Origin of the sequence: Pseudoalteromonas sp. APC 3893 (genome assembly GCF_030408095.1) — a bacterium.
In the GTDB taxonomy this organism is placed as follows: Bacteria; Pseudomonadota; Gammaproteobacteria; order Enterobacterales; family Alteromonadaceae; genus Pseudoalteromonas.
In genome coordinates this window covers 1-87,569 of sequence record NZ_JASDCD010000018.1, presented here as the reverse complement: position 1 = coordinate 87,569, position 87,569 = coordinate 1, and the positions used below count along the sequence as shown (strand labels likewise).

General features: G+C 40.3%; 75 protein-coding genes, 1 rRNA gene and 1 other RNA gene. 32 read left to right on the top strand and 45 right to left on the bottom strand.

Annotation, left to right across the window (positions count from 1 at the left end):
• From QMA12_RS17295 to rph, 4 genes are all read right to left on the bottom strand, one after another.
• A 16S ribosomal RNA gene (locus QMA12_RS17295) occupies nucleotides 1–204 on the bottom strand; the annotation flags it as partial.
• A gap of 1,107 nt (nucleotides 205–1,311) precedes the next feature.
• Nucleotides 1,312–2,355: an IS110 family transposase gene (locus tag QMA12_RS17290; RefSeq protein ID WP_290209526.1), complete on the bottom strand. Its 1,044-nt coding sequence runs from the start codon at nucleotides 2,353–2,355 to the stop codon at nucleotides 1,312–1,314.
• Nucleotides 2,356–2,443: 88 nt separating this feature from the next.
• On the bottom strand, nucleotides 2,444–3,088 hold the full coding sequence (pyrE, locus tag QMA12_RS17285) for an orotate phosphoribosyltransferase (protein WP_087533049.1): 645 nt from the start codon (nucleotides 3,086–3,088) through the stop codon (nucleotides 2,444–2,446).
• A gap of 22 nt (nucleotides 3,089–3,110) precedes the next feature.
• Nucleotides 3,111–3,824, bottom strand: a complete 714-nt coding sequence (gene rph / locus QMA12_RS17280) for a ribonuclease PH (RefSeq protein ID WP_058560283.1) — start codon at nucleotides 3,822–3,824, stop codon at nucleotides 3,111–3,113.
• Between the two features lie 177 nt (nucleotides 3,825–4,001).
• On the opposite strand from rph, the gene QMA12_RS17275 reads away from it, so the two are divergent.
• Nucleotides 4,002–4,862: a YicC/YloC family endoribonuclease gene (locus QMA12_RS17275; RefSeq protein ID WP_290209522.1), complete on the top strand. Its 861-nt coding sequence runs from the start codon at nucleotides 4,002–4,004 to the stop codon at nucleotides 4,860–4,862.
• Nucleotides 4,863–5,415: 553 nt separating this feature from the next.
• Here the strand turns inward: QMA12_RS17275 and QMA12_RS22230 are convergent.
• Nucleotides 5,416–5,583: a transposase DNA-binding-containing protein gene (locus tag QMA12_RS22230; protein WP_140394325.1), complete on the bottom strand. Its 168-nt coding sequence runs from the start codon at nucleotides 5,581–5,583 to the stop codon at nucleotides 5,416–5,418.
• 72 nt (nucleotides 5,584–5,655) lie between these two features.
• Complete coding sequence (locus QMA12_RS17270) at nucleotides 5,656–5,982, bottom strand: hypothetical protein (RefSeq protein WP_087533051.1); 327 nt, start codon at nucleotides 5,980–5,982, stop codon at nucleotides 5,656–5,658.
• 50 nt (nucleotides 5,983–6,032) lie between these two features.
• Between QMA12_RS17270 and QMA12_RS17265 the strand changes: the two genes are divergently transcribed.
• The 3 genes from QMA12_RS17265 (at nucleotide 6,033) to QMA12_RS17255 (ending at nucleotide 10,585) form a co-directional block, all read left to right on the top strand.
• Nucleotides 6,033–6,389 (top strand): DUF5522 domain-containing protein, encoded by a 357-nt coding sequence (locus QMA12_RS17265; RefSeq protein ID WP_290209521.1) that lies wholly within the window; start codon nucleotides 6,033–6,035, stop codon nucleotides 6,387–6,389.
• A 171-nt stretch (nucleotides 6,390–6,560) separates the two neighbouring features.
• Nucleotides 6,561–8,993 (top strand): TonB-dependent receptor, encoded by a 2,433-nt coding sequence (locus QMA12_RS17260; protein ID WP_290209520.1) that lies wholly within the window; start codon nucleotides 6,561–6,563, stop codon nucleotides 8,991–8,993.
• A 56-nt stretch (nucleotides 8,994–9,049) separates the two neighbouring features.
• Nucleotides 9,050–10,585 carry a tetratricopeptide repeat-containing sulfotransferase family protein gene (locus QMA12_RS17255; protein ID WP_254911206.1) on the top strand — a complete coding sequence of 512 codons (1,536 nt, stop codon included), beginning with the start codon at nucleotides 9,050–9,052 and terminating at the stop codon, nucleotides 10,583–10,585.
• On the opposite strand, the gene QMA12_RS17250 is transcribed toward QMA12_RS17255, so the two are convergent.
• Together QMA12_RS17250 and QMA12_RS17245 are read right to left on the bottom strand one after the other, a co-directional pair.
• The gene (locus QMA12_RS17250) at nucleotides 10,586–11,431 is read right to left on the bottom strand and encodes a sulfurtransferase (RefSeq protein WP_290209519.1); all 846 of its coding nucleotides are present in this window, start codon (nucleotides 11,429–11,431) and stop codon (nucleotides 10,586–10,588) included.
• Complete coding sequence (locus tag QMA12_RS17245; RefSeq protein ID WP_290209518.1) at nucleotides 11,364–11,939, bottom strand: hypothetical protein; 576 nt, start codon at nucleotides 11,937–11,939, stop codon at nucleotides 11,364–11,366. Before QMA12_RS17245 ends, QMA12_RS17250 begins: the two co-directional genes overlap by 68 nt.
• A 571-nt stretch (nucleotides 11,940–12,510) precedes the next feature.
• On the opposite strand from QMA12_RS17245, the gene QMA12_RS17240 reads away from it, so the two are divergent.
• Complete coding sequence (locus QMA12_RS17240; protein WP_290209516.1) at nucleotides 12,511–13,515, top strand: glycosyltransferase family 9 protein; 1,005 nt, start codon at nucleotides 12,511–12,513, stop codon at nucleotides 13,513–13,515.
• Here the strand turns inward: QMA12_RS17240 and QMA12_RS17235 are convergent, their stop codons facing one another.
• The 5 genes from QMA12_RS17235 to QMA12_RS17215 all read right to left on the bottom strand — a co-directional run bounded on the left by QMA12_RS17235 (nucleotide 13,516) and on the right by QMA12_RS17215 (nucleotide 18,986).
• Nucleotides 13,516–13,932 carry a group 1 truncated hemoglobin gene (locus tag QMA12_RS17235; RefSeq protein ID WP_290209515.1) on the bottom strand — a complete coding sequence of 139 codons (417 nt, stop codon included), beginning with the start codon at nucleotides 13,930–13,932 and terminating at the stop codon, nucleotides 13,516–13,518.
• A complete protein-coding gene (locus tag QMA12_RS17230) occupies nucleotides 13,932–14,765 on the bottom strand; it encodes a DUF3034 family protein (protein ID WP_290209514.1) in 834 nt (277 codons plus the stop codon). Before QMA12_RS17230 ends, QMA12_RS17235 begins: the two co-directional genes overlap by 1 nt.
• On the bottom strand, nucleotides 14,752–17,067 hold the full coding sequence (locus QMA12_RS17225) for an EAL domain-containing protein (protein WP_290209513.1): 2,316 nt from the start codon (nucleotides 17,065–17,067) through the stop codon (nucleotides 14,752–14,754). Before QMA12_RS17225 ends, QMA12_RS17230 begins: the two co-directional genes overlap by 14 nt.
• Nucleotides 17,057–17,719 carry a methylamine utilization protein gene (locus tag QMA12_RS17220; RefSeq protein ID WP_290209511.1) on the bottom strand — a complete coding sequence of 221 codons (663 nt, stop codon included), beginning with the start codon at nucleotides 17,717–17,719 and terminating at the stop codon, nucleotides 17,057–17,059. Before QMA12_RS17220 ends, QMA12_RS17225 begins: the two co-directional genes overlap by 11 nt.
• A gap of 160 nt (nucleotides 17,720–17,879) precedes the next feature.
• Nucleotides 17,880–18,986, bottom strand: a complete 1,107-nt coding sequence (locus QMA12_RS17215) for a phosphoribosylaminoimidazolesuccinocarboxamide synthase (RefSeq protein WP_290209509.1) — start codon at nucleotides 18,984–18,986, stop codon at nucleotides 17,880–17,882.
• A 212-nt stretch (nucleotides 18,987–19,198) separates the two neighbouring features.
• Between QMA12_RS17215 and QMA12_RS17210 the strand changes: the two genes are divergently transcribed.
• Genes QMA12_RS17210 through QMA12_RS17195 form a run of 4 tightly spaced genes read left to right on the top strand, consistent with a single transcriptional unit; the run spans nucleotide 19,199 to nucleotide 22,746 of the window.
• Nucleotides 19,199–20,272 (top strand): CDP-glycerol glycerophosphotransferase family protein, encoded by a 1,074-nt coding sequence (locus QMA12_RS17210; RefSeq protein ID WP_290209533.1) that lies wholly within the window; start codon nucleotides 19,199–19,201, stop codon nucleotides 20,270–20,272.
• 17 nt (nucleotides 20,273–20,289) lie between these two features.
• Nucleotides 20,290–20,979 carry an ABC transporter ATP-binding protein gene (locus tag QMA12_RS17205; RefSeq protein ID WP_290209507.1) on the top strand — a complete coding sequence of 230 codons (690 nt, stop codon included), beginning with the start codon at nucleotides 20,290–20,292 and terminating at the stop codon, nucleotides 20,977–20,979.
• Nucleotides 20,976–22,235 carry an ABC transporter permease gene (locus tag QMA12_RS17200; RefSeq protein WP_290209505.1) on the top strand — a complete coding sequence of 420 codons (1,260 nt, stop codon included), beginning with the start codon at nucleotides 20,976–20,978 and terminating at the stop codon, nucleotides 22,233–22,235. Before QMA12_RS17205 ends, QMA12_RS17200 begins: the two co-directional genes overlap by 4 nt.
• Before the next feature lie 10 nt (nucleotides 22,236–22,245).
• Entirely contained in the window at nucleotides 22,246–22,746 is a 501-nt protein-coding gene (locus QMA12_RS17195; RefSeq protein WP_290209504.1) for a DUF3299 domain-containing protein, read from the top strand.
• A gap of 54 nt (nucleotides 22,747–22,800) precedes the next feature.
• Here QMA12_RS17195 and rnpB read toward each other — a convergent pair.
• Both rnpB and rsmI read right to left on the bottom strand, forming a co-directional pair.
• An RNA gene (rnpB, locus tag QMA12_RS17190) (RNase P RNA component class A) lies at nucleotides 22,801–23,164 on the bottom strand.
• A 42-nt stretch (nucleotides 23,165–23,206) separates the two neighbouring features.
• The gene (gene rsmI, locus QMA12_RS17185) at nucleotides 23,207–24,064 is read right to left on the bottom strand and encodes a 16S rRNA (cytidine(1402)-2'-O)-methyltransferase (RefSeq protein WP_087533066.1); all 858 of its coding nucleotides are present in this window, start codon (nucleotides 24,062–24,064) and stop codon (nucleotides 23,207–23,209) included.
• Nucleotides 24,065–24,125: 61 nt separating this feature from the next.
• Between rsmI and QMA12_RS17180 the strand changes: the two genes are divergently transcribed.
• From QMA12_RS17180 to dolP, 4 genes are read left to right on the top strand one after another with little or no spacing between them, the layout of a single operon-like run.
• The gene (locus tag QMA12_RS17180) at nucleotides 24,126–25,991 is read left to right on the top strand and encodes a penicillin-binding protein activator (protein ID WP_290209503.1); all 1,866 of its coding nucleotides are present in this window, start codon (nucleotides 24,126–24,128) and stop codon (nucleotides 25,989–25,991) included.
• Between the two features lie 23 nt (nucleotides 25,992–26,014).
• Entirely contained in the window at nucleotides 26,015–26,386 is a 372-nt protein-coding gene (locus tag QMA12_RS17175) for a YraN family protein (protein WP_290209502.1), read from the top strand.
• Nucleotide 26,387: 1 nt separating this feature from the next.
• Nucleotides 26,388–26,975 carry an SIS domain-containing protein gene (locus tag QMA12_RS17170; RefSeq protein WP_087533069.1) on the top strand — a complete coding sequence of 196 codons (588 nt, stop codon included), beginning with the start codon at nucleotides 26,388–26,390 and terminating at the stop codon, nucleotides 26,973–26,975.
• The gene (dolP, locus tag QMA12_RS17165; RefSeq protein WP_290209501.1) at nucleotides 26,975–27,541 is read left to right on the top strand and encodes a division/outer membrane stress-associated lipid-binding lipoprotein; all 567 of its coding nucleotides are present in this window, start codon (nucleotides 26,975–26,977) and stop codon (nucleotides 27,539–27,541) included. The genes QMA12_RS17170 and dolP overlap by 1 nt, the downstream gene beginning before the upstream one ends.
• 73 nt (nucleotides 27,542–27,614) lie before the next feature.
• Here the strand turns inward: dolP and QMA12_RS17160 are convergent, their stop codons facing one another.
• From QMA12_RS17160 to QMA12_RS17130, 7 genes are all read right to left on the bottom strand, one after another.
• Entirely contained in the window at nucleotides 27,615–30,668 is a 3,054-nt protein-coding gene (locus QMA12_RS17160; protein WP_290209500.1) for a TonB-dependent receptor, read from the bottom strand.
• A gap of 71 nt (nucleotides 30,669–30,739) precedes the next feature.
• Nucleotides 30,740–33,496, bottom strand: a complete 2,757-nt coding sequence (locus QMA12_RS17155) for a poly(beta-D-mannuronate) lyase (RefSeq protein WP_087533156.1) — start codon at nucleotides 33,494–33,496, stop codon at nucleotides 30,740–30,742.
• A 550-nt stretch (nucleotides 33,497–34,046) separates the two neighbouring features.
• Nucleotides 34,047–34,979, bottom strand: a complete 933-nt coding sequence (locus QMA12_RS17150) for a sugar kinase (protein ID WP_290209499.1) — start codon at nucleotides 34,977–34,979, stop codon at nucleotides 34,047–34,049.
• A gap of 75 nt (nucleotides 34,980–35,054) precedes the next feature.
• Nucleotides 35,055–36,362 (bottom strand): MFS transporter, encoded by a 1,308-nt coding sequence (locus QMA12_RS17145; RefSeq protein ID WP_087533073.1) that lies wholly within the window; start codon nucleotides 36,360–36,362, stop codon nucleotides 35,055–35,057.
• A 282-nt stretch (nucleotides 36,363–36,644) separates the two neighbouring features.
• The gene (locus tag QMA12_RS17140) at nucleotides 36,645–37,523 is read right to left on the bottom strand and encodes an NAD(P)-dependent oxidoreductase (RefSeq protein ID WP_087533074.1); all 879 of its coding nucleotides are present in this window, start codon (nucleotides 37,521–37,523) and stop codon (nucleotides 36,645–36,647) included.
• A 652-nt stretch (nucleotides 37,524–38,175) separates the two neighbouring features.
• Nucleotides 38,176–38,988, bottom strand: a complete 813-nt coding sequence (gene mutM, locus QMA12_RS17135) for a bifunctional DNA-formamidopyrimidine glycosylase/DNA-(apurinic or apyrimidinic site) lyase (protein ID WP_087533075.1) — start codon at nucleotides 38,986–38,988, stop codon at nucleotides 38,176–38,178.
• A gap of 1 nt (nucleotide 38,989) precedes the next feature.
• On the bottom strand, nucleotides 38,990–39,505 hold the full coding sequence (locus QMA12_RS17130) for a hypothetical protein (protein WP_290209497.1): 516 nt from the start codon (nucleotides 39,503–39,505) through the stop codon (nucleotides 38,990–38,992).
• Nucleotides 39,506–39,670: 165 nt separating this feature from the next.
• On the opposite strand from QMA12_RS17130, the gene QMA12_RS17125 reads away from it, so the two are divergent.
• On the top strand, nucleotides 39,671–40,597 hold the full coding sequence (locus QMA12_RS17125) for a manganese-dependent inorganic pyrophosphatase (RefSeq protein ID WP_087533077.1): 927 nt from the start codon (nucleotides 39,671–39,673) through the stop codon (nucleotides 40,595–40,597).
• Between the two features lie 181 nt (nucleotides 40,598–40,778).
• Here QMA12_RS17125 and QMA12_RS17120 read toward each other — a convergent pair whose 3' ends face one another.
• The 5 genes from QMA12_RS17120 to ftsY all read right to left on the bottom strand — a co-directional run bounded on the left by QMA12_RS17120 (nucleotide 40,779) and on the right by ftsY (nucleotide 47,839).
• On the bottom strand, nucleotides 40,779–42,650 hold the full coding sequence (locus QMA12_RS17120) for a methyl-accepting chemotaxis protein (RefSeq protein ID WP_290209495.1): 1,872 nt from the start codon (nucleotides 42,648–42,650) through the stop codon (nucleotides 40,779–40,781).
• 407 nt (nucleotides 42,651–43,057) lie between these two features.
• Nucleotides 43,058–43,921 carry an RNA polymerase sigma factor RpoH gene (gene rpoH / locus QMA12_RS17115; RefSeq protein ID WP_290209493.1) on the bottom strand — a complete coding sequence of 288 codons (864 nt, stop codon included), beginning with the start codon at nucleotides 43,919–43,921 and terminating at the stop codon, nucleotides 43,058–43,060.
• Between the two features lie 225 nt (nucleotides 43,922–44,146).
• Nucleotides 44,147–45,133 carry a permease-like cell division protein FtsX gene (gene ftsX, locus QMA12_RS17110; protein ID WP_087533079.1) on the bottom strand — a complete coding sequence of 329 codons (987 nt, stop codon included), beginning with the start codon at nucleotides 45,131–45,133 and terminating at the stop codon, nucleotides 44,147–44,149.
• Nucleotides 45,130–45,807: a cell division ATP-binding protein FtsE gene (gene ftsE, locus QMA12_RS17105; RefSeq protein ID WP_087533080.1), complete on the bottom strand. Its 678-nt coding sequence runs from the start codon at nucleotides 45,805–45,807 to the stop codon at nucleotides 45,130–45,132. The genes ftsX and ftsE overlap by 4 nt, the downstream gene beginning before the upstream one ends.
• A gap of 58 nt (nucleotides 45,808–45,865) precedes the next feature.
• On the bottom strand, nucleotides 45,866–47,839 hold the full coding sequence (ftsY, locus tag QMA12_RS17100) for a signal recognition particle-docking protein FtsY (protein WP_290209532.1): 1,974 nt from the start codon (nucleotides 47,837–47,839) through the stop codon (nucleotides 45,866–45,868).
• A gap of 460 nt (nucleotides 47,840–48,299) precedes the next feature.
• Between ftsY and rsmD the strand changes: the two genes are divergently transcribed.
• The 13 genes from rsmD to QMA12_RS17035 all read left to right on the top strand — a co-directional run bounded on the left by rsmD (nucleotide 48,300) and on the right by QMA12_RS17035 (nucleotide 63,768).
• Complete coding sequence (gene rsmD, locus QMA12_RS17095; RefSeq protein WP_290209490.1) at nucleotides 48,300–48,905, top strand: 16S rRNA (guanine(966)-N(2))-methyltransferase RsmD; 606 nt, start codon at nucleotides 48,300–48,302, stop codon at nucleotides 48,903–48,905.
• Nucleotides 48,906–49,062: 157 nt separating this feature from the next.
• Entirely contained in the window at nucleotides 49,063–49,278 is a 216-nt protein-coding gene (rpsU, locus tag QMA12_RS17090) for a 30S ribosomal protein S21 (RefSeq protein ID WP_002957797.1), read from the top strand.
• 20 nt (nucleotides 49,279–49,298) lie between these two features.
• Entirely contained in the window at nucleotides 49,299–49,745 is a 447-nt protein-coding gene (locus QMA12_RS17085; RefSeq protein ID WP_087533082.1) for a GatB/YqeY domain-containing protein, read from the top strand.
• Nucleotides 49,746–49,908: 163 nt separating this feature from the next.
• Nucleotides 49,909–51,663, top strand: a complete 1,755-nt coding sequence (gene dnaG, locus QMA12_RS17080; protein WP_290209487.1) for a DNA primase — start codon at nucleotides 49,909–49,911, stop codon at nucleotides 51,661–51,663.
• Between the two features lie 126 nt (nucleotides 51,664–51,789).
• Nucleotides 51,790–53,637 (top strand): RNA polymerase sigma factor RpoD, encoded by a 1,848-nt coding sequence (rpoD, locus tag QMA12_RS17075; RefSeq protein ID WP_290209486.1) that lies wholly within the window; start codon nucleotides 51,790–51,792, stop codon nucleotides 53,635–53,637.
• 67 nt (nucleotides 53,638–53,704) lie between these two features.
• Nucleotides 53,705–54,589: a 50S ribosomal protein L11 methyltransferase gene (prmA, locus tag QMA12_RS17070; protein WP_087533085.1), complete on the top strand. Its 885-nt coding sequence runs from the start codon at nucleotides 53,705–53,707 to the stop codon at nucleotides 54,587–54,589.
• A 278-nt stretch (nucleotides 54,590–54,867) separates the two neighbouring features.
• Nucleotides 54,868–55,839, top strand: a complete 972-nt coding sequence (gene dusB, locus QMA12_RS17065) for a tRNA dihydrouridine synthase DusB (protein WP_176372549.1) — start codon at nucleotides 54,868–54,870, stop codon at nucleotides 55,837–55,839.
• A 20-nt stretch (nucleotides 55,840–55,859) separates the two neighbouring features.
• The gene (gene fis / locus QMA12_RS17060) at nucleotides 55,860–56,150 is read left to right on the top strand and encodes a DNA-binding transcriptional regulator Fis (RefSeq protein ID WP_002957804.1); all 291 of its coding nucleotides are present in this window, start codon (nucleotides 55,860–55,862) and stop codon (nucleotides 56,148–56,150) included.
• A 305-nt stretch (nucleotides 56,151–56,455) separates the two neighbouring features.
• Nucleotides 56,456–58,042 (top strand): bifunctional phosphoribosylaminoimidazolecarboxamide formyltransferase/IMP cyclohydrolase, encoded by a 1,587-nt coding sequence (gene purH / locus QMA12_RS17055; RefSeq protein WP_290209483.1) that lies wholly within the window; start codon nucleotides 56,456–56,458, stop codon nucleotides 58,040–58,042.
• Between the two features lie 108 nt (nucleotides 58,043–58,150).
• Nucleotides 58,151–58,969, top strand: a complete 819-nt coding sequence (locus QMA12_RS17050; protein ID WP_087533088.1) for a class I SAM-dependent methyltransferase — start codon at nucleotides 58,151–58,153, stop codon at nucleotides 58,967–58,969.
• A 14-nt stretch (nucleotides 58,970–58,983) separates the two neighbouring features.
• A complete protein-coding gene (gene purD / locus QMA12_RS17045; RefSeq protein WP_087533089.1) occupies nucleotides 58,984–60,267 on the top strand; it encodes a phosphoribosylamine--glycine ligase in 1,284 nt (427 codons plus the stop codon).
• 99 nt (nucleotides 60,268–60,366) lie between these two features.
• On the top strand, nucleotides 60,367–62,880 hold the full coding sequence (locus QMA12_RS17040) for an EAL domain-containing protein (protein ID WP_290209479.1): 2,514 nt from the start codon (nucleotides 60,367–60,369) through the stop codon (nucleotides 62,878–62,880).
• Between the two features lie 78 nt (nucleotides 62,881–62,958).
• Entirely contained in the window at nucleotides 62,959–63,768 is an 810-nt protein-coding gene (locus tag QMA12_RS17035; protein ID WP_290209477.1) for a DUF2797 domain-containing protein, read from the top strand.
• Here the strand turns inward: QMA12_RS17035 and QMA12_RS17030 are convergent.
• Nucleotides 63,740–66,259, bottom strand: a complete 2,520-nt coding sequence (locus QMA12_RS17030) for an EAL domain-containing protein (RefSeq protein WP_290209475.1) — start codon at nucleotides 66,257–66,259, stop codon at nucleotides 63,740–63,742. The genes QMA12_RS17035 and QMA12_RS17030 overlap by 29 nt on opposite strands.
• Nucleotides 66,260–66,334: 75 nt before the next feature.
• Between QMA12_RS17030 and QMA12_RS17025 the strand changes: the two genes are divergently transcribed.
• Nucleotides 66,335–66,631 carry a hypothetical protein gene (locus QMA12_RS17025; RefSeq protein WP_290209473.1) on the top strand — a complete coding sequence of 99 codons (297 nt, stop codon included), beginning with the start codon at nucleotides 66,335–66,337 and terminating at the stop codon, nucleotides 66,629–66,631.
• Here the strand turns inward: QMA12_RS17025 and QMA12_RS17020 are convergent.
• From QMA12_RS17020 to QMA12_RS16995, 6 genes are all read right to left on the bottom strand, one after another.
• Nucleotides 66,617–67,534 carry a histone deacetylase family protein gene (locus tag QMA12_RS17020; protein WP_087533158.1) on the bottom strand — a complete coding sequence of 306 codons (918 nt, stop codon included), beginning with the start codon at nucleotides 67,532–67,534 and terminating at the stop codon, nucleotides 66,617–66,619. The genes QMA12_RS17025 and QMA12_RS17020 overlap by 15 nt on opposite strands.
• A 69-nt stretch (nucleotides 67,535–67,603) precedes the next feature.
• On the bottom strand, nucleotides 67,604–69,148 hold the full coding sequence (locus tag QMA12_RS17015; protein ID WP_290209470.1) for a serine hydrolase: 1,545 nt from the start codon (nucleotides 69,146–69,148) through the stop codon (nucleotides 67,604–67,606).
• 20 nt (nucleotides 69,149–69,168) lie between these two features.
• The gene (locus QMA12_RS17010) at nucleotides 69,169–69,663 is read right to left on the bottom strand and encodes a gamma-glutamylcyclotransferase family protein (RefSeq protein ID WP_087533095.1); all 495 of its coding nucleotides are present in this window, start codon (nucleotides 69,661–69,663) and stop codon (nucleotides 69,169–69,171) included.
• A gap of 12 nt (nucleotides 69,664–69,675) precedes the next feature.
• Entirely contained in the window at nucleotides 69,676–70,299 is a 624-nt protein-coding gene (locus tag QMA12_RS17005; RefSeq protein WP_087533159.1) for a LysE family translocator, read from the bottom strand.
• Between the two features lie 4 nt (nucleotides 70,300–70,303).
• Nucleotides 70,304–71,086, bottom strand: coding sequence for a hypothetical protein (locus QMA12_RS17000; RefSeq protein ID WP_290209467.1), 783 nt, complete (start codon nucleotides 71,084–71,086; stop codon nucleotides 70,304–70,306).
• 9 nt (nucleotides 71,087–71,095) lie between these two features.
• Complete coding sequence (locus QMA12_RS16995) at nucleotides 71,096–71,566, bottom strand: CreA family protein (RefSeq protein WP_087533097.1); 471 nt, start codon at nucleotides 71,564–71,566, stop codon at nucleotides 71,096–71,098.
• A 122-nt stretch (nucleotides 71,567–71,688) separates the two neighbouring features.
• Between QMA12_RS16995 and QMA12_RS16990 the strand changes: the two genes are divergently transcribed.
• A complete protein-coding gene (locus tag QMA12_RS16990) occupies nucleotides 71,689–72,276 on the top strand; it encodes a hypothetical protein (RefSeq protein WP_087533098.1) in 588 nt (195 codons plus the stop codon).
• Nucleotides 72,277–72,285: 9 nt separating this feature from the next.
• Nucleotides 72,286–72,615 (top strand): 5-carboxymethyl-2-hydroxymuconate Delta-isomerase, encoded by a 330-nt coding sequence (locus tag QMA12_RS16985; protein WP_087533099.1) that lies wholly within the window; start codon nucleotides 72,286–72,288, stop codon nucleotides 72,613–72,615.
• A 53-nt stretch (nucleotides 72,616–72,668) separates the two neighbouring features.
• On the opposite strand, the gene zapE is transcribed toward QMA12_RS16985, so the two are convergent.
• On the bottom strand, nucleotides 72,669–73,769 hold the full coding sequence (zapE, locus tag QMA12_RS16980; protein ID WP_254911208.1) for a cell division protein ZapE: 1,101 nt from the start codon (nucleotides 73,767–73,769) through the stop codon (nucleotides 72,669–72,671).
• A gap of 63 nt (nucleotides 73,770–73,832) precedes the next feature.
• Between zapE and rsuA the strand changes: the two genes are divergently transcribed.
• Both rsuA and QMA12_RS16970 read left to right on the top strand, forming a co-directional pair.
• A complete protein-coding gene (gene rsuA / locus QMA12_RS16975; protein WP_087533161.1) occupies nucleotides 73,833–74,531 on the top strand; it encodes a 16S rRNA pseudouridine(516) synthase RsuA in 699 nt (232 codons plus the stop codon).
• Nucleotides 74,532–74,645: 114 nt separating this feature from the next.
• Complete coding sequence (locus QMA12_RS16970; RefSeq protein ID WP_290209465.1) at nucleotides 74,646–76,274, top strand: methyl-accepting chemotaxis protein; 1,629 nt, start codon at nucleotides 74,646–74,648, stop codon at nucleotides 76,272–76,274.
• Nucleotides 76,275–76,338: 64 nt separating this feature from the next.
• Here QMA12_RS16970 and QMA12_RS16965 read toward each other — a convergent pair whose 3' ends face one another.
• The 10 genes from QMA12_RS16965 to petA form a co-directional block, all read right to left on the bottom strand.
• Nucleotides 76,339–77,112: a YggN family protein gene (locus tag QMA12_RS16965; RefSeq protein ID WP_087533101.1), complete on the bottom strand. Its 774-nt coding sequence runs from the start codon at nucleotides 77,110–77,112 to the stop codon at nucleotides 76,339–76,341.
• 110 nt (nucleotides 77,113–77,222) lie between these two features.
• Entirely contained in the window at nucleotides 77,223–78,596 is a 1,374-nt protein-coding gene (locus QMA12_RS16960) for a Gfo/Idh/MocA family oxidoreductase (RefSeq protein WP_290209464.1), read from the bottom strand.
• Nucleotides 78,597–78,732: 136 nt separating this feature from the next.
• Entirely contained in the window at nucleotides 78,733–79,806 is a 1,074-nt protein-coding gene (locus QMA12_RS16955) for an aminoglycoside phosphotransferase family protein (RefSeq protein ID WP_087533103.1), read from the bottom strand.
• 49 nt (nucleotides 79,807–79,855) lie between these two features.
• Nucleotides 79,856–80,737, bottom strand: coding sequence for an NTP transferase domain-containing protein (locus QMA12_RS16950; protein WP_290209463.1), 882 nt, complete (start codon nucleotides 80,735–80,737; stop codon nucleotides 79,856–79,858).
• A 191-nt stretch (nucleotides 80,738–80,928) separates the two neighbouring features.
• Nucleotides 80,929–83,001 carry a M13-type metalloendopeptidase gene (locus QMA12_RS16945; protein WP_290209462.1) on the bottom strand — a complete coding sequence of 691 codons (2,073 nt, stop codon included), beginning with the start codon at nucleotides 82,999–83,001 and terminating at the stop codon, nucleotides 80,929–80,931.
• A gap of 227 nt (nucleotides 83,002–83,228) precedes the next feature.
• Nucleotides 83,229–83,672: a ClpXP protease specificity-enhancing factor gene (locus tag QMA12_RS16940; RefSeq protein WP_087533106.1), complete on the bottom strand. Its 444-nt coding sequence runs from the start codon at nucleotides 83,670–83,672 to the stop codon at nucleotides 83,229–83,231.
• Complete coding sequence (sspA, locus tag QMA12_RS16935) at nucleotides 83,672–84,298, bottom strand: stringent starvation protein SspA (protein ID WP_087533162.1); 627 nt, start codon at nucleotides 84,296–84,298, stop codon at nucleotides 83,672–83,674. Before sspA ends, QMA12_RS16940 begins: the two co-directional genes overlap by 1 nt.
• A gap of 79 nt (nucleotides 84,299–84,377) precedes the next feature.
• A complete protein-coding gene (locus QMA12_RS16930) occupies nucleotides 84,378–85,121 on the bottom strand; it encodes a cytochrome c1 (protein WP_087533107.1) in 744 nt (247 codons plus the stop codon).
• A complete protein-coding gene (locus QMA12_RS16925; RefSeq protein ID WP_087533108.1) occupies nucleotides 85,118–86,383 on the bottom strand; it encodes a cytochrome b N-terminal domain-containing protein in 1,266 nt (421 codons plus the stop codon). The genes QMA12_RS16930 and QMA12_RS16925 overlap by 4 nt, the downstream gene beginning before the upstream one ends.
• Nucleotides 86,383–86,973, bottom strand: a complete 591-nt coding sequence (gene petA / locus QMA12_RS16920) for a ubiquinol-cytochrome c reductase iron-sulfur subunit (protein WP_087533109.1) — start codon at nucleotides 86,971–86,973, stop codon at nucleotides 86,383–86,385. The genes QMA12_RS16925 and petA overlap by 1 nt, the downstream gene beginning before the upstream one ends.
• Between the last annotated feature and the right edge of the window lie 596 nt (nucleotides 86,974–87,569).

The window sequence follows — 87,569 nt, the reverse complement described above, 5'->3', positions numbered from 1 at the left end:
AGCCCCCTTTGGTCCGTAGACATCATGCGGTATTAGCAGTCGTTTCCAACTGTTGTCCCCCACCTAAAGGCATGTTCCCAAGCATTACTCACCCGTCCGCCGCTCGTCAGCAAAGTAGCAAGCTACTTTCTGTTACCGCTCGACTTGCATGTGTTAGGCCTGCCGCCAGCGTTCAATCTGAGCCATGATCAAACTCTTCAATTAAAAGTTTTTATGTTCCCACCCAATAAAGAGTGAAGAACAGCTCAATGAATTCTGAATTTATTTAATATCTTTCGATATTGAATTGACTGTGCTGCAATAAATTAATTTATTGCTGTTGGTCACTCAGTTTCAATTGAGACTCTAAATTTTGTGTCTTACTACCGAAGTAGTTCGACTGTTAGAACTCAATCTGTACGAGTGCCCACACAGATGATTGCTTTATATTGTTAAAGAACGTTGCGATTAAAGCGCTTTGCTTTATGTCGCTAGGGCTGCGCATATTACGCTTTCCTATTTTTTTGTCAACACTTAATTTTAAACTTTCTAAAAAATCTAAACTCAAGTTTTACTCGACTTACTGATTAGCTGCTTGCCTCGCTAAGCGTTGCCTGCTCTGCCGTCTCAGTGGGGTCGCATTATAGGGAGATACGATTTTTACGCAAGCGTTTATTAAAGAAAACTTAAAATAAAGTACTGTTCGCTCATTATTCATGCCAAACACTACAAAACCTATACTTAATTTACGTTTTAATAACCTTGTTAAGTAATTTAGTGTAAAAAGCCCAGTGAAAATAACTGGGCTTTTACTATATAACGATTAGATAACACCTAAACACATATGAGCCTTAACTCTGTCAATAGGCAATAGTACTCTTTTTGACCGTTTTTATAAATTGACGGTCAATTCTAAATCAATAAACAAATTCGTTTACTTCGTCTGTCGATGCGGCTGTTAAGCAAGTAGCTTACGGCAAACACATATAGGCGCGTTACGCAGTAATCGATTATTGCGATCTCATCGCAGCCAGGTTTTTCCCATATCCTTTTGGGCTTACTGGGGCACTAGACATTCATCGGTTAACCTGATCATGGCACTATTCAAGGCGGCTGGTTTCATCAATGTGATCCAGTTAGTTTCAGGCTCAAGTCAGGTGTAAGCGACTTTGTTTATTGTATTAATGCACGCGTACTGAGCGTCTAATCAAGGCAAGTGGCTTAGGTCTGTAGGCATATAATCAGGTTAAACCTTGTTGGTTATCAACTCACCCAATTGATTGATGCTCAGCCTTATATCCAGTTAGATGTACAGCTCACTCAGTACCGTGACTAACTCTTTAAGAATTTTTCTTCATCGAATACCGTCTCTTTTTTAAGCATATAATAAACACAACGACCCAGCTTATGTGCAAGCGCTGACAATGCTTTGGCTTTGCTCATTCGCTTTTGTAGTTTTTCAAGGTATTTGTTGGCGTTGTGACTGTGACGCAGCAGTAATACAGCGGCTTCCGAGAAAGCCCATTTGAGATGTGCATTGCCAATTTTATTACCTTGGGTGCCATAGGTTTTGCCGGCAGACTCTGCTTTACACTTGACTAACCGACTGTATGAAGCGAACTTTTGTACGCTAGAAAAGCGATTGATGTCACCAATTTCGTAAATGATAGTGAGTGCGAGAATGCGGCCTATACCATTAATTGTTTGCAAGATATTAAGGTGCACAGGATTATGCTGCTTAGCCATTTGTTCAATATAGTGCTCTAAAGGCTTAAGCTCCTTGTGATAACAATCGAGTATGGCCATATTTAAATTAATAGAGCGTTGCACAACGGGATCAGGAAAGTAGTAGCGCATCTTTTCTCTGTCGCAAACGTTCTTTAAATTAACGTTGTGGGCAGGTAAATTGTACTGGCTGGCAGTATTGGCGACATGGGCTTTTAAATCAGCACCATGACGAACAATTTTGGTTCTACGGCGTAATAAGTCGCGTGTAGCACGCATATCTTTGTCATACACATAGGCAAGTGGGAAGTTACCACCACGGATGAGTTTGGCTATTTTATACGAATCAATTTTATCGTTTTTAGCTTTACCGCCATGAATTGCCTTCATATACAAAGCATGACCAAGAATAAAGTCGATAGTGTGTTCTTTACAAAAGTCAGCGACCCAATACCAACAGTGCATACACTCTACGCCAACCACAATGTCACCGATATACGGTTTAAGTAGTTTTAGCAGTGCGTCAGGATCATCTTTAATTTTCTTGTGAACAAGGATAAGTCCTGTATTATCAATGATACAAACATAAAGTAATCGCGCGTGTAAATCGATTCCACAATAATATGGATGCATGTTATTGTAAAAGTTCATTGAGCTTTCTCCTGTAAGGTTGGTTGCCTTTTCAGCGTAGCGAATAATCGCGATGCTGGGGAGGGGCTCAATGAGTATCAAAGCGTAATTAAGCGATACCGTATTGCTCGCGGTATGCTTTAACGGCTTCTAAATGTTCATCCATTGTCCCTTTGCTCTCAAGGTAGCTAATAAGGTCAGCTAATTTCACAATTGAAATTACTTTAGTACCAAAGTCACGCTCTACCTCTTGTATTGCAGATAACTCTGCTTTACCTTTCTCTTGGCGATCAAGTGCGATTAATACACCACTTAAGTCTGCACCATTTTGCGCGATGATTTCCATTGACTCTCGAATAGCAGTACCTGCTGTTATCACATCATCAACTAACATGATTTTGCCTTTGAGCTCAGAGCCTACTAATGTGCCACCTTCACCATGCGCTTTTTTCTCTTTACGGTTAAAGCAATAAGGCACATCTTTATTATGATGATCAGCCAACGCAACAGCTGTGGTGGTCGCAATTGGAATACCTTTATACGCTGGGCCAAATAAAACATCATAATCAATTGCGGCATCTTCAAGGGCAGCGGCATAAAAACGACCAAGACGAGCCAGGTCACGGCCAGTGTTAAATAAACCAGCGTTAAAAAAGTAAGGGCTAGTACGGCCTGATTTTAAAGTAAACTCGCCAAATTTAAGCACCTGCTTTTCAAGTGCAAATTCAATAAACTCTATTTGATAATCTTTCATTACTATTAAACCTATTACTTTATTAAGCGAGTGCTTGCTTTTGCACGTCAATAATTTCGCGAATTGAATGTTTAGCTAAAGTTAGTAGTTCATCAAGCTCATCAAACGAGAAAGGTTCACCTTCAGCAGTACCTTGCACTTCAATGATTTTACCTGTTTCAGTTAGAATCACATTCATGTCTGTTTCAGCATCAGAGTCTTCTAGGTATTCTAAATCACTAATCGCTTGGCCTTTATAAACACCCACTGAAATTGCTGCGATCATAAACTTAAGAGGATTAGAGTTAATCATACCTTTACTACGCATATGAGTCAGCGCATCAACTAAGGCAACACAGGCTCCGCTGATAGATGCAGTACGCGTACCACCATCGGCTTGAATTACATCGCAGTCGATTGTAATAGTATTTTCACCTAATGCTTTTAAATCAACCGCAGCACGAAGAGAGCGTGCGATTAAACGTTGAATTTCCATAGTGCGACCGCTTTGCTTGCCTCGCGCCGCTTCACGACCATTTCGAGTATGGGTTGAGCGAGGTAACATTCCGTACTCAGCTGTGATCCACCCTTTACCTTGGCCTTTCATAAAACGCGGTACACCTGATTCAACAGTTGCTGTACACAGTACTTTAGTGTTGCCAAACTCAACCAACACTGAGCCTTCTGCATGCAATGTATAATTACGCGTAAATGTAACCGGTCTAATTTGGTTAGGTGTTCTTTCGCTTGGACGCATTAACGATCCCCTTAATTCTGAATTTGACATATTATAAGTATATATAGCGGCAGATGCCATGGTGAATTGTAGAAATGCTATAAGCAAAAACAACATCAACAAAAATTTCCGCTAGAGCTTATGCAGTGATACGGTATAATCAGTTCAATATTGTTTAAATAAACTAGGAAACCATCCATGATCCACAGTATGACAGCTTACGCGCGTCGCGAAATAAAAGGCGATTGGGGCACTGGCACGTGGGAAGTTCGTTCAGTTAACCAACGTTACCTTGAAACTTTTATTCGTGCGCCTGAGCAATTTCGTGGCATGGAGCCCGTTATTCGTGAGCGCTTACGTAAACACTTACAGCGCGGTAAAGTTGAAGTATTCTTAAAGTTTGTTGCCAACCCTGCCCATGTTGGTGAGCTTTCAATAAATGAATCGCTTGCTGCGCAACTTATAAATAGTGCTAAATGGGTGCAACAACAAAGTAATGGTGACATCAACCCTGTTGATATTCTGCGTTGGCCTGGTGTCATGGAAGCCGAAGAGCTTGATATGGACAGCGTTAACACCGCCCTTATTTCAGGTTTTGATCAAGTTATCGAAGACTTTAAATCTGCTAGAGCTGATGAAGGTGCAAACCTTGAAGAAATGATAGCCACACGTCTTGATGCTATTTTAGAGCAAGTTGCTGTTGTAGAAACTCACATGCCTGAAATTGCAAAATGGCAACGTGAAAAGCTAAATCAAAAACTTGAAGATTTAAAAACTGACATTGACGAATCACGCCTAGAGCAAGAGCTAATTTACCTTGCCCAAAAGCAAGATGTAGCTGAAGAACTAGACCGCTTGAAGTCGCATGTGAAAGAAACTAAAAAGATCCTTAAAAAAGGCGGTGCATGTGGCCGTCGTTTAGATTTCATGATGCAAGAGTTCAACCGTGAAGCAAACACCCTGGCCTCTAAATCAATTAATAGCGACATCACCAATGCAGCAGTAGAGCTAAAAGTATTGATTGAGCAGATGAGAGAGCAAATTCAAAACATCGAATAGGTTCCTAGGTAGAAGGTTACCCGTCCAAGAATGTCTTAGAAGCCCTGCATTACCTTGTGAAGAGTATTGAAAATAAAGGGCTTTTTATCCCCCAGTCCAAATCGGTTTGCAGATTTCCGTTACCTACTACCTGTTTAGTGGTGGGCAGAATGATAGGCAGCCCCCTCATTTTTCTCAATAAGCGTTTTGCGGTGAGCAAATCGGTGGTGAGCAACCACTATTGCACTCTCCATTATTTCAGAAACTATGGAGTGAACAGGGAAAGCTCACAGCAAAACAGGTTACTGTATACAGCAAAGCCGCCCAAAAAAATATTCAGGCGGTGAAAGCCTATACTTCTGTGTTAGCAAACAGGGCTCACCTAACTGCATGATCGGCTCTGTTGTATACCGTAAACACTTTAATTTAATCGGCGTAAAGCTGACATCTATACTGGCTGTTCGTGCTTTTCTTCCGCCTCTTTGCTGAATTGACTTCACCTAATTCATCACATACGGAATGTTTATAGCTCAGCCCTGTTGCATCTTAAAGAGCGAGCACGAGTGGCCGCTCTCTAACTATGTTGTCTGTGTAGGCAAGATGACATTAATGACTTACTGGCATTACTTTCTAAAGAAGCACTTATACTTACCAAGCGTTTAGTGGGACGAGGATCATTAAGCTTAGCTTTACTGAAAATAAGTTGCGCCAATTCGAGAGATTCATTGCTTAGCGTATTCATGACCTAACTTTTTGTTTATTAGATCATAAATTTAAGAAAATAAAATCTTCTGTATAAGAGACAGACTGATGGCTAGATTTTCAATAATCCAACCAACCTCTCAATTTTACTAGTATCCAACTCGCCCATTTGTTCGCTGTTGCTTAGGGCATAAATTGCACCTTCCACGGCGCTGTGATCGATGTCGGTTCTTGATTCAATAACATTGGCCCACAGCTCAAGGTCATCTAAAGCTATCTCGCCTGCCAAGCAGCGAGTGAGTACATCGAGTACGGTTGCGAGCGTTAATGTGTAAGCAGGGCTTTGCTCATCACTTGTTGTTGAAACAATAATACTGATGGCCTCGTCTTTTTGTTTACCAAAACGGGCAAATTCTGCTAACGCTTGTGCTCTGTTCATCGCTGCTTATCTGTTATTCTATGGATTATTGAAAATTAAACGTATCTCAAATGACTATTTTAGCCTGTTCACAATGCCAAACAACGCTTACGTGCAATGTTGATAATATCAACGCCTGTTGGTGCAATGAACTCCCCGCTATTTTACCGCTTGATAACACAACCACCAGCTGTTTATGTCGAGAGTGTACCTTAGCGAAAATAAATCAATTTCTAACTACCCTCTATCTACGGCCCCTCAAAGAGCAACTTGCTTTTGCAAAATCCTTTCACACTAACGCCAATTTAATCGAAAACCTCGATTATGAAATGCAAAATAGCTATATGGTATTCAGTCGTTGGTTTTTCTTAAAACGTGGAAAATGCTGCCAAAACAACTGCCAAAATTGCCCCTATAAAAAACCATAGAGTATTTATTCAAAATAATTACATAATCTTGCAAATAACGCATGACTATAAGAATAAAAATACACTATAATTAGATATAAATTCACTTTATATCTAATTAATTTTGTTTAAAAAATCACTCAACTTTGATTTTAAAGCATAAATTAACTGTAACTTATTCGGAATAAAAACATGAACACCTTTAGGCCAGCACTTCTTGCATCAGCTGTTTCTGCTATTTTATTTAATAGCCAACACCTTGCAGCTGAAGAATCAACAACCCAAGCAGACAAAGCTATTGAGACTATACAAATCACAGCTACTCGTCGCGCCGGTTCAGTGCAGGAAGCACCTCTTAATATTACAGCTCTTGATGGTGATGTGATTAAAGATCAAAACATTGGTGATCTTGAAGATGTGGCCCGCTGGGTTCCAGGTTTAACTATTTCTGATCAAGGTGGTCGTGAAGGCTCCCCTATAATCGTGCGTGGTTTGAATACCAATACTTCTGATCGTATTTCTGACGGCGGCACTGTTGCAACATACGTAGGCGAAATTCCACTGAATATTGATTTACGCTTAACTGATGTTGACCGTGTTGAAGTATTAATAGGCCCACAAGGCACACTATATGGTGCTGGCACATTAGGGGGAGCGATTCGTTACTTATTAAAGCAGCCTGAGCTTGATATTACCGAAGGGCAAGTAACTGGCGATGTTTTTAGCATAGATGAAAGTGATGGCACCGGTGGTGAATTTGGTTTAGTTTTTAATACACCACTGATTGACGATGTATTAGCAGTGCGTGCCAGTGTAAATTATTACACAAACCCAGGTTATATAGATTATAACTACGTGGTACAAAACCCTGGTTTATCAAACCCAAATCCTGACTTTACTAATGAGCAAGACGTTAGCTCTAACTTACGTAGTGTGAATGATGTGAACGATGAGCAAATTACCACAGGGCGTTTATCACTGCGTTGGCAAGCAAACGAAGATATTGATGCCACTCTTAACTACTTTTATCAAAAACAAGAGAACGGCGGCAACTCAACATCGCAATATAATTCATTAAGCGATAGCAGTGCGTTACAAGGCATGGTTGGGCAATATGAAAATGCAGCCCGAGTGCTTGAGCCAGGTGAAGAAGAAAACGATTTACTAAGTTTAGAAATTAAAGCTGATTTAGGCTTTGCTGAACTTGTATCTGCATCTGGCTGGTCAAGCTACGAGCAATCTGGGCAACGGGATCAAACTGACTTGCTTTACGACATTTGGAGCGGTTACGCGGACTTCCCAGCCTTTGTTGGACAAACACTAGATACATCTACACGTGATAGCTTTACCCAAGAGTTGCGCTTAGTCTCTAATTCCGACAGTGCTTTTAACTGGATTATAGGTGGTTACTACAACAAACTAGAAACTCATTCTGATGATAGAGAATATACGCCAGGCTTAACTGAGTTTTGGGGTGGTGGTATTCCAAATGTACAAGATGACCTTGAGTATATTTTAATTAGCGATTCAGAAACCACTGAAAAAGCACTCTTCGGTGAAATCGGTTATGCTTTTACTGAGCAATTTAACGTAACCCTAGGTGCACGTTTTTATGAGTACGATGTATCAACCACATCAGGCTCTGCGACCCCACTGTATTCAGGTGACTTTGCATCTCTTGATGATTTAGCAATGGAAAATGTTAGCGCTAGCGACAATGGTAACCTATTCAAGTTTAACGCCAGCTACACGTTTGATTCTGGTGTGCTAGCCTACTTTACAGTGAGTGAAGGCTTTAGAATAGGTGGTGGTAACGGTATCGCACCTTGCCCTGAGGTACTACCCGAACAACAAATTGTTTGTGCCTATCCAGATGAAGAAGATTACGAGCCAGATACTACGGTAAACTATGAGCTTGGTTTTAAATCAAGTTGGTTTAAAAATCGCCTTCATTTTAACGCAGCATTATTTAATGTTGATTGGAATGATGCCCAAGTTGGCTCTGCTACTGTCAATGGTCAAGAGCTTATTACGTCTAATGCCGGAGCAGCAAACTCAAAAGGTGTGGAAATTTCATCTCGCGCAATGATTGCTGATAACTGGACTGCCTACGTCACTTATGCCTATGCAAAGGCTGAGCTAACTGAAGATGCACCTGGTTTGTTAGGTGTACTGGACGATGAATACGCACAGTATCAAGCATACTATGATGGTGCTGATGGCGATCGCTTACCAGGTGCTCCAGAGCATCAGTTTTCATTCGGTTTACGTTATGAGCAAGATGTATTGAATGATAAACTGCTCAGTATCAATTACGGTATGACGGCACAAAGTGATACCATCACTAAAGTTGGCTTAAAAGCGGATGGCGAAACATTAGCCGGTTATGCACTAAGTAACTTATCGGCCAAGCTAACAGGTGATATGTGGTCTGCGACTCTCTACGTTGATAATTTATTCGACAAATACGCGTATACCTCAGTACGTCGCGATAAATCTTGGGCAGGTATGGCTAAGTACGAAGAGTTAAATAAAGAGTTACCAGACTTACAACGTGTATACGGCCACTACACAACGGCGCCTCGAACTATTGGGATGAAGTTTACTTATAATTTTGAACTGTAAGTAAATTAACTTTATAAACAAAAGCCTTGGTGTTTTACATCAAGGCTTTTATGCTTATGACTATGCAACTAACATCAGCTCAAACTCAGCTTCAACGCCATATTGACCAAGCAATTGCGCAAGGTAAACTTAATGACGCCCACCATTTATTAGTAAGTAATATAAAAAAGACCCCAAACGATCATTTTAGTTATTTTTTATTGGCACAAGTAAATTTAGCCGCAGGCGATACCAGTAAAGCACAAAAGCTACTCGAAAAAGCACTGAGTATTACCAAGCATCCTTTATATATTGCTCACTTAGCAAAGCTTGCTACATTATCAGGCCAATTAATGAGTGCTCAGCATTATATTGATCAAACATTAAAGAGTGAACTTGAAGATGCTACGTATTATGACCTTGTGGCCAACGTACTGACTCGGCTAGGGCAATACGAAACGGCACTCGTTTGGCAGAAAAAAGCTTTTACATGTCAGCCATCAAATCCACAAGTAACTTATAATTTGGCTGTCGGTTACAAAGTGATGGGGGAGTTTGATAAATCTCGTGATTTACTACAGCAATTAATTACTCAGCAACCTGCGTATTTTCAAGCTCATTATTCTCTAGCAGAGTTAAATAACTCACACTCAGCAAAAGTACATTTAGCGCAGCTTAAAGCCTTAGTTAAAAGTAAACTATCAGCGCAAGACAGTCACTATGCACAACATGCTATGGCACTTAATTATGAGCACTTAGGTGAATTTAAAAACGCTTACAATGCGTTTATCGCCAGCAAAAAGAACATTAACCAGCTCGTAAAATATAACGCAGATCAACATAGTCAATTTTGCCAGCAGATTACAAAGCTTAGTCAGCAATTCCCCAACACTCAAACTGACACCGACTTTGCGCCAATATTTGTTGTCGGCATGCCACGTTCAGGCACCACATTAATGGAAAAAATTATAAATCAGTCTGATCAAGTTCAAGGTGTTGGCGAGCTTAATGACATTGTTCAACTTTGCCAAGGGGATAATAAGCAGGTTTTAAATAGCAATGTTTTAGCAAACGCCTATAAAAATAAACACACTATTGAGCAACTTAATAGTTATCAACAGCGGGTTAGACAATTAGTCGCACCATCACTACGTAGCTGTGATAAGCAGCCCTTCAATTTTTATTATATTGATTTAATTTTAGCTGCATTTCCACAAGCTAAAATAATTTGTATGCAGCGGGGGCAACAAGATACCTGTATTGCAAATTTCCGTCAGCTTTATAACCCTGCGAGTGCTTTTCATCATTACAGTTATGATTTAAAAAATATAAATCGGTATTACTATGACTACTGTGACCTAATAAATCACTTCGCGAGCACATATAAAGACAATGTCTTGATCATCCAATATGAAGAGTTGGTAACTGAACCTACCAGTAATACGCAAAAGGTATACGCTTTTTGTAATTTAGAGTGGCAAACCGACTGCTTAGACTTTTATAAACAACAAAGCCCCTCGGCTACAGCGAGTAAAGTGCAAGTGCGCCAACCACTTAATCGTAAAGCAATTAACTATTGGCGCCACTATGACTTTGCAGTAAATACTTTGTAACTATACCCGCCTAGGGCAAGACCCTGTTTCGATAGGGAGTTCGTCTCGTGCTCCCCACTCACTCCAAGAACCATCGTATACATGCAGGTTTTGATAGCCGCACTCGCTAGCAAATAACGCTAAGATGCACGCAGTAACTCCAGAACCACAACTAAATTGTAATATTGGCTCGTTATCAATGACTTTCTCAAAAGCAGCTTTAATCTGTTCAAGGGGTTTAGCTTCTCCGTCATTCAGTAGTTCACTGTATGGCATAGCACAGCTATTTGGTATATGACCACTGCGCATGCCTTTTCGCGGCTCAGCCATTTCGCCTGTGTAACGCTTGTAACTGCGTGCATCCAATAGCAAAACGTCGTCATTATCAATGTTATTAAACACCGCTGCGGCGTCAATGAAGTAGTCGGCTCTGGGTTTGGCAATAAAGTTACCTGTATGATGATTATGGCTGTATTCAACTTGAGTCAGGTATCCTAAAGACTGCCATTTGGCTAAACCACCACTAAGTACTTTAACGTTATCAAAGCCCATTGCCTTAAACATCCACCAGCCACGAGCAGAGCTAAACAGGCCTTCATCTTCATAGATAACCACCAACGAATCTTGGTCGACGCCCATAAGCTGCATTTGCTGCGTAAATTGCGCAGGGCTACACATAGTATGAGATAAGCCGCTGGATAAATCCGCGAGTTGTTTTTTAAAATCAAAACGCTGTGCATTGGGTAACATAGCATCAGGTTGGTACTTTCCGGATAAACCCGGGCGCACCATACCCGCATCAAAGATAACGAGTTTTGAATCGTTTATGTGCTCGTTCAACCATTGGCAAGTTACTACATTCTTCATTGTTATCCTTTACGTTATTCAGTTGCTGCGAAAAAACATCTAAACCTATCAGGCGTTCTTCCACAGCCTTAGCATGTTGTGTTGAGCAATCTTGCCACCTTCCTTCAACAGTGTAAACATGCTTTAGATAACCAAAAAACTGATCTCGTAACGCCAAGTTTAGTTGCCAGCCTTGATCCAGTTGTAATAAGCGCTCAAATAGCTCTTGCCTACTATTTGCATGTAAAACTAAATCATCAATGTTGTAACAAGCCTGACCAAGTGTAATTACATGCTTTGCTAATAACAGCGCCTCTAACCCTACAGTTGAATTGATAGTGATTACAGCCTGTGCATTTTCGATTAGATCAGCAGTTGCATTGCCGTTTGCAAATATAGCTTGAGGGTGCTTTTTGTATAAGTGTGTATAATGCTTATGCCAAGATGGATGCTCTTTAAAAACCACTTTTAAATCAGGGTCATTTAACTTTTCTACAGCGTTCATTACCTCACTGTAAAGCATTTCCATTGAATTCAACCAAGGCGAGTAACACACAACTAACTTGAAAAACTCCGAACTTGCGTATCATGAGGAACCTGAAACGGCACAAAAATATAACGCTTTGGCAATTTACTTTTAATAAATTCTTTGCGTTTTTTATGACTTACTCTGGGGATTAAATTTGCATCTTCAACGTTAAAGTGACTTGAAGCCTTAAAAGGTACCGAAATACCCCATACCTAAGGGCGCTCATTATATGTATTTCTCTCTCCCAATATGTGAAATAAGATGCTTACAGTACCAAATATATAAGTTTTTCATGAAGTGAATAAATGTTCCATCGAAAAGACTGTAAAACAAAAAGTACTTAAAAATTAAGTTACAATATAATTTTGCAAAAAACTGCACACTAAAATTATTTGCAGCAACATATAATCGCCTATAATCCTTTACAGGGCTTATACTCCGGTATATTTTTATAGGTTAATTCTTTAACACTATTGATGAGTTATTAATTATAATAAAATACTGGCGCCAAATAGACTTCATAAACTGACGTTGGTACAATAAATTTTTATAAGGACCTCAAGCCCAAGTAATGAGAAATAACTCCCTAGAAATAAAGATTTCAGTTACTGGCACGATCCTCGTAGTACTTCCCAAGTTTATTGGTGATGCAGTTAATTGCACCCCCGCACTTCAGTTGATAAAAGAACAATACCCGAATCATAAAATATCACTGCTAGTTCGTCCCTACTTAGCCGAACTTTTCAAAAGAGATTCGCGCTACTCAGTAATTATTGACGAGCGTTTTAATAGCTCCAAGTCCATTTCAATGCTAGCTCAAGCCAAAATATTAAAGTCAGAAAGAATTGAATTAGCCTTTATCATGCGTAATTCTTTATCTGAAGCTATGTTATGTTTTTTAGCGCGTATTAAATACCGTGTAGGTTATGCTAAAAACGGTCGCTCGCCTCTGTTAACACACCGCTTGATCCTCAACCCTAACCATCACTATATTTATCGCTATTGCAGACTTATTAATGAACCCCTTGGTAACCCATTTTCAACGATACCAAGTACTTCTTTAATGACAAATGAGAGTGAGTTGATAGGTTGTACCAATAATAAAAATATTGGGATTTATTTTGGAGGTAAAAATAAAGAGTTGCGTCATTACCCTTTAAAACTTGCTCTAAAAAGCCTTGAGATAATTGCTAAACAAAATGATTGCTGCTTATATTTATTTGGTGATCCAACTGAAGTCGAAGATGTAAAACAACTACATGAGCAACTCATTAAGCAAAGTATAGACTCTAAAATGCTAGCTGGAAAAACATCAATAGCATCAATGGCCGATGCTATTGGTACTTTAGATTTAATGATAAGTATTGACTCAGGGCCCATGCATATTGCAGCGGCGCTTAATGTACCAATAATACCAATTGTAGGTCTAGGCACATCACCATGGAGCCTGGTCGCACCTAAAACCTTAAACCAAATAGCATTAGTTGCAAATGGCTCTCAATTACTTGAAGGCGATATCATTAAAGAAATAAATCCTAAAGATATCGCCGATGCCACTAAAAAATTATTAGATTAATCAAATATTAATAATCTCAGATCTTAGTAGCGCCATTTTCGCTAAAATTTGATTTTGTACCGAATGGCTGATGTGTTGCTCATCCATCGCATTAATTAATAAATCCACCACCCGATTAAAGTCTCGTTCGCTAATATGCATTCCAGTATGAATATCAACCATATTATCGCCTTTATATTCACAGGGGCCATTTGTGATAGAACATAAGTGAGTAATAAAGCCCGCTCTAAAGTGTGCAACATTGGCGTGCGTAAAATAAGGTAATATAGTATCGTCATTACCTATTTGATTAATAAAGCTATCAACCAAACGTTCAATGCCTTTTTGACCATCCAACTGCTGATATAAACTCAGCTTTGATGCTGATGTACATGCTGTAAGTGTGGATAATAAAAGTACAAAGAAAACGTTTTTCATTACCAATAACCTGTGACAGATAGATACCAACCTGTTTGATCTGCTGCACCTGCAATGCGGCCTAAATCAAGCCATGCAGCCGTCACACTTACATTCTTATTAGGCATCCACGCTATAAAAAAGTCCTGCCAATCCTGCTCACCTAAACCAAGATTATTAGACTTTTGCCGATACTCAATGCCCACAGCTACCTCACGGCTGAAAAATACCGCAGTGCTGCCTTCAAATAAGATTTCTTTATTTTTATCTACTCCACCAAAACCTAACAAACCAAGTTGGTTGGCATCACTGTAGCGCGTGGTGATATTCCAGAACCAGTTATAACCAGCTATGACGCCTAAATGTAGCTTACTTGCCGCCAAATAAATATCAGTCCCGCTGGTGTCTTGTGCATCAAGCAAGGTCGCAACAGTGCCATCCTCTAGTGACTTATGCTGTACGCCAACACTTAATTGTGGCCATTGACTATAAACAATATCACCATACACTCTCACCTTAGCTGATGTAATTGACTGCTCGATTTGTGTATCAAGTGCTGGTACATCAAATTGTTGCTGTGCATAACTAAATTCAACACGGTTAAACAAGTTAACTTGAGCACCACATACATCTAAACTGTAATCAGTGACATCTGCTCGGCTGCAAAAGCCGTTTACAGCAAATTCGTCATCACTGGCATAACCAGCTAACTGCGCCCAAGGTACAATACCGCCGCCCGCACTGCCCTCCACTTGTGATACTCCCGGCGTAGCTAACAATTTACCTTGTGCAGCAAGAGTGTGAAATGAATAAACACATGTTATTAAAACTATGATGACTTTAAGCAGGTTCATTATATTGCTCCAACCAATGCTCAAATACATCAGCTTTTAAGGGCCTACTTAAGTAATAACCTTGTACATGGTCACACTGCATCGCTTTGAGTAACTCTAAGGAGCCCTCGGTTTCAACTCCTTCAGCCACTACCGAAAAGCCTAATTGATGACCAAGTGTAATAGTTGACTCGACAATAAATTGATCTTTTTTCGATTCGTCTAGCTTTAGAATAAAACACTTATCCAGCTTAAGCTCATCGATTGGTAACATTTTTAATCGCCCTAATGACGTTTGCCCTACCCCGTAATCGTCCAGCGAAATTTTAACGCCAATGGCTTTCAAGCTCTCTAATGCTTGAATGCCTTTTTCTTCATTTTCAATCATATCGCGTTCAGTCAATTCGATCGTGATCAACGCAGGTGCTACCGAGTGATTCTTTAATGTTTTTACTAAATTTGCGTGAAAGCCTGGGTAAGCAATATCTTGAGCCGATACATTAATAGCCGCCTGCATATTAATGCCATTTTGCTTCCATAAGCCGACTTGCTTCACAACTGTGCTAATAACCCACTCAGTTAACTCAACGATGAGTCCTGACTGTTCAGCAAGATCAATAAATAACTCAGGTGATACCCAACTGCCGTCTTTTCGTTGCCAACGGATCAAAGACTCAACTTTATCTATTTGTTCCGTGGCAATATTTAATTTGGGCTGATAGGTCATAAATAACTGCCCATCATCATCACTGATCGCTTGTTTAAGTTCATCGATCATGCGTAGGCTTTCAAGATGTTCTTCATCTTCACCATCTTGATAGTAATGAATATTCTCATGTTCAGTTGACGCACTATCAACAGCAATTAACACTCGACGGATCAAATCATCGGCTTGCTGCCCTTGCTCTGGATAATTCACAACCCCAGCACTAAAGCGTAAACTAATATTTAATTTTTGAATTGTGTAACAAGCCTGTAGCTGGTCCATTAGACCTGGTATGCCACACTTTATATTTTGGCTGGTTAATGTAGGAAACACTGTTAAAAACTCATCCCCCCCAATACGTGCATGAAAGCCTCCTAATTCGTCAGAAAACTCGGCAATACGACACGCAACCGCTTTTAAACAGTCATCTCCTACTCTTGGGCCAAGTTTATCGTTTATATGGCGTAGGCCGCGAATATCAATTGCGACTAAGGTGTACTGTTGAGCTTCTTCCAGAGACTCATTTAACACTTCAAGCATTGCAGAGCGATTATAAAAACCTGTTAATGAATCATGTTTTGCCGCAAAACTAATTTGCTGTTCGCGTTCGTTGATATCGTTACCCATGTTTTTGAACGCATCAATAAGCGTTTTTATTTCATTACTTTGCTTATTACTCATAGCATCAACACTGTAATTACCAAGGGCAAACTGACGGGCTAAGCTAGCCAGTTGCGATAAAGGCATGGTTAAATTTTTTGCTAATAAGCTACTGGTGATAATACCGATTACAATAGTTAAGACAGCTAAAAATATTAACGTAAAAAACAACCGTTCAAACTCGCTATAGCTTTGTGATAAATCAGCGCTTAGCAATACATTAACAGGATGTTTTTTTAGTGAAGCTAAGTGTAAATCTCGATTACGATAGATGGGTTGCTCACCAAAAAAACGTGAGGTCGTTGCTTGATGAAAATAACTATTTGGTACAAAAGGAGTGGGTCTAGACACTAGCGAGCTGCGAATAACCCCGTCGCTTTGCGCAATAAAACTCACATCCATGCCCGTTAGATTTTTTAACTCTATTGCTACGTTGTCACTAATTTGAAAGCCAACCAAACTATAAGCAACCGTTCTAGGCGCTCTCACTGGCAGTAATATAACTTGGTATAATTCACCGTCAAAGACCACAAAACTTGATTGCTCAGAGTTATTAAGTAGCTCAGTCATTAGCTGCTTAAAGTCATTGCTAAAAATCTGGTTTGGCTGATTTGATGAAATTAGCTCACCCGATAAATCTAATAGCAACATTACATCGGCATTTATGCGTTGGCTATGATTATACAAGGCACTGCTGATAGTATCTGCATCACGTGTCGCTACAGCTTGTTTGAAGCCAAAGTCTGATGTTAAAACCTTTGCCGCCGTTAATAGTAGGCTTTCTTTTGCCGTTAAATATTGCTTGTACACATTCTCAGCAACGTTTATATCCTGAGTCACTTTATTTTCATTAAATTGACTCGTTGACCACCAAAAGCTAGCCAAGCTAACTACTGTGGTTAATAACACCAAGCCGACACACAGTATAATAATGCGATTTTTTAAACTATTGGTCATTCTCAGCCTTAAATTTATTACCAAATGTATTACGTGGCGCAGGGGTATCCGTTTTAATCACAATAGCTAAACTGCTAACAGCATTTTCAGTAATGCTTAATAGCGCCTTTTCTTCAAGGGGCAGCGATTGCAGAGGATGCCAAAGGCTAATTTTCACAGGTAATCGGCTCTGCTCTATACGCACTATACCATTTGCATCACTTTGGTAAGTATAAGGACTACTTGCTATATAAATATAGCCCACCATAGAATCATGAATATTACAGCCAAGCACCACAATGCCATCATTTTCAAACTCAACAGGCTGTTCTGGTTGCCCTGAGTACAATTTTAATTGAAATGGTTTAGCCTTCGAAAATGAATAAACGTGGTGGCGAATGTTATCACTATTGGGAAAGTTAACTTGCTGTCCCTGCTGGGCAACAAGTAAAGTCGGTGAAAAATGTTTATCTATTTGATCCATAATCAACACAGGTAAATCACCTGCAACAGCTTGATTATTCTGCCCGAGTAGCTCTACAACAGAGTTAACCAAGGGCTGGCCATGTTGATCCGTTACCTTAAGAGTAATATCTGCAGCAGAGATAAAGCAAGAGAATAGCAAAAGACCCAATGCCGCCATGTATTTAGTCACAATCCCCAGCCAAGCCATTTTATACCCTTGGATACACGAAGTACCACGTTTAAAGTTTTTATCAGGTTTTACTTAAGCTAATTGAACTGTGCTCTGTAATGCAACTATAAAAGCCCAATTACACTAAATAATAGTAAAATATTGGGCTTTTTAAAGTCACTTAACTACCAACTCATTATTAAGACTTAGTAATTAATCCATATTGATCGTCTAATATGGTAATCACTTCTCTACGTGGATCCGCAGGAATAGCGATATCTTTACCGACAATTTTACTTGCAATACCAACATAAGTATCAGAAACAGCAAGCATAACAGACTCCGGTAAGACATACTCTTGCGCTAGAGTTTCACGTTCATCCATACGGTCTTTATTTAGTAATACATCACTATCTGGCACATTGTTGATCAATAACTGGCGGAAACCTTCTTTTGAGTTTTCAACAATTTTACCATCTCGGTAAGCAGCTCCATCCCAAATGCGAGATGAATCAGGCGTACCCACTTCATCTATGTAAATAAGTTTATCTGTGCCATCGACATCTTCTACATAACCAAACTCAAACTTGGTATCAACAAAAATTTGGTCAAGCTTCGCAAGCTCTGCACTTATTAGACCAAAGCCTTCTGTTAATAACTTTTCGTATTTAGCTATATCATCTTCAGACTTAAAATTAAAGACGCCCAAGTTATTAGTGATATTCTCACGCGTGATATTTACATCATCCACTTCAGGGATGTCTGCTACGCCCGTAATGATCCCTTTTGTAGAAGGAGTGATTAACACGTTATCTAACTTTTGGTTAGCCGTTAAGCCTTCTGGTAACTCTAAGCCACAAAAATTACGTATGCCTTTACTATAGTCACGCCACATGCTGCCTGTAATGTATTGACGCGCTATCGCTTCAACTTTAACTGTGCTCGCTTTACGTACAATCCATACATAAGGATGAGGAATATCAACAATGTGGTTACCCGCAAGGCCAGCTTGGTCAAATAACTTAAACCAATGTGACGCTACAGTATTTAATGCAATGCCTTTACCTGGTACACCATTTAACCCGTTCTCACCTTGCCAAATACAATCAAACGCAGAAATACGATCAGAAATAACCATAATGGCAAGCTCTGTTCCTTTTGGAACTTTATAGCCTTTTTCACTAATTAAACGAGCGCTATCTTCATCTGTTAACCAATAAACTGAACGCACTTTACCACTGTGAACAGGGCCTTTTGTACGAATAGGTAAGTCATCGTTTACGTCTAAAACTTTATAGCTAGTCATGCTATCTCCGGATGTATGGCATGCCCATAATGAGCATAAGTATGGTATTGGGGTTATGAGGTGCTAATAATAATCGAGACGAGCCAAAAGCTCAATCTCTGCTCTATTTATACATAGCGTATAAATAAGAGCTAAAGGGTCATTCCAGTGTAACTTTGCTGTCATAAACAATATAGAGTTATAATATGGGTCTATTTATTGGGGGACTATACTTGGACTATTTAACAGCAACTAAAAATAAAAAATACTTAATGTATATTTCTCAAAATTATTCTTATGCTATTTTACGGCCATTACAGCAAGAAATACTAGCTCAAGGAGGTGAGGTAAAGTGGTTTTTGGAAGGAAATGAAGTTACATCTAGTTTCTTGAAAAATAATGAATCTCAGCTATTAACGATCGAAGAAGTTATTAGGTGGTCTCCAGATGTTTCATTCGTCCCAGGAAATGTTATACCTCCTTTCATCCCAGGTATAAAAGTAGGTCTTTTCCATGGGTTCAATTCAGGCAAACGAAATCGTAAAGGCTTCGAAGATCACTTTAATATCAGAGGATGTTTTGATTTATATTGTACTCAAGGCCCTAATACAACATCAAGATTTGAACAACTGTCAAAACAATATAAGCACTTTGCTGTAAAAGAAACTGGTTGGCCTACATTAGATCCTCTATTCAATCCAGACACCAAAAGTATCTATACACAGCCTGATGATAAAAGAAAAACACTATTAATTTGCTCAACATTTTCAAGAAACTTATCTCTGGCACCGAAGCTTTACCAAACAATAAAAACTTTTAGTGAGCAAGGTAAGTGGCGAATTCTAATGCAGTTCCACCCTAAAATGCCAAATGAGTTAGTCACTAAATATCAAGCTCTTGAGAACGAAAACCTAACTTTTATTGAAACAGATAATGTATTACCCCTTTTAAAAGCTGCTGATGTCATGCTCTGTGATACTTCATCAATTTTATTGATGTTTATTTTACAACGAAAACCAGTCGTAACTTTTTGCAACCAAGATCCAGGAAAACACCTTCTTGATGTCACTGAACCTGAAAAAGTAGAAGCTGCAATTGAGCTTGCTTTATCTCATCCAGCTCAGCTAATGGACGATATTGAGTCTTTTTGTCAACAGCTTCATCCATACCAAGACGGCCTATCGAGTCAACGTGTACTTGCAGCATGCAATGAATTAGTATTAACAAATCCAAAACTTAAGCCCAAACCGCTTAATTTAATTCGAAATTTAAAGATGCGTAAAAAGTTAAATTATTGGCGTTGGTAATAATTATATAGGTTTTTATGATCACACTTAACAATGTACTTTTCAAATGGCACAAGCAACAAGCAAAGCCCACGCTTAGCATACCGGCATTAAACATTACAGATGGCGAACATGTTTTTTTACATGGGCCGAGCGGCTCTGGTAAATCAACCTTATTATCATTGCTTGCTGGGATCAATACTGCCAACTCAGGTACCGTAAAACTATTAAATACTGATTTAGCAGCCCTGAGTAACCGCAAACGTGATGTTTTTCGCTCTGATCATATAGGTTATATTTTTCAGAACTTTAATTTACTGCCTTACCTCTCCCCGCTTGAAAACGTAATGCTAGGTTGCCAGTTTTCAAAGCCACGCCAACAAAAAGCACTGCAACAAAGCGCCTCCTTAGAGCAAGAAGCCGCACGGTTATTAACTGCGCTTGGCCTCACAGTGGAACACCACCAGCAAAACGTAGCAAATTTAAGTATTGGCCAACAGCAGCGGGTTGCTGCCGCACGCGCTTTTATTGGCAGTCCAGAGCTCATTATTGCCGATGAGCCGACCTCTGCACTGGATGCTAATAACCGCACTGCATTTATTGAGCTGTTATTTGCTCAGGCCAGTATAGCCGGTAGCACCTTAGTATTTGTTAGCCATGATGAAAGCCTGCAAACACTGTTTAATCGCTCAATCAGCCTAAGTGATATTACGGAGCAAGCACAATGATATTGATAAAGCTTGCTTATAAAAGCCTGCTAAACCGCCGTGGCAGTGCTTTTTTAACCCTGTTTACCATTGCCATTAGCGTAATGCTGCTACTGAGTATTGAGCGTGTACGCGTTGATGCCAAAAGTAGTTTTAGCAATACAATATCAGGCACAGATTTGATTGTTGGCGCCCGCACTGGCGATATTCAATTATTGCTGTCGTCTGTATTTCGCATTGGCCACACAAACAATGGCGTAAGCTGGCAAAGCTACCAATATATCAAGCAACAACGGGGCGTTGCATGGACAATTCCATTATCCCTTGGTGACAGCCATAAAGGCCAAGCCGTGCTTGGTACCAGCTTAGATTACTTTACACATTACAAATACGGGAAAAAACAACCGCTAACGTTTACCCAAGGCGCTGCATTTAGCCATTTAAACGAAGTGGTAATAGGCAGTGAAATCGCCAACAAACTAAATTATCAGCTTGGCGATAAAGTAGTTATTTCACATGGCATGGGCAATACCAGCTTTCACCATCACGATGAAGACCCATTTACCGTGGTCGGTATTTTAAAAGCCACAGGCACACCTGTTGATAAAACCTTGCACATTCCCCTTGCTGCCATCGAGCTAATTCACGGCGGGGGTCACTCTGAGCATGAGCATGAGCATGAGCATGAGCATGAGCAGCATAACGAAAACCTAACCGGAGAGCCAAAACAAATTACGGCCTTTTTAATGGGCTTTGACTCACCTTTATACACCTTGCAAGTGCGTCGTAATATTAACCAATATAAACCTGAAGCACTTTTGGCTATTATGCCTGGCGTAACATTGCGTGAGCTGTGGGAAATGCTCTCAATAGTCGAAAAAATCCTACTGTTATTTTCCTCCATTGTGGTGTTAGTAAGCCTGCTTGGCATGTTAACAACACTTTTAGCCAGCTTAAACCAACGCCGTCGTGAACTGGCGATTTTACGCTCTGTAGGTGCCAGACCTTGGCACTTGTTCTCGCTTATCAGTATAGAGTCACTCCTTATTACATTATTTGGCTGCTTATTAGGCTGTGGTTTATTTTATGGTTTAATGAGCGTTGCCGCAGGTTTTTTACAAAGCCACGGGGGCATCTCTGTCACAATCAGTATGCTCTCCCACTATGAACTGATGTTGATTGGCGCTATTATGGCGGCAGGTTTTATCGTTGGCCTTATTCCCGCAACGCGTGCTTATTTCTACTCACTGACCGATGGCATGAGCATTAAAATTTAAGAGGAACACCATGCAGTACATTCAAAAACTTAGCTTTGTAAGCTTGGTTATTATTAGCTTAGCAGTGAGCTTTTTAGCTCATGCTAACGCGCCAAAAGAAATATTTTGGGAAGACCTGATCCCCCAAGGGCATGTGCAAATTGATACCCAAGACCAAGCTAGCCATGAAGGCAGTGAGCAAAACTGGGTGCAGCCCGATCTTGATGCGCCAGTCGTTAAAGAACTTGATGGCCAGTCGGTGAGTTTACCAGGTTTTGTGGTACCACTTGAAGGTGATAGCGAAGTCATCACCGAGTTTTTACTGGTCCCGTATTTTGGTGCTTGTATTCACGTACCACCACCGCCACCCAATCAAATTGTCCACGTAACAATTAAAGGCGGCGTACCAATCGAAAGCTTATATGATGCGATTGTAGTCACCGGCATCATCAGCACCGAAACATGGAGTGGCGACATCGCTCAAGTTGGCTATAAAATAAAAGCCGTAGGCATCGCCCCGTTTGAGCTTTAAAAAGCTACAAACACAAAAAAGCCCGCAGCGTTAACTGCGGGCTTTTTTGTTAAATGAGTGAGTCAGCCTATAAGCCGGGTTCTGTTCTTTCCTAAGAAAGCGATAATCATTCGTCTAGGCCATAAATCGCTCTATGGCTCAAGCAACCTACCCGGTTCCAACGTGGGCCACGCCATAAGGAACCCTATTTGGTCTTGCTCCGAGTGGAGTTTACCTTGCAACCGACTATTACTAGCGGCCCGGTGCGCTCTTACCGCACCCTTTCACCCTTACCAACCGAAGTTGGCGGTCTCCTCTCTGCTGCACTTGTCGTGGGCTCACGCCCCCCAGCCGTTAGCTGGCACTCTGCCCTGTGGAGCCCGGACTTTCCTCCCCCTGCGCATTTTCGTTGCAGGCAGCGATTATCTTGGCTGACTCGGCGCGCAGTATACCTGAGCTTGATGCTCTGTGCAGTAAAGAATTAGCCTTTTTCGTCAATAATTGTTTTATACAGGGCGTTTTTTTTCATACCAAAGTAATCGGCCACGATACCGCAGGCTTTTTTCATCGGCATTTCACTCTCAAGTAAGGCTAACATTTTACGAGCTTCTGGCGGAATATCATCTACCACCTTAGGTTTGCCCGGTAGCATTAAAACAATTTCACCACGTTGTTTAGTTGGATCATCCGTTAAAAACTGTTTTAACTCAGTTACCGTGCCATTAAAAAAGGTTTCAAACGTTTTGGTTAGTTCTTTAGCAAAAACCACCTGTTGTTCGCTACCAAGGGCGCTTTCTAAATCATCAAGACTAGCCATAATACGGTGCGTACTTTCGTACATTATACTGGTTATGCCTGAATTAACGGCTTCAATGAAGAAGTCTTGGCGAGCTTTACTTTTCGCTGGAGTAAAACCAATAAATTGAAAGCGATCGGTCGGTAAGCCTGAACAGCATACCGCAGTAATTGCTGCACACGCACCCGGTACCGGTGTTACATGAGCCCCTTGCTCACGACATAAATTAACAACGGCATAACCAGGGTCGCTAATTAAGGGCGTACCAGCGTCTGAAACAAGTGCTATATTTAATCCTTGGTTCAACTGGTCAATTATTTGCTGCGCTTTTTGCTTTTCATTATGATCATGTAAAGCAAAGGTTTTTGCTTTAATACCAAAGTGACTGAGCAACTTACCTGTATGGCGAGTGTCTTCAGCAGCGATTAAGTCAACCTGCGATAATGTCGCGATTGCACGCTGACTTAAGTCGTCAAAATTGCCAATTGGGGTGGCAACGATGTAAAGAGTGCCGATTTTATCTGAATTCTCCTCATTTAACATTGAGGTCTCCTGCGTCAGTCAGTAATATAAGCAAATCGCGTTAACGTATTGGGAAATCATTGTGCGACTTAAACTTGTTAGTCTATTAATCATATTGTCAGGGTTATCGGCCTGTAGTACAACCGAAAAACCGACTAAAACTTCTGAAAACCTTAGTTCAGCTAATAGTACGTCACAAATTCAAGCGACTGATGCACAATCAATGTACCAACTTGCGTTAAACCGCCAAGGTGCAGATAAAATTCAGCTGCTTTATAGTGCGCGTGATGCGGCTATCGAAGAACAACGCTGGCCACTGCTAGAACAAATATGCACTGAGCTTGAGCAAACCACAACGGTTGATCAGGTGCAAAATAAACTCTACACCGCATTTGCACAAAAGCAGCAGGGTAAAAACACCTTAGCGCTGGAAATGCTAGCCACTTTAAATAACCAGTTAACGCAACCTGAGCATTTTGCTTGGCACCAATATTTAACGGCCAGCATCTACTCATCACAAAACTTACCTAAACAAGCTGCACCGTATTTTTTTAGAGCATCAGAAGCTGCCAGTAAAAATGGTTTAACAATTCCTGAGCTTAATAAAGCGCTTTGGCAAAATCTACAACAGCTTTCATCTTACGCATTAGAGCGTTTTAATCGTGGCTCTGTGGTACAGCAAGGTTGGGTAAACCTGGCTTTGTATCACCAAGTTTATTTAGGTGCACCGGTTGAGTTAGATCAGGCAATCAATAATTGGCAGCGCCGCTACCCGACTCACCCCGCAATGGCAGTACTCCCTAAAAGAGCGGCTGAATTAATCGCGATAGAGCCTGTTAATATTGAGCGGCTAGTGGTGCTACTACCTCAATCTGGGGCTAATGAACGCTTAGGCGATGCATTAAAAGCAGGAGTGCTTGGGGCACTCGATAACAGTAATATCACCGAAACAGTTTTTCTTGATGAAATGCTGACGACCACAGAGCTAGAAACTAAGCTCGCAGAATTAAAACCTAACTTTGTTATTGGCCCACTACTCAAAGCAAACATTGATAAACTAGCGAATAATCGAACCTTAGTGAACTACCCTGTTTTGCATTTAAATTCTTTTGAAGGACAGCGCGTCTCAAGCCAACACTTCTTTTTTGCTTTAAATCCTGAGCACGAAGTACAACAAGCTCTTGAGCACTTTTTAACTCAAGGTTACCAAAAGCCTATGATTCTTGCGCCAAATAGCAGTGCCGGACAACGCTTAGTTGATTTTTTTAATATGCAGTGGCAACGCTATAGTGAAACAAAGCCACAAGTAGGGCTATATAGCAGTAAAAAGGATATGCCAAAAACAATCGCAGGGTTACTCGAAGTTGATAAATCAAAAGAACGCATTACAACGGTTAAATCGTTATTTAAGCAAGAAGTTGAGAGTGAAACCCGCTCACGCAGAGATATCGACGTTATTTATATTTTGGGCGACGCCATAGAAACCCGTTTAATTAAGCCTTACTTAGATGTTAACGTAAGTACCTTTGTAGAGCGCATACCTCTTTACGCGAGCTCTAAGAGTCATAGTAAACAAATCGATAGAACCGACAAAGGTGATTTAGACGGCTTATATTTTACTGAGCTACCTTGGATGCTTAGCGGTCAAGTATCTAACCAAGCCTTGCGCCAACAATATAATTCTCTATGGCCAGAGCAAGCCGATATCAGCCAACGCTTATTTGCCATGGCCTATGACTCTGTGGCTATGCTAAGTGATATTACGCAACTGAGCATGATCCCAGGTAAGCAATATACCGGATTAACGGGTCAATTAAGCATCGCTAGTGATGGCCAAATTAATCGTCAGCTTAAATGGGCACAATATAAAAATAAACAAATTAAGCCTGTGCAATTAAAAACCCAAGCGCCAGTACCTTTATTTATGCAAACAGCTACAAGTGAATAATTACCAACAGACAAGGACGTGTCATGTCGTGGTTCAAACAATTATGGCAAAATAGTCGAGAAAAAGGTCAATACTATGAGCTTCAAGCGCAAAAGTATTTACAGCAGCAAGGGTTAACACCCATAGAGCGTAACTATAACTGCCCCTATGGAGAGCTTGATGTAATAATGCGTGACGGTGATACACTTGTATTTATAGAAGTAAAGTTTCGTGCAAGTAGTATCAAAGGCGGTGCAATGCATGCGCTAGGAAAACAGAAGCAACAACGTTTAAAGCGCACTATCTATCATTATTTAGCAGCTAAACAGCTAAAAAATCAAGCGCTAAGAATCGACTTTGTCGCTATTACTGGCGACAAAGCACAACAACTTAATTGGATAAAAAACGTATTTTAATATGCAAGATACTATAAAAGAGATTTTTACAGAAAGCATTCAAGTGCAAATCGCCGCTGGTGAGGTACTACCAAGCGCGTTAGAAGCCGCCGCTTTTACCATTGCACAAAGCCTTATTAATGGTAATAAGTTGATTTGTTGTGGTACCGCAAGCTGCCACATGCTAGCTCAACATATGGCTGGTGTACTAATCAACTTTTATGAAACCGAGCGCCCTTGCCTACCTGCAATAGCCCTATCGCAAGAAAATATTAATTTAGGGCAAAGTAACCACACAGATGATCACGAAACATTTGCACGTCAAATTCGTGCGTTTGCTCAACAAGGTGATTTATTACTGGTGATGGCAAGCAACGGCAACGAAAAAAATATAATTTCAGCAGTGGAAGCAGCACTTACAAAAGACATGAAGGTCATAGTAATGGTTGGCGATGATGGTGGAGAATTAGTTGGCCTACTTGGCGCTAATGATGTAGAAATCCGCGTACCTTCTAAACGACCTAGCCGTATCATCGAGTCTCACTTGGTCAACCTCCATTGTTTAAGTGGGCTAATCGATTTAACCCTATTTCCACAGGAAGAAAGTTAATGTTCAAGCAATCACTTATTGTTATGGGAACCGTTTTATTATTACAAGGCTGCGCAGCTGCTGTTGTCGCTGGTACTGCAGGCGCAGTCACAGCCGCAAACGATCGCCGCACGCTTGGCTCACAAATTGACGATAACAACATTGAAATTAAAAGCGGTATTGCTATTAACGACGTAGAGCGCTTAAAAGATCACGCCAATCTAAACGCAATTAGCGTTAATGGAATTGTGCTGTTAATTGGTCAAGTTACCAATCAAGAAATGAAAAATGAAGCACAGATTGCTATAGAGAAAATAGATGGCATTCGTAAAATTCATAATCAAATTCGTATTGGCTCAAATATCAGCATGAGTACAAAAACCCATGACTCATGGCTCACCTCTAAAGTGAAAACTCAATTACTCACCACAGATAACATCAGTAGTAACAATATTAAGGTGATTACTGAAAACGGCGAAGTATTCTTAATGGGCTTAGTAACAGATGCAGAAGCCAATACTGCAGTAGATGTTGCGCGTAACGTATCTGGTGTTGAACGAGTTATAAAAGTGTTCGAGTATTTATAACGCGAGTAATCTATTAAAGTTTTAAAATTAAAAAAGGCGAGAGTAAATCCCGCCTTTTATTTTGACATGTACCTTAGAACTTAAACGATACACCGGCAAATAAGCGTGGGCCGTAGCTATTCACTTCCCCTAAGTTACCCTCAGTATAGTAATCTTGTGATTTAGGCTCACTAAATAAGTTAATTGCTTCAACTTTAACCTTAACGTGGCTATTAACTTTGTATGACGCTCTCATTTCCCATACACCAACCGCATCTACATAACGTAAACGGGTACCATTGCTTGTATATGGTTGGAAATACTCACTACGGTATTTATAAATAACCGCCGTATCAAAGTCGCCAATTTGATAATAAAGTTGACCACTGAATACATGCTCAGAGAAGCCTGGAACAGAGCCTGGCTCAACAATTCCCTCTGTTAACTGGGTAGTGTTGCCATGAACATCAGTGATGAAAGTATCGCCATAGTTACTATCTTCAAACTCGTAATCTGTATCAGCATAGTTATAGCCAAATTTCACACCAATTCCTGTGTCCCAACGATAAGCAATTGAAGTCTCTAGACCAAATATATCGCTTTTTTCATCCGTTGTTACGGAGTTAGTGATTGGTAATAGGTAGCTATCTCCATCAATTACAAACTCTTCTAATACCGTTTGTTGCTGGAAACCACCTTGGAATTGCTTGTAGTAAAAACCAAGCGATACAATAGCATCTTCATTAGGATACCATTCAGCTGCGATATCGTAGTTCCACGACATTAATGGTTTAGTATCAGGGTTGCCTGAACCGTTAACACCAACAAATAAGTCTTCAACCGTAGTTGGTGCTGCATTATCATCGGTTTGGAATGTACGGCTATAGCTCATATCACTTGGATCAGCACGCGACATACCACGGAAAATACCACCACGAAATAAGATGTCTTCGCTGTAATCTACTACTAAGTTAAAGCTTGGTAACACTTCAGTGTAACCACCGCCACCTTCGATTTTCTCTAGTGATTCACCGGGCACAACACTCAATATACCTAACTCATCAGCAACTACTTCAAAAGTGTTTCTAAAGCCTATTGACGTTACATCAGTATCAACGACACGCACACCAAAATTACCGCGAATAAACTTACCGAACATTTCTGTATCGTAATTCGCCATTAAGTAAACTGAGGTTGTTTCTTCGGTAACATCTTTCGTGCCTGCATTCGCGTACTCCAGTTCAGGGTAGGCAAATTCACCACCATTAGAAGCTGCAAGCGCTTGTGAGAAGCATACATTGTCGTATGTTGCCCAAGATGAACCGGTGCCACTATCCACTACATTTCCGCTACTGTCCACTTGGGTAATAATGTCGCCATCTGATACGCTCGATAAGAACCCTGACTCAGGGAAGTCTATTTGACACCCTTGTAACACATCAAGCGCTGCAGTCGTCGTTTCATCAAGTGTGTACTCAGTACGAGAACCATTACCTTGCAAACCACCATACTGAATAAATGATAACTCAGACATTCTCACGCCACCTTGAATACTGGTAAATACATCACCTTCAAGTGCATAGTCAAAGTCTACACGCGCACCTATCACTTCATTATCACGTACGTTTTCACGGTCAATACGTGTACGCAAGCTGTCGGTATAATTTGTAATATCTGTCACATCAAAATCTGTTAACGTGAAATGAGGAATGCTTTCCCCCATATCCCAACTAAAGAAAGGACGATCGGCGGTTCTACCCCGGTTAGAAATTTGAATTTCTTCACGCTTAGTTTGTGAGTAAGAAACATCAAAATCTAATGTTAGTCTGTCTGTTGCATGATACTCAACGTTTAAACCGTAACCTTTGTAGTTTTCTTCTCGAGAGAATTGCTCGCCAGCAGACTCAATGCGTTCTTGACCTTCCCAGTGTAAAATTCCACCTGCTTGATTGGTCACGAGTGAAGGACCCGTTATGCCTCGAGTCACTCCTTTTTGTAAGAAAATTAAGTCGTGTCGTGCTTCTTGCTGTATACGATCTGATAGTTGAATATCTAGATTAATATCCCATGCATCAGATGGCTGATATTGAAAAGCGACAAACAATGCATCACGTTCATCTGAAGTTTCATTTTGACGAAAACTTCTACTACTGCCAGTCCACGCGTAAGGTGTGCCATCACTAATTGCTTTACCAGTATCTGAGTCAATTTCGGTATCGTAACCTTGGTTAGTGCTACCACTTACTTGATCTTCACAATCCTTAATCGATCCTGTAGGTTCATAGCGATAAAAGCCTTCATTAGTGTTACTTGGATCATTTAAGCATGCCCACAATGAAGAACCTGTAGGGCTAGAGCTACGGTATTCCGCTTCTGGCTGGCTAATATCTTGACGTTGCACACCAAAAGACACACCTAAAGCTTGACCATTATCAAATTCAAATTGATCTAAATAACTAAAGGTACCACGAAAACCAACATCACTTTGTAATGAGTTATCAACATTACTTTCATCTGGGTTATAGTTTACTTTAACTTCACCTTGAATACGCTGCTTACCATAATCAAGCGGCTGTACCGTTTCAAGAGCGATAACACCCGCTACACCACCTTCAATCATCGATGCATCTTGCGTTTTATAAATCGCGATCTTTTTAACTAACTCTGAAGGAAACTGAGAGAAGTTAACCGAGCGGTCACCACTGCCGTTAGTCGCTTCACGGCCGTTAATATGCGTAGCACTTAGAAACGGGCCCAAACCACGAATAGTAATTTCAGTTGCACCACCATTTTCACGATGCGAAGCCGCACCTGTGATAGATTCAAGTGCCTCACCAATTGATAGCGCTGGTAAATCACCAATATCTTCCGCAGATAAGCCATCTACAACCGTGGTTGCTTCACGCTTGATTGCGATTTGATCTTGAATGGTTCTACGTGAACCTGTAACGCTAATAATTTCAATATTATCATCTTCAACTTCAGCATTTTGAGGTGCTTCTTGAGCATTAGCAGTCAAAGTAAATGAACCTGCCATACCTGCAAAAATAGTTGCTTTAACAAGCTTAGCAACTGGACGAAGTGCAAATTGATTTTGCGCTTCTTTTTGCGCTCCATTTGCTATTGTGTGTTCTGTTGTCAACGACATGTCGAGATCTCCGTTGTTATTATAAAGGTAGCGTTCGCTACCTATTTAGCAATACAAAATTATTTATGAGGTTACTCTTGCTCTACTGTCCAAGTAGAACCAGCTCCAACTTCAGAGGCTTGGATATAGTGCAGGCCTTTTGCACCAGCAATCGCTTGAGCGCCACTAGGGTCTGTCACTGTCAACGTATTTGCCTCTGTAGCAATGATTAATTCAGGTACTTCTTTGCCATTTTCAGCTGGCGCTTGGTCAACCGCACCTTGAGAATCAAATTCGCCATTGCCATTTAATTTTCTGATATCTACCCAGTCTTCATCTTCAACATCACCTGAGGCGTAGCTCACAGTGAAACCATAGTTATTTGAAAATAAAGATTCTTCATGGTTAATTAAGTCACAATCGTATTCAAAAGCATGTGCTGAACTACTGTCACCATTTGCTAAAAAGTAGCCATTAATTAATGCATCAGAAATGTCATCATCCGACTCATCTGTATCATCAACACCCACACCATTTGCAATTAGGTTCGCGTCGAAGTTAATTTTGAAAAAGTTTTTAGTTAATCCATATAATACTGGATCATCTGCTGCGGTCAGTTCATCACAATCACCAACACGTGCTTTAGAGCCAATTTCAGTACTAAATACGATAGGTTGAATAGAGTTTAAAACAGTGTTGTTACTAACATTTAAAGTAAAATCACCCGCCGCATCTAGTACCGCTTGGTTACCACTATTAGGCAAGCCACCCGTTGCTTGTGAGAAAGGGTTTGCAGAGAAAACAATACCACCCGCTTCTTTATTTGAGGCACGTGAGCCTGCTATATAATTATTTGTAACGGTATGCCCTAATGGCGTCATAATTACACCACTTGGTCGATCGCTCGTATCGTTGATATTGGTAGTGCGAATTATGATGTTATCACTAACGGTATTAAAGCCTCCGTCTTCTAACGAGATACCACCATTGGCATTTATAATCGTATTACCTTGAATCGTCGCACTTGAAGTTTGTACACGCATCAAACGACGACCTGTGGCGAAGTTATCAATACGATTATATTGAACCTTAAAATTAGAATTATCTGCGGCATCAGAACCTGTAGTACTACCTACATTTAATAATAATAAACTTGATTCGCCATAGTTAGGATTTTCACTGTTGCTGAATAGATTGTATTGCACTGTATGATCAGTACTTGAAGAGGCCATTTTAATTACAGACCCTTTAACCGCATTATTACGATTAGAAAAAGTATTACGCTCAACTAGTGCGCCTTTACCTTTTAATACAATCCAATGATGTGTTTCTTCGCGTATTTCACTGGCGGCAACATCACCGTCCATTGTATTGTGAGAGAAAACGAAGTTATCACCTTCAGAATATACGATGGCTTCTTCTTCGTTTTCGCAAAAAGAATCCGCTTTAGTATTTAAGTTTTTAAATGTAACACCTGAAATTCCTGCACCATCAACTCCGCTTGCCACATGAATACATGATTCACCCGAGAAAATAGGAGTCTCACCTTCCACTGCACGTATCGTTACAGCATTTGTTAGTAAGATATCTGGTAGGTCGCTGTATACCGCAGAGTTCAACCCTAATACTGACCCTTCAACTAAACCACTTGTAAGCGCATTTGAAAGTTCTGTAGAGTCGCTAATGATTTGTGTGTAAACAGTACCATCAAGTACACCTGTTACGATCTCGTCAAAACCATCATTATCGGTATATATTGCCTTGACTGAAATAGTCGCTCCGGCATAATCAGTCGGTGTAAAAGTATTGCTATTTGTATCTGCAATTTCAACGCCATCTGCTAACCAAGTGTAAGTAATGCTGGTTTCATCAACACCATTTTGTTCATCAAGCTGAGCTGTTAACAAGGTGTTTTCAAGACGAGGTATATCACCTGTAATAATGATACTACCATTAATATTAATAGCCTCATCTGTCACGGCTTGAGTAGGTTCTGAAAGATTATCTTCTGCAAAGCCATTATCGTCGGTATAAATAACTTGTACTGTGATTACTTGACCTAGCTGTGCTTGCTTAACTACAAATTCACTCGCCGTTTCACCAGTAAGAGCAACTGAGTCAGCAAACCATTGATAAGTAATAGTACCCGTTGCGCCATCAACATCAGTTATCTCAGCACTCAACGTTTTGCCTACAGTAGGAACCCCACTGATACTAACCATGCCTTCAGTGTTAACACGTTCTACAGCTGAAGTAGCCGCAGAGATAGGGGATTCATCAAAACCTCTCGCATCTTCGAATAAAGCTTTAACCCTAATCATCGTGCCATACTGCGCTTCAGTAAGTTGTAATTCTGATTGAATCTCACCCTCTATAAGTAGGCTATCGGCATACCATTCATACACAACTATTTCACTGTCAAAACCGTTTTCATCACTTACATTCGCTGTAAGCGTAGAGCCAACTAAAGTATCACCTGAAATGGACACCGTTGCATCAAAAGCTACAGCTGCAACATCATCAGTTGGATCACTTATATGTGACTCATTAATACCGCCGTCATCAGTGTAGCTCGCTTGTGCAGTAATGCTCATACCAACTTGTGCATCTGTTAAGGTAAATGTTGTACTATTTGCGCCTACAATGAGTTCATTATCAGCATACCAATAATATTTAACATCACCTGAAATACCGTCAGGATCACTCACACTCGCACTGAGTGTCTCACCCATTAATGCTGTGCCAGATAGAGCGATAGTGCCCAATGAGTTCCCTTCGTCTTTTGAGTCACTATTACAACCCATTATCGCAGCAGCAACGGCGCAAAGTGCAAAATGTTTTAAATTCATAACGGCTTTATTCTCCACAGTCATGGTCTTGGTTCTTTTCATTATAATGTGTGTAATCATTACCAAAACTCGTTAATTTGTTATTACCAAAATAATTACTTAAAAAGATAAATTGTTAACCAGAGCGGTAATATAATCACAATGTAAATACCATTACCAGTATAATCGTTCAATAAACATAACATTTAATTCACATACTGATGCATTACCTGTAATTTAGTGCTCTGCAGCTATGTCACTATTTTCAATACTTAAATTTAAATACGCAGAAAAAGCAATCTCATTTTTGGATTGAATTGGTAAAACAATATACAAATATAATTGATAGCCTGTATTGGATCTTTTGGTTTACTTCAAAACGTCCATGTACACGTGCTTAGAGATCACTCATTACCGTAGCTAAAAGACTAAATGAGGGCTTAGAAGAATGAGGGGGTAACATATGAGAATTTATTTTAGTTATAACTATGAAGCTAAATTAATACGCTGAGGATAAAGAGGAAAATATACAAGGTAGGCAGAGCAAGCAGCTCCCCTACCTAAAGTCTAACTACAAGCCAGCAATTGCCATGGCTTGTTGAAAAACATCTTTAGGCGCAATAGCGCCCGGTTGTTGAATAACCGTGCCAGCAGCTTTAGCTGCTAAATTAACTGCATCAGCTATTTCGCGGCCTGATAAACGCGCACCTAAGTAAACACCATTAAACGCATCACCAGCAGAGGTTGTATCAACAACATAGGCAACTGGGGAAATAGTATGGCTTAATTGTTCGTTGTTAATCACAGTTACAACAGATTTCGGGCCGTTTTTTACAACGATCTCTTCAATGTCATATGGCTTACAAAAATCTATCACACCTTGAATAGTGTCAATTTCGTATAACATTTCAAAGTCTTCGACTCCAGGTAACACAACATCTGCAGCAGCAAAGGCACTATCATATTGTTGCTTAGTTTCATCAATACTCTGCCATAAACGAGCTCTGTAATTAGGGTCAAATACAATTTTTACCCCAGCTTGTTTAAGCTGTGTTACTTTTTGCCAAAATAGTTCACGTGCATCTTGTTCAATCACAGCAAGTGAAATACCTGAAAAGAAAAACATATCTCCAGAAGACAATTGTTCAACAATATTAGTCGTTAAAAAATCAACGATCTTTTTAGCTGCTGAATCATTACGCCAATACGAAAAGCTACGCTCACCGAATTCATCAGTTTCAATGTAATACATGCCAGGTACTTTTTCATCATGAGCAAATACAAAGCGCGTATCTAGCTGCTCGCTGTTAAAGCGATCTAACATTTGTGCACTTAACTTGTCTTGCCCGATTGCAGTAACTACAGCAGCGTTTAACTCAGGAAAACATCTTTTTAAATACACAGCAGAATTATACACGTCACCTGCAAAAGATTGATGTAAAGCGGATTCGTTCATCGCTCTAAGCTCAACCATGCATTCACCTAGGAAGTAAATATTTTTCATTAATCACACTTACCATATGTAACTAACTGTTAAGCTTCACCACCTTGGTGGTAAAACTTAACAGTTACAGTTTAATTATTGTGGCTTTTTAAGAGGCTCTATTTTTGGAATTAATATCCAAACTGCTGCCATCGCAATAATAGCTAACGAAGCACCGATAATAAATGCAGGAGTATAGTTACCGCCCGCAGTTAAGATTGGCACTAACGATGTAAGGCCAACCGCACCCAATTTAGCAGCCATACCTGAGAAACCAGATAAAGTACCCACCGCTTTTTTGCCCAACAAATCACTTGGTAAAGTTTGTACATTACCGATTGCGGTTTGAAAACCAAATAAGATCACAGCCATAATCATAACAGCGATTGCTGGTGCACCAGGGTTTGCCATAGCGAGTAACGCCGGTAACATGATTAAACAGCCTAGAGTAATTGTTAACTTACGAGTTTTATTAGTACTCCAACCTGCTTTAAGCCTATTTTGCGCAAGTAATCCGCCAAACCAAGCACCAAACATAGCACCTACATAAGGCACCCAGCCGTAAATACCAATGGCTTTGACGTCCATACCATATACTTCGTTTAAGTAAATTGGGATCCAGAAAACAAACAACCACCAAATAGGGTCAATCGCAGCAGAGGCAATAATTACACCCCAGCTTTCTTTACGAGAAAGTAGCTCACCTGTAGAAGGGTTATATTCTTCAACTTCTGCAGAAGATGCATCATTAGGATCAGCGGTGCGGCGTTGGCCTGTTAATATATATTCACGTTCTTCTTCAGTGATCCAAGGATGAGAGCCTGGTGGCGCTTTTACCAATACTAACCAAGGTACAAGCCATAAAAAGCCCATTGCACCCACAAGTACAAACACCATCTGCCAGCTAAAATAAATGGTTAAATAAGCGATAAGTGGAATCGCTATAATGCCACCAATAGCAGCACCAGAGTTAAATATACCTTGCGCTAAAGCACGTTCTTTAGTCGGAAACCATTCTGCATTACCTTTCGCTGCGCCTGGCCAGTTACCAGCCTCGGCAACACCTAAGATAGCGCGGAAGATACTAAAGCTTAAAACCCCTTGCGCGAATGCATGAGCAATTGTCGCCAGTGACCAAACACCAATAGAAAGCACAAAGCCAAACCGTGTACCAACCCAGTCAAATATCTTACCAAAAATGGCTTGACCAAATGCATAAGCAAATACAAATACGATTGAAATATTAGCGTAAATTTGCTTTCGCTCTAACGCTGATTTATCAGGGAATAAGTCTTCAACAATGTCAGGCCAAAGTACACTTAGTGCCTGACGGTCGATGTAGTTAATTATGGTAGCAAGCGCAATCAGCGCAATAACCCACCAGCGTAAACCTTTAAGTTTCATAGTTAATCCTTAAGAAAAGTCTTCACGTAAAATGAATTAATTCTGCTTTTAGCTATCACTCTACGAACAAAGCCTCATTAAGTTAACATTAATTAAATGTTTGGTTAACCACTTCATATTATGACAAAAGTTGTTCTGCACAATTATTAATAAAGTCATAATTTAAAGTAGGCTAAATCTAGCTAACTAATATCAAGTGTGTGTGTGGTGCTTTAACCACCGACTCATTAAACATAACAAACCGGTGGTTAACTAAAGCGCCGAGTTATCTTACTTATACAATTACTTTTCTAACTTTTTAAAGTAATCAAAGATCTCAGGTACGTTACCTTGACCCATACCAGCATCAAATGCTGCTTGTAAGTTTGCAGAAGAGCCTTCAGCAATCTTTGACTCAGTACCTAAGTCTGCAACCATTTGTAGGAAGTAACCTAAATCTTTATTTGCATTAGCAATTGAAAAGCCAAGGTCACTTACGTTATCTACAGCGTAATTCTTACAAAACTGCATAAATGGTGAATTAGATGGACCTGTCGACATGATGTCGAATAATTGTTGTCTATCAACACCTGCACGATCCGCCACAGCAAAAGCTTGCGACATTGCACACACAGTGGTCATACCCATAAAGTTATTGATTAACTTAGTTGTATGGCCTGCACCAAGTTCACCTAAATGGAAAACATTTTCGCCTTGCTCATCAAGCACTGGCTTAACTTTATTAAAGGTATCAATATCACCTGATGCCATAATGTTTAGTAGGCCATCTTTAGCGTGCGCTGGAGTTCTACCTAAAGGAGCATCAATCATGCCTACACCTTTATTTGCTAAATCTGCACCAATTTTCTTAGTCGAAGATGGGATTGAAGTACCAAAATCAACCAGTACTGCACCTTCTTTAATCCCTGCTAAGATACCGTCTTCTGAGTAAACTACTTTTTCTACAATTGCAGAAGTAGTCAAACAAAGCATGACAATATCTGCGCCTGCAGCAAGTTCCTTCGCACTATCTGTGGTTTTTGCGCCTCTGGCAACACATGCCGCCACAGCATCTTTATTAAGGTCCATTACAATCAGCTCATAGCCTTTATTTTGTAAGTTTTCGACCATATTGCCGCCCATTAATCCTAGGCCGATAAAACCGATGACTGGTTTAGACATGAATAACTCCTAATCTGTTGGCGTATGTTTATTGGTAAGTACAAAATTATACTTACCTTTATAAAACTAACGCAGTGTCGCTGTTTGAATTCTGTAAAGTTACTTTCATTCACGCGATACAATTTTGCGAGTACGCATAAATAGCTAAATTAACACTCGTAAAATACGCGTTAAGAGTAACTTTGGTTATATACTGATATAGCTCTGACACAAAAAAACAGAGCTTACCAATCGGTATGTAAAAACATTATTACTATATATCCAATTTGTCAACCAATAAGCAATATTTGTAAAACAAGTGATTTTCAATTTAACTACAGTTATTTGACCACGATGAATGACAATACAGCACAGAAGAACTTGAAAAGAAAACTTAACCTGCTATTTTTGAAGAAAATTTCAAAAGATAAATTGGTAAAATGGAAGTGAGAAAATATTAAATCTAGAGTTAGGTTATTAACCAGCTCAATTGACTGAACTGGTAATAAGCATGTGGTTTAAACTAAAGTATAATAAGTTAATCGGTATTGCTCGACAGCAAGAATGTAGCTGTACAACTGAAGATGGTACATGCTGAGAATAAACTATCCATAGTAAAATATATTGGCCTCCCTTTTAATTAGTATTACGTTTTATCGACAGTATATTTTTGCTATGAACGTTGGCACTTGCTGCAAAATATCGTGCTACGTTGTCCTAAACGGATTTCGGTTAACTCCTTATGGCACACAAAACAAGGCTCACCTTTACGGCCATACACAAGTAACTGCTGAGCAAAGTAACCTGGTTTACCATCACTTTGGGCAAAATCTTTTAATGTGGTGCCACCTTGAGTGATTGCTGACGCTAAAGTCTCTTTAATAATAGGCACTAATTTTTGATAACGCGCTAAAGATACTTTACCTGCTTCACGTTTTGGGTGAATGCCCGCTTTAAATAGAGATTCATTGGCGTAAATATTCCCCACTCCCACCACTACAGCATTGTCCATTATAAATTGCTTAACCGCCGTTTTTTTGTTGCGTGATTGTTCATACACACGTTTAGCTGTAAATTCATCTGTTAGTGGCTCAGGGCCAAGTTTACTCAATAATGTATGACATTCTTTTGGGGCTTGCCATAAGCAACAACCAAATCGTCTTGGATCGTTTAACCTAAGTGCTTTTCCATTTTCAAAAATAAACTCAATATGGTCATGCTTTTTAAGTGGTTCTGCTTTATCAACAACCCGTAAATTCCCTGACATACCTAAATGCAAAATCACGCTACCAAGCTCACAGATAAGCAGTAAATATTTCGCCCTGCGCTCAACAGCAACAACAGGAAGGTTAGCTAGTTGGTACACTTCGTCAGGCACTGGCCAGCGCATGTTCGGGTTGTGAATATTCACCTTAACCACGGTTTGTTGCAAAATATGGGGAGTTATCCCCATTCGGCTCACTTCAACTTCAGGTAACTCAGGCATACTAGTTAGACTCACTCGGTAAAAATTCAAAACTTACAAATAACTGTTGGGCTTTATTTGCATCAATCAAAAATACCCGTTGCGTACTTTTATCTAACAAATAATAACCTTGTGGTGCGCTGTACAACTGATAAAGCCAGGGTAATTGCTCGCCTGCTAACCAAAGCGTTGCAACTGTTATTGGCTGAGTTAATTTTGCAGGGGATACCTCGCTCACACTTAACTCTGCGCCTTGCCAATCATTTATAAGTTTAACGATGTTTTCTTGATTTGCAGACCATTCGCTGCTGGTTGGATTTTCGAGCAGAGGCAGACTTCGCCACGCCGTACCTATTCTTTCAACTTTTTGCTCAGGAAAGCTCAGAGCAAGAATAAAACTTTGCGCAGGCAAAAGAGTTTGTATGCTGGGCTGCTCAGGCACACTGTTAAGCTTTTTATGAAGACCATTAAAAAAGAAGATCATCAATAACATAGAGAAGATTAAAACATTATTCCATGCTTTGCGGCTAAGCTGCATCTTATACTCTTTTAAAAAGATTCAAGTAGTGAAAGTGTAACTAAAAATAGTAAATAATGGCACCGGTAAATTTGTTATTGGTTATTACAAAAATTCACCTATGTTGAATGTGCCAAAGCACGATTACTTTGCTAGAATATCTGCAAATTTTAAGGAGCTCCGTCAATGTCAATGTATGTAGTGGGTCACAAAATCCCAGATTCTGATTCTATTTGTGGTGCAATTGCACTAGCCTATTTAAAAAACCAAATCGATGAGCCAGCAATACCAACTCGTCTTGGTGATGTTTCGCCAGAAACACAGTTTATTCTTGACCGCTTTGGCTTTGAAGCACCTGAACTTAAATTAAGCTATGCCGGTGAAGATGTTTACATAGTTGACCATACAGAAAAAACACAAGCCCCTGATGATATTGATCAAGCCCGTGTTGTTGGTGTGGTAGATCATCACAAACTAGGTGACTTAACATCATCAACTCCCCTTGAGTGTTGGATCCGCCCTGTTGGCTGTTCAAACACTATCATTAAAATGATGTATGACTTCTACAATGTTGAAATTCCAAAAGACATTGCTGGCATCATGATGTGTGCAATTTTAAGCGACACCGTTATTTTTAAATCACCAACCTGCACGACCGCTGATATCAAATGTGTTGAAGCACTGGCTGAAATTGCCGGTGTTGAAGACTTTAAAGAGCTAGGCATGGACATGTTCCGTGTTAAATCTGCGGTTGAAGACACTCCCGCTCGCGATTTAGTAATGCGTGACTTTAAAGACTTTAACATGAACGGTAAGTTAGTGGGTATTGGTCAATTAGAAGTTATTGACCTTGCTGTATTTGATGAAATTAAAGCAGACCTTGAAGCTGACATTGCGCTTCTTAAAGAAGAAGGTGGTCGTCACTCAGTATTTTTACTACTAACCGACATCATGAAAGAAGGCTCACAAATGCTAATTGCATCTGATGATGCAACACTTGTTGAAACTGCTTATGGCGAAATCCCTAAAGACGGTAAAGTATGGCTTGATGGCGTTTTAAGCCGTAAAAAGCAAGTAGTACCACCACTGCAAGATGCTTTTGCAAAGCATTAAGAACTAGCTACAAGAATGATATGACTCTGTGCGATTATAGAGTCATATCACACCCACTCTGTCGCCAGACTATTTTTCTATCATAATTAATCACTTAAAACTTAGCGAGGGCATATTTAATCACCCCCACATACTTAAAGGTTTTCTAACTTGATACTTCCCCTTAAACAAACATGCTGTTTTACAGAATAAAAGTAGCGACTTTTTCATTCAGGTTAGCGGCACGATCTTTAAGTATTTTAGCTTGGCTTAAATGATCCGTTGCTGATGACGTGATTTCATCCGTCACATCTTTTATCGCGACTGTATTTCTAGTTATTTCATTAGTTACCTGAGTTTGCTCTTCTGCTGCAACGGCAATTTGCCCTGCCATATCAGAAATCTCATTCACTGCTTGAGTTATTTCATCAAGTGCCTTTGCCGCTGCATTAACATCATCAACACTATTGCTTGCTAACCCCTTGCTACTACCCATTAAGCTTACCGCTTGTTTTGTGGTATTTTGCAAAGTTTCAATTGTTGTATAAATCTCAGCCGTTGAATTTTGAGTGCGATGTGATAGTACTCGCACTTCATCTGCGACAACAGCAAAACCACGCCCTTGCTCTCCAGCACGTGCCGCTTCTATAGCTGCATTCAACGCTAATAAATTAGTTTGTTCAGCAATTTCCTGAATCGTGGTAAGAATACTTGAGATTGCTTGTGCATGCTGACTTAATTCACCAATAACCACTGTGGTTTCATCTATTTCAGAGGCTAATGAGTTAATTGTCGTTCTGGTTTTATCAACCAAGCTTTTACCCTCAATACTGCTTTGCGCAGACTGCTGTGACGCTGCAGCGGTATTTTCAGCATTTGCTGCTATTTCATGTGTGGCACTGGACATTTCGGTAACAGCTGTAGCGACCATAGTGACTTCTTGCTGCTGACGCTCTAATTCCTCTACGCTAGAATGATTTGTTAGCAGGCTTTTCTCTGCATCTAAATCCAAATCAATGGCTAGCTGACGAATATGGCTAATTAATTGATGCTGGCTACTGACAAATGAATTGAAACTGTCCGCTAATACTCTGACTTCATCTTGGCTATCAACACGGATACGTTGAGTTAAGTCTCCATTTCCCTCTGCAATACGTGATAATGCTTGCGATACACGGCTTAGAGGACCTAATAATAACGTTAGTAACCAAGATATAGATAATACACTAACTATTAATGCGATAGTCGCGAGCCCTAATTGAGTGACCATTAAGCGCACCAGCGGAGCTTCTAATGTTTGTTTATCAAGAACAAAAATAAGTTGCCAATCAGTATTAGAAATTTTTTCACTCCATAATAGTTTTTCGCTATTTTCAGTTTCAAAATATACTGGCGTTAATTGACCCGCTTGGTTACTCGATTCAATTAGCCTATTGTTTAACTTACTCTCAATATTGGTTATCTTTCCCATCAGTTTACTCGCATCTTTATAAGCAATGACGGTTCCATCATCATGTATCATGATGGCATGACCATTAGCTGGTAAAGACATATTGCTAACACTATCGACAATACTAGCAATTGATACGTCACCGCCAACGACCCCATTGCGAGCTGGCTGAGCAATACTCACCACAAGTAAATTAAAAGCTACATCTAAATAAGGCTTAGTAATAATACCTTGTCGAGCTTGTTGTGCTTGTTGATACCAAGGACGAATCCTCGGATCGTAGCCGGTACGATCTATACGCGGATCTGAATCCACCATCACCCCGTCACGATCACCATAATAAGTTAACTGAAAATCGCCTGATGCTTGTGCTTGTTGTAAAGCATTAAGCGTATCACCGTCAACTTTATTGGCTAGCGAAGCGATAACTCGTTGGCGATCTGCCAACCATGCTTCGATACGATCCGCTTGCTGTTTACCTGTTTGCCTTACACTATCAACGCTACTTTGTAGCAACAACGCTTTTTGTGTGAAATAGCTATACCATGATAAAAGTCCAACAACAATTACAAGGGCAAGGACAACGGATAATAATATTTTTTTCTTTAGTGAATATGAGTTCATATTGAGTGCTAATACTGATTTTAATTAAATAGAAACGGAGATAAATACAGCTTGGGGTTAGCTTAATTTAGAGTATGAATTGAGAGACAATCTCAACCTTGTTTTATTTTCGCATACAAGCTTAAAAAAACAAATTAAAATCAAAACATTAGGAGCAATTTTAAAACAAGTGATATGGATAAAATGTAAAACTTAAATTAAAAATCTACCGACTGTAAATAAATAACTTGGTATAAAAACGGTATGTATATTTTTATTTAAAATACTGTTTTTATCACCTTCTGTAAAAGGGCTTGATGGGATTTTTCTCGAGCTTATGACTTATCGCTTAAAACTTGTAGCCCCCCTAAACGCAAAAAGCCCCGCATTTTCATGCGGGGCTTTCAAATTCTATACAATATTAAGCGTTAGCTCATTGCTGCTTGTAGCTTTTTCATCGCTGTTTTTTCAAGCTGACGAACACGCTCTGCTGAAACGCTGTACTTTGCAGCTAGCTCTTGTAGTGTTGCTTTTTCATCAGATAACCAACGAGCACTTACAATATCTTGCGAACGTTCGTCGAGTGTTTTTAATGCGCTAAACAAACGTGTGTGAGATTGCTCTTGCCACTGCTGTTGTTCAACTTCTTCAGCTAAATCGTTACTACCGTCAGTTAAATACTGTACTGGTGAGTAAGTGCTGCTTGGTGCGTCGTCATTATCGTCGCCCGTTAAGTCAAAGCCCATGTCTTGGCCGCTCATGCGCGATTCCATTTCACGTACTTCTTTTTCACTTACACCTAGCTCGCTTGCTACAGTTGCAACCTCAGCTTGGTTAAACCAGCCTAAACGCTTTTTATTTTTACGTAAGTTAAAAAACAACTTACGCTGTGCTTTAGTGGTCGCAACTTTAACGATACGCCAGTTCTTAAGCACGAATTCGTGAATTTCTGCTTTTATCCAGTGCACTGCAAATGAAACCAAACGTACACCCACTGACGGGTCAAAACGTTTTACTGCTTTCATCAGACCGATGTTACCTTCTTGAATCAAATCAGCTTGTGGTAGGCCATAACCTGAATAACCTTTAGCAATATGCGCCACGAAACGTAAATGAGACATGATGAGTTGCTTTGCAGCATTAAGATCGCCGTCTTCCTGTAAGCGGGTCGCTAACTCTTTTTCTTGCTCAGCCTCTAGCATAGGTATTGTACTTACCGCTTGTAGGTAACCATCAATACTTGCGCTTTGCTGTCCAACTGTGAGTGCCATTGCGTATATATCTTTACTCATTTTTCACCTCGGTGATAAACATTTGAAACCATCTTAGCACTCTTTAACCGAGAGTGCTAACTTCAATTTAAATCTTTTTTTCGATTGAAGCAAGTGGTTTTTTTGATGTTTTTTATTGTACTTTAAACGTCTGAATATGCGATGAATTCTAGCTTTATGACGAGTTGATAAAAACAACGGGGGGTTATTATTACCAACTCGCTAATTGATGATACATACCAATTGTTACACTTTATCGGGTTCAATTTCTTTTATATAACGATTAACGGATAGGTAGGAACCAACAAACCCTAAAGTGGTTGCTAGTAACACTAAAGAGCCAAATTCAACTAGGCTTAAGCCTATTAGATCGAAGCTTGTTTGATACACCCCTGCCACCTCAGTGACAGCCGAGCCTAACCACCACATCATTAGTGCAACACAAATAAACGCAAACAAACCACCGATAATACCATACCAAATACCCGTCCATAAAAATGGCGCGTGTATAAAGGTGTTGGTTGCCCCTACGAGCTTCATTACTTGTATTTCCTCTTTTTTATCCATGATAGATAAACGAATGGTATTGCCGATAATTAAAGTAACTGAAGTAAGCAGTAATAAAGCAATAGTGATCACACTTTCTTTAAGTAAACTTAGTAATGCATTTAAACGCTCAAGCCATGCAATATCTAATTTGCCAAAGTCTACTTCACGTTCTTTTTCAAGCTTAATAAGTAACGCTTGGGCAGCTTGTGGTTGACGGTGGCGCGAGGTCGGTGTCACTAGCACTACATCAGGCAGTGGATTGGAATCTAAATACTCTAGTGCTTGGCCAAAGCCAGAAACTTCTTTAAACTCAACTAATGCGTTTTGTTTCGAGATAAATGTGACGTTATCAACCTCTGGGTATAATGCGAGTCGCTTAACTAATGTTTGCGTTTCTTGTTCGCTCATTGACTCTTTAACAAATAATGAGATCTCAGCAGCTTCTTCAAAACCGCTGCTAACTTGCTGTACATTTTTAACCACCAAATAGAGCGTAGCTGGTAGAGTTAAGCTTAAGCCCAAAACAGCAATGGTCATCATTGACGCCATAGGTGTGCGCCACATTTCACCTAAGCTATGAACTCCCTGACGAAAGATATTCAATACAAAAAAGTAGCCAGCAGCTATAAATGATTTTTTAGCGCGCTCATTTTGGCTTTGTCGCCCTTTAAATAACAAGCTCATAGTGTTGCCTCTGCCAATGGATCTTGACTCATGCGGCCATCTTTTAAGGTTAGGCTGCGATAACGCATACGTGAGATAAGCCCTAAATCATGAGTCGCAATGAGTACTGTTGTACCGTGTTTATTAAAGTCTTCAAATAAACGCAGTATATCCATTGATAATTCAGGGTCTAAGTTACCGGTAGGCTCATCGGCAAGTAATAACGGCGGTGAGTTCACAATGGCACGGGCAATACCTACACGCTGCTGCTCACCACCAGAAAGAGTGGATGGATGGCACTTTACTTTATCTAGTAAGCCCACTTTATCTAGCGCGCCGTGCACTCGCTTTTCGATTTGTTTATGGTGCGTACCTTCAATAATCAGCGGCAAAGCAACGTTATCAAAAATGGTATGACGTTCTAATAAACGGTGATTTTGAAAAATTATGCCGATATCGCGGCGAACGTATGGGATCTGTCTTGATTTAACTGCGCCTAAGTCAACGCCATTGATCAACACCTGCCCAGCGGATGGGCGTTCCATTAAGCTAATTAATTTAAGTAAGGTACTTTTACCAGCACCACTGTGACCGGTTAAAAAAGCTAGTTCACCTGGTTTTACATGAAAGCTCACTTTTTCCAGTGCTCGGTGGCCTCCTGGGTATGTTTTACTGACTTGCTGAAAATTTATCATTCTTATCCCTCAGCTAAAAAAGGCTTAAACCAGTTTAGTTTAAGCCCCTTTTTTAAATTTATGCTTCATCCTCGTCTTGGCTAAACAGCGCATCGATAAAGTCGTTACTATTGAATGCTCTTAAATCATCAATACTTTCACCAACACCAATATAGCGGATCGGAATATTAAACTTATCAGCGACAGCGAAGATAACACCACCTTTAGCTGTACCATCTAATTTAGAAAGTGTAATACCTGTTAAGCCAACACACTGATTAAATAGATTTACTTGGCTAATTGCATTTTGGCCAGTACCTGCATCGATAGTTAACATTACTTCATGAGGGGCATCTGGGTCTATTTTTTTCATTACACGGGCTATTTTTTCAAGCTCTTGCATTAAATTATCTTTATTTTGCAAGCGCCCTGCTGTATCAGCGATTAACACATCAACATTACGCGCCTTGGCCGCTTGGAAGGCGTCAAATACCACAGATGCACTATCCGCACCGGTATGCTGCGCAATCACAGGGATTTCATTACGCTCACCCCATACTTGCAGCTGCTCAACTGCCGCTGCACGGAAGGTATCACCGGCTGCAAGCATCACTGATTTGCCTTCGTTTTGGAATTGCTTAGCAAGCTTACCTATTGTGGTGGTTTTACCGACTCCATTAACACCGACCATTAAAATAACAAATGGCTTTTTGTCACTCGGGATTTCTAATGGTTGCTCTGCTGTTTTAAGCATAGTCGCCATTTCTTGCTTCATCAGCTCATAAAGCGCATCACCGTCTTTTAGCTGCTTTCGATCGGCTGCATCCGTTAAACTGTCGATTAACTTCATAGTCGTATCGACACCTAAATCAGCGGTTAGCAATTGTGTTTCTAACTCTTCAAACAGCTCATCGTCAATCTTCTTACCACTAAAAATTGACGCAAAACCAGATCCTATATTTAGCTTTGTTTTAAGTAAGCCTTTTTTAAGGCGAGAGAAAAAGCCTTCTTTTTTAGGTTTTTCTGCTTTTTTGGCTTCATCGCTGGCAAGCTCGGCAGTTAAGCGCTCTTGTTCTAGGCGCTCTGCCTCAGCCTCTGCTGCAATACGTTCTTGTTCTACACGTTCTGCCTCAGCTTGCTCTGCTGCAATACGTTCTTGCTCTACACGCTCGGCCTCTGCCTGCTCTGCTGCAATACGTTGTTGTTCTACACGCTCTGCCTCTGCCTGCTCTGCTGCAATACGCTCTTGCTCTACACGTTCAGCTTCTGCTTTTTCTGCAGCAATACGTTTTTGTTCTAAACGTTCTGCCTCTGCTTTTTCTGCGGCAATACGTTGTTGCTCTAATTCGGCATCACGCTGAGCTTGCTCTGCAGCTTTGCGTTCAAGTTCCAAACGCATTGCTTCTTCTTGCTGTGCTAAACGATCTGCTTGCTCACGACGAAGCTGTTCAGCCTGCTCTGCTGCAAGTAGCTGCTCATGCGCTTTTTCTGCCGCAATGCGCTCTTGCTCTACACGTTCTGCATCGCGCTTTTCTTGTGTAATGCGTTGTTGCTCTAACTCTGCGTCATGTTGCGCTTGCTCTGCGGCTTTGCGTTCAAGTTCCAAACGCATTGCTTCTTCTTGCTTTGCTAAACGATCTGCTTGCTCACGACGAAGTTGCTCAGCCTGCTCTGTTGCGAGTAGCTGTTCATGCGCTTTTTCAGTTGCAATACGCTCTTGCTCTACACGCTCAGCTTCTGCTTTCTCTGCTGCAATACGCTCTTGCTCTACACGTTCCGCTTCTGCTTTTTCTGCAGCAATACGCTCTTGTTCTACACGTTCCGCCTCTGCTTTTTCTGCAGCAACGCGCTCTTGCTCTACACGTTCCGCTTCTGCTTTTTCTGCCGCAATGCGCTCTTGCTCTACACGGTCAGCTTCTGCTTGCTCTGCAGCAATACGCTCTTGCTCTGCTAATTGCTTTTGGTTATCAGCCTCTGCTGCCTGCTCTGTTTGTTGTTTATTTTCTGATTTGCCAAAACCTAGCCAAGACAGGAATTTACTTTTTTTTGCCATAGTTGCTAATAACCACTTATAAAAATCTGATAAACTAATGCAAATAGTTTTATCTGAACCCGCTTTAAAGCCATTGATAAAACTATTGCCCAAGGGGTTTATACCCAAGCCAGCTCAAGATGCAAAATTCAGCGTTTCACAGGAGCTTAATATCAAGGCGTTACTTTGCAAGAATGGCCATCCCTTTTAAGAAGTAACAACGATGAGAGTAAGTGCCTGTGAAGCGCCCAATGGGTTGGTTTAAAAGCGATGTATACTGCGTTATTGATTTTAACAATAGAACCACTATTACTTGCAATCAATGCCTTGCCTAAATCGCTTTTAATTCCAACTGAAACTCGTATCTTGAGCTTGTTTGGGTATATAGTAACACTTTTAGCGCAGTTGAAAAATGACGCGCTACAATATCAGTACAATATTATCTGAGCCGCGTAACAGATACCATTTTTTAGTGAGCTAAATGAGAAAAAAATCACCACAAAAAAAACCAAATAACAAATCAAATGATGGCTTTATTCGAATCATCAGCGGGCAGTTTCGCAATCGTAAGTTACCTGTTAAGGATGTACAAGGATTGCGTCCAACGACCGATCGTATAAAAGAAACTGTTTTTAACTGGTTAATGCAAGATACCCGAGATGCTAAAGTACTCGATTGCTTTGCAGGCTCAGGCGGGCTGGGCTTTGAAGCACTCTCTCGGTTTGCTCACAGCGCCACATTTTTAGAAATGGACAATTCAGCCAGTGCGCAATTAAAAACAAACGCGCAAACACTTAATTTGAATAATGCAGACATTCATTGCACCGATAGTTTGCGTTATTTAGGTCAAAACACCAACGAACAACAATTTGATTTAGTTTTTGTTGACCCGCCTTTTCGCCAAAACTTAGCTAAACCATGCTGTGATTTACTGATAGAAAATAACTGGTTAAGTGAAAATGCGTTGATTTATGTCGAAGTTGAAAGTGAACTTAACAATTTAGATCTTCCTAGCAGTTGGCTGTTATTAAAAGAAAAAATTGCAGGGCAAGTACTTTGTCGCCTGTATCAATTTCAGCAAAATTAGCAACATAGCGATATTTTTCGTTTACTATTAGAACAGACAATATTTATCCTTTACATGTGGTGTGGCTTCGGATTACAATACCGCACCATTTTTGAACCACTTGATCATTGTTTGATCAACTTGAGCAACGCTCATTATTTAGGTAGGTGAATTTTTAATGCCAGTAATTAAAGTAAGAGAGAACGAACCGTTTGACGTAGCACTTCGTCGCTTCAAGCGTTCATGTGAAAAAGCAGGTATCCTTTCAGAAGTTCGTCGTCGCGAGCACTATGAAAAGCCAACAGCTGAGCGTAAGCGTAAAAAAGCTGCAGCGGTTAAGCGTCACATGAAGAAGCTTTCTCGCGATAACGCACGTCGCGTTAAATTATACTAATAGTATTAGGTCTTGTATAAATGAGCCTTTTAATAAAGCTAAAAGATGCACAAAAAGATGCGATGCGAGCAAAAGACAAAACACGTCTTAACCCTATTCGTATGGTACTTGCTGCAATCAAGCAGCGTGAGATTGACGAGCAAATAACACTTGATGATGACGGTATTACCGCGGTCTTAGTGAAGCTTGTTAAACAACGCCGCGATTCTTACACTCAGTATAAAGATGCTGGGCGTGATGATTTAGCTGAAGTTGAAGCCAGTGAAATTAAAGCACTTGAAGAGTTTTTACCTCAACAATTGAGTGAAGACGAAATCATTGCTCTCATTGATGCGGCTATTGCTGATACTAACGCAGCAGGTATGCAAGACATGGGTAAAGTAATGGGTATAATCAAAAGCAAAGCTGAAGGTCGCGCCGATTTAGGTAAGATTTCTGGTTTAATTAAGCAAAGATTAACTGCCTAATACGCCCACATACATAAAGTATGATTGAAGCAAACCGAGCCAAGTGCTCGGTTTCTTCGTTTTTAGCTTTAACAAAAATAGCATTTGTGTTCAAATCTAAATTTGCAGAACTAAAGCTAGTTCGTTCATCTTTTTCTATTTATTTCAGGACTACACTTTACTAATGGCCGGAAAGATCCCACGAAATTTTATTGACGATTTACTCGCCAGAACAGACATTGTCGAGCTCATTGACTCTAAAGTTGGTCTTAAAAAAGCCGGTAAAGATTACCAAGCGTGCTGCCCTTTTCATAACGAAAAGTCTCCGTCGTTTACTGTTTCGCAAGATAAACAGTTTTACCATTGCTTTGGTTGTGGCGCTAACGGCAACGCAATCTCCTTTGTAATGGAATACGATAAACTTGAGTTTGTTGATGCAATTGAAGAACTTGCCAGCTTATTAAACCTCGATGTACCACGCGAACAAGGTAACACCAGCTCAGGCCCACAAAGAACAGCAGAACAAAAACGTTCAGATTACGACTTAATGCTACACGCCGCCCGCTTTTATCAGCATCAATTAAAACATCATGCAAACTCTGCTGAAGTTATTAAGTATGTAAAAGGCCGTGGCTTAAGTGGCGAAACCGTTAAAAAGTTTATGATTGGCTATGCACCAAGCGAATGGGAAGGCTTATGCCAACAACTAGGCCGTAACAAAGAACAAAAAGAGCAACTAGTAGAGCTAAAACTTGCTTCAGAGAAAACCCCTGGCAGGCAGTTTGATTTTTTCCGCGACCGCTTAATGTTTCCCATCCGCGATAAACGAGGTCGTGTAATCGCGTTTGGTGGTCGTGTTATGCAAGCTGACCAAGGACCCAAATATTTAAACTCCCCTGAAACCCGTATTTTCCACAAAGGGTTTGAACTTTATGGACTTTACGAGGCAAAGCAAGCACATAAAAAGCTTGAGCATATTCTTATTGTTGAAGGCTATATGGATGTGGTCGCGCTCAGTGAGCAAGATATAGAGTACGCAGTAGCGGCTCTAGGCACGGCGACGACAGCTGAACACATACATACTTTATTTAGAACCACAGACAAAGTAATATGTTGTTACGATGGTGACCGCGCAGGTCGCGATGCAGCTTGGCGTGCACTTGAAAATGCACTGCCCTATTTGAGTGATGGTAAAGCACTGCAATTTGTATTTTTGCCTGATGGCGAAGACCCTGATTCGCTCGTGCAACAAGAAGGCAAAGACGCGTTTGAGCAACGCTTAGCTCAAGCGGATAACTTTACTCAAGTATTGTTTAATAAGCTAAGCCAAGAAATTGATTTAACAACTGATGCAGGTAAAGCAAAGTTACTTAGTGCGGTACTACCTCTGATTGAAAAAATCCCTAGTGAGTTTTATCAAGAAAACTTACTAGAGCAACTTGGTCGCCTTATTGGGCGTACAAAAGAGCAGCTAAATAGCCGTTTAAAAACACCGAAACAACAGCATGCTATTGAGCGTAAGTTTAAAATAACGCCGATGCGTCGTGCTATTGGTTTATTGGTACAGCACCCTAATTTAGCGAACGCAGTACCTTATTTGCCTGACTTAGCACAAATGAATATTGCAGGTATCGCTCTGTTGATTAAATTACAGCACTACGCGTTACAAAAAGGCACAACTACTACCGCCCAACTACTTGAGGCGTTTAGAGAAAGCCCAGAATATGAAGCACTTATAAAACTTGCAACTTGGCGCCATGAAATAAATGACGACCGGTTAGAGGATGAATTTAAAAATACTTTTAAATTTATTGAAGATCAGTGTTTAAATTATCGACTCGAGACCCTATTAATAAAGGACAAGACCCAAGGGTTAAATAGCGATGAAAGACTTGAGTGTCATTTATTAACTCAAGCGCTAAAAGGCACTAACAGCTAGCCAAAATTGATTTTTGTTGCTATACTGTGCTATTCACTGCGTCAAATTATACTTAGCTTGGCTTATATGAATTAAGCGAGCTGGCGCCTGTTGTATCAACTTATCAGAGTGGAAGAAAAAATCTCTATGGATCCAACTCCTCAGTCACAATTAAAACTTCTGATTCAAAAAGGTAAAGAGCAAGGTTATTTAACTTTTGCAGAAGTTAATGATCACCTTCCACAAGATATTATCGATTCAGATCAAGTAGAAGATATCATTAGCATGATCAATGATATGGGTATAAAGGTTAGCGAAAACGCACCTGATGCCGATGAATTGATGATGCAAGAAACCACGACAGATGAAGACGCAGCAGAAGCCGCAGCCGCTGCGCTTGCTACTGTAGACAAAGAAATCGGCCGTACTACGGATCCGGTTCGTATGTATATGCGAGAAATGGGCACAGTTGAACTACTGACCCGTGAAGGCGAAATTGTCATCGCTAAGCGTATTGAAGAAGGCATCAACCAAGTACAGATCTCGGTTGCTGAGTACCCTGAAGCAATTACTTATCTTCTTGAACAGTGGGATAAATTTGAAGCAGAAGAAATGCGCTTAAGCGACATTATCTCTGGTTTCTTTGATCCTAACGAAGATGAAGCTCAAATTTCTGCAACGCACATTGGTTCTGAATTAAGTGAAAAAGAACTTGATGAAGAAGATGAAGATGAAGATGATGCAGATAGTGACGATGATGATGAAGAAGAAGTAGATACCGGCCCAGATCCTGAAGAAGCCCGTATACACTTTGAAAACCTTCGTGATCTTTATAACAAAGCGCGCGACACTTTTGATAAAAAAGGTCGTTCACACCCAGATTCTCAAGCCGCTATTTTTGAGATCGGTGAGTTATTCAGAACATTTAAATTAGTACCAAAACAGTTTGATCGCATGGTTAATAACATGCGTGAAATGATGGACAGAGTACGTGTACAAGAACGTCTCATCATGAAACAAGCGGTACAATTTGCAAAATTACCAAAGAAAACCTTTGTTAAGCATTTTGCAAATAACGAAACAGATGCATCGTGGCTCGATTTAGAAATTGCCGCTAACGAAAAGCATTCAGCTAAACTTGAAGAAGTTAAGCCAGAAATAATTCGTTGTATCAATAAACTTTCTGTAATTGAAGAAAGCACTGGTTTAAGCATTGAACGTATTAAAGACATCAACCGTCGTATGAGTATCGGTGAGGCAAAAGCCCGTCGTGCGAAAAAAGAAATGGTTGAAGCAAACTTACGTCTTGTTATCTCAATTGCGAAGAAGTACACCAACCGTGGTTTACAATTCTTGGACTTAATCCAAGAAGGTAACATTGGTCTAATGAAAGCAGTTGATAAGTTTGAGTACCGCCGTGGTTATAAGTTTTCAACTTATGCTACGTGGTGGATCCGCCAAGCAATCACTCGCTCTATCGCTGACCAAGCACGTACAATCCGTATTCCGGTGCATATGATTGAAACGATCAATAAATTGAATCGTATTTCACGTCAAATGCTACAAGAAATGGGTCGTGAGCCAAACCCTGAAGAATTAGCAGAACGCATGATGATGCCTGAGGACAAAATCCGTAAGGTACTTAAGATTGCAAAAGAGCCAATTTCGATGGAAACGCCAATCGGTGATGATGAAGATTCGCACTTAGGTGACTTTATCGAAGATACCACCATTGACTCGCCAATTGACTCGGCAACAATGGAATCTCTTCGTGGTGCTACCAACGACGTACTTGCAGGCCTAACAGCCCGTGAAGCTAAAGTATTACGTATGCGCTTTGGTATCGATATGAATACCGACCATACTCTAGAAGAAGTAGGTAAACAATTTGACGTAACCCGTGAGCGTATTCGTCAAATCGAAGCGAAGGCACTGCGTAAACTACGCCACCCTTCTCGCTCTGACTTACTTAAGAGCTTCTTAGACGCTAAATAATTAGCTACTAACAAACATAATCAAAAGGCCGCTGTAGCGGCCTTTTTTCTATTTCAAGGAAACTATCATGGCTTGGATCCAAATCCGTATCAATGCTAATGCCGCAACCGCTGATGCTGTAAGTGACTTATTAATGGAAGCAGGCAGCGCGTCTGTTACTTTCATTGATGCTAAAGATACGCCTATTTATGAGCCTAAAATTGGCACAGTCGAATTTTGGGCTGATACCACTGTTATTGGTCTGTTCGAGGCTAATCACGATATGAATGCAGTCATTGAGTTGTTGAAGCGCCATGACGAGATAAGAGACTCGTTAGTTTATAAAGTCGAGCAACTAGAAGATAAAGACTGGGAACGTGAATGGATGGATAATTTCCATCCGATTCAATTTGGCAAAAAGCTATGGATTTGCCCAAGCTGGCGCGATATTCCAGACCCTGATGCTGTAAATGTATTACTCGACCCAGGCCTTGCTTTTGGCACCGGAACTCATGCGACTACTGCACTGTGTTTAAAATGGCTTGAAAGCCAAGACTTAACAGGTAAAACCGTGGTCGACTTTGGCTGCGGCTCAGGTATTTTAGGCATTGCAGCCATCAAATTAGGTGCTGAGCGTATGATAGGCATCGATATCGACCCACAAGCACTTGAGGCAAGTTTAGATAACGCACAGCGTAACGGTGTAGCCGACAAACTGGAAGTTTACCTACCAGAAAATCAGCCTGAATTTACAGCTGATATAGTAGTAGCAAACATTTTAGCCGCACCACTTCGAGAATTACACAGCGTAATTTTAGGCTTGTTAAAACCAGGCGGTAAAATTGCTATGTCAGGTATTTTACAAGAGCAAGCACAGTCAGTGGCTGATGTTTATGCGCCGTTTCTAGCCCTTGATGAAATTGCTGTTGAAGGTGAATGGACACGAGTCAGCGGTAAAAAGCATGCTAACTAATCGTGTTACCTTTGTTTAAGCATTAACTCTAAATACGTTTGTAAAGCCTGTAGTTAACAGGCTTTACCTATTATTCACACATTAATTTACCGTGCTGATTATTACCACTAAATTTGTTTTGTATAAATATCAAACAAATCAACCCGCCCGTCAAACTGTTATCAAAAGTCAATACGAAAAAGGCAAAAAAAAGTCACTTTTGTTCAATTTATAGCCTTTGATTTTTAGTGAAAACACCGTAAACTTAGCGCCCCTTGAAAAGAGGCCTATTGAATACAGTGCGTATCGGTTCATACCAACTTGAGAACAATGTAATTGTCGCGCCAATGGCAGGCATTACAGACAGACCATTTAGACAGCTTTGCCGACGCTTAGGTGCGGGGCTTGCCGTGTCTGAAATGCTATCGTCAAATCCTAAAGTATGGAAAACCGAAAAATCGATGAACCGTATGGATCACAGCGGTGAATCAGGAATACGCGCGGTGCAGATCGCAGGAGCTGATCCTGAGCTTATGGCTCAGGCCGCACAATTCAATGTCAGTAATGGTGCACAAATCATAGATATAAATATGGGGTGCCCAGCTAAGAAAGTGAACAAGAAACTCGCAGGCTCAGCGTTATTGCAGTTTCCTGAGTTAGTCGAAGAGATTATTGATGCAGTTGTAAATGCTGTTGATGTACCTGTAACACTAAAAATCCGCACAGGGTGGGATCAGGAAAATCGCAATGGTGTAGAGATTGCGAGCATAGCTGAACGTTATGGTATTGCTTCATTAGCCGTGCATGGGCGTACTCGCGCATGTATGTATAAAGGTGAAGCAGAATACGCCACGATTAGGGATATTAAACGTTCAGTGTCGATACCTGTGGTTGCTAATGGTGATATTACGTCACCAGAAAAAGCAAAGCAGGTTTTGGACTATACGGGTGCAGATGCCATTATGATTGGTCGAGCCGCCCAAGGTCGCCCTTGGATATTTAGGGAGATAGACCACTATTTGCGAACTGGAAAACACTTACCAACACCTGAAATTTCAGAAGTGCGTGGTATTTTGATGGAACACTTAGTGAACCTTCATACGTTTTACGGGGAACCAATGGGAGCGCGAATAGCTCGCAAACATGTATCTTGGTATTTGCAAACCCATGACAGTGACGGTCAGTTTAGGCGAGTATTTAATGCTCTCGATAATCCACAGGCACAAATCGAGACATTAGAGCAATACTTTAAAACACTAGCAGCTAACTAAGAAAGAAAGAGATATAAACAATGTTCGAACAAAACGTGACTTCTCCATTTATCACTAACCCTCATGTTCAGTCGCACGAGAAACCGCAGCCATTACGCGATGCAGTGAAGAAAGCTGTTCATCACTATTTAAAGCAGCTTAACGGTCAAGATGTGCAAGACGTTTACGACCTTGTTCTTTCTGAGCTAGAAGCACCATTACTTGAAGAAGTAATGACTTATACACGTGGTAACCAAACACGTGCGGCAATCTTACTAGGTATCAACCGTGGTACTTTACGTAAGAAGCTTAAGAAATACGGCATGAACTAATACCAGCTATATTGAAACCGTAATCATTCTAACGAGCTAAATAAGCCCCTAACTGCGTTAAAAATTTTTTATGTAGAATAACTACACAGCAAAATTTTTGCCTTGTTATTGACTTATTTCTCTGTCGTTATAATTGCTTACTAATCCAATACAGTTGGTATAAAGTATTTTGAGTAAAAAGCACCTTAGGGTGCTTTTTTTATATCTTTAAAAATCCTCACCCTTTAAATATCGTTTTTTAAGCGATATTCAGTTAAAATAGCGCCTTTCTAAGCTAGCTCAAACACTGAGGTAATCAAACTACAATGGATACACATCGTCCAATTCGTCGCGCACTACTAAGTGTGTCAGATAAAACCGGTATCGTTGAATTTGCTCGTTCACTTGAATCACAAGGTGTCGAACTTTTATCAACTGGCGGTACTTGTAAATTACTTGCTGATAACGGCATTAAAGTCACTGAAGTATCTGACCACACAGGTCACCCTGAGATCATGGATGGTCGCGTAAAAACTCTTCATCCAAAAATTCATGGCGGCATCTTAGCGCGTCGTGGCCAAGATGAAGACGTAATGAGCGAGAATAACATCTCTGCTATCGATATTGTTGTAGTTAACTTATACCCCTTTGCGAATACAGTCGCTCAAGAGAACTGCAGCCTTGAAGATGCTATTGAAAACATTGATATCGGTGGCCCAACTATGGTGCGTGCCGCAGCTAAGAACCACAAAGACGTGACCATCGTAGTAAATGCAAAAGATTACGACCGCGTGATCAGCGAAATGCAAAGCAACGATGGTTCAACATCATACAAAACGCGTTTTGATCTTGCCATTGCTGCTTACGAGCACACCGCACAGTACGATGGCATGATTGCTAACTACTTCGGTAAAATGGTTGCTGACTACACTGATGAAGCGGCTGAGGAAACTAAATTCCCACGTACAATCAATATGCAGTTCACTAAAAAGCAAGATATGCGCTACGGTGAAAACTCACACCAAGACGCGGCTTTCTATGTTGAGAACGACGTACAAGAAGCATCTGTTGCAACTGCGGTACAACTTCAAGGTAAAGCCTTATCGTTTAACAACATTGCTGATACTGACGCTGCTCTTGAATGTGTTAAAGAGTTTGATGTGCCAGCATGTGTTATTGTAAAGCATGCAAACCCTTGTGGCGTATCTATTGGTGAAAACATTCTTGAAGCCTACGACCGCGCATTTAAAACAGACCCTACATCTGCGTTTGGTGGCATCATTGCGTTTAACCAAGAACTTGATGCTGACACTGCTGAAGCTATTGTTGCACGTCAATTTGTTGAAGTGATCATTGCGCCTAAAGTATCTGAAGCCGCAGCACAAATTATTTCAGCGAAGCAAAATGTACGTTTACTTGAGTGTGGTGAGTTCTCTGCTAAAGGCACAGGCCACGACATTAAACGTGTAAATGGCGGCGTATTAATTCAAGACCGCGATTTAGGTATGGTAACGCAAGGCGACTTAAAAGTTGTCTCTAAACGCCAGCCTACTGAGCAAGAACTTAAAGACTTATTATTTTGCTGGAAAGTGGCTAAGTTTGTTAAATCAAATGCCATTGTGTATGCCCGCGATGGCATGACAATTGGTGTAGGTGCAGGCCAAATGAGCCGCGTTTACTCTGCTAAAATTGCCGGTATTAAAGCTGCTGATGAAAACCTTGAAGTTAAGGGCTCAGTAATGGCATCTGATGCATTCTTCCCATTCCGTGATGGTATTGATGCTGCAGCCGACGCTGGTATTACTGCGGTAATTCAACCTGGTGGTTCAATGCGCGATGAAGAAGTTATCGCTGCTGCTGACGAAGCTGGCATGGCAATGGTGTTTACTGGCATGCGTCACTTCCGCCACTAATCACGCAAAGAGCTAACTGCATCAGTTAGCTCTTTTTGTTTGCATCAAATTCACGTATTCTGCTTATTCTATAACCTCTCGTAAAATTATAATGTGAAGGAACAGACGATGAAATTTGCACTAAAAACGTTACTGGTTGCCACTTTGGCTGTCAGTGCTACTACCGCCGTTGCTCATAATCACGGCCATGATTCAGCATTAAAGCACGCTGTAAAAGCAACCGAACGTAACGCTGAACGCGACCAATATCGCCACCCAGTCCAAACTCTGGAATTTTTTGGCTTTAAACCAAGTATGACAGTGGTTGAAATTGCCCCAGGCGGTGGTTGGTACAGTGAGATTTTAGCGCCAGCATTGAAAGAGCACGGCACCTATTACGCTGCGCACTTCCCTGCAGATTCATCGGTTGGTTACTATCAACGTTCATTAGCTGGCTTTAAAAAGAAGGTTGCTGAGGATGAGCGTTTTAGCAAAGTAAAAATCACTGAATTCGCCCCTTCATCACATTTAGATATTGCTCCAGCTGGCAGTGCGGATATGGTTTTGACCTTTCGTAATGTTCATAACTGGTATATGAGTAAAGATAAAGAAGCGGCAGCTAACGCTTTTAAATCGTTTTACACCGCGCTCAAATCAGGCGGCACCTTAGGTGTAGTTGAACACCGCTTGCCAGAAGAGCGCGCTGATGAAATGCAAAAATCATCAGGTTATATGAAGCAAAGTGTTGTGATTGAACTTGCTAAAAAAGCAGGTTTTGAACTTGAAGCAAGCAGTGACATAAATGCAAATTCACTTGATACAGCCGATCACCCTAAAGGGGTATGGACACTACCACCTAGCCTAAGACTTGGCGAGCAAGACGCCGCTAAGTATAAAGCCATTGGTGAAAGTGACCGCATGACGCTGAAATTTAAAAAACCGCTTTAAATAGGATATTCGCCATGAATGTATTAGTCATTGGCAGCGGCGGCCGCGAACACGCACTTGCGTTTAAGGCCGCTCAAAACAAAAAAGTAACCACTGTATTCGTTGCTCCAGGTAATGCAGGTACTGCACTTGAGCCAAAACTTGAAAACGTTGCGATTAATGTTGAAGACTTAGATGGTCTACTTAATTTTGCAAAGCAAAACAATGTTGGCCTTACTATCGTAGGTCCTGAAGTACCACTGGTACTAGGTGTGGTAGATAAGTTCCGTGAACACGGCTTAGCTATTTTTGGCCCAACCGCCGGCGCCGCACAGTTAGAGGGCTCTAAATCGTTTACTAAAGACTTTTTAGCACGCCATAATATTCCAACTGCGGATTATCAAACGTTTGAGCAAATCGACCCTGCCCTTGCCTATTTAAAAGAAAAAGGCGCACCGATTGTCATCAAAGCTGACGGTTTAGCTGCAGGCAAAGGCGTTATTGTTGCTATGGACGAGCGCGAAGCTGAAGCTGCTATCCGCGATATGCTAGCTGGAAACGCCTTTGGTGAAGCAGGCAGCCGCGTAGTCATTGAAGAGTTTTTAGAAGGCGAAGAAGCGTCATTTATCGTAATGGTTGATGGCGAAAATGTACTTCCGTTTGCTACTAGCCAAGATCATAAACGTGCTTACAATGGCGATAAAGGCCCTAACACAGGCGGCATGGGTGCATATTCACCAGCACCCGTTGTGACTGACGAAATCCACCAGCGCATCATGAACGAAGTGATAAACCCAACGGTTGCAGGTATGGCCAGCGAAGGTCATCCATACACAGGCTTTTTGTATGCTGGCCTGATGATCGACGCCGACGGTACACCTAAAGTTATCGAGTATAACTGTCGTTTTGGCGACCCAGAAACACAACCTATGATGCTACGCTTACAATCAGACTTAGTTGAATTGATTGAAGCGGCTAACCGCGTAGAACTCGATAAAACCACCATTGAGTTTGATTCACGCGCAGCTGTCGGTGTGGTATTAGCTGCTAAAGGTTATCCTGATAGCTACCCGAAAGGCGATACAATCAATGGCCTTAAAGTTAGCTACGCCGAAGGCGAAAAAGTATTTCACGCAGGCACTAAGCAAGACGGCGATAACGTAGTAACCGCAGGTGGTCGTGTGTTATGTGCCACGGCTCTTGGTAATACAGTGACGCAAGCACAGCAACGTGCTTATGAGCTTGTAGACGAGATCAGTTGGGAAGGTATGGAATATCGTACTGATATAGCTTATCGTGCTATCGCTCGGGAAAAATAATTAATTGGTATAACCAGTTAAGATTTAATAAAAAGCGCAGTTTATCTGCGCTTTTTAATGCTACACTCATTTCTAGGGACTGAAAAAGAACGTTAAAAATTGAAAAATAATTACTTACGCTATCATTTTATTGCCGTATTAATATTACTTGTGTTGTTTTATGTAATAGCAACGCTTGCAGGCCATTTAGCGACCCCTACAAAATACACTATTGACAAAACCACTCCTATTTACCTATCCCATAGTTACTTTATTGATGAAACAAAAAAACTACCAATTCATCAAATTATCGATAATCTAGATGATTTCACTGTGGGGTCATTTGCAGATATAAACTGGAACTTTACACCCCGTAATTATTGGTTGTTAGTAGAGCTGGAGAATCGAAGTCAACAAAATGAAAAAATTGTCGCTCATTTTGATAACCCTATGGTCGATCATTTAACGATTTATCACTTGGATAAAAGCAATCATATTATAACGACTACGCAACTTGGCGACTTAACCCCAGAGCTCACTCGTTTTGAGTACAGTGTACCGCATATTCGCTTAACAGTTACCCCGCAAAGTAAACAGAAACTATTAATAAAAATTGATACAACCGGAATTAGTAAAACGCCGATAAATCTTTATGGTGAAACTGAGTTTCAAGATTTAACCCGTTCACAAACAGCCATTTGGGGAATTTTTGTTGGCGTGCTGATCATGGCGGCACTGTATAACTTAGTGCTCTTTTTTGGCATAAAGGATCGCGTTTACTTAATTTATATCGGTTATATTATTAGCGCGATTATTCTAATGGGCTGCGTACTCGGCTTTGGTTTTTACTTATGGCCTGTTAGTTGGCAACTGTTTTTTCAAAAGTACATTATTTTTAGTAACTATGCGATTGCAATATTCACCCTTGCATTTTGTACTATGTTTTTACGCTACCATAAAGAGCAATGCTGGCGTTATAAACTCAGCGTTTACTTTATGGGGCTCATGCTTGTGTTAGGCTTAAGCTGTTTTATCATTCCTGAAAACATCGCTGCGCCGATATTTTTTACTATTTTAGCACTGCTTTATGTAATTTGTATCATCATGATTTATAACAAACTGCGCAGTGGATTTCGTTGGGCAAAGTTTTATGTTATTTCATGGATACCCTTAATTATAGGTGCAGCTATACAGCCACTTGAGTTAACGGGAGTATTGCCGTATAGCTTTGCAATTCGCCATACTTTTTTAGCTGCTATATTGTGCGAAGTGGTGCTCATGGCCATGGCCTTGGCTGATAGAGTTCGCTATCAAAGAGAGCGAGCGCTTTATCATGCCACTCACACCCAGCAAACCAAACTTCTTAATAGCGCAATGTTAAAGCAAGCTTATATGGCACTTGAGCAGCAGCAAAGACAAAACACCCTGTGTCTAATTAAAATTCGTTATTTTCACTCACTAGATACCATTTTGACAGCAACAAAAAGCAATGAATTAATCATCAAGGTAGCAAAATCATTAGAGCTGCAGCTAGTTGGCGAACGTCAGTTTTACTTTTTAGATTCAACCTTAGATAGCAACTCTAAACTTGCCGACTTAGGCACAGGGGTATTTGCCTGTATTTCTACTAAAGCACAAACCGCTGAAGAGCTATCTTTAAGTTTAACAAAGATCATTAAAGGCTTACCAAAAAACTACCAAATACAAGGGTTAAACTTACAGCTAGAGTACAGTGTCGGGATCAGTTTTCCCGATACAGTCAATAACTTTGAAGCAAGCCTACAGCGTGGATATGTTGCATTAAAACAAGCAAAGGGGACAGTGAGTCACATTAGTGATTCACAACAGCAACCGAATCAAGTCATGGACATTGAGCTGGCAGCAAAACTACAAGAGGCGATAAGAGCCAATGAACTTGCATTATATCACCAACCGCAAATTAACCTCGCCAACAACCAAGTAGTAGGTAGTGAAGTCCTGTTACGTTGGCCTTGTACTGAGTATCAGCACATAAATATAGAGCAGCTTATTCAATTAGCCGAACGCACAGGACTTATTAACGAGCTCACCTTGTGGGTATTGGACAAAGCCTGCCAAGACATTGCCCAGCTTAATAAGCAGGGTTACAGCGGGCAATGCGTTAGTGCTAATTTAAGCGCTAAGAACATAGGCATAGTGCAATTAGCTGAAAAAATTGAAAACACCTTATTGAAATATAATGCACCTGCAAAGCAACTCAAATTAGAACTCACGGAAACCGCATTAATTGGCGATCAACAACAAATGCAGACGCTCATAAAGCAATTAAATGAAATTGGCGTTACTGTGGTACTTGACGACTTTGGTACTGGTTATGCTTCTTTGACTTATTTACTGCATTATACCTTTGCTAATTTAAAAATTGATAAGTCATTTGTTATTGATCTGGAAGCAAATCCTACTAATAAAGTGGTCGTGAAAACGGCCATTGATATGGCCCATAACCTAGGCTTAAGTGTCACCGCTGAAGGGGTTGAAGATAAGCAAACTCACCGCTTATTAAAATCAATGGGCGCAGACTTTAGTCAAGGTTATTACTATTCTAAAGCACTTTCTTTTGATAGTTACCTAGACTGGTTAAGTAAAAATAAATAAGCCAATTACAGTTAAAGTACCACAACTTTACAGATTACTGATAAAATCCCCTTTTTAAACATCTTTAGGGGCGTAAAGATGCAAGGTACTATTAAAAAGTTAAAATCATCTCTTACTCAACCAATCCAATATCACCTACCTGTAGGTGAAAAGCTGGTTGATTTGAATGCTTATATTGGTAAACAACTAACACTCACTTTTAGTGGCACAATTTTATGCTCAAATTGTGGTAAAAAAACCAAAAAAAGTTATTCTCAAGGACACTGCTTTGTCTGCATGCGTAAGCTAGCAAGCTGCGATATGTGCATAATGAAGCCTGAGACCTGTCACTACGACCAAGGCACGTGCCGAGAGCCAGAGTGGGGTGAAGAAAACTGCATGATCCCACATTACGTATATTTGGCTAACACCTCAGGTCTAAAAGTAGGAATTACACGCCACACGCAAATTCCGACTCGCTGGATTGATCAAGGTGCAACTCAGGCATTACCAATATTTAAGGTACAAACTCGGTTACAATCTGGCTTAGTTGAAGTTGCATTAGCGCAGTTTATTGCCGATAAAACTAATTGGCGTAATATGCTCAAAGGGCAAAATGATGTGCTTGATCTAAAAGTAGCTGCCGCTGAATTAATACCGCAAATTGCAGACAAACTTAATGAGCTCGCAGAATTATTCGGTGCAACAGCGATAGAGCAACTTGATGAAGAAATTGTTGATTTAGATTTTCCTGTTACCCAGTACCCCACTAAAATCACATCGTTTAATTTTGACAAAGACCCCGTTGTAAGCGGTATTTTACAAGGTATAAAAGGCCAGTATTTAATTTTTGATAATGGCGTAATCAATATCCGTAAGTTTACTTCTTATGAAGTGACTGTTGGCTAAACTGCATATAAAAATCAACCCATTGCCGCTGCGCTAAAGGGCGGCAATAATGATATCCTTGTATTACATCACAGCCTAAACTCAACAAATATGCTTGTTGTGAAGCTTTCTCCACCCCTTCAGCAACAACAAGTAAGTTTAAATTACTTGCTAGCGCAATAATGGCCGCCACAATCTCACTATTACCGTATTCATCTGGGACTTTTGCAATAAAGCTAGCATCTATCTTTAATGTATCAAAAGGTAGCTTAGTTAAGTAACTTAAGGCCGAGTAACCGGTACCAAAATCATCTAAGGCAACATAGACCCCCAAAGACTTTATTTGCTGTAATTGCTTTTTAGCTTGAGGAAAGGAACTGATAAAACTGCTTTCTGTTAATTCTATCTCTAATAAACTACCTGGAAGTTGATAACGTTTGAGCATCTGATCAATATGCTGTACCAATTTCCCCTGACTTAAATGACATGCTGAAATATTAATTGCTAAACGCCCTGCATCTATACCTAAGGTTTGCCACTTAGATAATTCTTTTCCTGCCTGCTCAATGACCCATAAATCTAAACGCACGATCAAGCCTAGCTCTTCAGCTAAAGGAATAAAATGCGCAGGTGAAATCATACCCAAGGTAGGGTCGTCCCAACGTAATAAAGCCTCAACTCCCTGAATGCAGTTTGTTTTTAGGTTTAGCTTAGGCTGAAAGTACAACTCAAACTCATCATTATCAAGTGCATATTGAAAGCGGCTCATCATAGCTAAGCGCTCTAAAGATCGTGCATTCATTGATGGTTTAAATAGTTGGAACGAATTGCGTCCTTGCTCTTTAGAGCGATACATTGCAATATCAGCATGCTTTAAAAGCGTTTCACTATCTTGGCCATCTTCAGGATAAATAGCGGCACCAATTGAAGCTGTTACACCTACTTGTGCGCTATCGAGCAAAAATGGCGTATTGAGTTTATTCAGAATTGTTTCTGCGACTTCACTAACATACTCAAAGCTATCCACATCAAACAATAGTACAAATTCATCGCCACCTAAACGTGCAAGCGTATCTCCTTCATTTAAAACACATTGAATACGTTTTGCAACGAGTTGTAATAAGCAATCACCAGCGCTATGGCCCAATGTGTCGTTTATTTCTTTGAAGCGGTCTAAGTCGATAAACATCACCGCTAACAGAGTACTATCACGGTGTGCTGTGGCGAGTGCCATTTGTAATCTATCGTTAAACAAACGCCGATTGGGTAAGTCTGTAAGCTCGTCAAAATAAGCTAACTGAACTATTTTTTCTTCTGCATTTTTGCGCTCAGTGATATCGCTAAAAATGGCAGCATAAAGTACATCTGCATTATTTAGCTCTTTTATTTCAATAATAGTTAACCATTCAACATAAAGATCACCGCTTTTTTTACGGTTACATATCTCTCCCTGCCAAACTCCCTTAGTAGTAATCTCATGCCACATATCAATATAAAACGGCTTATCATGGCGCCCTGAGCTAAGAATATTAGGCCGCTTGCCGATGACCTCAAACTCTTTATAGCCCGTTAATTGAGTAAAAGCAGGGTTAACTTGAATAATAATCCCTTCTTGCGAAGTGATCATAATGCCATCAAGAGAAGAGTCTATAATTTTATTTGCTAGGTAAAGGTTACTCTGCGAATGTTGTAGTGCGGCATCTCGTTGCTCAAGCACTTTTTCAAGCTCGCAGCAGTATGCACTTTCAATCTCATTGATTAAATGCTCTAAAGACAGCACCCCCATAACGTTATTATTATCAACAACAACTAGGTGGCGTACATTATTACTAGACATCAACCGATAAGCATCAAATAAACTACCAGTAGAACTGATTTGATAGGTAGGTCTACAGGCAAAGTCCCAGCATATGCCACCATTTTGATACTCTAGTATAAGGCTTAACAGATCACGCTGGGTAATAATACCGTGCTCTTGTAGCTGTTCATTAAAAACTAAAATCGCTTTATCATTACGTTCCCGCATTAGTTTAATAGCATCAGTAACAATCATCTGGCTCGAGACAATTAACACATCTTTATTATATTGATCGTTGATCGCTCTAAACTGTAAATAATGATCCAGCCCTTGATTACGCACAATATCGCTTACGCTAATTACACCACATACAAGACCACTTTCGTCTGTCACCAATAAATGGCGTACACTATTTTGATGAAATACTAACGCTGCATCACTCAATAACCGTTGACTTGAAATACTCAATACAGGGCTCGACATCACACAACCAATTGTTAGCCCTTTAATCTCTTGATAAGTAAAATCAAGTTTCATGCAATCAGATTCAGTCCAGACACCTATAACCTCTTGCTGTTCTTCAATAAAAATAGCGCTAACATTATGTGCTCGCATTAGCTTTACAGCTTCTATAAGATGGGTTTCCTTAGAGCAGGCAATAACTTTGTTAGTAAATACATCACAGACTTTTTGATAGCGACTACTTTTAGGCATCTTCAAATTCTTTTGCACAATAGAACCTATGAGTATAAATTAAGCAACAGGCTACTATTTGATTTAGGACAAAAAATGAGTGACTTTCAGCCTCAATTACTAATTTATAATAATGAAATAGACATCATAGAACATGCGAGCGATATCAATGATTTGCTTTATGGTGTGTATGATAAACAAAAAGAAACCGTTGTGTTATTAGATAAAAATAGAGGCTATCTAACACTCTCGGGGAGGCCGGCAAAAGAACGCTCTAGCGAGGAGCTCGCTGAGCTTGTGAAAAACTATTTAGTTAAAGAGGGACAGTGTTGTCTCGGAAAAATAGATACCCTTACACCTGCTCAAGCCTTTACATTACTAGCTATCGACTAACGCTTTTACATGAGCTATTGCGCTTCTACCAAGAGCTGAAAGCGCATATCCCCCTTCGAGATAAGAGATAATACCTTTGCAATCAAGCTGCTTACTTAGCGTAGCTAATTGCTCAGTCAGCCAAGCATAATCGTCTTCTACAAATTTTAAACTTGCCATATCATCTTCAAGGTGGGCATCAAAACCTGCGCTTATAAAAATAAGCTCAGGCTTAAAGTTAGTTAGTTTAGGTAACCACTGTTGCTCATATAATGCTTTTAAATCTGAACCATCACTGGCAATCGGCAGCGGTGAATTAACCAGCGTTGCGTTATTCTCAACTGCGGTATTGGGATAGAATGGATATTGAAATAACGAACAAAACAACACAGAATCATCATTAATGAAAATATCTTGGGTACCATTACCGTGGTGAACATCAAAATCAACAATGGCAATACGCTTCACCCCTTTGCTTTGTGCATACTTTACCGCAATGGCCAAATTGTTATAAACACAAAAACCGGCAGATGTCGCGCGAGTAGCATGGTGACCTGGCGGTCTAACCGAGCAAAAAGCGGCATCGAGGTTATCAGCTAAAATCTCATCAACGGCAAGTAACCCTGCACCTACTGCGCGTTCAACCGCTTTTTGAGAGTCTGGGCATAACCATGTATCACCATCAAGCGACACAAGCCCTTCGGTTGGTAAGGTGTTTTCTACGTGCTTTACCAGCGATTCATCATGGGCTAATAGGTAATGTTCACGCTGTGCTTTTGGGGCCTGTTTTTGTTGTACTGCGACATCGAGTCCGCTTGCCAATAAACGATCAGCAATAGCATCCAAACGCTCTGGGCACTCAGGATGATCGTCAATCATTTTATGTTTACGACAATGTGGATGAGAAATAATCGCGGTACGCATACCAAGCTCCAAATAAGTTAATCGAGCCATAATAACAAAGCCACCTAATGGTGGCTCTGCGACTTTGGTTTACTTTGCTTGTAAATTTAGGTTTCTAAAATCAAAGCTAAAGTCTGTAACCGACGTTGATACTGCGCGCATATCTGCACTTTGTACACGATTCTTAGGACTCATTTGAAACTGAATAAATGCATCAGCTTCTAATAACTTCTCATCCCATTTCACGATAAAGGTATTACCTGTGTAGTGCTCAAGCTGTCCTTTTAAACGTTTAGTATGGGTAAAGTCTATTCGTAACTTGCCATCTAATTCCTCTATGATCACATCACCATACCAATCATCATGTAACGTGCCTGTATAGCTGATATTTGGTAGTTGTGGCTGATAATCTGCCGGGGCTTCAGGCTCTGCATTTGCGTACGCTTTTTGTTTACCTTCAAAGTGTTTTTTTGCTAAATCTTCAACCCAATCTTTATCTTCAAGGTCAAAGGCATCCTCTAGCACTTCGTAAGTAATCGCAGATAGTGCGCTAAAAGCTTGCTGATTACTGAGAATGACAATCCCTAGATTTTTCTCGGGCACCAAGGTTACCTGCGATACCATGCCTAAAATCCCACCGCCGTGTGCAAGCTTTTTAACCCCGTGGAAATCTTCAATACTCCAACCTAAACCATATCCCCTAAACTGTTGGTGATACGCTTCATATGCTTTTTCTGACGCCATAGAAGTAATATGTGGGTGCCACATTTGCGCTTGCTGTTTTTCACTAAAGAGTTGCTCACCATTTGGCATCTTGCCACCAGCAAGTTGCGTACGAAGCCACTGGCTCATATCACTAACACTTGATGCAATTGCTCCAGCACCACGAAAGTCTTCTAAGTAATTAACAAAAAATGGATTTAATTTCCCATCCATAGGAATATGACCCGTCGCCCAGTTTTTATTGCTACTTGGGATACGTGAAAAGCCAGCACGTGAGTTTTCCATTTTTAGTGGCTGCAAAATATTCTTCTCGATATAATCGTTCCAGCTCATACCAGAAACACGCGCAACCACTTCGCCTGCAGTGACAAACATTAAGTTGTTATAAGCATATTTACTACGAAAACTGCTCGCCGGTTTTAAGTACTTTAAACCTGCTAAGATTTCTTCTACTGATTTATCAGTATCAGGCCAGATCATTAAGTCGCCTTGACCCAAACCTAAACCACTGCGGTGACTCAATAAATCACGAATAGTCATTTCTCGGGTGACGTAAGGGTCGTATAAACGAAACTCAGGTAGATGATCGATCACTTTGTCATCCCAGCTAATTTTGTCTTCATCGACTAATTTAGCCAACGCAGCTGCAGTAAAAGCTTTAGTATTTGAAGCTATGCCAAATAAAGTATTTTTATTAACTTTTTTTCCTGTATTTAAATGGCTTACACCAAAGCCTTTAGCAAATACCACTTTATCATTTTCAACAACAGCGACAGCCATCCCTGGGACATCAAAGCGTGCCATTGAGTTTTCAATCACTTGATTGAGCTGTTTAGTGTCTATCTCTGCATGGCTATTAAATGCAAAGCCAGTTAACAATGAGGCTGTAATGGCGAGTTTTGTTAATTTCATAACATTCCTTGGCGTATTTTTTATTGTTGATGTACGGCAAACTCAACAGCTGCACGTACTTTATCGCTATCTTGGCGGGTGGGCCGAGACTTTATGTTTTCACTGTACTCATTTGGCAAGTCCGCTTCAAGCGCTCCGCGATGAACGTGCTCTATATACCAGTCATAGGGTAGGATTGTTGCATCTGTGGTGTTTGCAATATAGCAATGTGCGGCTATTTTTTTGCCATCGAGTAAAATAACTTCAACTTCAACACAATCGTAACGCGGTCCTTCAATCGCATCGAGAATCTCTTTTTCATCTGCCGTTACTTGGTATACCACGCCATACACTTGTGCATCTTGGACTGTACTTTTTCTTACACTGCACTTACCAGATCCATCAAGGCTGACCATATCAAACGTTAACTCATACCCCATTAAGCGTGCGGTCCCTATGCGTTTAACTTCAGGAAGACGTGCTAATAAGCGATTTGACGACATATTTGAGCCAAACGAAAAATTATAAAGTGCCATGCTTGTTTACTCCTATAAAACTACGCGTATTGCTAATGCGATTAAAATCACACCGATACCACGATCGAACCAATAACCACTTTTTTGAAAAAATCCACGTACATTAGATTTAGATAACACCAATGATAAAAATGAAAACCAAAGCCAGGTTGCTACTGCCATGTACAGACCATAACCTGCTTGCACCAAAAGCGGTGTTGTTTGACTGATCACCAAGGTAAATAACGACATAAAGAATAATGTCGCTTTAGGGTTTAGCGCATTCGTTAAAAAGCCACGACGAAACGCAATCCAGACTGATTCTTCACTTTGCGTTTGTGATACTTCTTCGCGAGTATTCTCTTCAGGTTTAGCACTTCGTAACGCTTGAAATCCTATATACGCTAAATAAGCGCCTGCTAAGTATTTTAATGCCATAAATACAGAGGGTGATTGAGCTAATAATACCGCTACCCCCAATAAGCAATAACCCACATGCAGCAAGATCGCCAAGCCTACGCCAAAGCTAGTCCATAGCGCATTACGCCGTCCGTGTTGAATGCTTTGTTTGAGCACAATTGCAAAATCTGGCCCTGGGCTTGCTACAGCAAAAAAATGAGCTAATGCGATCAGTAGAAATTCATCTAAGTAATTCAAAAGTTCACCCCGCTTTTTTATCATCAAGAGCTAAAAGCAAAGGGTTTGCTGTGTCATTGATTACAGCTTTAATTTCTTTTTGCGCCTTTTTAAATTGACTGCGTAAATGAGGCTTTAAATACTTTTTAGAATCTCTATGCCCTTTAAAGTGACACACAAGTGCATGCATAAATAATGTTTGTGATTCGGTTAATGCCGCTTGTCTATTAGCATACGGGTTATAACAAGAACCACATCCACCTTTAAATTGGTAAACGGTATTGCTCATCATTACACCAAAGCCTAAAAAGCACGCTAATGCATCACTGGCTTGTGGCAAAAACTCTTTACCGCCGGGGGGTAATACACCCACATGGTGAATCATAATGGTTGCTAATGTGCCTGCAAAACTCGCTACTAAATCTTGTGGTTGGTTTATTTGATTTGGGTTAAACGACACATTAACTTTATGTGGAGGAGGTACTATTAACTGACTCGCTTCGCCACGTAAGTATTCATTAAATACAAAATGCGGAAATACTTGCGGTTGTAATTGCGCAGGCCCTACAAGTTGAATAGGCCATGCCTGCATACCAGCATAACCCGAAACGCGTTCAAATACCTTACTAGCCATTTCTTCAATACTCGATACAGAGTCCGGAAAAAACTTATGGTTAGGTAAAATAAGCTGCGTATGATTGTGAAAAAAATCACTATCGAAGTTTTCCACGGTCCAAATAAATGTGTCAATAAGCCATTGTTGTTCTTGTGCTTCTAACAGTGGTTTGGGTTTAAATAACGCTAACATAAAATGCTCTTATTCTTGCTCTTGTGCCCATTGCCAAGCTTGCGTGTTATACAAAGGTACCGTCGATAATGCATGATGATGACTACCTGTAGACTCTTTAGTTGAATACGATAGATACAATAAAGACCGTGTTTGTGCATCATAAATTCGACGTACTTTTAATGATTTAAATAAAATACTTTTCGATGATTTAAAAACCACTTCACCCGATTTACTTCGGTCGATACCTTGAAGTTGCTCAGCAGTAATAGGGCCCGTTTGGCGACACGCAATTGACATATCCGAAGGGTCTGAGAAATCTAAGTTAGCTTCAATATGACTAATGTGGCAAGTCACCCCTGTAACCAACGGATCTTGCTGAGACACGACCTTAATATCTTTAGTAGTAAATAACCCTAAACTTACTGATGCAGCATCGTCTGAGCACCCTGCTTGTAAAGCCAATAACCCTAATAGACTAATTACTTTTAATGATTTCATACCATTCCTTTTATTCAATGTGTCAACAAACCCACTACAATAGTGCGCTGCGTGGTTACATTTTTATAGTAGCTATGCTTCAATAGTAACTGAAAAATTCTTCAACAACGAGCTGCAATACAATGAAAAAAATACTCATCCCGCTGTGTTTTTTAACTGCCACGGCTTACGCCCACGATGATTACTCTGTAAGCCTCTATGCTGGTAAAAACTTTAACCAAACATTAGAAACCAAAGAAGCACTTGAAGTTGAAATTAATGACGGCAACCACTTCGCTTTTAGTATTGACCGTAATATTGACCGTGCCCGCTATGGCTTTTACTTTGCACAAAGTAACAACGAGCTTGAAAACACTGAGGATAAAGAAGTAACCATGAAATACTTTTTATTCCAAAGTGCGGTTGAAGTCGCGTTAAGTAATCATATAAATAGTTATGTAGGTGCTCAAGTAGGCGCCAATTATGTACAAACTAATTTTACAAGTAATGACGTATTCTTTGCCAGCGGCATATATGGCGGCATTGAATATTTATTTAGTGATAAAGCCCGAGTTTTATTTGAAACCCGCTGGTTGGCAACTATAGTTAACAACGAAAGCACGGTTAACTGCACTTTGCCCACTGACGAAGATGATCAATGTTTATGGCATTTCGATGGCGACGTACTAAACCAATTTCAAACAAGTTTAGGTTTTACTTACCGCTTTTAGGAGCCCTCAATGCCCCATGTTGTGATCGAACACTCTGAAGACTTACCACTTTTACCACAAGTTTTAGTTGATAAAGTACATCAAACTACCTTTGAGAGTGGTTTATTTGAATTATCAACCATTAAAACTCGCGCCATCGCCTACCAACATTATCAATTAGGCGAAGGTAAAGACGGCTTTATCTATATCGCGGCTTATATAATGGCAGGTCGAACAACAACAGAAAAACAAGATCTCAGTGAGCGATTACTTAACTGCCTGCGCACCTATTGCAGAAAATCCTACAGCTTGAGCGTTAATATTTATGAGAATAACAGCGACACTTACCGAAAGTGTTAAGCTCTTTGTATGTTTTAAGTTTAGATATATTTATAGTTAATGATTATTCTGTATCACCAGCTTTGCATTTCAACTAATCTGGATTCTGTTCGTGCATATTCAAAGGCTAACTTTTTACCGCAATATAAGTTAGCCATGTCAACTTGGGTGCTTATAACTAATAATTTACCTCGGTCATAAAACTCATCAACTAAGGCTATAAAGCGTCGCGCTTCATCATCTAAAGTATGCTCTTGTAAGTCTTGCTTCTCGCGTTGATAACTGTCTTCAATGCCATGCACTATCTGCTTGCCTGTTGCCCTACTTCCCATGACGGGAACATTCGCAATATATACTCGTTCAAAATGCTCTGCTAAAAAAATATAATCAGCAGTGCTTCTCGGTCCTGAACACAAAGCCATGAAATCAAACAGAATAGCCTCTTTTGCTAGATGTATAAAGTGAATAGGCCGATGACATACATTTAAATTAGAGTGCGAATTGAGTTTAATTTCACGTTGTTCAAAGAGCATCGTAAGTGCTACATCATCATTAATAAAATAATACTTAAATTGATGACCATACCGAAAACGATGATCGAATTTCCCTTCTACACTAATCACTTTACAGTGCTCTTTGAGTAAATTTATAGTTGGTAAAAAGCGCACTCGTTGTAAGCCGTTCCTATATAATTCGTCGGGATGACAGTTTGAGGTTGCAATAAGAATAAGTCCCTGCTTGAAGAGTGCTTTGAATAACCCTGCCATCAGCATAGCATCACCAATATCACTGACAAAAAACTCATCAAAGCACAAAACGTTAACACTATGGCGCCATTCTTTAGCAATGATTTCTAATGGGTTTTTGCTGCCTTGTAACTGCCCTAGCCGTTGATGAATTTGTACCATAAAATGATGAAAATGCAGTCGTATTTTTTTATCATCACTTAACTGATGATAAAATAAGTCCATCAACATCGACTTTCCACGGCCTACCGGACCATGTAAGTACACGCCCCGAACCTTTGGTTGTGTTTGCCACCAAACACGTTTTTTAACTAAACTTTCAGCAAGACTTTGCAAGGCATTGACCGCTGTTAGTTGAGCTTGATCATACTGTAACTCTTTTTGCTCTACACGCTGCTGGTAGGTGGCTAAAATTTGTATTTGTGACACTGTTCTGGCTGCTTACTATCGGCTATACTCGCGCCATTGTAGCCGACTAAAAATGTGAACCCAATGAAATTTCCATGTCGTTTAGATAAATTTATTAGCCACCTAGCTCAAATACCGCGCAGTAAAGCAAAAGCAGGAATAAAGCAAAAAAACGCAACGATAAATGGTGAAACTGTAACCGCATTTGATCACCCAATTAGTCAAACTGATGAAGTATTATGGTTTGATGAAGCCTTGATATTTTTAGGAAAACGCTATTTTATGCTCAATAAACCGGCGGGTTATGTGTGTGCCAACACTGATGAATTACACCCAACCGTTTTTGACTTGCTCGATGAGCCTAATATGAATGATTTTCATGTTGCTGGCCGCCTTGATATAGATACCACAGGGCTAGTTTTAATTACCAATGACGGCGATTGGTCGCACAAAATCACTTCACCTAAACACAATAAATTCAAGAGTTACTTGGTTGAAACTCAAGAGCCATTGACTGATGATGCACTTGCGCAGCTTCGCCAAGGGGTGCAATTACACAATGAAAAAGCTCTTACTCGGCCAGCTAAAGCAGAGGCCTTGGCCAGCTACAGTTTACGCTTGTCGATCAGCGAAGGTAAATACCATCAAGTTAAGCGAATGCTTGCCGCTGTAAATAATAAAGTAGTTGAATTGCATAGAGAAAAAATAGCAAACATTGAACTTGACCATTGTCTTGCTCAAGGAGAATATCGACCCCTTACAGAACAAGAACAACAACTTTAATATAATCTTGATAATATTTCATGATAGCGTTGTCATTTTTTATTAATAAAAACTAACAAATCGACGAAAAACGTGGTAGAAATTACTTAGGCATACATGATAAGGGGTTACATTGTGCATTCAGGTCTACCACTAAAAACAAAAATAGCGATCTTTGCAATTGCAATTTTTATTGCATTAATTGCAATCGCAACATTAGGATTACAATCATTAAGTCATGCAAGCCAAAGCGATAATATTGCGCGGATAAACCAACTTATGAAAAGCACCAGTAACATCGTGTTGCAATTCGAAGAGATGGTAGAAAAAGGTCAATTAAGTAATCAACAGGCCCAACAATTAGCAACACAAGTGTTACAAGAGAACAAATATCATGACTCTGAGTATGTTTATGTTGTTGATGATAAATTAAACTTTATAGCCGCTCCTCATGACCCGCAGCTTCACAATACCAGCTTTAATGACTTTAAAGATGCCAAAGGCAACAGTATTGGACGAATAGTTGAACGATTAGTTGGTAATAAAACAAACACAATTATTACATATCACTGGGATTCTGTCAGAGACGGAGACATCGTTAATTTAACCTCAGTTGTACAAAAGACCCCATTATTTGGCTGGTATATTGGCACTGGTATCAGTGAAAAAGAAGTTAATGAACGTTATTGGAATACCGCAAAGTGGTTACTTGGTCTATCCTTAATTATTGCAGTTGCACTAACTATTGCAATAGCTCGCTTTGGTATTTCATTGAGCAATGCACTCGGTGGTGAAGTTGATGAAGTTATTGATATTGTAAAACAGGTATCTCGAGGCAAATTAAACTCACATATTCGAACAGATGCGCCGCCAGAAAGTATTATAGCTGCGATGCATTATATGCAACAGGGCTTACGAGGTGTTGTTGGTAGTATTAAAGATGTAACTGACAGCCTTAAAAGTCAAAGCGTAGATAACGAATCGCGCTCTACTGAGCTTGATAAGCTAACTCGTAGTCTAAATGAAGAAACCCACATGGTTGCCTCAGCAATCACCGAGCTTACAGCATCAGCGCAAACAGTGGTTGAACATGCCGAGCAAGCAGCCCACTCGGTGCAAGAAGCTGAAAGCCAAGGTCAAAACGCAAATCACTTAACCACAGAGGCTGCGGATACCATAGTTCTTTTAGAGCAACAAATTGATAGCGCTGGCAATAACATCCAACTTCTTGATGATGAAGTAAATAATATCGCAAATGTGCTAAGCGTTATTCAAAGCATAGCTGAGCAAACCAACCTACTTGCGCTTAATGCAGCGATAGAAGCCGCACGAGCAGGAGAGCAAGGCAGAGGCTTTGCGGTGGTGGCCGATGAAGTTAGAGGGCTTGCACAACGTACTCAAACCAGTACAGAAGAAATACGTAACATGATTGGCAAGCTTCAAACCGCCACCCAAGATGCTAAGACCTCTGTTAACCTAAGCATTACTACTAGCGAACAAACCGTTGCTAAATCAAAACATGCTAGTGAGGAGCTGCAACGAGTAGCTTCGTCATTAAGTGCCATAGCACAAATGAGTCATCAAATAGCGATTGCAGCAAAAGAGCAACTTGATGCTGGTGAAGATACTGCAAAAAGAATCGTGACTATTTCAGATACAGCCTCACAGACTGCTGACGTATCACATCAAGCGCATGCAGCAACAGATTTAATTAAAGGGCTAACCAATAATTTGGAGGCTGAGACTGATAAGTTTAGGTCTTAGTTAGCTTTTAGGTAAATACCTTCCCTTAAAAAACCCGCTAAATAAACGCGGGTTTTTTATTGTTTTACGATTTTATTTGTACTAGGTCGAAGTCAGCAAGGTCTGGCACGATCATTTGTAAACGTGACTCTGTTACATCTAATGAGTTTAAACACTCACAATACTCAGAGGCTTTAAGCTCAAGCTGATGCGCTTTTTTTTGCAACGACTTATCAATTTCTTTCGAGATAATATCCATCCGCTGGCCCATATCATTAATACGATCCTCGATGTTACCTTCGCGAGATTTAAATGCATCACCCAGCGATACTAAAATAGCACCTAATGAGCCATGAACTGCAGAGTGAATTTTTTTACTTATCTCTTCGGTAAAAAAATCATCAATTTTAGATAGTGATTGTGGCGCAATAAAAAAGAAATCATCGCCACGTTTAAACTTATCCATTAACGCGCGCTCAACGTATTGTAATTGTGTTTTAAGCACTTCAGGCTCTTTATCTGACATACCCTCAACAACTTGTTCAATGGCGCTTAAACCGAGGTTAACACCATCTGTAGCGAGCTCTACCAGCTCAGGGACGGTATCTCGTATTCCTTTACTGAACTGCTCCAATACTTGGCTTTCTTCATTACTTAAATCTATCCAATAGCCGCGAATAAAAAGTTGGTTATTATTATTTATTTGAACTCGCGTTTGCCCTTTATCGACAATACGAATTACGTCATCGGTGATAATAAGGCCGTGACTAAGTTCAACTTCACATTGGACTTGAGAAAAAGCGAAAGGACTTGAAAGTGCTATAGACAACGCCAATATCGAGCGAGATAAAAACGCCATAAACACCTCAAAAAGACAAAACATGGAAGGCGGCTAGGTTAACAAAAAAACAATTTTATGCAAGAGAAACGAGCTAGAACACATTTTCTCTAGCTAGTTTCAAAAGTGTGTCAACTCACAATCCCAAGTGGTTGTGCTGTTTGCCATGCTCCACGGGTAAAGTCAGGAATATCAATCGATGCACTACGATTACCTACAGATTCGGCTGATAGTGGAGATATAACTGACCAAGCAGCACCATCGTATACATCTTGATCTAAAGGTTCGCCATTACGTAAACAATAAATCATGCGCCAAAACATTAAGAAATCCATGCCCCCATGGCCACCGTTGCGCTGTGCTTCTTCGCCCATTTTAGTCCATAGTGGATGGTCGTATTGTTTATACCAATCAGCCATTTCATAATCCCACTCATGAAAGCTTTTAGAGCTCCCCTCTTCAAGTGCAATTCGGTTAGGGAAGCCGGCGAATACACCATTGGTGCCTTGAATTAAGTTATGACGAGAATAAGGCCTTGGCGTAGTTGTATCATGCTGTACCATAATACTGCGTCCTTTCACTGTTTTAATCAATGTTGTGTTCATATCACCAGCTATATATTTAAGCTGATTGCGCTGATGTCCCTCGGGAAACTCTCGTTTAGCGTAAGCTTGACGACCCAGTGCCGGTGAACTCATAGAGGTTAAAAAATCAAAACGGTCACCACGGTTAATATTCATATATTGAGAAACAGGCCCTAAGCCGTGAGTTGGGTATAGGTTTCCGTCACGCTTAGCATGCCAAGCCGTTCGCCACGACCCTGTTTTATGATCGAGTTCTTTCATTTGCCAACGCAGCTCATGAATGTAGGCAGCCTCGCCATGTAATAGCTCACCAAACACGCCTTGGCGAACCATGTTAAGCACCATCAACTCATTACGACCATAGTTGACGTTTTCCATCATCATGCAATTTTTTTGTGTGCGCTCTGCTGTATCTACAATTTGCCACATTTCATCAACTGTTAATGCAAGTGGTACTTCTACAAACGCATGTTTACCGCTGTTCATTGTGTCTATAGCCATCGGCGCATGCCACGCCCACGGGGTTGAAATAATGACAATATCGATATCATCACGGTTTAGCATTTGTTGATAAGCTTTATCAGTGCCAGAGTACAGGGCTGGTTTTGCTAGCCCATTCTGGGTTAAATAATTGGCTGAACGTTGTAATACTTCATCATGGGTGTCACAAATTGCGACGATTTGTGTACCATCAATATGGCTCATTCGCTTTACGTGACCAAAACCGCGTTGACCCACACCAATAAAGGCAACTCTGACAACATCCATCTTAGGGGCTACTAAGCCGATAACAGACTGGCCTTGCTGAGTGGGTGCGAAAACAGTATTAGCTGTGTTACTACTAACACAGCCTGTCACAACACTTGCAGCAGCGGCTGCACTGGCGGCTTTGAGAAAATCTCTACGATTAAACTGCTTCATTATTTTTATCCTTGATTAACCTCAATGCAACTTACCTAAAATAGGTGATTAGGTAAAGTAGACCAAGGTAGTTCACAAAAAAATGAGATGAATCGGGAAAGTTAAACCTAGCGTAAAAATACCCTAGGCTTAGTAATTAAACATCACTTAAAATTGCTTTAAGCGTTTGCTTTTTTGCTAAAATATCACGGTACAGAGCAAACTGGTTTTGCGCTCGCTCAAGGTTGTGGTTTTCATGTTTAATTGCAAAGTAGTTGTCGCCATCAATGTAATCAGTTAGAAAACGCAAACCTATCATAAAAGTCATTACTTTAGTGCCTAGCCAAAAACTTTGCTTTTCTTGCTCGGTTATCAAACCTTTTAATGGTTCAACATAGCCTTTCACTACAGCAGCGAAAATCTCTTCGCGTACGCGTACGTTATCAAGATTCGTTGAATCTTCTTCCTCTGGAGAGCAAAAAGTGCGTACCATGTCGCCAAAATCATACAGCCAATAACCCGGCATGCAGGTATCTAAATCAATCACCGCTTTTGCAGCGTGAGACTTATTACAAAAAAGCATGTTATTGATTTTAGTGTCGTTATGGCAAGGCCTTACTGGAACTACACCACGCAATTTTTTTAGCTCATCAACTAAACCAAGTTGCGATAAACAAAAATCGACCTCAGCTTGGCAACTCGTCAAACGATTAACAGGGTCTCTGGCAATCACAGATTTTAACTTCTCAGCTCGCATTGCTAGATTATGAAAATCAGGGATCACATGGTGCAACTGCTCGGCATCAAAATCTTCTAATGCCACGGCAAATTGGCCAAATGCATTGGCGGCAATTTCTGCTTGTGAAGTATTTTCAACTACATCTTCACTATAACTGCCGCCAATAAATTCGAGTGCGCGCCACACACCATTATCACAATCTACTAAAAAATCGCTCGCCTGGGTCGGTACATGACGAATGATGTCTAAATCATAGTCACCTAGTTGATGTTTTTGCGATAAATGACCTTCAATTAAACGTGCGTTCTTAACCAACATTTCAGGCTCAGGGAACACCTCAGTATTTAACTTTTGCACAACCAAGGATTTATTTTCAGCAGTTAACAGCATGGTACTATTTATATGGCCATTGCCGATTGGCTTCATACTAACAAGTTCATTGCCCAAGCCAAAACGCTCAGACAAGTAAACCGCAACGGGGTTTGACTTCATACTTATTTCACTATTATTTCGCCCAGAACAGGGCAATATCGGGGATAACTCATCCATGGCGTAACTCATATAACTTTTCTGCAACTTCCTGTAATTCTGATTTATATGTCACGCCATACCAAGGCTCTTGTGCAATATATACAGACACTTTTTGTTTGTTTGTTAAAATTAACTTTTGTATTTGATCGGGTAAATAATACTCCATTTTGACACCGCTGTCATGTTTTTGCAGAAACTCAAAAAAGCCCCGCTCTAAACCATCAAATAAAGCGGGCGTAATGCCCCAAAAACTCATCGAACCTAAAGCGTTATTGTCAATTTTCTCTCGAATGCCAGTGGGTGTATCCCCCATCAAATCTCCATTTTCATCTTTTATATTTAAATACTCAACCACTCCCTGAAGGCACTCACTTTGAATTTGGCAAACACCGCGGTTCACCCCCCCTTCAGCGGATAAAGTATCAGCAATAGGATAGCCGACCATGGCCCAATTTGATTGATTTTTAAAATGCTCACTGATTAATTTGAATGACGTTGCGCCATAATAATCATCAGCGGTGATCACAATCGCAGGGTTATGAATATATTCTTTAGCACACAATAACGCATGTCCAGTGCCCCACGGTTTTGTGCGGTGCTTAGCTATATCAGCAAATTGTTTTGGTATTAAATCAATACGCTGCTCTACTAATATTACTTCTAGCTGCGCTGGTAATCGAGGTAGAATTGTGTTCTCAATTTCAGCTCTTACGGCTTGATTAATAACAAGCACAACTTGTGTAATGCCTGCAGCGTAAGCATCGTGAATACTCAGCTCCATAATCGTGCAGCCTAAGCCTGTGATCTCTGCTATTTGCTTATTACCACCAAAGCGACTGCCTAGACCACCTGCTAGAACCACTAAACTTAATGCATGTTTTGTACTTTCCATGTTTTACCTAATATTGCTCTATTGTAAATAATTGTACCAGTTTTACTTATCAAATCTAAGCTGTGAGGGAGTTGGGTATTACTCCAACAAAAACGGCGACTTAGTACTAAGTCACCGTTTTAAAGCTAATCTAAAATAGGCATGAATTAAGAATTCGCGTACATTAATTTATGCTTGATATAGATTTGTGATCACCAGATCTTTACCCGTTCCTCTGGTTTAATGTACATTTTATCACCTTCTTTTACATCAAACGCTTGATAAAACTCAGGCATATTAGACAAAATACCAATTACACGATAATGGCTCGGTGAATGTGGATCCGTCATTAAACGGTTACGTAGTTCTTCATCACGGTATTTACGGCGCCAAATTTGTGACCAGCCCATAAAGAAGCGTTGGTCGCCTGTGTAGCCATCAATTAAAGGCGCTTTGGTTTGCCCTAGTGATAGCTGGTAAGCTGTATAAGCTACCGTTAATCCACCCAGATCACCAATATTCTCACCCAACGTGAGTTCACCATTAACACTGGCATCTTCAAATGGTTTATATTCGTTATATTGAGCAACTAACTGACCTGTACGCTCTTCAAACTGCTTAAGATCTGACTCACTCCACCAATTGCGAAGATTGCCGTCACCATCGTATTTAGCTCCCTGGTCGTCAAAACCATGACCAAGTTCGTGGCCAATCACAGCACCTATCGCACCATAATTGACCGCATCATCCGCTTCTAAGTTAAAAAATGGTGGCTGTAGAATTGCTGCTGGAAATACAATTTCGTTATTTACAGGGTTATAATAAGCATTTACAGTTTGTGGTGTCATGTGCCATTCAGAGCGATCAACAGGCTGACCTAATTTTGCAGTCATATCTGCATAAGACCACTGGCTATGGCGTATATAGTTACCTACGAGATCATCCGCTTTAATTTCAAGCTCTGAATAATCTTTCCAGTTATCAGGGTAGCCAATTTTCGGTGTAAATTTATCCAGTTTTTCTTTCGCTGCAAGTTTAGTTTCTGGGCTCATCCATTCTAGATTTTCAATGGCTACAGCATATCCGCGAATAACGTTATCAACAAGCTCTTCCATGCGCGCTTTTGCTTCTGGCGGAAAGTTTTCTTTAACGTAGACTTTACCTAGGATCTCACCTAATACACTATTGGATGCATCAACTGTTTTCTTCCACAGTGGTGCTTGCTCTTTTACACCTCGTAAAGTAGTACTGTAAAAGTCGAAGTTAAGATCAACTAAGTCTTTATTTAATAAATTCGCATAGTTACTTACAAAATGAAATTTAAGGTAATGCTGCCAAGTTGCTAAGTCGGTATCTTTATAAATATCTGCAAACTTTTCAAAATAGCTTGGTTGACCCACGATTATATCTGCGGTATCAACACCTGACGCTTTAAAGTACTCGACTAAGTCAAATTCCCCGGTTAGTTTACTTGCATCAACAACCGACATTTTATTATAAGTTTTGGTTGCATCGCGTCTTTCTACGCGGCTCCATTGCGCCTCAGCAATTCTCTTTTCAAGAGCAAGAATGTTACTTGCAGCTTGCTGGGCATTTTTAACGTTTGCATGCTCTAATACTTGTGTAACATAAGTGAGGTATTGCTCGCGGATTTTGCTAAACTTTTCATCATCTTTGATATAGTAATCACGATCAGGTAAGCCCAATCCTGATTGATATGCATATAAAGCATTTTCACTTGAGTTTTTTGCATCGTTATTTACATACCAACCAAACGGTACGCTGCCACCCTGGATACGCAATTGCGCCATTAAAGATACTAAATCAGATTTAGCGTTAACGGCATCAATATTTGTCAAAATTGGTGATAACGGCTTAATGCCTAACTCTTCACGCTGAGCTTCGTTCATGTAACTATTATAAAAAGCGGCCAATTTAGATTCGTCACTGCCTGGCTTAACATTTTTATTCGCAGCAGCTTTTTCAAGCACCGCCTTCATGGCTTTTTGCGAGTCATCATAAAGTTGAGTAAATGAACCATAGTTAGATTTATCACCTGGAATTTCAGTCGTTTCTAACCACTGACCATTTACATGGTAGTAAAAATCATCTTGGGCACGAACTGATTTATCCATGTTCGTCAATTCAATACCTGAATTTAATTGCTCAACAGATGCTGTTTGTACTGTGGCCTCAGGTGCATTTGTTTGTTCTTGTTTATCACCACAGCCAACCAGCCCTAAAGCCAGCGCAATACTTGCAGCGCTAAGAGTTACTTTTTTCATGAGAGTCTCGATTGTTAGATATTATTAAAATATTCAGAAGTAAAATACTTCAAAAAGCGATTCGCTCGCATATCTTAAACCTGTTAGTGATAACAATAAACCAGCAAGTTAAAACGACTGTCTTTAATATGTAACAAAATCTATCAAGTCGTGTCAGCTAATTTTGTTGACCCAAATTCAAGATACAAAAAAACCGCTAAAAAGCGGTTTTTTTTATCAATTACAAGTTATTTTATAACGCGTAAATGTGAGCCTTTTTTCTTGTCTGGTTTAGGCGGTGTAGGTTCATCATCAGCGATAAACTCTTCGTCTAAATCAACACTTTCAAGCTCAGTAGCAAAGTCGTCTTCGTCCTCTAAAAACTCATCTGCGGTAAATACTGTGCCTTCTCCATTCTCGCGAGCATAGATTGCAAGTACAGCACCTAATGGTACATATACCTGCATCGGCTGTCCGCCAAAACGGGCATTAAAACTTAATTGTTGTTTATCCATCGAAAACTGCGTGACGGCTGAAGGACTAATATTCAATACAATTTGACCATCTTGGACAAATTGCGTTGGTATTTGCACAGCAGGAAAATCAGCATTCACCACTAAATGGGGTGTACATTGATTATCGACAATCCAATCAAAAAATGCGCGAAGTAAATAAGGACGATTAGGCGTCATTACAAACGGATCTCACGTTCTGCTTCAGTCAGAGATGCTTGGAAAGATTCACGTTCGAATAAACGAATCATGTATTCTTTCATCTCTTTAGAACCAGCACCATTAAGCTCAATACCAAGCTCTGGTAAACGCCATAATAGCGGCGCTAAGTAACAATCAACTAAACTGAATTCTTCGCTCATAAAATATGGCGCTTCAGTGAAGATTGCTGATACAGCAAGTAACGCTTCTGTTAGTTCTTTACGTGCTTGTGCTGATTCAGCACCGTTTGCGTAAATCTTTGCAGCTAAACTATACCAGTCTGTATCGATACGATGCATCATCAAACGGCTACGACCACGCATTACCGGATATACTGGCATTAGTGGAGGATGAGGAAAACGCTCATCAAGGTATTCCATGATGATGTTTGCCTGATATAAACCAAGCTCACGGTCGATCAGTGTTGGCACTGTACCGTAAGGATTAATTTCATGAAGTGCTTCTGGTAAGTTATCCTTTTCAGCCAGATGAATGTCTACACTTACGCCTTTTTCAGCAAGTACAATACGCACTTGGTGGCTATACATACAGTTAGCACCAGAAAAAAGGGTCATTACAGGGCGCTTATTGGCAGCTACGGCCATGCCTACCTCCATTAAATAACAAAAACAGCAATAGGGGCTTAAGCCCCTATTGCAAAATTACCTTTAAAAACGTTCAAAATTAATGAACATCTCTCCAGTATTCTTTCTTCAGCATAAATGACAAGATAAATAGGATAATTAAAAATCCGATTACCTTAAGGCCAAGCGCTTCCGATTCAAGACGTGTAGGTTCACCTACATACTCGAGGAAATTCGTTAAATCACGAACAGCTTGGTCATACTCATCTACACTTAATTCGCCAGTACCATCAGTTTTAGTGCCAACAACTTTAGTCACAGTGTGACCATGTTCTTGTACATCTTCAATGATAGGTGTCGGTAAACCTTGCAGCTCTTGCAGAACATGCGGCATACCTACCGATGGAAATAACGTATTATTTACACCGAACGGGCGAGATTCATCTTTATAAAACGATTTTAAATAGGTGTAAATCCAATCACTGCCACGCACTCGCGCAACATTTGTTAGATCCGGCGGAGCCGCACCAAACCATTTTTCAGCATCATCTTTTTCAATCGAATTAGTGATGTGGCTACCAACTTTTGAACCGTCAAAAATAAGTTGCTCTTGCCCTACTTCAGTCGGAATACCTATATCGCGGAAAGTACGCTCATAACGTTGATACTGCATTTGGTGACAACCAAGACAGTAGTTCATGAACAACTTAGCACCACGTTGCAACGAAGGCTGATCAGTTAAGTCATTACCTGCTTCCAATAATGGAACTGACGGGCCAGCCGCCATTGCCGGTAATACGTTTATTGATAAAGCAAATAAACCGATAATTAGCTTTTTCATCATTTCGTTAACCTCTCTGGCAATGGCTTAGTTTTTTCATTCTTACTGTATACAAATAACAGTACGAAGAACATAAAGTAAGTCACAGTACACACTTGTGAGATAATCGTTTTCAAATCAGTTTGAGGAGTTGCACCCACCCAACCAAGTAAAACGAAAGTAACCACAAAGCCTGCGATGTTCCATTTATGGAAGCCACAACGGTAACGAACCGATTTCACTGTACCACGGTCAATCCAAGGTAATAGTGCAAGTACCACAATCGATGCACCCATCGCCGCAACACCAATTAACTTATCAGGGATTGCACGTAAGATTGCATAGAATGGCGTAAAGTACCAAACTGGGAAAATATGTTCAGGCGTTTTCAGTGGGTTTGCCGGCTCAAAGTTCGGCGCTTCTAAAAAGAACCCACCCATCGCTGGCATAAAGAACACAACCCAACAGAATAAAATTAAGAAACCAACCACGCCCATAATATCTTTTACAGTGTAATATGGGTGGAACGGTATCGCATCAACAATGTCTTTTTTGTCAGTGTAATACTCATGGAATTTAAATTTAGGCTTATCTTCTTCAGCTACAGAGCCTTTCTTACGCTTAATTTCAACACCGTCAGGGTTATTTGAACCCACTTCGTGAAGTGCAACAATGTGTAAGAACACTAAGATAACAATAACTAATGGTAAGGCAATAACATGCAATGCAAAGAAGCGGTTAAGCGTTGCACCAGATATTACATAGTCACCACGGATCCACAATGTTAAGTCATCACCAATTACCGGAATGGCTCCGAATAATGAAATAATTACCTGTGCACCCCAAAATGACATTTGACCCCATGGTAATAAATAACCCATGAACGCTTCAGCCATTAATGCTAGGAAGATAAACATACCAAACAACCACAGTAATTCACGTGGTTTTTGATAAGAACCGTAGATCATGCCACGGAACATATGTAGATATACAACGATGAAAAACGCTGACGCACCCGTTGAGTGCAAATAACGTAACAACCAGCCGTATTCAACATCACGCATGATGTATTCAACAGATGCAAACGCACCTTCAGCTGAAGGCACAAAGTTCATCGTTAACCAAATACCGGTTAGGATTTGGTTAACTAGCACTAACATGGCTAACGAGCCAAAAAAGTACCAGAAGTTAAAGTTTTTAGGTGCTGGATACTGTGCAATATGCATGTTCCAAACACGAGTCATTGGGATACGGTCGTCGATCCAACCAATAATCTTACCAAACATTAGGCTACCCCTTTTTCTTCGCCCACTAAAATAGTGGTCTCATCAAGAAAAGTATAAGGTGGTATTTCTAAATTTAATGGTGCAGGTACCGCTTGGAATACACGGCCAGCCATATCAAATTTAGAACCATGACATGGACAGTAGAAACCATCATCCGTGCCTTCTACTTTTTCACCAAAGCCACCGTTAAGGAAACCAGGCGAACACCCTAAATGAGTACAAATACCTACAGCGACAAAAATCTCTGGACGTATTGAACGGTAGTCATTAGTTGACGATTCTAATTGTTGTGGCTCTTGCGATTGCGGATCACGAAGTTGACCTTCGTGAGCTTTCATCTGCTCAAGCATTTTTGGGGTCCGTGATACAACCCATACAGGTTTACCACGCCACTCGACACGTATTAATTGCCCTGGCTCAAGTTTGCTGATATCTACTTCTACAGGCGCACCCGCAGATTTAGCTCGCTCACTTGGATTCCAAGACGCAATAAAAGGAACAGCAGCCCCAGCCGCACCAACACCACCAACAACAGAGGTAGCTATGGTTAAAAAGCGACGTCGGCCATTGTCTACAGGCGCATTGCTCATCCACTTATCTCCACTATGATTCCCAACACTTGCTATATTGAGAACATCAGTTACAGCAATTTAATTTTTAGAAATTTTAAAATAGAAGCGATCATAATTAAAACCCCTGATTAAAACAAGGTTATTAACAGCTTCATGCTCGAATATTCCCGACTTTATCAACCCGTTGACTAAGTCAGCTCGAGCATACAGCCGTTTTTATGATATTACTTTTACAAAAACAATATACTGACCGAGATCAACCCCACTAAGCGGAAGCAGATAAACTGCAGATGGTGCTGTTGAACTCACTCACATTACTTGCCAGACAATTGTAGCAAAAAAATCCACCAATTAACTGATGGATTTACACTTATTATGATTATTATTGAACTTTTTTTAAAGTTATACGCAGTAAAGGCCTAAGCAGGTTAATTATTAGGCGTAAATTTGATATGAGTTTGCTGGTTACTTATAAAAAGTGCGAGTTTGCGAGTTTGCGAGTTTGCGAGTTTGCGAGTTTGCGAGTTTGCGAGTTTGCGAGTTTGCGAGTTTGCGAGTTTGCGAGTTTGCGAGTTTGCGAGTTTGCGAGTTTGCGAGTTTGCGAGTTTGCGAGT

What these genes read in the sequence shown, in the direction of transcription:
- QMA12_RS17130 (WP_290209497.1), bottom strand. Translation starts at nt 39,505, where the DNA reads ATGCAGCTTAGCCGCAAAGCATGGAATAATGTTTTAATCTTCTCTATG.
- QMA12_RS17035 (WP_290209477.1), top strand. Translation starts at nt 62,959, where the DNA reads ATGCAAGGTACTATTAAAAAGTTAAAATCATCTCTTACTCAACCAATC.
- QMA12_RS17290 (WP_290209526.1), bottom strand. Translation starts at nt 2,355, where the DNA reads ATGAACTTTTACAATAACATGCATCCATATTATTGTGGAATCGATTTA.
- QMA12_RS16945 (WP_290209462.1), bottom strand. Translation starts at nt 83,001, where the DNA reads ATGAAAAAAGTAACTCTTAGCGCTGCAAGTATTGCGCTGGCTTTAGGG.
- QMA12_RS17160 (WP_290209500.1), bottom strand. Translation starts at nt 30,668, where the DNA reads ATGTCGTTGACAACAGAACACACAATAGCAAATGGAGCGCAAAAAGAA.
- QMA12_RS17015 (WP_290209470.1), bottom strand. Translation starts at nt 69,148, where the DNA reads ATGAAATTAACAAAACTCGCCATTACAGCCTCATTGTTAACTGGCTTT.
- QMA12_RS17275 (WP_290209522.1), top strand. Translation starts at nt 4,002, where the DNA reads ATGATCCACAGTATGACAGCTTACGCGCGTCGCGAAATAAAAGGCGAT.
- QMA12_RS17145 (WP_087533073.1), bottom strand. Translation starts at nt 36,362, where the DNA reads ATGAAACTTAAAGGTTTACGCTGGTGGGTTATTGCGCTGATTGCGCTT.
- QMA12_RS17265 (WP_290209521.1), top strand. Translation starts at nt 6,033, where the DNA reads ATGACTATTTTAGCCTGTTCACAATGCCAAACAACGCTTACGTGCAAT.
- fis (WP_002957804.1), top strand. Translation starts at nt 55,860, where the DNA reads ATGTTCGAACAAAACGTGACTTCTCCATTTATCACTAACCCTCATGTT.
- purH (WP_290209483.1), top strand. Translation starts at nt 56,456, where the DNA reads ATGGATACACATCGTCCAATTCGTCGCGCACTACTAAGTGTGTCAGAT.
- QMA12_RS17235 (WP_290209515.1), bottom strand. Translation starts at nt 13,932, where the DNA reads ATGAAAAACGTTTTCTTTGTACTTTTATTATCCACACTTACAGCATGT.
- QMA12_RS22230 (WP_140394325.1), bottom strand. Translation starts at nt 5,583, where the DNA reads ATGAATACGCTAAGCAATGAATCTCTCGAATTGGCGCAACTTATTTTC.
- QMA12_RS17215 (WP_290209509.1), bottom strand. Translation starts at nt 18,986, where the DNA reads ATGACTAGCTATAAAGTTTTAGACGTAAACGATGACTTACCTATTCGT.
- QMA12_RS17205 (WP_290209507.1), top strand. Translation starts at nt 20,290, where the DNA reads ATGATCACACTTAACAATGTACTTTTCAAATGGCACAAGCAACAAGCA.
- QMA12_RS17155 (WP_087533156.1), bottom strand. Translation starts at nt 33,496, where the DNA reads ATGAATTTAAAACATTTTGCACTTTGCGCCGTTGCTGCTGCGATAATG.
- rph (WP_058560283.1), bottom strand. Translation starts at nt 3,824, where the DNA reads ATGCGTCCAAGCGAAAGAACACCTAACCAAATTAGACCGGTTACATTT.
- QMA12_RS17140 (WP_087533074.1), bottom strand. Translation starts at nt 37,523, where the DNA reads ATGTCTAAACCAGTCATCGGTTTTATCGGCCTAGGATTAATGGGCGGC.
- QMA12_RS17260 (WP_290209520.1), top strand. Translation starts at nt 6,561, where the DNA reads ATGAACACCTTTAGGCCAGCACTTCTTGCATCAGCTGTTTCTGCTATT.
- QMA12_RS17030 (WP_290209475.1), bottom strand. Translation starts at nt 66,259, where the DNA reads ATGCCTAAAAGTAGTCGCTATCAAAAAGTCTGTGATGTATTTACTAAC.
- QMA12_RS17000 (WP_290209467.1), bottom strand. Translation starts at nt 71,086, where the DNA reads ATGTTAGCGTTATTTAAACCCAAACCACTGTTAGAAGCACAAGAACAA.
- pyrE (WP_087533049.1), bottom strand. Translation starts at nt 3,088, where the DNA reads ATGAAAGATTATCAAATAGAGTTTATTGAATTTGCACTTGAAAAGCAG.
- QMA12_RS17250 (WP_290209519.1), bottom strand. Translation starts at nt 11,431, where the DNA reads ATGAAGAATGTAGTAACTTGCCAATGGTTGAACGAGCACATAAACGAT.
- rpsU (WP_002957797.1), top strand. Translation starts at nt 49,063, where the DNA reads ATGCCAGTAATTAAAGTAAGAGAGAACGAACCGTTTGACGTAGCACTT.
- dolP (WP_290209501.1), top strand. Translation starts at nt 26,975, where the DNA reads ATGTTCAAGCAATCACTTATTGTTATGGGAACCGTTTTATTATTACAA.
- purD (WP_087533089.1), top strand. Translation starts at nt 58,984, where the DNA reads ATGAATGTATTAGTCATTGGCAGCGGCGGCCGCGAACACGCACTTGCG.
- QMA12_RS17270 (WP_087533051.1), bottom strand. Translation starts at nt 5,982, where the DNA reads ATGAACAGAGCACAAGCGTTAGCAGAATTTGCCCGTTTTGGTAAACAA.
- QMA12_RS17240 (WP_290209516.1), top strand. Translation starts at nt 12,511, where the DNA reads ATGAGAAATAACTCCCTAGAAATAAAGATTTCAGTTACTGGCACGATC.
- ftsY (WP_290209532.1), bottom strand. Translation starts at nt 47,839, where the DNA reads ATGGCAAAAAAAAGTAAATTCCTGTCTTGGCTAGGTTTTGGCAAATCA.
- QMA12_RS17025 (WP_290209473.1), top strand. Translation starts at nt 66,335, where the DNA reads ATGAGTGACTTTCAGCCTCAATTACTAATTTATAATAATGAAATAGAC.
- QMA12_RS17050 (WP_087533088.1), top strand. Translation starts at nt 58,151, where the DNA reads ATGAAATTTGCACTAAAAACGTTACTGGTTGCCACTTTGGCTGTCAGT.
- QMA12_RS16965 (WP_087533101.1), bottom strand. Translation starts at nt 77,112, where the DNA reads ATGGCGTTTTTATCTCGCTCGATATTGGCGTTGTCTATAGCACTTTCA.
- prmA (WP_087533085.1), top strand. Translation starts at nt 53,705, where the DNA reads ATGGCTTGGATCCAAATCCGTATCAATGCTAATGCCGCAACCGCTGAT.
- QMA12_RS16960 (WP_290209464.1), bottom strand. Translation starts at nt 78,596, where the DNA reads ATGAAGCAGTTTAATCGTAGAGATTTTCTCAAAGCCGCCAGTGCAGCC.
- QMA12_RS17255 (WP_254911206.1), top strand. Translation starts at nt 9,050, where the DNA reads ATGACTATGCAACTAACATCAGCTCAAACTCAGCTTCAACGCCATATT.
- QMA12_RS16955 (WP_087533103.1), bottom strand. Translation starts at nt 79,806, where the DNA reads ATGAAGTCAAACCCCGTTGCGGTTTACTTGTCTGAGCGTTTTGGCTTG.
- rsuA (WP_087533161.1), top strand. Translation starts at nt 73,833, where the DNA reads ATGAAATTTCCATGTCGTTTAGATAAATTTATTAGCCACCTAGCTCAA.
- dnaG (WP_290209487.1), top strand. Translation starts at nt 49,909, where the DNA reads ATGGCCGGAAAGATCCCACGAAATTTTATTGACGATTTACTCGCCAGA.
- QMA12_RS17225 (WP_290209513.1), bottom strand. Translation starts at nt 17,067, where the DNA reads ATGACCAATAGTTTAAAAAATCGCATTATTATACTGTGTGTCGGCTTG.
- QMA12_RS17085 (WP_087533082.1), top strand. Translation starts at nt 49,299, where the DNA reads ATGAGCCTTTTAATAAAGCTAAAAGATGCACAAAAAGATGCGATGCGA.
- rsmI (WP_087533066.1), bottom strand. Translation starts at nt 24,064, where the DNA reads ATGTTAAATGAGGAGAATTCAGATAAAATCGGCACTCTTTACATCGTT.
- QMA12_RS16995 (WP_087533097.1), bottom strand. Translation starts at nt 71,566, where the DNA reads ATGAAATCATTAAAAGTAATTAGTCTATTAGGGTTATTGGCTTTACAA.
- QMA12_RS17175 (WP_290209502.1), top strand. Translation starts at nt 26,015, where the DNA reads ATGTCGTGGTTCAAACAATTATGGCAAAATAGTCGAGAAAAAGGTCAA.
- QMA12_RS16985 (WP_087533099.1), top strand. Translation starts at nt 72,286, where the DNA reads ATGCCCCATGTTGTGATCGAACACTCTGAAGACTTACCACTTTTACCA.
- rpoH (WP_290209493.1), bottom strand. Translation starts at nt 43,921, where the DNA reads ATGAGTAAAGATATATACGCAATGGCACTCACAGTTGGACAGCAAAGC.
- QMA12_RS16940 (WP_087533106.1), bottom strand. Translation starts at nt 83,672, where the DNA reads ATGACGCCTAATCGTCCTTATTTACTTCGCGCATTTTTTGATTGGATT.
- petA (WP_087533109.1), bottom strand. Translation starts at nt 86,973, where the DNA reads ATGAGCAATGCGCCTGTAGACAATGGCCGACGTCGCTTTTTAACCATA.
- ftsX (WP_087533079.1), bottom strand. Translation starts at nt 45,133, where the DNA reads ATGAGCTTGTTATTTAAAGGGCGACAAAGCCAAAATGAGCGCGCTAAA.
- QMA12_RS17020 (WP_087533158.1), bottom strand. Translation starts at nt 67,534, where the DNA reads ATGCGTACCGCGATTATTTCTCATCCACATTGTCGTAAACATAAAATG.
- QMA12_RS17195 (WP_290209504.1), top strand. Translation starts at nt 22,246, where the DNA reads ATGCAGTACATTCAAAAACTTAGCTTTGTAAGCTTGGTTATTATTAGC.
- QMA12_RS17220 (WP_290209511.1), bottom strand. Translation starts at nt 17,719, where the DNA reads ATGGCTTGGCTGGGGATTGTGACTAAATACATGGCGGCATTGGGTCTT.
- mutM (WP_087533075.1), bottom strand. Translation starts at nt 38,988, where the DNA reads ATGCCTGAGTTACCTGAAGTTGAAGTGAGCCGAATGGGGATAACTCCC.
- QMA12_RS16925 (WP_087533108.1), bottom strand. Translation starts at nt 86,383, where the DNA reads ATGTTTGGTAAGATTATTGGTTGGATCGACGACCGTATCCCAATGACT.
- QMA12_RS17170 (WP_087533069.1), top strand. Translation starts at nt 26,388, where the DNA reads ATGCAAGATACTATAAAAGAGATTTTTACAGAAAGCATTCAAGTGCAA.
- QMA12_RS17010 (WP_087533095.1), bottom strand. Translation starts at nt 69,663, where the DNA reads ATGGCACTTTATAATTTTTCGTTTGGCTCAAATATGTCGTCAAATCGC.
- rpoD (WP_290209486.1), top strand. Translation starts at nt 51,790, where the DNA reads ATGGATCCAACTCCTCAGTCACAATTAAAACTTCTGATTCAAAAAGGT.
- QMA12_RS17245 (WP_290209518.1), bottom strand. Translation starts at nt 11,939, where the DNA reads ATGGAAATGCTTTACAGTGAGGTAATGAACGCTGTAGAAAAGTTAAAT.
- QMA12_RS17150 (WP_290209499.1), bottom strand. Translation starts at nt 34,979, where the DNA reads ATGAAAAATATTTACTTCCTAGGTGAATGCATGGTTGAGCTTAGAGCG.
- QMA12_RS16990 (WP_087533098.1), top strand. Translation starts at nt 71,689, where the DNA reads ATGAAAAAAATACTCATCCCGCTGTGTTTTTTAACTGCCACGGCTTAC.
- sspA (WP_087533162.1), bottom strand. Translation starts at nt 84,298, where the DNA reads ATGGCCGTAGCTGCCAATAAGCGCCCTGTAATGACCCTTTTTTCTGGT.
- rsmD (WP_290209490.1), top strand. Translation starts at nt 48,300, where the DNA reads ATGAGAAAAAAATCACCACAAAAAAAACCAAATAACAAATCAAATGAT.
- QMA12_RS17120 (WP_290209495.1), bottom strand. Translation starts at nt 42,650, where the DNA reads ATGAACTCATATTCACTAAAGAAAAAAATATTATTATCCGTTGTCCTT.
- ftsE (WP_087533080.1), bottom strand. Translation starts at nt 45,807, where the DNA reads ATGATAAATTTTCAGCAAGTCAGTAAAACATACCCAGGAGGCCACCGA.
- QMA12_RS17200 (WP_290209505.1), top strand. Translation starts at nt 20,976, where the DNA reads ATGATATTGATAAAGCTTGCTTATAAAAGCCTGCTAAACCGCCGTGGC.
- QMA12_RS16930 (WP_087533107.1), bottom strand. Translation starts at nt 85,121, where the DNA reads ATGATGAAAAAGCTAATTATCGGTTTATTTGCTTTATCAATAAACGTA.
- QMA12_RS17125 (WP_087533077.1), top strand. Translation starts at nt 39,671, where the DNA reads ATGTCAATGTATGTAGTGGGTCACAAAATCCCAGATTCTGATTCTATT.
- QMA12_RS16950 (WP_290209463.1), bottom strand. Translation starts at nt 80,737, where the DNA reads ATGGAAAGTACAAAACATGCATTAAGTTTAGTGGTTCTAGCAGGTGGT.
- QMA12_RS17230 (WP_290209514.1), bottom strand. Translation starts at nt 14,765, where the DNA reads ATGAACCTGCTTAAAGTCATCATAGTTTTAATAACATGTGTTTATTCA.